The organism is Roseateles sp., from assembly GCF_039595295.1.
Classification (GTDB): domain Bacteria; phylum Pseudomonadota; class Gammaproteobacteria; order Burkholderiales; family Burkholderiaceae_C; genus Roseateles.
The window spans coordinates 1-115343 of sequence record NZ_JBCNLU010000005.1 but is presented as its reverse complement, the minus strand read 5'-3'; the positions used below and the strand labels follow the sequence as shown (position 1 = coordinate 115343).

Annotated in this window: 93 protein-coding genes, 7 tRNA genes and 1 pseudogene (1 of these 101 running past the window's edge); 28 read left to right on the top strand and 73 right to left on the bottom strand. The window is 67.7% G+C overall.

Going from position 1 to position 115343, the window contains the following annotated elements; translation table 11 throughout:
- The 5 genes from ABDW59_RS05850 to ABDW59_RS05830 form a co-directional block, all read right to left on the bottom strand.
- Window positions 1-117: the beginning of a hypothetical protein gene (locus tag ABDW59_RS05850; protein WP_343628585.1), read on the bottom strand. The gene continues 594 nt to the left of window position 1, outside the view; only the first 117 of its 711 coding nucleotides appear in the window; the start codon lies at window positions 115-117; the stop codon falls past the left edge of the window.
- Between the two features lie 74 nt (window positions 118-191).
- A complete protein-coding gene (gene zapE, locus ABDW59_RS05845; RefSeq protein WP_343628584.1) occupies window positions 192-1292 on the bottom strand; it encodes a cell division protein ZapE in 1101 nt (366 codons plus the stop codon).
- Window positions 1293-1406: 114 nt separating this feature from the next.
- The gene (lpdA, locus tag ABDW59_RS05840; protein ID WP_343628583.1) at window positions 1407-2834 is read right to left on the bottom strand and encodes a dihydrolipoyl dehydrogenase; all 1428 of its coding nucleotides are present in this window, start codon (window positions 2832-2834) and stop codon (window positions 1407-1409) included.
- A 17-nt stretch (window positions 2835-2851) separates the two neighbouring features.
- On the bottom strand, window positions 2852-4117 hold the full coding sequence (gene odhB, locus ABDW59_RS05835) for a 2-oxoglutarate dehydrogenase complex dihydrolipoyllysine-residue succinyltransferase (RefSeq protein WP_343628582.1): 1266 nt from the start codon (window positions 4115-4117) through the stop codon (window positions 2852-2854).
- A gap of 118 nt (window positions 4118-4235) precedes the next feature.
- Entirely contained in the window at window positions 4236-7088 is a 2853-nt protein-coding gene (locus ABDW59_RS05830; RefSeq protein ID WP_343628581.1) for a 2-oxoglutarate dehydrogenase E1 component, read from the bottom strand.
- 342 nt (window positions 7089-7430) lie between these two features.
- Here ABDW59_RS05830 and ABDW59_RS05825 point away from each other — a divergent pair, with 342 nt between their 5' ends.
- The 4 genes from ABDW59_RS05825 (at window position 7431) to ABDW59_RS05810 (ending at window position 12208) form a co-directional block, all read left to right on the top strand.
- Window positions 7431-8273 (top strand): 2OG-Fe(II) oxygenase family protein, encoded by an 843-nt coding sequence (locus ABDW59_RS05825; protein ID WP_343628580.1) that lies wholly within the window; start codon window positions 7431-7433, stop codon window positions 8271-8273.
- 80 nt (window positions 8274-8353) lie between these two features.
- Entirely contained in the window at window positions 8354-8773 is a 420-nt protein-coding gene (locus tag ABDW59_RS05820) for a hypothetical protein (RefSeq protein ID WP_343628579.1), read from the top strand.
- 72 nt (window positions 8774-8845) lie between these two features.
- On the top strand, window positions 8846-10456 hold the full coding sequence (locus ABDW59_RS05815; protein ID WP_343628578.1) for an ABC transporter substrate-binding protein: 1611 nt from the start codon (window positions 8846-8848) through the stop codon (window positions 10454-10456).
- Between the two features lie 162 nt (window positions 10457-10618).
- Window positions 10619-12208, top strand: coding sequence for an ABC transporter substrate-binding protein (locus ABDW59_RS05810; protein WP_343628577.1), 1590 nt, complete (start codon window positions 10619-10621; stop codon window positions 12206-12208).
- Window positions 12209-12329: 121 nt separating this feature from the next.
- On the opposite strand, the gene ABDW59_RS05805 is transcribed toward ABDW59_RS05810, so the two are convergent.
- The 4 genes from ABDW59_RS05805 to ABDW59_RS05790 form a co-directional block, all read right to left on the bottom strand.
- Entirely contained in the window at window positions 12330-13283 is a 954-nt protein-coding gene (locus tag ABDW59_RS05805; protein ID WP_343628576.1) for a nitronate monooxygenase family protein, read from the bottom strand.
- Window positions 13284-13368: 85 nt separating this feature from the next.
- Window positions 13369-15162, bottom strand: coding sequence for an acyl-CoA dehydrogenase (locus ABDW59_RS05800; protein WP_343628575.1), 1794 nt, complete (start codon window positions 15160-15162; stop codon window positions 13369-13371).
- Between the two features lie 105 nt (window positions 15163-15267).
- A complete protein-coding gene (locus tag ABDW59_RS05795; RefSeq protein ID WP_343628574.1) occupies window positions 15268-16197 on the bottom strand; it encodes an electron transfer flavoprotein subunit alpha/FixB family protein in 930 nt (309 codons plus the stop codon).
- Window positions 16198-16224: 27 nt separating this feature from the next.
- Window positions 16225-16974, bottom strand: coding sequence for an electron transfer flavoprotein subunit beta/FixA family protein (locus ABDW59_RS05790; RefSeq protein ID WP_343628573.1), 750 nt, complete (start codon window positions 16972-16974; stop codon window positions 16225-16227).
- Window positions 16975-17231: 257 nt separating this feature from the next.
- On the opposite strand from ABDW59_RS05790, the gene murI reads away from it, so the two are divergent.
- The gene (gene murI / locus ABDW59_RS05785) at window positions 17232-18059 is read left to right on the top strand and encodes a glutamate racemase (RefSeq protein WP_343628572.1); all 828 of its coding nucleotides are present in this window, start codon (window positions 17232-17234) and stop codon (window positions 18057-18059) included.
- Between the two features lie 23 nt (window positions 18060-18082).
- Here murI and ABDW59_RS05780 read toward each other — a convergent pair whose 3' ends face one another.
- From ABDW59_RS05780 to ABDW59_RS05720, 13 genes are all read right to left on the bottom strand, one after another.
- Complete coding sequence (locus ABDW59_RS05780) at window positions 18083-19375, bottom strand: MFS transporter (protein ID WP_343628571.1); 1293 nt, start codon at window positions 19373-19375, stop codon at window positions 18083-18085.
- A 78-nt stretch (window positions 19376-19453) separates the two neighbouring features.
- Window positions 19454-19541: transfer RNA gene (locus ABDW59_RS05775), tRNA-Leu, on the bottom strand.
- Window positions 19542-19631: 90 nt separating this feature from the next.
- Window positions 19632-19707 (bottom strand) — tRNA-Gly (locus ABDW59_RS05770).
- Window positions 19708-19756: 49 nt separating this feature from the next.
- Window positions 19757-19832: transfer RNA gene (locus ABDW59_RS05765), tRNA-Gly, on the bottom strand.
- A 13-nt stretch (window positions 19833-19845) separates the two neighbouring features.
- Window positions 19846-19919 (bottom strand) — tRNA-Cys (locus ABDW59_RS05760).
- A 90-nt stretch (window positions 19920-20009) separates the two neighbouring features.
- A tRNA-Gly gene (locus ABDW59_RS05755) sits at window positions 20010-20085 on the bottom strand.
- Between the two features lie 394 nt (window positions 20086-20479).
- Window positions 20480-22912: an endopeptidase La gene (gene lon / locus ABDW59_RS05750; RefSeq protein WP_343628570.1), complete on the bottom strand. Its 2433-nt coding sequence runs from the start codon at window positions 22910-22912 to the stop codon at window positions 20480-20482.
- 83 nt (window positions 22913-22995) lie between these two features.
- Window positions 22996-24264 carry an ATP-dependent Clp protease ATP-binding subunit ClpX gene (clpX, locus tag ABDW59_RS05745; RefSeq protein ID WP_343628568.1) on the bottom strand — a complete coding sequence of 423 codons (1269 nt, stop codon included), beginning with the start codon at window positions 24262-24264 and terminating at the stop codon, window positions 22996-22998.
- A gap of 299 nt (window positions 24265-24563) precedes the next feature.
- Window positions 24564-25172 (bottom strand): ATP-dependent Clp endopeptidase proteolytic subunit ClpP, encoded by a 609-nt coding sequence (clpP, locus tag ABDW59_RS05740; protein WP_067062399.1) that lies wholly within the window; start codon window positions 25170-25172, stop codon window positions 24564-24566.
- A gap of 206 nt (window positions 25173-25378) precedes the next feature.
- Window positions 25379-26689, bottom strand: a complete 1311-nt coding sequence (tig, locus tag ABDW59_RS05735) for a trigger factor (RefSeq protein WP_343628567.1) — start codon at window positions 26687-26689, stop codon at window positions 25379-25381.
- A 26-nt stretch (window positions 26690-26715) separates the two neighbouring features.
- Window positions 26716-26802, bottom strand: a tRNA-Leu gene (locus ABDW59_RS05730).
- Window positions 26803-27027: 225 nt separating this feature from the next.
- Complete coding sequence (locus ABDW59_RS05725; RefSeq protein WP_343628565.1) at window positions 27028-30168, bottom strand: efflux RND transporter permease subunit; 3141 nt, start codon at window positions 30166-30168, stop codon at window positions 27028-27030.
- Between the two features lie 16 nt (window positions 30169-30184).
- On the bottom strand, window positions 30185-31369 hold the full coding sequence (locus ABDW59_RS05720; RefSeq protein ID WP_343628564.1) for an efflux RND transporter periplasmic adaptor subunit: 1185 nt from the start codon (window positions 31367-31369) through the stop codon (window positions 30185-30187).
- A 264-nt stretch (window positions 31370-31633) separates the two neighbouring features.
- Here ABDW59_RS05720 and hpnC point away from each other — a divergent pair, with 264 nt between their 5' ends.
- The 4 genes from hpnC (at window position 31634) to ABDW59_RS05700 (ending at window position 35566) form a co-directional block, all read left to right on the top strand.
- Window positions 31634-32488 (top strand): squalene synthase HpnC, encoded by an 855-nt coding sequence (hpnC, locus tag ABDW59_RS05715; protein WP_343628563.1) that lies wholly within the window; start codon window positions 31634-31636, stop codon window positions 32486-32488.
- Window positions 32485-33378 (top strand): presqualene diphosphate synthase HpnD, encoded by an 894-nt coding sequence (gene hpnD / locus ABDW59_RS05710; protein WP_343628562.1) that lies wholly within the window; start codon window positions 32485-32487, stop codon window positions 33376-33378. The genes hpnC and hpnD overlap by 4 nt, the downstream gene beginning before the upstream one ends.
- 5 nt (window positions 33379-33383) lie before the next feature.
- Window positions 33384-34670: a hydroxysqualene dehydroxylase HpnE gene (hpnE, locus tag ABDW59_RS05705; RefSeq protein ID WP_343628560.1), complete on the top strand. Its 1287-nt coding sequence runs from the start codon at window positions 33384-33386 to the stop codon at window positions 34668-34670.
- A 128-nt stretch (window positions 34671-34798) separates the two neighbouring features.
- Window positions 34799-35566: an IclR family transcriptional regulator gene (locus ABDW59_RS05700; RefSeq protein ID WP_343628559.1), complete on the top strand. Its 768-nt coding sequence runs from the start codon at window positions 34799-34801 to the stop codon at window positions 35564-35566.
- A 262-nt stretch (window positions 35567-35828) separates the two neighbouring features.
- Here ABDW59_RS05700 and pbpG read toward each other — a convergent pair whose 3' ends face one another.
- The 7 genes from pbpG to ABDW59_RS05665 all read right to left on the bottom strand — a co-directional run bounded on the left by pbpG (window position 35829) and on the right by ABDW59_RS05665 (window position 45194).
- Window positions 35829-36845 (bottom strand): D-alanyl-D-alanine endopeptidase, encoded by a 1017-nt coding sequence (gene pbpG, locus ABDW59_RS05695; protein ID WP_343628687.1) that lies wholly within the window; start codon window positions 36843-36845, stop codon window positions 35829-35831.
- A gap of 182 nt (window positions 36846-37027) precedes the next feature.
- Complete coding sequence (locus ABDW59_RS05690) at window positions 37028-38569, bottom strand: 2-isopropylmalate synthase (RefSeq protein ID WP_343628557.1); 1542 nt, start codon at window positions 38567-38569, stop codon at window positions 37028-37030.
- Window positions 38570-38693: 124 nt separating this feature from the next.
- Complete coding sequence (gene leuA, locus ABDW59_RS05685; RefSeq protein WP_343628555.1) at window positions 38694-40388, bottom strand: 2-isopropylmalate synthase; 1695 nt, start codon at window positions 40386-40388, stop codon at window positions 38694-38696.
- A gap of 253 nt (window positions 40389-40641) precedes the next feature.
- Window positions 40642-41490, bottom strand: coding sequence for a CDP-diacylglycerol--serine O-phosphatidyltransferase (gene pssA / locus ABDW59_RS05680; protein WP_343628554.1), 849 nt, complete (start codon window positions 41488-41490; stop codon window positions 40642-40644).
- A 92-nt stretch (window positions 41491-41582) separates the two neighbouring features.
- Window positions 41583-42599, bottom strand: a complete 1017-nt coding sequence (ilvC, locus tag ABDW59_RS05675) for a ketol-acid reductoisomerase (RefSeq protein ID WP_343628553.1) — start codon at window positions 42597-42599, stop codon at window positions 41583-41585.
- 130 nt (window positions 42600-42729) lie between these two features.
- Window positions 42730-43221: an acetolactate synthase small subunit gene (gene ilvN, locus ABDW59_RS05670; protein WP_067062374.1), complete on the bottom strand. Its 492-nt coding sequence runs from the start codon at window positions 43219-43221 to the stop codon at window positions 42730-42732.
- A 176-nt stretch (window positions 43222-43397) separates the two neighbouring features.
- On the bottom strand, window positions 43398-45194 hold the full coding sequence (locus ABDW59_RS05665) for an acetolactate synthase 3 catalytic subunit (RefSeq protein ID WP_343628549.1): 1797 nt from the start codon (window positions 45192-45194) through the stop codon (window positions 43398-43400).
- A gap of 261 nt (window positions 45195-45455) precedes the next feature.
- Between ABDW59_RS05665 and ABDW59_RS05660 the strand changes: the two genes are divergently transcribed.
- Genes ABDW59_RS05660 through ABDW59_RS05640 form a run of 5 tightly spaced genes read left to right on the top strand, consistent with a single transcriptional unit; the run spans window position 45456 to window position 48343 of the window.
- A complete protein-coding gene (locus ABDW59_RS05660; protein ID WP_343628548.1) occupies window positions 45456-46022 on the top strand; it encodes an RNA polymerase sigma factor in 567 nt (188 codons plus the stop codon).
- A complete protein-coding gene (locus tag ABDW59_RS05655; protein ID WP_343628547.1) occupies window positions 46019-46519 on the top strand; it encodes a DUF3619 family protein in 501 nt (166 codons plus the stop codon). Before ABDW59_RS05660 ends, ABDW59_RS05655 begins: the two co-directional genes overlap by 4 nt.
- Before the next feature lie 59 nt (window positions 46520-46578).
- A complete protein-coding gene (locus tag ABDW59_RS05650) occupies window positions 46579-47385 on the top strand; it encodes a DUF3106 domain-containing protein (RefSeq protein ID WP_343628546.1) in 807 nt (268 codons plus the stop codon).
- 9 nt (window positions 47386-47394) lie between these two features.
- Entirely contained in the window at window positions 47395-47946 is a 552-nt protein-coding gene (locus ABDW59_RS05645) for an RDD family protein (protein ID WP_343628545.1), read from the top strand.
- A gap of 19 nt (window positions 47947-47965) precedes the next feature.
- Window positions 47966-48343, top strand: a complete 378-nt coding sequence (locus tag ABDW59_RS05640; protein ID WP_343628544.1) for a diacylglycerol kinase — start codon at window positions 47966-47968, stop codon at window positions 48341-48343.
- Between the two features lie 159 nt (window positions 48344-48502).
- Here ABDW59_RS05640 and ABDW59_RS05635 read toward each other — a convergent pair whose 3' ends face one another.
- A complete protein-coding gene (locus ABDW59_RS05635; protein ID WP_067062357.1) occupies window positions 48503-48841 on the bottom strand; it encodes a P-II family nitrogen regulator in 339 nt (112 codons plus the stop codon).
- 83 nt (window positions 48842-48924) lie between these two features.
- A complete protein-coding gene (locus ABDW59_RS05630) occupies window positions 48925-51045 on the bottom strand; it encodes an NAD(+) synthase (protein ID WP_343628543.1) in 2121 nt (706 codons plus the stop codon).
- Between the two features lie 58 nt (window positions 51046-51103).
- On the opposite strand from ABDW59_RS05630, the gene ABDW59_RS05625 reads away from it, so the two are divergent.
- Window positions 51104-52309, top strand: a complete 1206-nt coding sequence (locus ABDW59_RS05625; protein ID WP_343628541.1) for a GNAT family N-acetyltransferase — start codon at window positions 51104-51106, stop codon at window positions 52307-52309.
- On the opposite strand, the gene ABDW59_RS05620 is transcribed toward ABDW59_RS05625, so the two are convergent.
- The 3 genes and pseudogenes from ABDW59_RS05620 to ABDW59_RS05610 all read right to left on the bottom strand — a co-directional run.
- Window positions 52270-52419, bottom strand: coding sequence for a hypothetical protein (locus tag ABDW59_RS05620; RefSeq protein WP_343628540.1), 150 nt, complete (start codon window positions 52417-52419; stop codon window positions 52270-52272). The two genes, ABDW59_RS05625 and ABDW59_RS05620, sit on opposite strands and share 40 nt — an antisense overlap.
- Before the next feature lie 408 nt (window positions 52420-52827).
- On the bottom strand, window positions 52828-53367 hold the full coding sequence (ppa, locus tag ABDW59_RS05615; protein ID WP_331614326.1) for an inorganic diphosphatase: 540 nt from the start codon (window positions 53365-53367) through the stop codon (window positions 52828-52830).
- A 97-nt stretch (window positions 53368-53464) separates the two neighbouring features.
- Window positions 53465-53720: pseudogene (locus ABDW59_RS05610) on the bottom strand (NAD(P)-dependent oxidoreductase); the annotation flags it as partial.
- Window positions 53721-53986: 266 nt separating this feature from the next.
- On the opposite strand from ABDW59_RS05610, the gene ABDW59_RS05605 reads away from it, so the two are divergent.
- The gene (locus ABDW59_RS05605) at window positions 53987-56197 is read left to right on the top strand and encodes a sodium-translocating pyrophosphatase (RefSeq protein WP_343628539.1); all 2211 of its coding nucleotides are present in this window, start codon (window positions 53987-53989) and stop codon (window positions 56195-56197) included.
- A 211-nt stretch (window positions 56198-56408) separates the two neighbouring features.
- A complete protein-coding gene (locus ABDW59_RS05600; protein WP_343628538.1) occupies window positions 56409-57266 on the top strand; it encodes a J domain-containing protein in 858 nt (285 codons plus the stop codon).
- Window positions 57267-57297: 31 nt separating this feature from the next.
- On the opposite strand, the gene ABDW59_RS05595 is transcribed toward ABDW59_RS05600, so the two are convergent.
- From ABDW59_RS05595 to ABDW59_RS05575, 5 genes are all read right to left on the bottom strand, one after another.
- Complete coding sequence (locus ABDW59_RS05595) at window positions 57298-57921, bottom strand: ABC-type transport auxiliary lipoprotein family protein (protein WP_343628537.1); 624 nt, start codon at window positions 57919-57921, stop codon at window positions 57298-57300.
- Between the two features lie 5 nt (window positions 57922-57926).
- Complete coding sequence (locus ABDW59_RS05590; protein ID WP_343628536.1) at window positions 57927-58889, bottom strand: MlaD family protein; 963 nt, start codon at window positions 58887-58889, stop codon at window positions 57927-57929.
- Between the two features lie 49 nt (window positions 58890-58938).
- Window positions 58939-59808 (bottom strand): ATP-binding cassette domain-containing protein, encoded by an 870-nt coding sequence (locus ABDW59_RS05585; protein ID WP_343628535.1) that lies wholly within the window; start codon window positions 59806-59808, stop codon window positions 58939-58941.
- Complete coding sequence (locus ABDW59_RS05580) at window positions 59805-60965, bottom strand: ABC transporter permease (RefSeq protein ID WP_343628534.1); 1161 nt, start codon at window positions 60963-60965, stop codon at window positions 59805-59807. Before ABDW59_RS05580 ends, ABDW59_RS05585 begins: the two co-directional genes overlap by 4 nt.
- Before the next feature lie 109 nt (window positions 60966-61074).
- Window positions 61075-62082 (bottom strand): LytTR family transcriptional regulator DNA-binding domain-containing protein, encoded by a 1008-nt coding sequence (locus ABDW59_RS05575; RefSeq protein WP_343628533.1) that lies wholly within the window; start codon window positions 62080-62082, stop codon window positions 61075-61077.
- Between the two features lie 137 nt (window positions 62083-62219).
- Between ABDW59_RS05575 and ABDW59_RS05570 the strand changes: the two genes are divergently transcribed.
- Window positions 62220-63512, top strand: a complete 1293-nt coding sequence (locus ABDW59_RS05570) for a hypothetical protein (RefSeq protein WP_343628532.1) — start codon at window positions 62220-62222, stop codon at window positions 63510-63512.
- On the opposite strand, the gene ABDW59_RS05565 is transcribed toward ABDW59_RS05570, so the two are convergent.
- The 13 genes from ABDW59_RS05565 to ABDW59_RS05505 all read right to left on the bottom strand — a co-directional run bounded on the left by ABDW59_RS05565 (window position 63513) and on the right by ABDW59_RS05505 (window position 79292).
- Window positions 63513-63589 (bottom strand) — tRNA-Pro (locus tag ABDW59_RS05565).
- Window positions 63590-63623: 34 nt separating this feature from the next.
- Entirely contained in the window at window positions 63624-64088 is a 465-nt protein-coding gene (locus ABDW59_RS05560; protein ID WP_343628531.1) for a MerR family transcriptional regulator, read from the bottom strand.
- A gap of 40 nt (window positions 64089-64128) precedes the next feature.
- Window positions 64129-64494 (bottom strand): integration host factor subunit alpha, encoded by a 366-nt coding sequence (locus ABDW59_RS05555; RefSeq protein WP_343628530.1) that lies wholly within the window; start codon window positions 64492-64494, stop codon window positions 64129-64131.
- A gap of 15 nt (window positions 64495-64509) precedes the next feature.
- On the bottom strand, window positions 64510-66924 hold the full coding sequence (gene pheT, locus ABDW59_RS05550) for a phenylalanine--tRNA ligase subunit beta (RefSeq protein ID WP_343628529.1): 2415 nt from the start codon (window positions 66922-66924) through the stop codon (window positions 64510-64512).
- A gap of 39 nt (window positions 66925-66963) precedes the next feature.
- Entirely contained in the window at window positions 66964-68001 is a 1038-nt protein-coding gene (gene pheS, locus ABDW59_RS05545; protein ID WP_343628528.1) for a phenylalanine--tRNA ligase subunit alpha, read from the bottom strand.
- Window positions 68002-68185: 184 nt separating this feature from the next.
- Window positions 68186-68542 carry a 50S ribosomal protein L20 gene (rplT, locus tag ABDW59_RS05540; protein WP_058934277.1) on the bottom strand — a complete coding sequence of 119 codons (357 nt, stop codon included), beginning with the start codon at window positions 68540-68542 and terminating at the stop codon, window positions 68186-68188.
- 26 nt (window positions 68543-68568) lie between these two features.
- Window positions 68569-68772 carry a 50S ribosomal protein L35 gene (gene rpmI / locus ABDW59_RS05535; RefSeq protein WP_067062292.1) on the bottom strand — a complete coding sequence of 68 codons (204 nt, stop codon included), beginning with the start codon at window positions 68770-68772 and terminating at the stop codon, window positions 68569-68571.
- Between the two features lie 152 nt (window positions 68773-68924).
- On the bottom strand, window positions 68925-69473 hold the full coding sequence (infC, locus tag ABDW59_RS05530) for a translation initiation factor IF-3 (protein WP_343628686.1): 549 nt from the start codon (window positions 69471-69473) through the stop codon (window positions 68925-68927).
- A 68-nt stretch (window positions 69474-69541) separates the two neighbouring features.
- Complete coding sequence (gene thrS / locus ABDW59_RS05525; RefSeq protein WP_343628527.1) at window positions 69542-71467, bottom strand: threonine--tRNA ligase; 1926 nt, start codon at window positions 71465-71467, stop codon at window positions 69542-69544.
- Between the two features lie 203 nt (window positions 71468-71670).
- Window positions 71671-72756 carry a phospholipase gene (locus tag ABDW59_RS05520; protein WP_343628526.1) on the bottom strand — a complete coding sequence of 362 codons (1086 nt, stop codon included), beginning with the start codon at window positions 72754-72756 and terminating at the stop codon, window positions 71671-71673.
- A gap of 49 nt (window positions 72757-72805) precedes the next feature.
- A complete protein-coding gene (locus ABDW59_RS05515) occupies window positions 72806-74986 on the bottom strand; it encodes a TonB-dependent receptor (protein WP_343628525.1) in 2181 nt (726 codons plus the stop codon).
- Window positions 74987-75195: 209 nt separating this feature from the next.
- The gene (locus ABDW59_RS05510; RefSeq protein ID WP_343628524.1) at window positions 75196-77532 is read right to left on the bottom strand and encodes a Tex family protein; all 2337 of its coding nucleotides are present in this window, start codon (window positions 77530-77532) and stop codon (window positions 75196-75198) included.
- A gap of 53 nt (window positions 77533-77585) precedes the next feature.
- Complete coding sequence (locus ABDW59_RS05505) at window positions 77586-79292, bottom strand: acyl-CoA dehydrogenase family protein (RefSeq protein WP_343628523.1); 1707 nt, start codon at window positions 79290-79292, stop codon at window positions 77586-77588.
- A 435-nt stretch (window positions 79293-79727) separates the two neighbouring features.
- Here ABDW59_RS05505 and ABDW59_RS05500 point away from each other — a divergent pair, with 435 nt between their 5' ends.
- Window positions 79728-81557 (top strand): M4 family metallopeptidase, encoded by a 1830-nt coding sequence (locus ABDW59_RS05500; protein WP_343628522.1) that lies wholly within the window; start codon window positions 79728-79730, stop codon window positions 81555-81557.
- A 161-nt stretch (window positions 81558-81718) separates the two neighbouring features.
- Window positions 81719-83317, top strand: a complete 1599-nt coding sequence (locus ABDW59_RS05495; RefSeq protein ID WP_343628521.1) for a M20/M25/M40 family metallo-hydrolase — start codon at window positions 81719-81721, stop codon at window positions 83315-83317.
- A 135-nt stretch (window positions 83318-83452) separates the two neighbouring features.
- Here ABDW59_RS05495 and ABDW59_RS05490 read toward each other — a convergent pair whose 3' ends face one another.
- From ABDW59_RS05490 to ABDW59_RS05460, 7 genes are all read right to left on the bottom strand, one after another.
- Window positions 83453-83926 carry a hypothetical protein gene (locus tag ABDW59_RS05490; RefSeq protein ID WP_343628520.1) on the bottom strand — a complete coding sequence of 158 codons (474 nt, stop codon included), beginning with the start codon at window positions 83924-83926 and terminating at the stop codon, window positions 83453-83455.
- Between the two features lie 19 nt (window positions 83927-83945).
- The gene (locus tag ABDW59_RS05485; protein WP_343628519.1) at window positions 83946-85208 is read right to left on the bottom strand and encodes a TIGR03862 family flavoprotein; all 1263 of its coding nucleotides are present in this window, start codon (window positions 85206-85208) and stop codon (window positions 83946-83948) included.
- Between the two features lie 100 nt (window positions 85209-85308).
- Window positions 85309-87039, bottom strand: a complete 1731-nt coding sequence (locus ABDW59_RS05480) for a transporter substrate-binding domain-containing protein (RefSeq protein WP_343628518.1) — start codon at window positions 87037-87039, stop codon at window positions 85309-85311.
- A 364-nt stretch (window positions 87040-87403) separates the two neighbouring features.
- The gene (locus ABDW59_RS05475; protein ID WP_343628516.1) at window positions 87404-88300 is read right to left on the bottom strand and encodes an SDR family oxidoreductase; all 897 of its coding nucleotides are present in this window, start codon (window positions 88298-88300) and stop codon (window positions 87404-87406) included.
- A 48-nt stretch (window positions 88301-88348) separates the two neighbouring features.
- Entirely contained in the window at window positions 88349-89332 is a 984-nt protein-coding gene (locus tag ABDW59_RS05470; protein WP_343628515.1) for a glutathione S-transferase family protein, read from the bottom strand.
- Window positions 89329-89814: a GNAT family N-acetyltransferase gene (locus tag ABDW59_RS05465; RefSeq protein WP_343628514.1), complete on the bottom strand. Its 486-nt coding sequence runs from the start codon at window positions 89812-89814 to the stop codon at window positions 89329-89331. Before ABDW59_RS05465 ends, ABDW59_RS05470 begins: the two co-directional genes overlap by 4 nt.
- Entirely contained in the window at window positions 89814-90836 is a 1023-nt protein-coding gene (locus ABDW59_RS05460) for an NADP-dependent oxidoreductase (protein ID WP_343628513.1), read from the bottom strand. Before ABDW59_RS05460 ends, ABDW59_RS05465 begins: the two co-directional genes overlap by 1 nt.
- Before the next feature lie 318 nt (window positions 90837-91154).
- Between ABDW59_RS05460 and ABDW59_RS05455 the strand changes: the two genes are divergently transcribed.
- Window positions 91155-92168: a hypothetical protein gene (locus tag ABDW59_RS05455; protein ID WP_343628512.1), complete on the top strand. Its 1014-nt coding sequence runs from the start codon at window positions 91155-91157 to the stop codon at window positions 92166-92168.
- 27 nt (window positions 92169-92195) lie between these two features.
- Here ABDW59_RS05455 and ABDW59_RS05450 read toward each other — a convergent pair whose 3' ends face one another.
- From ABDW59_RS05450 to ABDW59_RS05390, 13 genes are all read right to left on the bottom strand, one after another.
- Window positions 92196-92648, bottom strand: a complete 453-nt coding sequence (locus ABDW59_RS05450) for a PaaI family thioesterase (RefSeq protein ID WP_343628510.1) — start codon at window positions 92646-92648, stop codon at window positions 92196-92198.
- Between the two features lie 34 nt (window positions 92649-92682).
- On the bottom strand, window positions 92683-93474 hold the full coding sequence (locus ABDW59_RS05445; RefSeq protein ID WP_343628509.1) for an SDR family oxidoreductase: 792 nt from the start codon (window positions 93472-93474) through the stop codon (window positions 92683-92685).
- A gap of 21 nt (window positions 93475-93495) precedes the next feature.
- On the bottom strand, window positions 93496-95313 hold the full coding sequence (locus ABDW59_RS05440; protein ID WP_343628508.1) for an acyl-CoA dehydrogenase: 1818 nt from the start codon (window positions 95311-95313) through the stop codon (window positions 93496-93498).
- Between the two features lie 341 nt (window positions 95314-95654).
- The gene (locus ABDW59_RS05435) at window positions 95655-96449 is read right to left on the bottom strand and encodes an SEL1-like repeat protein (RefSeq protein ID WP_343628507.1); all 795 of its coding nucleotides are present in this window, start codon (window positions 96447-96449) and stop codon (window positions 95655-95657) included.
- Window positions 96450-96529: 80 nt separating this feature from the next.
- Window positions 96530-97705 (bottom strand): acetyl-CoA C-acyltransferase, encoded by a 1176-nt coding sequence (locus ABDW59_RS05430; protein WP_343628506.1) that lies wholly within the window; start codon window positions 97703-97705, stop codon window positions 96530-96532.
- A 16-nt stretch (window positions 97706-97721) separates the two neighbouring features.
- Window positions 97722-99818 (bottom strand): 3-hydroxyacyl-CoA dehydrogenase NAD-binding domain-containing protein, encoded by a 2097-nt coding sequence (locus tag ABDW59_RS05425; RefSeq protein WP_343628505.1) that lies wholly within the window; start codon window positions 99816-99818, stop codon window positions 97722-97724.
- Between the two features lie 212 nt (window positions 99819-100030).
- Window positions 100031-100468, bottom strand: a complete 438-nt coding sequence (locus tag ABDW59_RS05420; protein ID WP_343628504.1) for a hypothetical protein — start codon at window positions 100466-100468, stop codon at window positions 100031-100033.
- A gap of 160 nt (window positions 100469-100628) precedes the next feature.
- Window positions 100629-101375: an ABC transporter ATP-binding protein gene (locus tag ABDW59_RS05415; RefSeq protein WP_343628685.1), complete on the bottom strand. Its 747-nt coding sequence runs from the start codon at window positions 101373-101375 to the stop codon at window positions 100629-100631.
- Between the two features lie 32 nt (window positions 101376-101407).
- Window positions 101408-102190 carry an ABC transporter ATP-binding protein gene (locus ABDW59_RS05410; protein ID WP_343628503.1) on the bottom strand — a complete coding sequence of 261 codons (783 nt, stop codon included), beginning with the start codon at window positions 102188-102190 and terminating at the stop codon, window positions 101408-101410.
- The gene (locus ABDW59_RS05405) at window positions 102187-103569 is read right to left on the bottom strand and encodes a branched-chain amino acid ABC transporter permease (protein ID WP_343628502.1); all 1383 of its coding nucleotides are present in this window, start codon (window positions 103567-103569) and stop codon (window positions 102187-102189) included. Before ABDW59_RS05405 ends, ABDW59_RS05410 begins: the two co-directional genes overlap by 4 nt.
- A gap of 15 nt (window positions 103570-103584) precedes the next feature.
- A complete protein-coding gene (locus ABDW59_RS05400) occupies window positions 103585-104586 on the bottom strand; it encodes a branched-chain amino acid ABC transporter permease (protein WP_343628500.1) in 1002 nt (333 codons plus the stop codon).
- A 140-nt stretch (window positions 104587-104726) separates the two neighbouring features.
- Complete coding sequence (locus ABDW59_RS05395; protein ID WP_343628684.1) at window positions 104727-105917, bottom strand: branched-chain amino acid ABC transporter substrate-binding protein; 1191 nt, start codon at window positions 105915-105917, stop codon at window positions 104727-104729.
- Window positions 105918-106170: 253 nt separating this feature from the next.
- On the bottom strand, window positions 106171-107841 hold the full coding sequence (locus ABDW59_RS05390; RefSeq protein ID WP_343628499.1) for a 3-(methylthio)propionyl-CoA ligase: 1671 nt from the start codon (window positions 107839-107841) through the stop codon (window positions 106171-106173).
- Window positions 107842-108212: 371 nt separating this feature from the next.
- Here ABDW59_RS05390 and ABDW59_RS05385 point away from each other — a divergent pair, with 371 nt between their 5' ends.
- The 7 genes from ABDW59_RS05385 to ABDW59_RS05355 all read left to right on the top strand — a co-directional run bounded on the left by ABDW59_RS05385 (window position 108213) and on the right by ABDW59_RS05355 (window position 114449).
- Window positions 108213-109754, top strand: a complete 1542-nt coding sequence (locus ABDW59_RS05385) for a methyl-accepting chemotaxis protein (RefSeq protein ID WP_343628498.1) — start codon at window positions 108213-108215, stop codon at window positions 109752-109754.
- Window positions 109755-109824: 70 nt separating this feature from the next.
- On the top strand, window positions 109825-111423 hold the full coding sequence (locus tag ABDW59_RS05380; protein ID WP_343628497.1) for a YdiU family protein: 1599 nt from the start codon (window positions 109825-109827) through the stop codon (window positions 111421-111423).
- Window positions 111420-111884 carry a peptide-methionine (R)-S-oxide reductase MsrB gene (gene msrB, locus ABDW59_RS05375; protein WP_343628495.1) on the top strand — a complete coding sequence of 155 codons (465 nt, stop codon included), beginning with the start codon at window positions 111420-111422 and terminating at the stop codon, window positions 111882-111884. Before ABDW59_RS05380 ends, msrB begins: the two co-directional genes overlap by 4 nt.
- A 34-nt stretch (window positions 111885-111918) precedes the next feature.
- On the top strand, window positions 111919-112563 hold the full coding sequence (locus ABDW59_RS05370) for a septation protein A (RefSeq protein ID WP_343628494.1): 645 nt from the start codon (window positions 111919-111921) through the stop codon (window positions 112561-112563).
- On the top strand, window positions 112560-112901 hold the full coding sequence (locus tag ABDW59_RS05365) for a BolA family protein (protein ID WP_343628492.1): 342 nt from the start codon (window positions 112560-112562) through the stop codon (window positions 112899-112901). The genes ABDW59_RS05370 and ABDW59_RS05365 overlap by 4 nt, the downstream gene beginning before the upstream one ends.
- Window positions 112902-112977: 76 nt before the next feature.
- Entirely contained in the window at window positions 112978-113775 is a 798-nt protein-coding gene (locus ABDW59_RS05360) for a peptidylprolyl isomerase (protein ID WP_343628491.1), read from the top strand.
- Window positions 113776-113888: 113 nt separating this feature from the next.
- Complete coding sequence (locus ABDW59_RS05355) at window positions 113889-114449, top strand: DUF2062 domain-containing protein (RefSeq protein WP_343628490.1); 561 nt, start codon at window positions 113889-113891, stop codon at window positions 114447-114449.
- Window positions 114450-114516: 67 nt separating this feature from the next.
- Here ABDW59_RS05355 and ABDW59_RS05350 read toward each other — a convergent pair whose 3' ends face one another.
- Window positions 114517-115212, bottom strand: coding sequence for an ABC transporter ATP-binding protein (locus tag ABDW59_RS05350; RefSeq protein ID WP_343628489.1), 696 nt, complete (start codon window positions 115210-115212; stop codon window positions 114517-114519).
- Between the last annotated feature and the right edge of the window lie 131 nt (window positions 115213-115343).

The following is a 115343-nucleotide window of genomic DNA, read 5'->3' as shown; positions in this document are numbered from 1 at the left end:
CATGCCCGGCGCCGCGGCGCTCGCGGCGGACGCATCGGCCGCCCGGACGGGACCGGAGACGCAGATCAGGGTCGCGCACAGCGCCAGCGGAGCGAGGACGAAAGCGGAGCGAATCATAACCGCCATCATCGCATCCGCCGGGCGTGACTTTGGAAATGGTCCGCCCGGATGTTCCCTGATGAACCCGTGTTTTACGTGAGCGATGTATCCACGTTGCGGCGCTCGAGTTCCAAGTACTCCTTCGACTGCATCTCCTGCAGCCGCGACACCGTGCGCGGGAACTCGTGCGCCAGCGGCCCTTCGGTGTAGAGCTGCTCGGCCGGCACCGCCGCCGAGATGATCAGCTTGCAGCGCCGGTCGTACAGCACGTCCACCAGCAGCGTGAAGCGGCGCGCCTCGCTGGCCAGCTTGGGCGGCATCGCCGGCACGTTGGACAGGATCACCGTGTGAAACTGGGTCGCCAGCTCCAGATAGTCATTCTGCGAGCGCGGCCCGCCGCACAGCACCGAGAAGTCGAACCACACCACGCCGCCGGCGCGGCGGCGCGAGCGGATCTCACGGTGCTCGATGTGCAGCACCGGGTCCTCGTCACGCGCTTCGGCCAGCGATTCGAAGGCCTCGGTCAGCGCCTGCTCGGTGCGCTCGTTCAGCGGCGTGTGATAGAGCTCGACATGCTCGAGCGAACGCTGGCGATAGTCGGTGCCGTTGTCGACGTTGATGACCTCGAGATTGGCCTTGAGCAGCTCGATCGCCGGCAGGATGCGGTCGCGGTGCAGCCCGTTCGGGTACAGCCCGTCGGGATGGAAATTGGACGTGGTCACGATGGAAACGCGGTTGCGGAACATCGCGTCCAGCAAGCGATGCAGGATCATCGCGTCGGTGACGTCGGCGACGTGGAACTCGTCGAAGCAGATCAGCCGGAAGCGGCGCGCGATGCGCTTGCCCAGCTCCTCCAGCGGATCCTGGATGCCCTTGAGCTCCTGCAGCTCGCGGTGCACCTCGCGCATGAACTCGTGGAAGTGCAGCCGGGTCTTGCGCGTCAGCGGCACGGCCTGGAAGAAGCAGTCCATCAGGAAGCTCTTGCCGCGCCCCACCCCGCCGAACATGTAGACGCCGCGCGGCAGCGGCGGCCGCACCAGCAGCTTGCTGAACGCGTTGGAGCGGCGCGCCTTGTAGTCGGCCCATTCGTCCTGGCAGCGCTGCAGCGCGGCGACGGCGCGCAGCTGCGCCGTATCGGCCTGGTAGCCGCGTTCGGCCAGGGTCTGCTGATAGAGCTCGGTGACGGAGGTCATTCCACGGATCGCAGGTCGGGGCGGCGCCGGACGGCCGGCGCCGCATCAAGAAAAAAGGGCGACTCGTCGCCGCCCCTTTGCTTTGCGCTTGTCGCGCGCTTCGAGCCTTGGGGCTCAGAAGTTCAGCGTGCGCTTGTCCACGGCCAGGGCCGCTTCCTTGGTCGCTTCGCTCAGCGACGGATGCGCGTGGCAGATGCGGGCGATGTCCTCGGCCGAGGCCTTGAATTCCATCGCCACCACGGCTTCGGAGATCAGCTCCGAGGCCATCGGGCCGATGATGTGCACGCCCAGGATCTCGTCGGTCTTGGCGTCGGCCAGGAACTTGACGAAGCCGGTCGTGTCGCCCAGCGCGCGCGCGCGGCCGTTGGCCAGGAAGGGGAATTGACCGGCCTTGTACGCCACGCCGTCGGCCTTGAGCTGCTGCTCGGTGCGGCCGACCCACGCGATCTCGGGGCTGGTGTAGATGACCCAGGGGATGGTGTTGAAGTTGACGTGACCGTGCTGGCCGGCGATGCGCTCGGCGACCGCGACGCCCTCTTCTTCCGCCTTGTGGGCCAGCATCGGGCCGCGCACGACGTCACCGATCGCCCAGACGCTCGGCAGGTTGGTCTTGCACTCGTCGTCGACGATGACCGCGCCGCGCTCGTCCAGCTTCAGGCCGACGGCTTCCGGGTTCAGGCCGATGGTGTTGGCGGTACGGCCGATCGAGACGATCAGCTTGTCCACCACCAGCGACTGCTCGGCGCCCTTGGCGTCGGTGTACTTCACCGTGACGCTGTCCTTGCCGTTCTCGACGGCCGAGATCTTCACGCCCAGCTCGATGTTCAGGCCCTGCTTCTTGAAGACCTTGGCGGCTTCCTTGGCGACGGACTCGTCGGCGGCGCCCAGGAACGCGGGCAGCGCTTCCAGGATCGTCACTTCCGCGCCCAGACGGCGCCACACCGAGCCCATTTCCAGGCCGATGACGCCGGAGCCGATCACGCCCAGCTTCTTCGGCACGGCCGGGATGCGCAGCGCGCCGTCGTTCGAGAGGATGTTCACCTCGTCGAACGGCGCGCCGGGCAGCTGACGGGCGTTGGAGCCGGTGGCCACGATGACGTGCTTGGCGGTGATGGTCTCTTCGGCCGCGCCGGCGACCTTGATCTCATACGCGCCGTCCTTGGCAGCGGCGAAGGAGCCGCGGCCGTGGAAGAACGTGACCTTGTTCTTCTTGAACAGGTACTGCACGCCGTCGTTGTTCTGCTTCACGACGGCGTCCTTGCGACCGATCATCTTGGCGATGTCGATCTTCAGGTCGTTCATCGAGATGCCGTGGTCGGCGAAACCGTGGCCGGCGTGCTCGAAGTGCTCGCTGGACTGCAGCAGGGCCTTGGACGGGATGCAGCCGACATTGGTGCAGGTGCCGCCGAGGGCGGGACCGCCCTTGTCGTTCTTCCACTCGTCGATGCAGGCCGTGTTGAAGCCCAGCTGGGCCGCGCGGATCGCCGCGATGTAGCCGCCGGGGCCGCCGCCGATGACGACGACGTCGAATTGCTTGCTCATGTCGTGTCGTCCTTGGCTCAGATGTCGAACAGGAGACGGGCCGGATCTTCCAGCGCATCCTTCATCGCGACCAGGCCCAGCACGGCTTCGCGGCCGTCGATGATGCGGTGGTCATACGACATCGCCAGGTAGTTGATCGGACGGATCACGATCTGGCCGTTCTCGACCACGGCGCGGTCCTTGGTGGCATGCACGCCCAGGATGGCCGATTGCGGCGGGTTGATGATGGGCGTCGACAGCATGGAGCCGAAGGTGCCGCCGTTGGAGATGGAGAAGGTGCCGCCGGTCATCTCTTCGATGCCCAGCTTGCCCTCTTGGGCCTTCTTGCCGAACTCGGCGATCTTCTTCTCGATGTCGGCGAAGCTCATCTGGTCCGCATTGCGCAGGATGGGCACCACCAGGCCGCGCGGCGAGCCGACGGCGATACCGATGTCGAAGTAGCCGTGGTAGACGATGTCGTTGCCGTCGACCGAGGCGTTCAGCACCGGGTACTTCTTCAGCGCGTGGACCGCGGCCTTGACGAAGAAGCTCATGAAGCCCAGCTTGGTGCCGTGCTCCTTGGTGAAGCTGTCCTGGAACTTCTTGCGCAGCTCCATGACCGGGGCCATGTTCACTTCGTTGAAGGTGGTCAGGATGGCGTTGGTCGACTGCGATTGCAGCAGGCGCTCGGCGATGCGGGCGCGCAGGCGGCTCATGGGGACGCGCTGTTCCGGGCGGTCGCCCAGGTTGGCGGCCACGGGCGCGGCGACGGCTTGCAGCGGCGCCTTGGCCGGAGCGGCCGGGGCCTGCACCGGAGCGGGGATCACGGCCGGCTTGGCGCCGCCTTCGATCGCGCCCAGGACGTCGCCCTTGGTCACGCGGCCATCCTTGCCGGTACCGGCGACGGAGCCGGCGGGCAGGTTGTTGTCGGCCATGATCTTGGCGGCGGCGGGCATCGCGACGCCGGCCTTGCTGTCCGACGAGGCGGCAGCGGCGGCGGGCGCGGCAGCCGCGGCGGCCGGAGCCGGGGCAGCGGCGGCAGGTGCGGCGGCGCCGGCCTTGCCTTCGCTGTCGATCTTGGCGATGACCTGATCCGAGGTGACCGTGCCGCCGTCGGCGACGACCAGCTCGGCCAGCACGCCCGCGGACGGGGCCGGCACTTCCAGCACGACCTTGTCGGTCTCGATCTCGATCAGGATCTCATCGATCGCCACGGCTTCGCCGGGCTTCTTCTTCCACGTGAGCAGGGTCGCTTCGGCGACCGACTCGGACAGCTGGGGGACTTTGACTTCAACGATTGCCATGATGTTTGTTCTCTCGGTTTTTCAGTAAACCGGAGCCTTGCGCCTGCCGGTCGCCGGGGAGCTTGTTGTGCCCGTCCCCGGCGCCGGTGTCATTGCGGCGCGCGGCGTCCGCAATGACTCACTTGGTCAGCACGAAACCCTTGAGCTTGCCGAAGGCCTGCTCCAGCAGCGCCTTCTGCTGCTCCTGGTGCAGGTGCGCATAGCCCACGGCCGGCGAGGCCGAGGCCGGGCGTCCGGCGTAGCCGAGCTTCTGGCCGTCGGCCATGTTCTCGTGGATGTAATGCTGGACGAAGAACCAGGCGCCCTGGTTCTGCGGCTCGTCCTGGCACCACACGATCTCGGCGAGGTTGGGGTACTTCTTGAGCTCGGCCGCGAAGGCCTTGTGCGGGAACGGATACAGCTGTTCCACGCGGATGATCGCGACGTCCTTCTTGTCGCCGCGGGCCTTCATCAGGTCGTAGGCGACCTTGCCCGAGCAGGCGATCACGCGCTTGACCTTGCTCGCGTCGATTTCGGCGTTCACTTCGCCGATCACGGTGCGGAACTCGCCCTTGGTGAACTCGCTCACCGGGGAGGTGGCGTCCTTGGCGCGCAGCAGCGACTTCGGCGTCAGGATGACCAGCGGCTTGCGGAACATGCGCAGCATCTGGCGACGCAGCAGATGGAAGATCTGCGACGCGCTCGTCGGCTGGACGATCTGCATGTTGTTGTCGGCGGCCAGCTGCATGAAGCGCTCCAGGCGGGCCGAGCTGTGCTCGGGGCCCTGGCCTTCATAACCGTGCGGCAGCATCATCGTCAGGCCGTTGGCACGGCCCCACTTCACTTCGCCCGAGGCGATGAACTGATCGATGACGACCTGCGCGCCGTTGACGAAGTCGCCGAACTGGGCTTCCCAGATCGTCAGCGTGTGCGGATCGGCGGCGGCGTAGCCGTACTCGAAACCGAGCACCGCTTCTTCCGACAGGATCGAGTCGATCACGACGAACGGGGCCTGACCTTCCGCGACGTTCTGCAGCGGGATATAGATGCCTTCGTCGAAGCGCTCGCGGTTCTGGTCGTGCAGCACGGCGTGGCGGTGCGTGAACGTGCCGCGACCGCAGTCCTCGCCGGACAGGCGCACCGGGTAGCCCGAGGCCACCAGCGACGCGAAGGCCATGTGCTCGCCCATGCCCCAGTCGACGTTGATGTCGCCGCGGCCCATGGCGGCGCGGTCGGCGATGACCTTCTCCACCAGGGTGTGGGCCTTGAAGCCGGCGGGCAGCGTCGTGACCTTCTCGGCCAGGCGCTTCCACTCCGCCACCGGCAGCGCGGTGTCGCAGCTGTCGGTCCACTTCTTGCCCAGGAACGGGGTCCAGTCGGTGGCGTACTTGCTCTTGAAGTTGGTCAGCACCGGGTCGACGGTGTGACGGCCTTCGTCCATCGCGGCGCGGAAGGCCTTGACCATGCCGTCCGGACCGTCGGCGGCCAGGACGCCCTGGGCCACCAGCTTCTCGCCGTACAGCTTGCGCGTGCCGGGGTGCTGGCCGATCTTCTTGTACATCAGCGGCTGCGTCAGCGCGGGCGTGTCCTGCTCGTTGTGGCCCAGCTTGCGGAAGCAGACGATGTCGACGACGACGTCCTTCTTGAACTGCTGGCGGTATTCCAGCGCCAGCTGCGTGCACAGCACGACGGCTTCCGGATCGTCACCGTTCACGTGCAGCACCGGGGCCTCGATCATCTTGACGACGTCCGAGCAGTACAGCGTCGAACGGGTGTCGCGCGGGTCGCTGGTGGTGAAGCCGATCTGGTTGTTGATGACGATGTGGACGGTGCCGCCGGTGTAGTAGCCGCGCGTCTGCGCCAGGGCCAGCGTTTCCATCACGACGCCTTGGCCGGCGAAGGCCGCGTCGCCGTGCACCAGCACGGGCAGGACCTGCTCGCCGGTCTTGTCGCCGCGGCGGTCCATGCGGGCCTTGACCGAGCCCTCGACGACCGGGTTCACGATCTCCAGGTGCGACGGGTTGAAGGCCAGGCTCAGGTGGACGGGGCCGCCAGGGGTGGTCACGTCGCTGGAGAAGCCCTGGTGGTACTTCACGTCGCCCGAGGGCAGATCTTCCGGCGCGGTGTGGTCGAACTCGGCGAACAGGTCCTTGGGCATCTTGCCCAGCGTGTTCACCAGCACGTTCAGGCGGCCGCGGTGGGCCATGCCGATGACGATCTCCTGCACGCCCTTGGCGCCGGCGCACTTGACCAGCTCGTCCATGGAGACGATGAAGCTCTCGCCGCCTTCCAGCGAGAAGCGCTTCTGGCCGACGTACTTCGTGTGCAGGTAGCGTTCCAGGCCCTCGGCGGCCGTCAGGCGCTCCAGGATCTGCTGCTTCTTCTCGGCCGTGTAGGTCGGCTTGCTGCGGATCGCCTCCAGGCGTTCCTGCCACCAGCGCTTCTCGGTCGGCTCGGTGACGTGCATGAACTCGGCGCCGACGGAGCCGCAGTAGGTGTCACGCAGGGCCTGCACGATCTCGCGCAGGGTCATGCGCTCGGCCTTGGTGAAATAGGTGTTGGTCGCGCTGAACGTGCGGTCCATGTCGGCCTCGGTCAGGCCGTAGGACGCCGGTTCCAGTTCCGCGATCTTGGGGCGCTCGGTGCGCTTGAGCGGGTCCAGGTCGGCCCAGCGCGAGCCCAGCGTGCGATACGCGGCGATCAGCGACTGGACATGAACCTGCTTGCCGGCGACTTCCAGCTCGGTGGAAGAGACCTTGTTGCCCAGGGCGTTGGCCTTGGCGCGCTGCGCGAAGGACTCGACGACGGGGGCGTGGGGGACGTCGCGCTTGTCGCTGCCGTCAACGGCGGGGACATGCTGCAGCGCGTCGAAGTAGGCGCGCCAGTTGTCGGGCACGGCGCCCGGGTTGTCCAGGTATTGCTCGTACATCTCCTCGACGTAGGGCGCATTGCCCCCGAACAGATAGGAGTTCGAGCTGTATTGCTGCATCATCTTTCGCTCACCTCTGCCCCGGCTTCCAGGGCGATCGGCTGGTTAACAAACCTTCCGCGACACGGCTTGACCGGTTGGCGGATTGCGACCCGCCTTTGCTGTTGCCAGAAAAGGGGACGGGAAGGACCTCTAGTCACAAGCGCAGAACTGTAGCACCACGCTTGAATCGCCGCTGTTGCTGGATCGCCCCATTATTGGGCAGCCTGTCCATGACGTCGATCAAGCGAACAGAGGCCCACGGCCTACAAACGTTTGCGGGCGACCGACCCGAAGAAGTAGACTGCCGGCCGGCGGCACCGCCCCGAGATTGAATGGCGGGCTGCGAGGGACAAGGAGATCCCCATGCAAGTTCGAGTCGTCGACTACCAGGCCGCGGACGCGGCCGAGCAATTCACCCGGTCCCTGCACGAGACCGGTTTCGGCGTGCTGGTGAACCACCCGCTCCCGCAGGAGCTGGTCGAGAAGATCTACGCCGACTGGCTCGGCTATTTCAACGGGACCGAGAAGCACGAGATGGCGTTCTCCAAGGAGACGCAGGACGGCTACTTCTCGACGGAGATCTCGGAGACCGCCAAGGGTCACACGCAGAAGGACATCAAGGAGTACTTCCACGTCTATCCGTGGGGCCGGATCCCGGCGTCGCTGAAGGATGACGCGATGCGCTACTACCGCATCGCCAACGATCTGGCGGCCGAGCTGCTGTCCTGGGTCGAGCAGCACACCCCCGCCGAGATCGCGAAGAACTATCGCGAGCCGCTGTCCCACATGATCCAGGACAGCCGCCTGACGCTGCTGCGCGTGCTGCGCTATCCGCCGCTGACGGGCAACGAGCCGGCCGGCTCGCTGCGCGCCGCGGCGCATGGCGACATCAACCTGCTGACCATCCTGCCCGCGGCCAACGAGCCCGGGCTGCAGGTGCAGGCGCAGGACGGCCAATGGGTCGACGTGCCCGGCGACTTCGGCATGCTGATCATCAACATCGGCGACATGCTGCAAGAGGCCTCGCAAGGCTATTACCCGTCGACGCAGCACCGGGTGGTCAACCCGACCGGTGAAGGCGCCAAGAAGAGCCGCGTCTCGCTGCCGCTGTTCCTGCATCCGCGCGAGGACGTCGTCCTCTCGGACCGCTACACCGCCCACGAGTACCTGGAAGAGCGTCTGCGCGAGCTGGGCGTCAAGACCTGACCCTGCTCGGCCGCCACCGCCGCCGGCCGGATTCCGGCGCGGACCGATGAGCGTCGGGCCATGCGCCGCTACAGTGGCGCATGGCCCGATCTCATTCCGGCGGTCGATCCGGGGACGCCTCCCAGCACCTCGCCAGCGACGTCATCTGGATCCACCCGGAAGCCCCCACAAAACCCGCGCTCGGCGAGCCCTGCAACGGCTGCGGCGTCTGCTGCCTGGCCGAGCCCTGCCCGCTGGGCATGCTGGTGAGCCTGAAGCGCCGCGGCGCCTGCCGGGCGCTGCAATGGTCCGAGGACGACCACCAGTACCGCTGCGGCATGCTGGTGCATCCGACGCGCTATGTGGGTCTGCGCACATTGCGGCCCGACGGATGGCTCAACCGCCTGATCCGCCGCTACGCGCGCCGCATGATCGCCGCCGGCATCGGCTGCGACGCGGACATCGAGCCGCAAGCCCCACAGACGCCCGCGCCGCCCGCGCCTCCCCCGGAGAAGCGCTAGGCAACACCCGCCCCTGGCCGGACTAGCATGGACTTCGCATCGCCTGATCAAGGCTTCATCGGAGTCACCCCCATGCCCCGCTCCACGAGAGGTTCCCGGTTCTCCCCTGCCCGTCCGATCACGCGCCTGGCGCTGTCGGCGGCTCTGGCCCTCGGCGCCGTCGCCGCCGCGCAGGCCGTGCCGCTGCGCTGGGCCGCGCAGAACGACGTGCTGACGCTGGACCCGCATTCGCAGGACCACACGACCACGAGCGCCATCCTCCAGCACGCCTACGAGGGCCTGACCCGCTACAACGAACGCTGGGAGATCGAACCCTGCCTGGCCACGAAGTGGACCAGCATCAGCCCGACGCAGGTGCGCTTCGAGCTGCGCAAGGGCGTGAAATTCCACGACGGCTCCGCGTTCACCGCGGACGACGTGATCTTCAGCTTTGGCCGCATCCGCCAGCCGCAGGGCACGATGCAGATCTACGTGACCGGCATCAAGGAGATCAAGAAGGTGGACGACTACACCGTCGATCTGATCCTCGAGTCCCCTCAGCCCATCCTGCTGCGCAACCTGGTCGACTTCCGGATCATGAGCAAGACTTGGTCCGAGAAGAACAAGGCGACCCAGATGGCCGATTACAAGGCCAAGGACGAGAACTACGCCAGCCGCCACGCCGCCGGCACCGGCCCCTACGAGATCACCTCGTGGCAGCCGGACCAGAAGGTCTCGATGGTGATCAACAAGGCCTGGTGGGACAAGAACAAGGGCAACGTGACCGAGGTCAGCTACATCCCGATCAAGTCGGATCCGACCCGGGTCGCGGCGCTGACCTCGGGCGACGTGGACCTGCTGACCGACGTCCCGACCCAGGACGTCGGCGCGCTCAAGGCCGACGCCAAGCTCAAGTCCATCGACGGCCCCGAGACCCGCACCATCTTCTTCGCCATGGACCTGGGCAGCGACGAGCTGCGCGGCGCGTCGGTCAAGGGCAAGAACCCGTTCAAGGACGTGCGCGTGCGCGAGGCGCTGAACATCGCCATCGACCGCGAGGCCATCAAGCGCAGCATCATGCGCGGCCTGTCGGTGCCGGCCGCGATCATGGTGCCGCCGGGGGTGAACGGCTACTCGACGGAGCTGGACAAGGTCCACGCGCCCGACGTCGCCAAGGCCAAGAAACTGCTGGCCGACGCCGGCTATCCCGCCGGCTTCGAGATCCCGCTGAACTGCCCCAACAACCGCTACGTCAACGACGAGAAAATCTGCCTGGCGGTGGTCTCGATGTGGAGCCGCATCGGCGTCACCGCGCGGCTGACGGCGCAGCCGATGTCGCAGCACAGCCAGCTGTTCCAGCGCTTCGAGGCACCGCTGTACATGCTGGGCTGGGGCGTGTCGACCATGGACGCGCTGTACGCGCTGCAGGCGCTGGCGCGCACCCGCAGCGGCGGCGCGGACGGCAGCTTCAATTTCTCCAAGGTCAGCGACGCGGAGCTGGACAAGCTGATCGACGCCGCCAAGAGCGAGATGGACCTGGCCAAGCGCGACGCGACCCTGCGCGACGCGCTGGTCCGGGTGCGCGACCAATACCTGTTCGTCCCGCTGCACCACCAAGTCCGCCCCTGGGCGATGCGCGCGAACGTGCAGACGCTGCACCGCTCCAACGACCGGCCGGAGGCGCGCTTCACCACGATCAAGTAGGAGCGCATTTCCTTGCGCGCCTGACGAGTTTCCCGGCGCCATCCGAGGGCAATCCCCAAGGCCGGCCCGGGTCACACGAGGCGTGCGCGCGGCTAGCATCCCCGGCGACTTCACGTGTTCTTAACGACGTTGCCAGAGGAGCCTCCGCTCATGTCGAGGACGATGCCCGTATCCCTGCGATCCACCCTGCTGTGCGCCGCGCTCGCGGCCGCGGCCCTGACCACCGCCCTGCCCGCCCAAGCGGCCACGCTCAAGTGGGCGGCACAGAACGACGTGCTGACGCTGGATCCGCATTCGCAGAATCACAGCACCACCAACGCGATCGCGCAGCACGCCTACGAGGGCCTGACCCGCTACGACAAGAGCTATCAGGTGGAGCCCGCGCTCGCGACCAAGTGGACGCAGACGGGACCGACGACCTGGCGCTTCGAGCTGCGCAGGGGCGTGAAGTTCCATGACGGCTCGCCCTTCACCGCCGACGACGTGGTGTTCTCCTTCCACCGCATCAAGCAGCCGGTGGGGACCATGCACCCCTTCGTCGCCGGCGTGGCCGACATCAAGAAGGTCGACGCCCACACAGTGGACGTGATCCTGGCGGCACCCAATCCCATCCTGCTGCGCCAGTTCGTCGACTTCCGCATCATGAGCAAGACCTGGGCGGAGAAGAACAAGGCCGTCAACCTGCCGGACTTCAAGGCCAAGGAAGAGACCTTCGCGACGCGCAACGCCAACGGCACGGGCCCGTACCGCATCACCGGCTGGCAGCCGGACCAGCGCATCTCCATGGTCCAGAACAAGGACTGGTGGGATGCGAAGAACGCGACCAATGTCGACGAGCTGATCTACACGCCGATCAAGTCGGACCCGACGCGGGTCGCGGCGCTGCTGTCGGGCGACGTGGACCTGCTGTCGGACATCCCGACGCAGGACGTCGCGCGGCTGAAGGCGGATGCCAAGCTCACGGTGCTGGAGGGCAGCGAGACGCGCACCATCTTCCTGGGCATGGACCAGGGCAGCGAGCAGCTCAAGGGCAGCAACGTCACGGGCAAGAACCCGTTCAAGGACAAGCGGGTGCGGGAGGCGCTGTCGGTCGCCATCGACCGCGAGGCGATCAAGCGCGCGACGATGCGCGGGCTGTCGGTGCCGGCGGGGATCATGGTCGCGCCAGGCGTGAACGGGAATACGCCGGATATCGACATCCCGACCAAGCCCGATCCCGAGCGCGCCCGCAAGCTGCTGGCCGAGGCCGGCTATCCAAACGGCTTTGAAGTCCCGCTGAACTGCCCCAACAACCGCTACGTCAACGACGAGGAGATCTGTCTGGCGGTGGTGTCGATGTGGAGCAAGGTGGGCGTGAAGGCGCGGCTGCAGGCGGAGTCCTTCAGCACCTTCAGCCCCAAGCTGCAGGCTTTCGAGTACCCGCTGTTCCTGTATGGCTGGGGCGTGCCGACCTATGACGCGCTGTACACGCTGCAGTCGCTCGCGCACACGCGCCAGGGCGGCGCGGACGGCAGCGGCAACTACTTCCGCCTCAGCGACGCGAAGCTGGATCAGATCATCGATGCGGCCAAGGTCGAGGGGGACGTGGCCAAGCGCAACGCGCTGCTGAAAGAGGGCCTGGTGCGGGTGCGCGACGAGGTGTTCTTCATCCCGCTGCACCACCAGGTGCGGCCCTGGGCGATGAAGAAGTCGGTGCAGACGCAGCACCGCTCGGACGACCGGCCGGAGGCGCGGTTCACGACGGTGAAGTGACGCGCGCGCCACTGCGTCCAGTCGGCACCAACGAGAAGGCCACCTCGCGGTGGCCTTTCTCGTTCAGCGGGGATCTGGACGCGGCACCGAGGCGCTGGCGCGACGGGTCCGGCTGGGCGCCTTACGCCAGCGACAGCCGGCGGCGCGCCGCCTCGTACTCGCGGCCGAAGCGCGCGACCAGCTCGCCGGCGGGCAGCACCTCGCGGATCGCGCCGATGCCCTGACCGCTGCCCCACACGTCCTTCCAGGCCTTGGCGCCGTTGCCCCCGAAGTTCATCTTGGACGGGTCGCTCTCCGGCAGGTTCTCCGGATCCAGCCCCGACTTCACGATCGAGCCCTTGAGGTAGTTGCCGTGCACGCCCGTGAACAGGTTGCTGTACACGATGTCGTCGCTGTTGCTCTCGACGATCATCTGCTTGTACTCCTCCTGCGCGCGCGCCTCGTCGGTGGCGATGAAGGCCGAGCCGATGTACGCGAGATCCGCGCCCATCGCCTGCGCCGCCAGGATCGCGTCGCCGCTGGCCATCGAGCCCGACAGCGCCAGCGGGCCCTGGAACCACTCGCGGATCTCCTGGATCAGCGCGAACGGGCTCTTCACGCCCGCATGGCCGCCCGCGCCCGCCGCCACGGCGATCAGGCCGTCGGCGCCCTTCTCGATCGCCTTCTTCGCGAACTTGTTGTTGATGACGTCGTGCATCACGATGCCGCCCCAGGCATGCACCGCCGCATTGACGTCCTCGCGCGCGCCCAGCGAGGTGATCACGATGGGCACCTTGTACTTGGCGCACATCGCCATGTCGTGCTCGAGCCGGTCATTGCTCTTGTGCACGATCTGGTTGATGGCGAAGGGCGCGGCCGGCGACTCCGGATGCGCGCGGTCGTGCGCGGCCAGCGCTTCGGTGATCTCGGCCAACCACTCTTCCAGCAGCTCGGCCGGACGGGCATTGAGCGCGGGCATCGAGCCGACGATGCCGGCCTTGCATTGCGCGATCACCAGCTTGGGATTGCTGATGATGAACAGCGGCGAGCCGATCACCGGCAGGCGCAGCTTGTCGAACAACGGGGGAAGTGCCACCTCGAGGTCTCCTCTGGTCAATGTCTTCGGATGATCGCCCCGCCGCGCCGCTTCGGGCGTCGCGCGCGGGACGGGTCGTCGCGCGTCAGAACGCGTCGACGGGAAGCGCCATCACGCTGTCGGCGCCGTTCACCACGGCGTCGCGCAGCGACTGGCAGCGCGGCAGGATGTGCTCGGCGTAGAAGCGCGCGGTCGTGATCTTGGCGTCCATGAACGCGACGTCCTCGCCGGCGGCCTTGAGCTCCTGCGCCGCCAGCAGCGAGCGCGCCAGCTGCCAGCCCGCCAGCAGATTGCCGCCCAGCATCAGATACGGGACGGAGCCGGCGAAAGCCGCGTTGGGCTTGGCCTTGCCGTGCGCCGCGACGAAGTCGACGACCTCGACGAAGGCCGCGCGCGCCGCCGCCAAGCCCGCGCGCACCGCCTGCGCATCGGCGCTGCCGCTCGCGGCCAGCGCGCCTTCGGTCTCCTCGATCTGCGCCGCGACGCCACGCGCGAAGGCGCCGCCGTCGCGCACGGTCTTGCGGCCGACCAGGTCGTTGGCCTGGATGGCCGTCGTGCCTTCATAGATGGGGAGGATGCGCGCGTCGCGGTAGTACTGCGCCGCGCCGGTCTCCTCGATGAAGCCCATGCCGCCGTGCACCTGCACGCCCAGCGAGGTCACCTCCAGGCTCATCTCGGTGCTGTAGCCCTTGACGAACGGGACCATGAACTCGTAGAAGGCCTGCGCCTCCTTGCGGGTCGCGTCATCGGCGTGGTGATGCGCGATGTCGTAGGCCGCGGCGGCGTCGATGGCCATCGCGCGGCAGCCCTCGACCAGCGCGCGCTGCGTCATCAGCATGCGGCGCACATCGGGGTGATGAATGATGGCCGCCGCGTCCTTGGACGAGCCGTCCACCGGGCGCGACTGCACACGGTCCTTCGCGTACTCGACCGCCTTCTGATAGGCGCGGTCCGCCACCGCGATGCCCTGCACGCCGACGCCGAAACGGGCCGCGTTCATCATGATGAACATGTACTCCAGGCCGCGGTTCTCCTCGCCGATCAGCGTGCCGATGGCGCCGCCGTGATCGCCGAACTGCAGCACCGCCGTCGGGCTGGCCTTGATGCCGAGCTTGTGCTCGATGGACACGCAGTGCACGTCGTTGCGCGCGCCCAGCGAGCCGTCCTCGTTGACCAGGAACTTGGGCACCAGGAACAGGCTGATGCCCTTCACGCCCTCGGGCGCACCGGGGACACGCGCCAGCACCAGGTGGACGATGTTGTCCGCCATGTCGTGCTCGCCCCAGGTGATGAAGATCTTGGTGCCGAAGACCTTGTAGGTGCCGTCGCCCTGCGGCTCGGCGCGCGAGCGCACCATCGCCAGGTCCGAGCCCGCCTGCGGCTCGGTCAGGTTCATCGTGCCGGTCCACTCGCCCGACAGCAGCTTGGGAATGAAGCGCTGTTTCTGCTCGTCGCTGCCCGCGACCAGAAGCGCCTCGACCGCGCCGTCGGTCAGCAGCGGGCACAGCGCGAAGCTGACGTTGGCCGCCTGGACCATTTCCGCGCAGGCCGTGCCGATGGTCTTGGGCAGGCCCTGGCCGCCGAAGTCCTCCGGATGCTGCAGCCCCTGCCAGCCGCCCTCGGCGTACTGCTTGAAGGCCTCTTTGAAACCCGGCGTCGCGAAGACCTGGCCGTCCTTCCAGTACGACGGATTCCGATCCCCCTCGACGTTCAGCGGCGCGATCACGTCCTCGTTCAGCTTGGCCGCTTCCTCGAGCACCGCCTGCGCGGTGTCCAGGCCGTGGTCGGCGAAAGCGGGAATCTGCTCCGACAGCGTTTGCAGGCCGGCCAGGGCCTGCATGTCGAAGAGCATGTCCTTGATCGGGGCGCGGTAAGTCATGGGGATCTCCGGATAAAAAAAGGGCGCCGCGCGTCGTCTGCGGGCGCCCTCGTGCGTGTGGCGGCAGTTCCGCCGTCGGCGATGCCGATCGAGCCTGAGGCCCGATCAGAGCGCCTTCACGAGTTCAGGGACTGCGGTGAACAGATCGGCTTCCAGGCCGTAATCCGCCACCGAGAAGATCGGCGCTTCCGGATCCTTGTTGATCGCGACGATCACCTTGGAGTCCTTCATGCCGGCCAGATGCTGGATCGCGCCGGAGATACCGGCGGCGATGTAGAGCTGGGGCGCGACGATCTTGCCGGTCTGACCGACCTGCCAGTCGTTGGGCGCGTAGCCCGCGTCCACCGCGGCGCGCGAGGCGCCCAGCGCGGCGCCCAGCTTGTCGGCCAGCGGCGTCAGCACTTCATTGAACTTGTCGCTGCTGCCCAGCGCGCGACCACCGGAGACGATGATCTTGGCGGCGGTCAGCTCGGGGCGATCGCTCTTCGTGACCTCACGGCCGACGAAGCTGCTCTTGCCGCTGTCGGCCACGGCCGTCAGCGATTCCACAGCGGCGCTGCCACCTTCGGCGGCGGCGTCGAAACCGGTCGTGCGCACGGTCACGACCTTGATCGCGTCGGTCGACTGCACGGTGGCGATGGCGTTGCCGGCGTAGATCGGGCGCTCGAAGGTGTCGGCCGAGATCACCTTGGTGATGTCGCTCAGCTGACCGACGTCCAGCAGCGCGGCGACGCGCGGCGCGACGTTCTTGCCCGCGGCGGTGGCCGGGAACAGGAGGTGCGAGTAGTCCTTGGCGATCGCGATCACCTGAGCGGCGACGTTCTCGGCCAGGCCGTCGGCGAACTGCGCGCCGTCGGCGTGCAGCACCTTCGCGACGCCCGCGATCTTGGCGGCGGCTTGCGCGGCGGCACCGGCATTCGAGCCGACGACCAGCACGTGCACATCGCCGCCGATGGCGACGCCGGCGGTGACGGTGTGATGAGTGGCGCCCTTGAGCGAGGCGTTGTCGTGTTCAGCGATGACGAGGATGGTCATGGATATCTCCGTATCTTGTTCTGGGGATCAGATGACCTTGGCCTCGGTCTTCAGCTTCGTGACCAGCGTGGCCACGTCCGGCACCTTGATGCCGGCGCTGCGCTTCGGGGGCTCGGCCACCGACAGCGTCTTGATGCGCGGGTTCACGTCGACACCCAGATCAGCAGGCTTGACCACGTCGAGCTGCTTCTTCTTGGCCTTCATGATGTTGGGCAGCGTGACGTAGCGCGGCTCGTTCAGGCGCAGGTCGGTCGTCACGACCGCCGGCAGCGTCAGCGACACGGTCTCCAGACCGCCGTCGACTTCACGCGTCACATTGACCTTGCCGTCGGCGACTTCGACCTTGGAGGCGAAGGTGCCTTGCGGCAGGCCGGTCAGCGCGGCCAGCATCTGGCCGGTCTGGTTGCAATCGTCGTCAATGGCCTGCTTGCCCAGGATCACCAGCTGCGGCTGTTCCTTGTCGACCAGCGCCTTGAGCAGCTTGGCCACGGCCAGGGGCTGCAGGTCGACGTCGGTCTCGACCAGGATGGCGCGGTCGGCGCCGATGGCCATCGCGGTGCGCAGGGTTTCCTGGCACTGCGTGACGCCGCAGGACACGGCGATCACCTCGGTGACGACGCCCTTCTCTTTCAAGCGGACGGCTTCCTCGACGGCGATTTCATCGAAGGGGTTCATCGACATCTTGACGTTGGCGATGTCGACGCCGGAGCCATCGCTCTTGACGCGAACCTTGACGTTGTAATCGACGACACGTTTGACGGGGACCAATACCTTCATCGAAGCACTCCAAGCGGATTGACGTTAACGTTAATTCGATTCTATGGGAGGCCTGGGCGGCTCCCGTGTCTCCCAGCCGTCATGCGCCCTCGCTGCGGGCAGGGCCTCTCGCCGTCGGCTCGAAAATAAAACGAACGATCGTTCTATTCTATACACGTGATCGCCGCTGCCAAGCCGGTTCGGTGACGTCGTCAGGGAATCTTCTAGACTGCGCTCCCGACGACGCCGACCGGCGCTCGCCCAAGCATTCCTTCTTCATGACGATCCAGCGCCCGTTCGCCGCTCCGATTTCCTCGCGCGTCCCCTGCATCGGGGTCTTCGATTCCGGCGTCGGCGGGCTGACGGTGATGAAGGCGCTGCGGGAGCAACTGCCCGACGCGCCGCTGCATTACGTCGCGGATGCGGCCCATGCACCCTATGGGGATCGCAGCAGCGCCTACATCGTCGAACGGAGCGTGCGTGTGGCCGAGCATCTGCGCGAGGTCGGCGCGTGCATGGCCGTGGTGGCATGCAACACGGCCACCGCGCATGCAGTGCAGGCGATGCGCGAGCGTTGGCCCGAGTGGCCTGTCGTCGGCATCGAACCCGGCGTGAAGCCCGCGGTCGCGGCGACGCGCAACGGCCGCATCGGCGTGATGGCCACGACCGCGACAATCGCGAGCCGCCGCTATGAACAGTTGGTCGCCGCACATGCGGCGGACGTGACGCTCATCAGCCAGCCCTGCCCCGGCCTGGTCACGCTCATCGAGCGGGGCGATCTGCACAGCGCGGAGCTCGATGCGCTGGTGGAGCGCTTCTGCGCGCCGCTGCGCGAGGCGCAGGTCGACACGGTGCTGCTGGGCTGCACGCATTACCCGCTGATCCGCGAGCGCATTCAAGCCGCGCTGGGCGATGGCGTGCATCTGCTCGACATCGAGCATGCGGTCGCGCGGCAGGCCAAGCGTGTGTGGGAGGGATTGGGCATCGCGCCGGTTCGCGATGCCGCGATCGTCCTGGAGAGCACCGGAGATCCCGCGCCGCTGCAACATCTCGCGCGTGAGGCGCTGGGATGGCGCGACGTCGTCGCGACGCACGTCCCGACCTGATCAGCGAACCGAGCGATCCAAGATCAGATCAGCGCGCGCGCGAGTCCGCGCGTCATGTCCACCCGCCGAAGCAGCCAATAGCCCAGCACGAAGAACATGCCGGTGGCGAGGATCGCGAGTCGATGGTTGCCCGCCGTCAGCGCGGTGACGGCGCCATAGGTGAGCGGTCCGATGATCGAAGCCAGGCGCGTGGCGAAGGTCCACAGGCCGAAGAACTCGGCAAGCCGGTCGTGCGGCGCAAGCGCGCCGGCCAGCGCGCGTCCGCAGGATTGGCTCGATCCCATGCACAGGCCGGCGATGAAGGCCGCGATCCAGAACAGCCAGGCGGAGGTCGCGATGAAGGCCAGCAGCGTCATCAGCATCCAGCCCACCAGCGTGATCGCCAGCGCGGGCTGATGGCCGATGCGGTCCTCGTAATAGCCGAACAGGAAGGCGCCGACCGCCGACGCGATGTTGACGAGAAACACCAGCGTCATCGTCTGCGCTTGCGTGAATCCGAGCGCCTGTTCCGCATAGACCGCCGCGAGCGCGATGACCACGGCGATGCCGGCTTGATAGCTGGTGCCGCAGGCGAGCAGCCGCAGGAAGTCGGGGTAAGCGCGGGCGCGCCGCCACGAGCTCCACAGCTGGGAAAGACCTGACCCCATGCGCGCGGCGCGGCGGGTGGCGCACGGATCGGCGCGCTCGCGCAGCAGCAGGAAGGTCGGAATCGCGGCGAGCAGATAGAACGCCGCGGTGATGAGCATCGTGATGGGAACGAAGTCCTCGGCGGACTCGCCGCGCGCTTGCGCCGCCAGCACGTAACCCAGGCACAGGCCGAGCGCGAGCATCCCACCGAGATAGCCGAAAGCCCATCCCCAGCCCGACACACGACCCAACGCATCGCGCCGCGCGAGTTCCGGCAGGAAGGCCGCGATCAGCGATTCGCCATAGGAGAAAAAGACGTTGGAGAGCACGACGGCCGCCGCCGCCCACCACAGCTGACCCGGGCCGAAGAACGCGAGCGCCGCGGTGGTCAGCACGCAGCCCACCGTGCACAGCGCCAGCAGCTTGCGTTTGGACCCGTGCGCATCGACCCAGGCGCCCAGACCCGGCATCGTGATCATCACCAGGAAGCTGGAGAACGCCACCAGCACCGTCCACAGCAGCGTTGACGAGGGCTGTCCCTTGGCGATCACGCCCACGAAATAGGCGTTGTAGACGGCAGTCAGGACGACGGTGGTGTAGCCGGAGTTGGCGAAGTCGTACATCGACCAGCCGAAGACTTCGCGTTTGCGAACGCCCGGATTCAAGAGTTCCTGCGCGAACAAGGCCATGCGGTTCGGTGGGGGTCGGTCGCCTCTGAAGGAGCGACGACTGTACCGCAGCGGGAAGTCAGGTCTGCCGACCTGCGGTGGTGCCTGGAACGGGACTCGAACCCGTACGCCTTTCTAGGGCGGCGGATTTTAAGTCCGCTGTGTCTACCGATTTCACCATCCAGGCCGGCTGCGCTCATTGCAAGCGCCAGCGCGCATTATCCAGCGCGTCGACCAAGAAAAAAGGGAAGCCAAACTGGCTTCCCTTTTGAAGATTTGGAGCGGGAAACGAGGCTCGAACTCGCGACCTCAACCTTGGCAAGGTTGCGCTCTACCAACTGAGCTATTCCCGCATCGCAGGACAATCGAATGCGTTCGCATCCAACTACCCTTTGGCAACGTTGGAGCGGGAAACGAGGCTCGAACTCGCGACCTCAACCTTGGCAAGGTTGCGCTCTACCAACTGAGCTATTCCCGCAATGTCCATTCTTTGGAGGCGCGATCCGGAGTCGAACCGGACTGACCGGATTTGCAATCCGGGGCATAACCGCTTTGCTATCGCGCCCCAGAACCCTGGACGGGATTCTGTAGAAACCGGATTTGGTTGTCCGGCTTCGATAAAAAATGGAAGCCTGGGCTTCCATTCTTTTAAACCTGGAGCGGGAAACGAGGCTCGAACTCGCGACCTCAACCTTGGCAAGGTTGCGCTCTACCAACTGAGCTATTCCCGCATGGTCTTCAACGCACTGCCTGCTCTTGCTCAATTCTGCGTCTCTTGCGATTCGCTTCGTCTTGCAGCACCGTTTGCGCTGAAGCCGAGAGTATAGAACGGTTTTTGACCCTCACACAAGAGTTCAGCGAATTCTTTATGAAGATCGCCCACGAGGGCTCGGCCACCGGCACGAGCGCGACTGGCGTGAACGGGGCTGGCGGCGGGCGCGATGCGACACGGCGCTTCAACTCCCTGCGCTCACCTTCGGCTCGCTTCGGTCAAACAATCCGCGCCAGTCAGTTCACAAGTCGCATCGCGCCCGCCGCCAGCCCCGCTCACGCCAGTCCATCCCGGCAAGGCCGCTGCACCATGAAAAATGGCGCCCGAAGGCGCCATTGTGGTGAGCATTGCGATCAGTGCTTCAGCGAGTCGCCGCCCGCGTCGGGCTTGGCGTCCGCGACCTTCTCGGCCGGAGCCGCCGCAGCTGCGGTCGCTTCCTCTTCCGGCAGCGCTTGCGGGTAGGACTCCAGCGCGACCTCCAGAACTCGATCGATCCAGCGGACCGGGACGATCTCGAGCTGGTTCTTCACGTTCTCAGGAATGTCCTGCAGATCCTTCACGTTCTCTTCCGGAATCATCACCGTCTTGATGCCGCCGCGATGCGCCGCCAGGAGCTTCTCCTTCAGGCCGCCGATCGCGGTGACTTCGCCACGGAGCGTGATCTCGCCGGTCATCGCCACATCGGCTCGGACCGGGATGCCGGTCAGCGCCGACACGAAGGCCGTCGTCATCGCGGCACCCGCGCTCGGGCCATCCTTCGGGGTCGCACCGTCGGGCAAGTGGACGTGGATGTCGCGCTTCTCGAACGCCTCATCCTTGATGCCCAGTCGGCGAGCCCGCGACCGCACCACCGTGCGCGCCGCCTCGACCGACTCCTTCATCACGTCGCCCAGCGAGCCGGTGCGGATGATGTTGCCCTTGCCCGGCATGACCGTGGCTTCGATGGTCAGCAGATCGCCGCCCACTTCCGTCCACGCCAGACCCACGACCTGACCGACCTGGTTGGTCTTCTCGGCACGACCGAAGTCGTACTTGCGAACGCCCAGGAACTCGTTCAGGTTGTCCTCGTCGACCACCACCTTGCCGGTGTAGGTCTTGAGCTGCAGACCCTTCACCACCTTGCGGCAGATCTTGGAGATCTCGCGTTCCAGCGAACGCACGCCGGCCTCGCGGGTGTAATAACGGATCACGCCGCGGATCGCGCCTTCGGTGACCTCGAGTTCCTCATCCTTCACGCCGTTGTTGCCCCGTTGCTTGGGCAGCAAGTAGCGCTGGGCGATGTTGACCTTCTCGTCCTCGGTGTAACCCGACAGGCGGATCACTTCCATCCGGTCCAGCAGCGCGGGCGGGATGTTCAGCGAGTTCGAGGTCGCCACGAACATCACATCGCTCAGGTCGTAGTCGACCTCGATGTAATGGTCCGCGAAAGTGTGATTCTGCTCAGGGTCCAGCACCTCCAGCAGCGCCGACGACGGATCGCCGCGGAAGTCCATGCCCAGCTTGTCGATCTCGTCCAGCAGGAACAGTGGATTGCGCGTGCCGACCTTGCTCAGGCTCTGCAGCACCTTGCCCGGCATCGAGCCGATGTAGGTGCGGCGGTGACCGCGGATCTCGGCCTCGTCGCGCACGCCGCCCAGCGCCATGCGGACGAACTTGCGGCCCGTGGCGCGCGCCACCGACTGTCCCAGCGAGGTCTTGCCCACGCCCGGAGGGCCGACCAGGCAAAGAATCGGCGCCTTCACCTTGTCCACGCGCTGTTGCACCGCGAGGTATTCCAGGATGCGTTCCTTGACCTTGTCCAAGCCGTAGTGGTCCTCGTTCAGGACCTCCTCGGCATGCGCGAGGTCATGCTTGATCTTGGTCTTCTTGGACCAGGGCAAGTTGACCAGCGTGTCGATGTAGTTGCGCACCACCGTGGCTTCCGCCGACATGGGCGACATCAGCTTGAGCTTCTTGAGCTCGCTCTCGGCCTTCTTGCGCGCGTCCTTCGGCATCCGGGCGGCCTGGATCTTCTTCTCCAGCTCCTCCATGTCGGCGCCGTCCTCGCCGTCGCCGAGCTCCTTCTGGATGGCCTTGACCTGCTCGTTCAGGTAGTACTCGCGCTGCGACTTCTCCATCTGGCGCTTGACGCGGCCACGGATGCGCTTCTCGACCTGGAGGATGTCGACCTCATGCTCGAGCAGATCCAGCAGCTTCTCCAGACGCTTGCCCACTTCGGACAGATCCAGCACCGACTGCTTCGCGTCAAGCTTCAGCGGGAGATGCGCGGCAATCGTGTCGCCCAGACGGCCGGCGTCATCGATGCCGGCGATGGACGTGAGGATCTCGGGCGGAATCTTCTTGTTCAGCTTGACGTACTGGTCGAACTGCTGTGTCACCGCGCGACGCAGGGCTTCGACTTCGGGCTGATCATCGGCTTCCGGAGGGATGGGCATCACCTCGGCGGTGAAGTGCTCCTCGCCATCCTCGATCTTGCGGGTCGTGGCGCGTTGCAGGCCTTCGACCAGCACCTTCACCGTGCCGTCGGGCAGCTTCAGCATCTGCAGGATGCTGGAGACGCAACCCATCTCGAACATGTCGTCGGGCTTGGGCTCGTCCTTGCCGGCCGCCTTCTGCGCGACCAGCATGATCTGACGGCCCGCTTCCATCGCCGCTTCCAAGGCCTTGATGGACTTGGGACGGCCGACGAACAGGGGGATCACCATGTGCGGGAACACCACCACGTCGCGCAGCGGCAGCAGCGGCAGCGTAATGGGTTCCGCAGGAAGGATCGGATGACCGGACATGAAAACCTCTCTTTCTCAGACCCATCTCAGGTCTGAGGTGCCAATTACAAGGTGCCGTTCAATAGCCTGAACCGGTGGACCGATCAGGCGCTGGCCTTGGCTTCGCGGTAGACGAGCAACGGTTTGGAGTCCTCGTCGATGTTGTGTTCGTCCAGCACCACCTTGGCCACGCCGTCCAGCGAGGGCAACTCGAACATCGTGTCGATCAGCGCGTGCTCGACGATCGAGCGCAGCCCGCGGGCGCCGGTCTTGCGGGCCAGGGCCTTGCGCGCGACGGCGTTCAGCGCCGAGGGACGCACCTCCAGTTCCACGCCGTCCATCGAGAACAGCTGCTGGTACTGCTTGACCAGCGCATTGCGCGGCTCGGTCAGGATCTGCACCAGCGCGTCCTCGGTCAGCTCTCCCAGCGTCGCGATCACCGGCAAACGGCCGACCAGCTCAGGGATCAGACCAAACTTGATCAGATCGCCCGGCTCCACTTCGCGGAACAGCTCGCCGACCTTCTTCTCGCTCTTGCTCTTGACCGAGGCACCGAAGCCGATGCCGGACTTCTCGGAGCGGTTCGTGATGACCTTCTCCAGGCCGTCGAACGCGCCGCCGCAGATGAACAGGATGTTCGTCGTGTCGATCTGCAGGAAGTCCTGATTCGGATGCTTGCGGCCGCCCTGCGGGGGGACCGAGGCCATCGTGCCTTCGACCAGCTTCAGCAGCGCCTGCTGCACGCCCTCGCCCGACACGTCGCGCGTGATCGACGGGTTGTCGGCCTTGCGGCTGATCTTGTCGATCTCGTCGATGTAGACGATGCCGCGCTGCGCGCGCTCGACGTCGTAATTGCAGTTCTGGAGCAGCTTCTGGATGATGTTCTCGACGTCCTCGCCGACGTAGCCGGCCTCGGTCAGCGTCGTCGCATCGGCGATCACGAACGGGACGTTGAGCACGCGCGCCAGCGTCTGCGCCAGCAGCGTCTTGCCCGAGCCGGTCGGTCCGATCAGCAGGATGTTGCTCTTGGACAGTTCGACGCCATCCTTCGTGTCGGCCGCGTGGCGCAGCCGCTTGTAATGGTTGTAGACCGCGACGGACAGGGTGCGCTTGGCCACGTCCTGGCCGATGACGTACTGGTCCAGCGTGGTCTTGATCTCGCTGGGGACGGGCAGATCCGACTTGCTCGCGCGGGCGCCGCCGGGCGTCTCCGCTGGGACCTCGTCACGGATGATGTCGTTGCACAGCTCGATGCACTCGTCGCAGATGAACACCGACGGGCCAGCGATCAGCTTCTTGACCTCGTGCTGGCTCTTGCCGCAGAAGCTGCAGTACAGGACTTTTTCGCTGGAGTTGCCTTTTTTCTCGGCCATGGGAGTGCTGCTGGGGCTGCTGGAAGGGCTGCGGGGAATACAGGCAAGTGCCTGCATTGATGATAGTTCAATTGCCGGCCCCACCCTTGAGGGGATAAAAGCCCCTAACAAAGGTCAGTTGGTGCCGTCAAAGGGCGGTCAGTTGACGCATGCCGCGAGCGGTTCCTTGTGCGATCGTCGTGATCCGCCCTTCGGTCGGGCCGGATCACGCTTCATGCAGGATCGCGCCGGTTCACGGGACGGGCCGAAAGACTCCGACGGCATCCGGGATGCCCGCCGACCTCCCCGGCCCGCACCGCTCAGGGACGCTTCTCGATGACCTGGTCGATCAGACCGTAGGTGGCCGACTCGGCCGCCGACATGAAGTAATCACGCTCGGTGTCGGCCTGGATCTTCTCCAGGCTCTGACCGGTGCGCTCGGCCAGGATGCGGTTGAGCTGCTCGCGCGTCTTCAGGATTTCGCGGGCGTGGATCTCGATGTCCGTGGCCTGACCCTGGGCGCCGCCCAGCGGCTGGTGGATCATGATCTTGGAGTTCGGGAGCGCGAAGCGCTTGCCCTTCTCGCCGGCCGCCAGCAGGAAGGCGCCCATCGAGGCGGCCATGCCCATGCACAGCGTCGAGACCTGCGGCTTGATGAATTGCATGGTGTCGTAGATCGACATCCCCGCCGACACGCTGCCGCCCGGCGAGTTGATGTACAGCGAGATCTCCTTGTCGGGGTTCTCGCTCTCCAGGAACAGCAGTTGCGCCACGACCAAGTTGGCCACCGCGTCATTGACCGGGCCGACCAGGAAGACGATGCGCTCGCGCAGCAGGCGGCTGTAGATGTCGTAGGCGCGCTCACCGCGGCCCGACTGTTCGATGACGATGGGCACCATGCCCAGGTTGCTAGTTTCCAGAGCGCTCATGAATTCCTCTGTGGTGGGTTCGCGTCACGGCTCATTATGTCGTGCGCTCCAATGCCCTTGTCGCCCGCGCTCCGAGAGAAGACGCGGAGAAAGAAAAAGGCGCCGGCCTTGCGGCCCGGCGCCTCACGTGGCGATGGCGGTTCAGTCTTTCAAGTGATGGAAGACCCGGTGAACGCGCACGCCTGCGATGGATCGCACGTCGCCGATCAGGCGCCGGCCATCAGCTCGTCGAAGGGCAGCGACTTGTCGGTGACCTTGGCCTTGCCCAGGATGAAGTCGGTGACGTTGTTCTCGATCACGACGGCTTCGACCTCGGCCATGCGCTCGCGGTCCGACAGGTACCAGCGCACGACTTCCGCCGGCTTCTCGTAGCTCTGCGAGATCTCTTCGATGTGGGCCTGCAGCTGCTCGGGCTTGGCTTGCAGGTTGTTCGAACGGACCAGCTCGGCCACGACCAGGCCCAGGCGCACGCGCTTCTCGGCTTGATCCTTGAACAGCTCGGCGGGGATCGGAGCCTTGTCGGCGTCCTTGATGCCGCGCTTCTTCAGGTCTTCGCGGGCGTTGGCGACCATGCGCTCGGCTTCGCCTTCGATCAAGGCCTTGGGCACGTCCAGCTCGGCCTTGCCGACCAGCGCGTCCATCGCGGCGCCCTTGTTCTTGGCCAGGACGCGGAACTTCACTTCACGCTCGAGGTTCTTCTTGATGTCGGCGCGCAGGCCTTCGACCGTGCCGTCCTTGATGCCCAGGGCCTTGGCGAAGGCTTCGTTCACTTCGGGCAGATGCTGGGCTTCGATCTTCTTGACCGTGACCAGGAAGTCGGCTTCCTTGCCGGCGACGTCCTTGCCGTGATAGTCCTCGGGGAAAGCCAGCGGGAAGGTCTTGGACTCGCCCGCCTTCATGCCGCGCACGGCCTTCTCGAAGGCTTCGAGCATCTGGCCTTCGCCCAGCAGGAACTGGAAGCCGTCGGCCTTGCCGCCGGCGAAGGGTTCGCCGTCGATCTTGCCTTCGAAGTCAATGGTCACGCGATCGCCGTCGGCGGCCACGTCCGCCGCGCCGCGCTGGGCAAACGAGCGGCGCTGCTTGCGCAGGATTTCGACGGTCTTGTCGATGGCCTCTTCCGTCACGTCGGCGGCGATGCGCTCGACTTCGGCGTCGGCCAGATCAGCGATCTTGACTTCCGGGTAGACCTCGAAGGTGGCGTCGAACGTCAGCTGGCCCTCGGCCGCACCGTCCTTCTGCTCGATGCGGGGCATGCCGGCGACGCGCAGCTTGGCTTCGTTGGCGGCGGAGGTGAAGACCTCGCCCAGCTTGTCGTTCACGACTTCGTACTGGACCTGGGCGCCGTAGCGCTGGGACACGAAGGACATGGGAACCTTGCCCGGACGGAAGCCGTCGGCCTTGACGGTGCGGGCCAGCTTCTTCAGACGGGTTTCGACTTCGGAGTTGATGTCGTCGGCCGCCAGCGTGAGCGTGATGCGGCGTTCCAGCTTTTCGAGAGTTTCGACGGTGACAGCCATAGTGGACTCGGAATCGGTTGAGAGTGTGGTGCGCGGGGCCGGACTCGAACCGGCACGCCCGTGAAGGCGTCAGGACCTAAACCTGGTGCGTCTACCAATTTCGCCACCCGCGCCGGGTGAACTGAGAACGTCGCCCCGCGCTGCAGCGCAGCGCGACCGTCGTCCCCTTGGTATGGATTCAGACTTGCGGACCGCTCCGGAGAGCAAAGTCCCGCGATCCGGGAAACCGGCGATTGTAGCCAAGGAATGAGGGGTTTCTCCGCCCCCTCTCGGGCGGGAGAAACCCCTGCCGTTTCAGCCCGCGGACAGGCCGATCAAAGAGCCGCCCGGCCGGCGGCTCAATGCGCCGTCGGCACGATGCCGGCGGTCTTGTCGCGGTCGACGCGGAACCAGGCCGCGTACATCGCCGGCAGCGCCAGCAGCGTGAGCACGGTGGCCACGATCAGGCCGCCCATGATGGCCACGGCCATCGGGCCCCAGAACACGCTGCGCGACAGCGGCACCATGGCCAGCACCGCCGCCGCCGCGGTCAGCGCGATCGGCCGCAGCCGCCGCACCGCCGACTCGACGATGGCCTGCGCCGCCGGGACGCCGCGCGAGCGGTCCTGCTCGATCTGATCGATCAGGATCACCGAGTTGCGCTGGATCATCCCCATCAACGCGATCACGCCCAGCAGCGCGACGAAGCCGAAGGGCCGGTTCAGCAGCAGCAGCGCCGCGGACACGCCCGCGATGCCCAGGAAGCCGGTCAGGAAGGCCAGCATCGCCCGCGAGAAGCTGTGCAGCTGCAGCATCAGCAGCGTGAAGGTCACGAACAGCATGATGGGCACGCCCGCCGCGATCGAACCCTGGCCCTTGCTACTCTCCTCCACCGCGCCGGCGATGGTGATGGAGTAGCCCGGCGGCATCTCCTTCTGCATGGCCTCGAGCTTGGGCCACAGCTGATAGGTCACCGTCGCGCCCTGCAGGCCTTCGATGACGTCGCCCTGCACGGTGATCGCGAACTGGCGGCTCTCGCGGTGCATCACGCCGGGCTCCCAGGTGAACTGGGGCTTGGCGATCTGCGTCAGCGGCACCGAGCGGCCCGAGGCGGTCTGCACATAGGCATTCGCCAGCTCGGACAGCGTGTCGCGCTCGGACGCGGGCTGGCGCAGCACGATGTCGATCAGACGATCGGCCTCGCGGTACTGCGACACCGGCGCGCCCGTGACCAGGATGCGCGCGGCCTGCGCGATGCTCTGGCTGGTGACGCCCAGCGCGCGCGCCTTGTCCTGGTCGACCTGCAGGCGCAGGACCTTGATGGCCTCGTTCCAGTTGTCGTTGACGCCCACCATGTTGGGATTGGCGCGCATCAACTCCTTGGCCCGGTCGGCGTACAGGCGCAACTGCGCGGGATCGTCGCCGGCGATGCGGAACTGCACCGGATACGGCACCGGTGGGCCGTTGGGCAGCAGCTTCACGCGGCCGCGGACCTCGGAGAACTCCTCCGCCAGGATCTTGGGCAGCTGGCGGCGCAGCGTCTCGCGATCGGCTGGCGTCTTGGGCAGGATGATGGCCTGGCTGACGTTGGTGTTGGGCAGGATCTGGTCCAGCGGCAGGTAGAAGCGCGGCACGCCCGAGCCCACCCAGGTCGCGATGCTGCCCACCAGCGGCTCCTTGGCCATGCGGGCCTCGAAGCGCTTGGCCACGACATTGCTCTGCTCGATGGTCGAGCCCTCGGGCAGCCACAGGTCGACCAGGATCTCCGGGCGGCTCGAGTCCGGGAAGAACTGCTGCTGCACCTTGCCCATGCCGGCCAGACCCAGCACGAACACGAGGATCGTCAGGCCGATGGTCTTCCAGCGGTGGTAGACGCACCACGCGACCCAACGGCGGAAGCGGTTGTAGAACGGCGTGTCGAAGACCTCGTGGGCCTCGCCCTCATGTCCGGCGCGGGTCTTGAGCAGCAACGCGCCCAGGTAGGGGACGAAGTAGACCGACACCACCCAGGAGATCACCAGCGCCGCCGCCGTCACCGCGAAGATGGCGAAGGTGTATTCGCCGACGGTGGACTTGGCCAGACCGATGGGCAGGAAGCCCACCGCGGTGATCAGCGTGCCCGTCAGCATGGGCTTGGCGGTCACGTCGTAGGCGTAGGTGGCCGCGTGCATCTTGTCGTAGCCCTCTTCGAGCTTACGCACCATCATTTCGACGGCGATGATCGCGTCGTCGACGAGCAAGCCCAGCGCGATGATCAGCGAGCCCAGCGAGATCTTGTGCAGTCCCACGCCCGCGTAGAGCATGACCACGAAGGTGATTGCCAGCACCAGCGGAATCGTGATGCCCACGACCAAGCCCGGCCACACGTCGATGCGCAGCGGCTTGAAGTGCAGGCCCAGCGCGATGAAGCTCACGCCCAGCACCACGACCACCGCCTCGATCAGGACGTGCACGAACTCGCCCACCGAGGTCTTCACCGCCGAGGGCTGATCCTGGATCTGCTGCAGCGTGATGCCGGCCGGCAGTTGCTGCTGCAGCCGCTTGACCGTGGTCTGCAGCGTTTTGCCCAGCGCGATGATGTCGCCGCCCTTGCCCATGGACACGCCCAGCGCCACGACCTGCTTGCCATTGAAGCGGACCATGGTCGCGGCCGGATCGACGTAGCCGCGGCGCACCTTGGCGATGTCGCCCAGACGCAGGCTGCTGGCCGCGCCGGTGCTTGAGTTGATGCCGCGGATCGGGAAGTCGCTCAGCGCCTGCACGGAGTTGAGCTGCCCCTCCACACGGATCTGCACGTTGGCGCTGCCGGCGTCCATCACGCCGGCGCTCTCCACCGCGTTCTGCGCGTTCAGCTGCGAGATGACCTGGTTGAAGTCCAGGCCCAGTTCGGCCAAGCGCTTCTGCGAGATCTCGACGAAGAGCTTCTCGGCCTGCACCCCGAACAGGTCGACCTTGGCCACGTCGGGCACGCGCAGCAGCTCGGAGCGCACCGCCTCGGCCTGCTGGCGCAGGTCCTCGAGCGAGAAGCCCCCGTCGCTGGACAGCGCGAAGATCGAGCCGTAAACGTCGCCGAACTCGTCGTTGAAGAACGGGCCCAGCACGCCCTGCGGCAGCGTGGCCTTGAGGTCGCCGATCTTCTTGCGCACGGTGTACCAGAGCTGCGGCACCTCGCCCGGCGCGGTGTTGTCCTTGACCTGGAAGATGGTCAGCGACTCGCCGGGCTTTGTGTAGCTGCGGATCTTGTCGGCATGCGGCACCTCCTGCAGGGTGCGCTCAATCTTGTCGGTGACCTGCTCGGCCATCTGCTGCGGCGTGGCGCCCGGCCAATAGGCCTGCACCACCATCGCGCGGAAGGTGAACGGCGGATCTTCGTCCTGGCCCAGCTGGAAGTAGGCGGCGAAGCCCAGCACCATCAGCACCACCATCAGGTAGCGTGTCAGCGGGGCGTGCTCCAGCGCCCAGCGCGAGAGGTTGAAACCGGCGCGGCTCGGGTTGCTCATCGATGGCTCCCGGCGCTCAGCGTTGTGCGGAGGCTTGCGGCGCGGGCGCGGCCGCCGCCGTCGGCGTGCCCGGCGGACGGTAGCGCTTGACCTTCTGGCCGGGCGTCAGCACATGGCCGCCCGCGGTCACGACTTCCATGCCCGGGGTCAGGCCTTGCACGATCAGCTCGTTGCCCTCGGCACCGACCACGGTGACCGGCCTCGGGTTGACCGTCATGGTCTTGGGATCGAGCAGCAGCACCGCGCTCTTGCCCTGCGACTCCATCACCGCGCTGAGCGGCAGCTTGATCGCGTTGTCGGACGGCGCGCCGGTGAGGATCACCGTCGCCGTCTGGCCCAGGTGGACGTTCTGGTCCTTGAGCTCGGCCTTGACCAGGAAAGTGCGCGTCACCGGGTCGGCGGCGGCGGCCAGTTCGCGCAGCTTCAGCGGCAGCGGTTCGGCCTTGGCGTCGGTCCACAGGCGGACCTTCAGACCGTCTGGGCGCGCCGCGGCGGCGCGCACCAAGGCGACCTGGTCCTCGGACACGGAGAACACGACATCGCGCGGACCATCATTGGCCACGCGCAGCACCGGCGTACCGGCGGCCACCACCATGCCGGGCTCGGCGTCGATGCCGGTCACCACGCCGGCGACGTCGGCCACCAGGGTCGAGTACTGCGCCTGGTTGCGTTGCACGTCGGACTGGGCGCGCGCCTGGTCGAACTGCGCCTGCGCGGCCTTGAAGGCGGCGTCGCGGCGGTCGAGCTCGGCCGCGCTGATGAAGCCCTGGCGGTGCAGGTCGATGTAGCGCTTGTAATCAGCGCCCAGCTGATCGCGGTTGACCCGGGCGGCCAGCACACCTGCCTTGGCAGCCTCCTGCGCCAGCACCAGATCCGAACTGTCCAACCGCGCCAGCGCCTGGCCCGGCTTGACCACCGAGCCCAGATCGACGCGGCGTTCCAGAATCTTGCCGGCGACGCGGAAGGACAGGCGCGACTCGACACGGGCCCGCACCTCGGCGGCGAACTCGCGCTGTAGGCCGGCCGATTGGGGCGCGAGCACCTGCGTGCGCACGTAGCGTTCCGGTTCGGGCGGCGCTTCCTGCTTGCCGCAAGCCGCCAAGACGAGCAGCGAAGTCGCCGCCGTCGCCGCCAGCAGGGCGCGACGCCATCCGCGCGCGGCGGAGAAAGCGGACCGAGACACAAGAGACCGTTGGGGCATGAACCACCTCGACAAGAGCAAGCACCCGGACGCCGGGCACCGAAGTAACTGACTGACCGGTCAGTAATGTATTCAGCGGGTCCGAACGTGTCAAACCGACGGCGTACGGTTCACCGGGGGTACTGCTTTGTTGACGGAGCGGGACTGGCCCGGGCCCCGAGGACGTCGCCGCCGCCCTGGGGGACAGCGAGCGAGACGGCTGGAAGCACGGCCGCGCGCGGACGGGTCCCGACTTCGGCGGACCGGTGCCGCGCTCAGCGGACAATGCCGGCCGTGAGCATAGAGCACTACGAAAACTTTCCTGTCGCTTCCTGGCTGAGCCCGCCGGCGCTGCGTCCCCCGATCGTGGCGATCTACCACTTCGCGCGCACGGCCGACGACCTCGCCGACGAGGGCGACGCCGACGCCGCCCAACGCCTGCGCGACCTGGCCGACTACCGCGCCGACCTGCGCGCCGCCGCCGCGGGCCGGACGCCCTCCGCGCGCTGGGCGCCGGTATTCGGGCCGCTGGCGCGCGCCATCGACACGCACCGGCTGCCGCTGCCATTGCTTGAGGACCTGCTGGATGCCTTCGAGCAGGACCTGGTCAAGACCGATTACGCGACGCGCGAGGAGCTGCTCGACTACTGCCGCCGCTCGGCCAATCCGGTGGGACGGCTGCTGCTGCATCTCTACGGGATCGCCGACGCGGCCTCGCTGCGGCAGTCGGACGCGATCTGCTCCGCGCTGCAGCTGATCAACTTCTGGCAAGACATGACGGTCGACGGACCGCGCGGCCGCGTCTATGCGCCGGAAACAGACCGCCGTCGCCACGGCATCGAAGGCAGCGATCTGCTGGCGCTGCGCGACGGCCCGGCCGCGCGCGCGCTGATCGCGGAGCTTTGCGGCTGGGCCCGCGCGCTGATGTCCGAGGGCGCCCCGCTGGTTCACCGCATCCCGGGCCGAGCCGGCTGGGAGCTGCGACTGGTGGTACAAGGCGGCCTTCGCATCCTCGACAAACTCGACGCGATGCACCACGCCGCCCTGCTGCGACGGCCGACGCTGGGCGCGCTCGACGCGCCCGCGCTGCTGTGGCGGGCGCTGACCATGACCACCCGCCGCGAGGGGACGGCGCGATGAGCACCAAGACCGACAAGACCACCGACGCCACGTCCTCCGCCTCCACGCCGGAGCAATACGTGCAGCAGAAGGCCGCGGCCAGCGGCTCCAGCTTCTATTACGCCTTCCTGTTCCTGCCGCCGCCGCGCCGCGCCGCGATCACCGCGTTCTACGCGTTCTGCCGCGAGGTGGACGACGTGGTGGACGAGGTCTCCGACCCCGGCGTCGCCGCGACCAAGCTGGCCTGGTGGCGCAAGGAAGTGATGAGCGCCTTCAACGGTCAGCCCGCGCACCCGGCGATGAAGGCGCTGATGCCGCACGTGGCCGATTACGACATCCGCGCCGAGCACCTGCTCGCGGTGATCGACGGCTGCCAGATGGACCTGGACCAGACACGCTATCTGGACTTCGCCGGTCTGCAGCGCTATTGCCACCTCGTGGCGGGCGTGGTCGGCGAGGTTGCTTCGGGGATCTTCGGCCGCAGCGATCCCCGCACCGTCGAGTACGCCCACAAGCTGGGCCAGGCGATGCAGCTGACCAACATCATCCGGGACGTGGGCGACGACGCACGCCGCGGCCGCATCTATCTGCCGGTCAGCGAGCTCCAGCGCTTCGACGTGAAGGCCAACGAGATCCTCAAGCGCGACGCGCCCTGGGGTTACAGCGAACGCTTCACCGCGCTGATGAAGTTCCAGGCCGAGCGCGCGCACCAGCTCTACGACGAGGCCTTCGCGCTGCTGCCCGAGGCCGACCGCAAGTCCCAGAAGCCGGGCCTGATGATGGCCAACATCTACCGCACGCTGCTGCGGGAGATCGAGTCCGAGCAGTTCCAGGTGCTGCAACAGCGGATCTCGCTGACGCCGCTGCGCAAACTCTGGATCGCGATGAAGACCAACTGGCGCGGACGCTGAGCCGCATGAGCACGCGCCTGGCGGTCATCGGCGGCGGCTGGGCGGGACTCGCCACGGCGGTGGAGGCGAGCGCGCTGGGCGCTGCGGTCACGCTGCTGGAGATGGCACCCGCGCTCGGCGGCCGAGCCCGCAGCCTGGACGGTGGCGCGAGCGATGGCCGCACCGGTCTCGCGCTGGACAACGGCCAGCACATCCTGATCGGCGCCTACACCGAGTCGCTCGCCCTGATGCGGCGCGTGGGCGTCGACCCCGAGGCCGCGCTGCGGCGCATGCCGCTGCGGCTGCGCTATCCCGAGCGCGAGACGCTGACGCTGCCGCCCGGGCGGCCGACGCTGGCCTTCCTGCGGGGCGTGCTGGGCTGCTCGGCCTGGTCCTTGCGCGAGCGGCTGCGCTTTCTTGCCGCCAGCAGCGGATGGACGCTGCGCGGCTTCCGCTGCGCGCCCCATCTGACGGTCGCCGAGCTCTGCGCCGCCCTGCCCCGCCCGGTGCGTGACGACCTCATCGATCCGCTGTGCGTGGCGGCGCTCAACACCCCGTCGACGCAAGCGAGCGCGCAGGTCTTCCTACGCGTGCTCAAGGATGCGCTCTTCAGCGGGCCGGGGAGCGCCGACCTGCTGCTTCCGCGGCAGGGTCTGAGCGCCCTGTTGCCCGAGCCCGCGCGAGCCTGGCTGCTCGACCGCGGCGCGCGCATCGTCACGCGACGCGTGCAGCGCCTGGAAGCCGAAGGCCGCGGATGGTCCGTCGACGGCGAGCCCTTCGATCAGGTCGTGATCGCCGCGAGCTCCGTCGAGGCGGCCCGGCTCACGCGAGACCTCGCGCCGCGCTGGAGCGCCGTCTCCGGCGCCTTCGAGTTCCAGCCCATCGTGACCATCTACCTGGAGAGCCTCAGCTCCGCGCTGCCGGCCCCGATGGTCGCTCTGCGCGAATCGGCCACGGAGCCGGCGCAGTTTGCTTTCGATCTCGGGCAGCTCGGCCATCAACCAGGTCTTTTCAGCCTGGTGGTCAGCGGCGCGGCGCCGTGGATCGCGCGCGGCCTGGAAGCGACCGGCGAGGCGGCCTTGGCCCAAGCGCGCCGTCACTTCGACTGGCGCAGCGAGCCGCGCATCGTGCGCGTGCTCAGTGAGAAACGCGCCACCTTTGCCTGCACGCCCGGGCTGATCCGACCCGAAGCGCCGATCGCGCCGGGGCTGTGGGCCGCAGGGGACTACCTCGCCGGCCCGTATCCGGCCACGCTGGAAGGCGCCGTGCGCAGCGGCTTCTCGGCGGCGCGTTCCGCAATGCGGCAGGCCTAGGCGCGCCTGCCCCGTTCGAGGGCATCGCCGGGCGATTTCCGCTCGGCTGACGATCAAATGCGACAGGTAGAGCCCCCTCTCGGTTTCGCCATGCAAAACCCGAGAGAAATCCATCACAATCGTCCGCCATGAAGTCCAAGGAGCTGCAGACCCCCGCCATCCAGGTCCTCGAGCGCACGTTCGCGTTGCTGGACGTCCTGGCCCAGCATCAGGATCCCGTATCGCTGAAGGTCATCAGCGAAACCACCGGACTCCACCCCTCCACCGCCCACCGCATCCTCAACGACCTGGCGCTCGGCCGCTACGTCGACCGGCCCGAGGCCGGCAGCTATCGGCTGGGCATGCGGCTGCTGGAACTGGGCAACCTGGTCAAGGCGCGGCTGGACGTGCGCGAGGCCGCCATCGGCCCGATGCGCGAACTCCACAAGCTGACCCACCAGCCGGTCAATCTCTCGGTCCGCCAGGGCGACGAGATCGTCTACATCGAGCGGACCTACAGCGAGCGCAGCGGCATGCAGGTCGTGCGCGCCGTCGGCGGCCGGGCGCCGCTGCACCTGACGTCGGTCGGCAAGCTCTTCCTCGCGGGCGACGATCCCCAGCGCGTGCGCGCCTATGCGACACGGACGGGGCTCTCGGGCCATACCCGCAACAGCCTGACCGACATCGCCCATCTCGAACGCGAAATGGCGCTGGTGCGTCAGCGCGGGGTGGCGCGGGACGATGAGGAATTGGAGCTCGGCGTGCGCTGCATGGCAGCAGGCATTTACGACGACCAGGGCAAGCTGGTCGCGGGGCTGTCGATCTCGGCACCCGCCGATCGGCTCGAGGAAGGCTGGCTGCCCCGACTCAAGGAAACCGCCACGCGGATCTCGGCGGCGCTCGGGTTCAGGGGCTGACAGCCCTCCCCTGCAACGACCGAGCAGTCAGCCCGCCGTGCCTGAACCCCTCGCCGCTCAGGCGCTCCAGGAACGGGCATTCCTCGCGTTCGCTCGTCACACCCGCCCCTTCCGCATTCGCTCTGAGGGGCTCAGGCACCGCAGGCTTCCTTCACCACCGAGATCCTCGCGGACATCGGGCATCGGGCATCGGGCATCGGGCATCGGAGCGGAAACGACAACGGGCCCGAAGGCCCGTTGATTCGAACGCCGGGGCGCTCTCTTACTTTGCGGTGATCGCCGGGGTCAGACTGACCGCGGTGGCCGTGGCGCCCGCCAGCGGCGAGGTCGTCCCGGTCAGCCACTTGCGCACGCGCTCGGCGTCGCCGATGCGCGAGTACTTCCCGGCCGAATCCAGGAACACCATGATCAGCTTGCGACCGGCGAGCTGCGCCTGCATCACCAGGCATTGACCCGCTTCGTTGATGAAGCCCGTCTTCTGCAGACCGATGTCCCAGTCGCTCTTGCGGACCAGGCCGTTGGTCGTGCCGAAACGCACCATGCGACGGCCCAACTCGACCGTGTACTCGGGCGAGGTCGACAGCTCGCGCAGCAGCGGGAAGCTGTGCGCCACCTTCACCAGCTTGGCCAGATCGCTGGCGCTGGACTGGTTGCGGCTGGACAGCCCCGTGGGCTCGACGTAGTGGGTGTCGTTCATGCCCAGCAGACGGGCCTTGGCGTTCATCGCGGCGACGAAGGCCTCCAGGCCGCCCGGATAGCTGCGACCCAGCGCATGCGCGGCGCGGTTCTCGGAGGACATCAGCGCCAGGTGCAGCAGCTCGCCGCGCGTCAGCGTGGTGCCGACCGCCAGACGCGAGCCGGTGAATTTCTCGGTGTCCTTGTCGTCGTCGGAGATGGTCAGCTTCTCGTCCATCGACTGGTTGGCCTCGACCACCAGCAGCGCCGTCATCAGCTTCGTGATCGACGCGATCGGAAGCACGGCGGACGGGTTCTTCGAGAAGAGGACTTCGTTCGTGTCCTGGTCGACGACGTAGGCGACGCTGGACTTCAGGTCCAACGGATCCTCGGTGTCATGCAGGCCGTACATCTGGCCGAACGAGGGCTTGGCCGGAATGACCTCGCGCACGGCGGCGCGCGCCGCGACTTTCCGCGGCGAGCGCGGGGCCGGTTTGGCCTTGCGTGCGGTGGTCTTGGCTTTCGCCTTGTTGGAGGACGACGTGGTGGCCGCCTGCGCGGCTTGCACCGGCGCGAGACTGGCGGTCAAACCCGTCAGCAACATGACGCCGCTGAGCGCGGCACCAGACAGCAATGTCGCAATGGTCTTCAATCCAGTCCCCAGGAAGTGGACGCGAGTGTAGGGGATCACGGAAAGCCCGGCAAGATCAAGGACTTGGCACACTCTCTTAAAGTGGGCCGATCCGTGCATCCGACGCAGTTCAGCGACCTTTGCCGGACACCCTGTCAACCTTGCGCCGCCACCCGTTCCGTCTTGCTCCGCAGCTTGTTCAGAGCGCTCAAATATGCTTTGGCCGAGGCAACGACGATATCGGGGTCTGCCCCCACGCCGTTCACCACGCGACCGGCATGCTGCAAGCGCACCGTGACTTCACCCTGGGATTCTGTGCTTCCGCCGGTGATCGCGCTGACCGAATACAGCAGCATTTCGGCCCCACTTTGGACCTTGCTCTCGATGGCCTTGAGCACCGCATCCACCGGCCCGTTGCCATCGCTCTCGGTGCGATGTTCGTCCTCGCCGGCCGCGAAGACCACCTGCGCCTGTGGCCGCTCGCCCATCTCGGAGCGCTGCGCCAGCGCCACCAGCCGGAAGTGATCCGGCTCCTGGGCGACCGATTCGTCCATCACCAGCGCGATGATGTCCTCGTCGAAGATCTCGGCCTTGCGGTCGGCCAGGTCCTTGAAGCGGATGAAGGCCGCGTTGATCTCGGCTTCGGAGTCCAGCTGGATGCCCAGCTCCTGCAGCCGCTGCTTGAAAGCGTTGCGACCGGAGAGTTTGCCCAGCACGATCTTGTTGGCGCTCCAGCCCACATCCTCGGCGCGCATGATCTCGTAGGTGTCGCGGGCCTTGAGCACGCCGTCCTGGTGGATGCCGGACGCGTGCGCGAAGGCGTTGGCCCCGACCACCGCCTTGTTGGGCTGAACCACGAAACCGGTCGTCTGCGAGACCATCTTGGACGCCGGCACGATCTGCGAGGGGTCCACGCGCAGGTCCAGACCGAAGTAGTCGCGGCGGGTCTTCACCGCCATTACGACCTCCTCGAGCGAACAGTTGCCGGCGCGCTCCCCCAGACCGTTGATGGTGCACTCGATCTGGCGGGCGCCGCCGATCTTCACGCCGGCCAGCGAGTTGGCCACCGCCATGCCCAGGTCGTTGTGGCAGTGCACGCTCCAGATCGCCTGATCCGAGTTGGGCACCCGCTCGCGCAAGGTCTTGATGAAGTGGCCGTAGAGCTCCGGCACCGCGTAGCCGACGGTGTCCGGGATGTTGATGGTGCGGGCGCCCTCGCGGATCACCGCCTCGACCACGCGGGCCAGGAACTCCGGATCGGAGCGGTAGCCGTCCTCGGGCGAGAACTCGATGTCATCCGTCAGATTGCGGGCGAAGCGCACCGCCTGGATGGCCTGCTCCAGCACCTGCTCGCGGCTCATGCGCAGCTTCTTCTCCATGTGGAGCTCGCTGGTGGCGATGAAGGTGTGGATGCGCGAGCGCGAGGCGCCCTTGAGCGCCTCGGCCGCGCGCGCGATGTCGCGGTCGTTCGCGCGAGCCAGCGAGCAGACGGTGCTGTCCTTGACCGCGTCGGCGATCGCGCGCACCGCCTCGAAGTCGCCCTGGCTGGACGCCGCGAAGCCGGCCTCGATCACGTCGACCTTCAAGCGCTCCAGCTGGCGCGCGATGCGCAGCTTCTCGTCCTTGGTCATGGACGCGCCGGGCGATTGCTCACCGTCGCGCAGGGTGGTGTCGAAGATGATCAGCTGGTCGGACATGAAAGGCTTCCTTGCGGTGGCGGGCCGGAACCCCGATGCACGATCGACGTGACGTGACGTGACGTGACGCGATGCGGCGCGGGCGCGGTCCCGGGGCGGGCGATGGTCGAGTGTAGGTCGCCGATCAGGCGGCGACGCGGTCGGCAAGCTTGAGCACGCCGCGCTGCGCCGCGCGGCGCAGGCCGGACACGATCGCCTTCAGCGAGGCCGACGCGATGTTGCCGTCCATGCCGACACCAAAGAGCGTGGCCTCGCCCACGCGCAGCTCCAGGTAGGCCACCGCTTGCGCGTCGGCGCCGCTGCCCAGCGCGTGCTCGTGATAGTCCAGCACGCGGACCTGCGTCTTGAGCAGCTTGTTCAGACCCTCGACGAAGGCGTCGATCGGCCCCTTGCCCGAGCCGTCGATGCGGACCATGCGCACGCACAGGTCGGCTTGCGTCTGCACGCGGGTCTGGCCGTCCTCGGCGGTATCGATCTGCGGCGTCATCGCGGGCGCCTGCTTGACGCCGTACTCGCGGTCGAAGATCTGCCAGATGTCGGCCGCGCCCAATTCCTTGCCGGTCGTGTCCATCACGCCTTGCACGATCTGGCTGAACTCGATCTGCAGGCGGCGCGGCAGCTCGATGCCGTATTCGGCCTCGAGCAGGTAGGAGATGCCGCCCTTGCCCGACTGGCTGTTGACGCGGATCACCGCCTCGTAGCTGCGGCCCAGATCCTTGGGGTCGATCGGCAGATAGGGGATCTCCCAGATGTCGCCGTCCTTGCGCGCGGCGAAGGCCTTCTTGATCGCATCCTGGTGCGAACCCGAGAACGAGGTGTAGACCAGCTCGCCCACATACGGATGGCGCGGATGAACAGCGATCTGGTTGCAGTGCTCGACGCAGCGGCGGATCTCGTCGATGTCGGAGAAGTCCAGCGCCGGATGCACGCCCTGCGTGTAGAGGTTCAGCGCGACGTTGACCAGGTCCAGATTGCCGGTGCGTTCGCCGTTGCCGAACAGGCAGCCTTCGACGCGATCGGCGCCGGCCATCAGCGCGAGCTCCGCGGCGGCCGTGCCGGTGCCGCGGTCGTTGTGCGGATGGACCGAGAGGATCACGCTGTCGCGGCGCTCGATGTGGCGGCCCATCCACTCGATCATGTCGGCGTAGATGTTGGGCGTGGAGTGCTCGACCGTGGTCGGCAGGTTGATGATGATCTGGCGCTCCGGCGTCGCTCCCCAGGCGGCGGTGACGGCGTCGACGACGCGCTTGGAGAAGCTCAGCTCGGTGCCCGAGAACATCTCCGGCGAGTACTCGAAGCGGAAGTCCGTACCGGTTTCGGCGGCTTGGCGATCGGCCATCTCCCGGATCATCGTGGTGTGCGTCACGGCCAGGTCGACGATCTCGTCCTCGCTCATGTTCAGCACGACGCGGCGCATCACCGGCGCGACCGCGTTGTAGAGGTGGACGATCACGCGCTTGGCGCCGATCAGGGATTCGAAGGTGCGCTCGATCAGCGGCTGGCGCGCCTGCGTCAAGACCTGGATGGTGACGTCGTCGGGGATGTGGCCTTCCTCGATCAGCTGACGGACGAAGTCGAAATCGGTCTGCGACGCGGAAGGGAAGCCGACCTCGATCTCCTTGAAGCCGATCTTCACCAGCATCTGGAACATGCGCAGCTTGCGCTCGGCGTCCATGGGCTCGATCAGCGCCTGGTTGCCGTCACGCAGGTCGGTGCTCAGCCACAGCGGCGCCTTCGTGATCTGCGCGTCGGGCCAGCTGCGGTCCGGGAGGGCGATGGGAGCGAAGGCGCGGTACTTGGTCTGCGGGTGCTTGAGCATGAGAGCGTTCCTGGTGGGTTCAGGGCGCAACTCGCAGACTCCAAATGACGAACGGCCCGCTGCGAGTTGCAATCGGGCCGTTGGATCTGGAAGAACGTCGTGTGTCTGACGGACGTGCGCAAATCAGCGAACCCGAAGGTCGCCTAGTAGTAGCAGCGCGGTGGCGGTCAGAAACGTCATGGGGACTGAATATAAGAGTCCGGCGCCGCGCGCGTCAACGCCGGTGAGCGACACGCCGCGCGCTCAGCGTTCGCTATCGGTGAAGGCCGGCTTCATCGGGCTCGTCGGTGGACATGGCGATCACGCTCGCCGGCTTGCCCTTGGCGCGGCGCACCGCGTAGACGACATAGCCTGACAGCCCGTAGACGCAGAACACGCCGAACAGCACCCGCGGCGGATCGATGTTGATCGCGGCGATCGCCAGCATGATCACGACCAGCACGATGAACGGGACCGAGCGCTTGAAGGTGATGTCCTTGAAGCTGTAGAACGGCGCGTTGGTCACCATCGTCAGGCCCGCATACAGCGTGAAGCCGAAAGCCAGCCAGGCGAGCGCGGGATCGCGATGGATGTCCTTGTAGCCGGCGCTGTCCAGGGCCCAGATCAGGCTCATCACCAGCGCGGCGGCGGCCGGGCTGGGCACGCCCTGGAAGAAGCGGCGGTCGACCACGCCGATGTTGGTGTTGAAGCGCGCCAGCCGCAGCGCCGCGCCCGCGACATAGACGAAGGCCGCGAACCAGCCCCACTTGCCCAGCCCCTGCAGCGCCCACGAATACATGATCAGCGCCGGCGCCGCGCCGAAGGAGACCATGTCCGACAGCGAGTCCATCTGCTCGCCGAAGGTGCTCTGCGTGTTGGTCATGCGAGCGACGCGCCCGTCCAGGCTGTCCAGCACCATGGCCGCGAAGATGCCGTAGACGGACTGCTCGAAACGGCCGCTGATGCCCATCACCACGGCATAGAAACCGCTGAACAGCGCGGCCAGCGTGAAGAGGTTGGGCAGCAGGTAAATGCCCTTGTGGCGTGGGCGCTGCGGGGCGTCGAGGACGTCGGCCTCGTCCTCGTCGAGCAGGTCCACGTTCTTGTTCTGGGTCGAATTCATGGGCGCGAAGGATACCTTACGACGCCAACGGAAAAGGCCGCGCGGGGCGACCCGCGCGGCCTTCAGGACTGATCCGACGCGATCTGCGGCGATCAGTTCTTGGACTTGTCGACCAGCTTGTTGGCCTTGATCCAGGGCATCATGTTGCGCAGCTGCGCGCCAACCTGCTCGATCGGGTGTTCGGCGGTCAAGCGGCGGCGGCTGATCAGGGTCGGCGCGCCGGCCTTGTTCTCCAGGATGAAGGACTTGGCGTACTCGCCGGTCTGGATGTCCTTCAGGCACTGGCGCATCGCGTCCTTGGTCGCCTCGGTCACCACGCGCGGGCCGGTCACGTACTCGCCGTACTCCGCGTTGTTGGAGATCGAGTAGTTCATGTTGCCGATGCCGCCCTCATAGATCAGATCGACGATCAGCTTGAGTTCGTGCAAGCACTCGAAGTAAGCCATCTCGGGCGCGTAACCGGCTTCGGTCAGCGTCTCGAAACCGGCCTTGATCAGCTCGACGGCGCCGCCGCACAGCACGGCCTGCTCGCCGAACAGGTCGGTCTCGGTCTCTTCGCGGAACGAGGTCTGGATGATGCCGGCCTTGCCGCCGCCGTTGGCCGAGGCGTAGCTCAGGGCCAGGTCGCGCGCCTTTCCGGTGGTCTCCTTGTAGACGGCGATCAGGTGCGGCACGCCACCACCATTGCGATAGGTGCTGCGCACCGTGTGGCCCGGAGCCTTGGGAGCGACCATCCACACGTCCAGATCCTCGCGCGGCTGCACCTGGCCGTAATGCACGTTGAAGCCGTGAGCGAACGCCAGGGAGGCGCCTGCCTTGATGTTGGGCTCGACTTCCTTCTTGTAGACGTCGGCGATCTGCTCGTCGGGCAGCAGGATCATGACCACATCGGCGGCCTTCACCGCCTCGGCGATCTCGGCAACCTTCAGGCCGGCGCCTTCGGCCTTGGCCCAGGACGCGCCGCCGCGGCGCAGACCCACGGTGACCTTCACGCCGCTGTCGTTCAGGTTCTGGGCATGGGCATGGCCTTGCGAGCCGTAGCCGATGATGGCGACGTTCTTGCCCTTGATCAGGCTGAGGTCGGCGTCCTTGTCGTAGTACACGTTCATGATGGTCTCTCCGGGGAAAACAGTGCCGTTGGCAGTGGGGTTGGGTGACGGACCGTCGCTGCGGGATGCCAGACGGCGATCCGGTGTTCAGTGATTCGATGAAGCCTGGGAGTGGCGGAAGCGGTCGTGGTCAGACACGCAGGATGCGCTCGCCGCGGCCGATGCCGCTGGTGCCGGTGCGCACCGTCTCGAGGATGGCGCCGCGGTCGATCGCGTCGATGAAGGCGTCGAGCTTGCCGGCATCACCGGTGAGCTCGATGGTGTAAGTCTTCTCCGTGACGTCGATCACGTGGCCGCGGAAGATATCGGCGGTGCGCTTGAGCTCCTCGCGCTCCTTGCCGACGGCGCGGACCTTGATGAGCATGAGCTCGCGCTCGATGTAGCGGCCCTCGGTCAGGTCCACGACCTTGACCACCTCGATCAGCCGGTTCAGGTGCTTGGTGATCTGCTCGATCACGTCGTCGCTGCCGCTGGTCACGATGGTCATGCGCGACAGCGAGGCGTCCTCGGTCGGCGCCACGGTCAGGCTCTCGATGTTGTAGCCCCGGGCGGAGAACAAGGCCACGACGCGCGACAGCGCGCCCGGCTCGTTCTCGATGAGCAAAGCGATGATGTGTTTCATGAAGTCTCGTCCTTCGCGCTCTTCAGACCGCCGGCGGTAACCGGACGGCCCTTGGCCACGCTCTTCGATCGATGGGAATGGGCCGGATCGCTCCGAGCGCCTCAGGCCTTCCGCCGCCGGTCACGGCGCGCGCGGTAACGCGCGTCGCGCCTGGCGGCTTCCAGCCGTCAGCCTCCTCAGAGGTCCTCCGACCCCAGCAGCATTTCCGAGATGCCCTTGCCCGCCTGGACCATGGGCCAGACGTTCTCGGTCGGATCGGTGCGCACGTCCAGGAACACGGTGCGATCCTTCAGACGCATCGCCTCGCGCAGCGCGGGCTCCACGTCCGACGGCTTCTCCACCAGCAGGCCCACGTGCCCGTAGGCCTCGGCCAGCTTGACGAAGTCCGGCAGCGCATCCATGTAGCTGTGCGAGTAGCGCTTGCCGTAATCCAGCTCCTGCCACTGCCGCACCATGCCCAGGTAGCGGTTGTTCAGCGAGACCACCTTCACAGGCGTCTTGTACTGCTGACAGGTGGACAGCTCCTGGATGTTCATCTGGATGCTGCCCTCGCCGGTGACGCAGAACACATCCGCGTCCGGCTTCGCCAGCTTGATGCCCATCGCGTAGGGCAGTCCCACGCCCATCGTGCCCAGGCCGCCGGAATTGATCCAGCGACGCGGCTCGTCGAAGCGCAGGAACTGCGCGGCCCACATCTGATGCTGGCCGACGTCCGACGTGAAGTAGGCGTCGCGGCCGCGGGTCAGGTTCCAGAGGGTCTCCAGCACGAACTGCGGCTTGATGACCTCATTGGACTGCTTGTAGGCCAGGCAGTCGCGCTTGCGCCAGTCGTTGATCTGGCTCCACCAGGCGTTGATCGAGTCCGCGTCAGGCCGAGCCTGGGCTTCCCTGATCTGGGCGATCAGCTCCTGCAGCACGTCCTTGACGTCGCCCACGATCGGGATGTCCACGCGCACGCGCTTGGAGATCGATGAGGGGTCGATGTCGATGTGGATGATCTTGCGATCCACCGACGAGAAGTGCTTGGGGTTGCCGATCACCCGGTCGTCGAAGCGCGCGCCCACGGCCAGCAGCACGTCGCAGTGCTGCATGGTCATGTTGGCTTCGTAGGTGCCGTGCATGCCCAGCATGCCCAGGAAACGCGGATCGGTGCCGGGCATCGCGCCCAGACCCATCAGCGTGTTGGTGCAGGGGTAGCCGAGCAAGTCGACCAGCTGGCGCAGTTCAGCCGTGGCCTCGCCCAGGATGACGCCGCCGCCGGTGTAGATGTAGGGACGCTTGGCGCCCATCAGCAACTGGACCGCCTTGCGGATCTGCCCGCTGTGGCCCTTCTTCACCGGGTTGTAGGAGCGCATCTCCACGCGTTCCGGATACTGGAACGCGGTGCGATTGAGCGAGACGTCCTTCGGAATGTCGACGACGACCGGGCCGGGGCGGCCGGTACGCGCGATGTGGAAGGCCTTCTTCAGCGTGCTCGCGAGGTCGCGCACGTCCTTGACCAGGAAGTTGTGCTTGACGATGGGGCGGGTGATGCCGACGGTGTCGCACTCCTGGAAAGCATCCAGGCCGATCGCCGGCGTGGGGACCTGACCCGTGATGATGACCATCGGGATCGAGTCCATGTAGGCGGTCGCGATGCCGGTGATGGCATTCGTGACGCCAGGACCCGAGGTCACCAGTGCGACGCCGACTTCGCCGGTCGCGCGGGCGTAGCCGTCGGCGGCGTGAACGGCGGCTTGCTCATGACGGACCAGCACGTGCTGGATGGCGTCTTGCTTGTAGAGCGCGTCGTAGATGTAGAGGACGGCACCGCCTGGATAACCCCAGAGGAACTTCACGCCTTCGGCCTGAAGACTCTGAACCAGGATTTCGGAGCCATTCAGTTCCTGACCGGAACTGACGGAATGGGGGTGCGGTTGTGAGCGAGCTTCCGTGATCGCTGCACGTTTGATGTCCGCGGCAGACATGTCCATATGTCGAACCTCTGAGATTTTCTCTGACGAAAAACCATCGGTGCTTCTCCTCTCGCCCTTGTGAGGCGGACTTGAAACGTCGCGTCAAAAACAGGGGCGCCCCGGTTGGGCGGCCTACTTGAGACTTAAAAACTGCGGTGTGCGAGCGGCCGATTATGCACGCAAACCCGCATCGGTCTCAAAGCGTAATGGCTATTTGTAGTGCGGGTGCGATAATCCGCGCCGTTTTGCCTGCTCGACCGCCCGCCGCGGCGCCGCCCTTTGGCCACCGACAAAGAACTCAACGACTTTCTCAAGACCGTCGACCGGCGCGCCTTCAAGCGCACCGTCTACATGGTGCGAGACGAGGATGCCGCGCTGGACATCGTCCAGGAGGCCATGATCCGCTTGGCCGAGAAATACTTCGACCGCCCCGCAGCCGAGCTGCCGCTGCTGTTTCAGCGCATTCTGTCCAACGCCACCATGGATCACTTCCGGCGGCAGAAGGTGCGCAGCGCGCTGTTCAGCAACCTCTCGGACTTCGAAGGCGGCGAGGCGGGCGAGGACTTCGACCTGCTGGAAATGCTGGAGACGCAGGAGGGATCGATGGGCGCGCAGTCGGCCGCGGACGAGGTGTCGCGCGTCCAGACGCTGGAATTGATTGAGGAAGAGGTCGCCGCGCTGCCCGCGCGTCAACGAGAAGCCTTTTTGCTGCGTTACTGGGAAGAACTCGACGTCGCGGAGACGGCAGCGGTCATGGGATGCTCGGAGGGCAGTGTGAAAACACATTGCTCCCGCGCCGTGCATGCGCTGGCGAAAACGCTCAAAGCCAAGGGAATCACGCTATGAAAAAGAACACGCCAGGAACCGCGCCGCGCCAGGAATTGGACGCGCGTGTGACCCGTTTCGGCCTGCGCGTGGCCGCCGGTCTGAGCGAGCGCAGCGAGGACCTCTCCGGCGACATCCAGGAGCGCCTGCGCTTCGCGCGTGAGCAAGCGCTAGCCAAGGCGACGGCCGCGCGCGCCGCGGCGCCGGCGGAAACCGCCTCGTCCGCGCGCGAAGTCGGCGGCGGCACGCTGGCACTGGGCGGCGGCGAGAAGACCCCGCGCTGGCTCAAGGCCGCGGCGATCCTCCCGCTGCTGTTGCTGCTGGGCGGCCTGCTGCTGATCCAGCACAGCCAGTGGTATGAACAGATCCGCAGCGCGGCCGAGCTCGACACCGAGATGCTGTCCAAGCCGCTGCCCCCTGCCGCCTATAGCGATCCGGGCTTCCGCGAATACCTGAACGAGAACCCCAACGATCCCAACAGCGCCGACGACAAGAAGTCCGACGAAGCCAAACAGTGAGCCGGCGCGTGGCCCGTCTTTCTCCCGTTCCCCGCCAATCCCCGCCCCTCCCCGGCCCCTTGAGCCGCCTCTCGCTGGCCCTTGCCGGCGCGGCGCTCATGCTGGCGGCTTGCGCTGTCCACGCGGAGGACGCCGCCTCGGCGCCCGCGCTGGCGCCGGTCGAGACCGCCGTCCCGATTCCCGTCCCCATGGCGCCGGCCGCGTCGGTGGTGCAGCGCGCCTCGGCGCCCGCCCGCACGTCCGCCCTGCCCGGGCCCACGCCGCTGAGCCTGGGCCAGAGTTGGGCCTCGCTGACGCCCTTGCAGCGCGAGGCGCTCGCGCCGCTGTCCAAGGAATGGGATCAGCTGGACGGCGCCCGCAAGGGCAAGTGGCTGGAAATCGCCAACCGCTATTCCACGCTCCCGCCCGAGCACCAGCAGCGCCTGCGCGAGCGCATGGTCGAGTGGACCCGCATGTCCCCGACCGAGCGTCAGAAGGCCCGCATCGGCTACCAGCACGCCAATGAGCTGCGCGGCGCCGAGCAGCCGGCCAAGTTGCAGGAGAAGTGGGAGGCCTATCAGGCGCTCCCGGCGGAAAAGCGTCAGCGCCTGGCCGAGCGTGCCGCCGAGAAGGCCTCCGAGCGTCGCGAGGCGCCGGTGACCAATCTGGCCAAGGCGCCGATCCGGCGCGCGCCGCTGGCGGTGACCACCACCGGCCCGACCGTGGTCCAGGCCCGCCCCGGCGCGACCACGGTGCTGCTGACCCAGCGCGCCGAGCCCGCCCAGCCTGCCGCTTCCGGCGCTCCCGGCCGACCGCTGCGCACGCCGCGGGAAGCCCGCCTCGATCCCCATACGCTGCTCCCGCAACGCGACGTCGCCGGCCGCTAAACTGGCGCGATGACCTCCGCACCGATCGCCGCGGCCGATGCGCCGCCGGGCCTGACACGCCGCATGGCGTCGTTTCTCTATGAAGGCGTCGTCCTCTTCGGCGTCGTCTTCGTCGCAGGCTGGCTGTATTCGACGCTCACCCAGCAGCGCAACGCGCTCGAGGGCCGCCAGGGCTTGGCGGCCTTCCTGTTCATGGTGCTGGGGATCTACTTCATCTGGTTCTGGTCGCGCGGCGGCCAGACGGTGGCGATGCGCGCCTGGCATCTGCGCGTCGTCGACCAGCACGGCCACGGCCTGACGCAGCGGCGCGCGCTCGCCCGCTACCTGGCGTCCTGGCTGTGGTTCCTCCCGGCGCTGGCCAGCATCCATCTGCTGGACGTCGACCACAGCTCGCTGGTGATCTTCGGCGCGCTGTTCAGCGGCGTGCTGGCCTACCTGCTGCTCGCGCGCCTGCATCCGCAGCGCCAGTTCCTGCACGACGTGATCTGCGGCACCCGGCTGGTCACGCAACTGCCTCCGCCCCGTCCGAAGAAGACGGCCGTGACGACGGCGGATTCCTGATCAGCATTTCTCCTTCAAGATGAGCAACCCCCACAAGGGCCGCACCGGCCTGGATCGCATCCTGCACGCCGCCGGCTATTCCTGGGACGGCCTGCTGGCCGCCTACCGCGGCGAGAGCGCCTTCCGCCAGGAGATCTGGCTCACCATCATCGGCGCGCCGCTGGCCTTCTTTCTGGGCAAGGACTGGGTCCAGGTGGCGCTGCTGCTGGGCACGCTGATCCTGGTGCTGATCGTCGAGCTGCTGAACTCCGCCATCGAGGCCGCCATCGACCGCGTGTCCTTCGAGCTGCACGAGCTCAGCAAGCGCGCCAAGGACATCGCCAGCGCCGCCGTGCTGCTGGCGCTGCTGCTGGCGGCGGGCGTCTGGGGCGCGGCGGTCTGGCAGCACCTGCGCTGACCGCACGTCTTTGCCGATCGCCCCAATGAGCAAGGGCGGGACGCCGATCGGCGCCCCGCCCTTCTCTTCATTTCTCACGTCGATTTCACGTCGTTCTCACATCGTTTCGCATGTCGCGAACCGTGTGTTGCGCGCGTCATCGCACGCCGATGTTGACGCTCAGACGGCGGCTTCGTCCTGCTCGCCGGTACGGATGCGGATCACCTGCTCGACCGGGGTGACGAAGATCTTGCCGTCGCCGATCTTGCCGGTCTTGGCCGCCTTGAGGATGGCGTCGATGCAGCGCTCGACCTCGTCGTCCTTGACCACGACCTCGACCTTCACCTTGGGCAGGAAGTCGACGACGTACTCGGCGCCGCGATACAGCTCGGTGTGGCCCTTCTGGCGGCCGAAGCCCTTCACTTCCGTGACCGTCAGGCCGGAGGCGCCGACCTCGGCCAGGGCCTCGCGGACTTCGTCGAGCTTGAACGGTTTGATGATGGCGGTGATCTGTTTCATCACGGGGCTCCGGGCGATGGGGGAAAAGAGAGAGGGACTGGCGCTGATTTAAGCACGGATCCCGCAGGCGACCCACCCCGCGCTCAGTCCGGAATCCGGTCCAGCTCCGCGAGCCACACGGTCGGCTCCGAGTCGCTGGGCGCGCGCCAATCGCCGCGCGGCGACAGCGAGCCGCCGCTGCCCACCTTGGGCGCGTTAGGCACGCAGCTGCGCTTGAACTGGCTGCCGCGGAAGAAGCGCGTCACGAAGATGCGCAGCACCCGCTTGATCTCGGCCAGCGCATATTCGTTGCGCTGCACATGCTCGCCGTCGGGCCAGTCGCCGCGCTCGCGGTCACCCCAGGCGTGGCGCGCCAGGAAGGCGATCTTGGCCGGCGAATAGCCATGGCGAATCGTGTAGAACAGATTGAAGTCCTGCAGCTCGTAGCGGCCGATGTGGGCCTCGGTGCTCTGCAGGGCGGTCGAGGCGTCCTTGCCGTCCTGCTCCTGTGTCCCGCTCTTCGCGTTCGCTTCTTGCGGCACCAGCTCGGGGCTGATCTCGGTGGCCAGGATGTCCAGCAGCACCTCGCTGCCGCCGTGCGCGTCGTCGCCGAGCTGTTTCGTCTCCGCGACCCAGCGCACCAGGTACTGGATCAGCGTCTTGGGCACCGATGCGTTCACGTTGTAGTGCGACATGTGGTCGCCGACTCCGTAGGTGCACCAGCCCAACGCCAGCTCGCTCAGGTCGCCGGTGCCCAGCACCAGCGCGCCCAGGTGGTTGGCGAGCCGGAACAGATGGCTGGTGCGCTCGCCCGCCTGGACGTTCTCGAAGGTGACGTCGTAGACCGGCTGCCCGTCCGCATACGGATGACCGAGGTCCTTGAGCATCTGCTCGCAGCTGGGCCGGATGTCGATCTCTCGGGCTTCGCAGCCGATCGCGCGCATCAGCCGCAGCGCCTGATCGCGGGTGCGCGTGCTGGTCGCAAAGCCCGGCATGGTGAAGCCGAGGATGTTGGTGCGCGGCAGACCCATCTGGTCCATCGCCCGCGCCGCGACCAGCAGCGCGTGCGTCGAGTCCAGCCCGCCCGACACGCCGATCACCAGCTTGTGGATGCCGCTGGAGACCAGCCGCTGCACCAGCGCCTGGACCTGGATGTGGAAGACCTCGTCGCAGCGCTCATCGCGCTGCCGGCGGTCGGCCGGAACGTACGGGAAGCGCTCGACGCGGCGGCGCAGCGCCAACGGCTGCGAGCGAGCGATGCCCAGCTCGAACTCGATCGTGCGGAAGTCCTTCAGCGTCGCCGCGTGATGCCGCACCGAGTCGCCGAAGCTGGTCTGCCGCATGCGCTCGCGCGAGAGCCGCTCCAGGTCCACGTCGGCCGACACCAGCTGGGAGCGGCGCTGGAAGCGCTCGCTCTCGGCCAGGAAGCTGCCGTTCTCGTAGACCAGGGCTTGGCCGTCCCAGGCGAGGTCGGTGCTGGACTCGCCCGCGCCGGCGGAGCTGTAGACATAGGCGGCCAGGCAGCGCGCCGACTGCTGGCCGACCAGCTGATGGCGGTAGCCCGCCTTGCCGATGGTGACGTTGGACGCGGACAGGTTGATCAGCACCGTCGCGCCCGCGAGCGCGGCATAGGACGAGGGCGGGATTGGCGTCCAGACGTCCTCGCAGATCTCCACGTGCAGGCGCAGCAGCGGCATGTCGCTGGCCGCGATGACCAGCCGCGTCCCGAAGGGCACGCGCTGCCCGAGCAGGGTGATCTCGTCGGAGATCGCCTCATCCGCGGCGTTGAACTGACGCGCCTCGTAGAACTCGCCGTAGTTGGGCAGATAGGTCTTGGGCAGGACGGCCAGGATGCGTCCGCGCTGCAGCACCACTGCGCAGTTGAACAGCCGATGCTCGACCCGCAGCGGCAGCCCGACGACGGCCACCGTCGACAGCTCGCGCGACACCTTCAGCAGCTCGGCCAGCGCCGTCTCGCAGGCGTCAAGCAGCGGACGCTGATGGAAGAGATCGTCGCTGGTGTAGGCCGCCAGGCCGAGCTCCGGGAACGCGATCACCGCGGCGCCGTCGGCCGCCGCCTCGCGCAGCAGCTGGGCGGTCTGCTCGCCGTTGAACACCGGATCGGCGACCCGGCACAGCGGCACGCCCACGGCGATGCGCGCGAAGTCGTGCGCATACAGGTTGTCGAATGAGGGCGCGGGAGAGTGGAGCGTCGTCGCTTGCATGACCCGCATCCTGCCATCAAAGCGAAGGGTATGGGCTTGACCCTAAGATCAGTCGCGCATGACCGCCCGCTCCCCCGCTCCCCCCGCCGCGACCGCCGACGCACCGCTGATCCGCGTCGACGACGATCCCTCCTCGTTGCCACGCGACGCCTGGAACGCGCTGCTGGCGCGCGCGCCGCTGCCCTCGCCCTTCATGCGGCACGAGTACCTCGTGGCCATGCATGAATCCGGTTCGGCGGTCGCGAAGAAGGGTTGGCAGGCGCAGTTCGTCAGCGTGTGGGACGGCGGCGAGCTGATCGCCGCCTGCCCCGCGTATTTGAAGGGCCACTCCTACGGTGAATACGTCTTCGACTGGGCCTGGGCCGACGCCTACGACCGCCACGGCCTGAACTACTACCCCAAGCTGCTGGTGGCGGTCCCCTTCACGCCGGTGCCGGGCAGCCGGCTGCTGGCGCGCGACGACACGGCGCGGGACTGGCTGGTCAAGGGACTGCGCGCGCTGGCGATGAAGGCGGAGCTGTCCTCGGTCCACGTGCTCTTCGGCGATGAGCAGGACCAGCGCGCCTTGACCGGCGACGGCTGGCTGGCGCGGCAGCAGGTGCAGTTCCACTGGACGGGGGACGGCGTGCCGCGCTCGTTCGCGGACTACCTGCAATCGCTGCAGCGCGAGAAGCGCAAGAAGATCCAGCAGGAGCAGCGCAAGGTCGCCGAGGCGGGCGTGCGCTTCGAGGCGCTGCGGGGCGCGGCGATCACGCCCGAGGACTGGGACTTCTTCTACGCGTGCTACACCCGGACCTATCTGGCGCATCGCAACAAGCCCTATCTGACGCGTGACTTCTTCGCCCGCATGGCGGCGGAGCTGACCGAACAATGGCTGATGTTCCTCGCCCGCGATGAACAGGGCGAGCGGGTGGCCGCGTCGCTGGTGGCGATCGACGAATCGCAGCGGGCCGCGTACGGGCGCTACTGGGGCTCGACGCGCTACATCCCGAATCTGCATTTCGACGCCTGCTACTACCAGCCGCTGGCCTGGTGCCTGGACAACGGCTGGCGCCGCTTCGAGGGCGGCGCGCAGGGCGAGCACAAGATGGCGCGCGGGCTGATGCCGGTGTCAACGCACTCGGCGCACTGGCTGGCCCATCCGCAGTTCCGCGAGGCGGTGGCCGATTTTCTTCAGCGCGAGGGTCAAGCCATGGACGAGTACATCGACGAGCTGGAGCGGCATCAGCCGTTCAAGGCGGCGCCTCCCGACGCGGAGGCTTGAGCGCGCGACGCCATCGACGCGAAGGCCAGCAACGAGGCCACGTCCTGCGCATGCGCGAGGCGGCCGCCGCCAGCCTCCTCGATGTCCCAGCACAGTTTCTCAAGCAGCATCGACATGTCCTGAGGCCTCCAACAGTCCTCATCGCGCAGAGTCCGCGAAGAAACCGGCACCCTCGATGCGGTCCGCCTGCGGCGCGAACGCGACAGTCGCGCCGCCGAGCACGGTCTGGGCAGAGCTGCGCATGCAATGGTTGATTCGACGAGACTCGACGTACGCCCCCAGATCCACGACCTGTCCGACGCAACGAAAGCATGAGATCTCCGGATGGCACCGACAAGGGGCCGTCAGTTGTCCGGTGAGCTTCGGTGCGCAGAAGGTCGGGCGGCGCACCGAGCCCGTCTGTCCCCGAACGACCCGTTGCCCGTCCTTGCGGCGATCGGACCGGACAAGAAAAAGCGCCCCGAGAGGCGCTTCGTCGTTGAGCTTGGACCAGGCGATGCGCCCGGTCAGCCCTCGCTTCAGGCTTGTTGAGCCTTGGCGTAGTTGGCCATGCCGTCGGTGATTTCCTTCTTGGCGGCTTCCGGGCCTTCCCAGCCCTTGACCTTCACCCACTTGCCGGCTTCCAGATCCTTGTAGTGCTCGAAGAAGTGCTGGATGGCCTTCAGGCGCATCTGGTTGATGTCCTCGGGCTTGGTCCAGTGCTCATAGATCGGCAGGATCTTGGTGGTCGGGACGGCCAGCAGCTTGGCGTCGCCGCCCGCTTCGTCGTCCATCTGCAGCACGCCGATGGCGCGGCAGGTCACCACCACGCCCGGGGTCAGCGGGAAAGGCGTGATCACCAGCACGTCCACCGGATCGCCGTCGTCGGCCAGCGTCTGCGGCACGTAGCCGTAGTTGCAGGGGTAATGCATCGCCGTCGTCATGAAGCGGTCGACGAACAGCGCGCCGCTTTCCTTGTCGACCTCGTACTTGATGGGGTCGGCGTTCATCGGGATCTCGATGACGACGTTGAACTGCTCGGGCGCCTTCGCGCCGGGGGTGACTTTGTGCAGGCTCATGGTGGTGGACAGCGAAGTGATCCCGGAAACAACTCCGGGAAAACCGCGATTCTAGAGGGTCGGCTGAATCGGCCCTGACGGACGGCGCGCCGGATCGGGTCGTCAGGCTGTGCGTCGGCCGCCGTCCGGCCAGGGCCTGCTCCAGGCTCTCCAGCACCATCTCGCCGATGGCGGTCCGGGTTTGCTCCGTCGCGCTGGCGCGATGCCGGGCAACCGAAGGCCTCGACGCGCTGAGCCACCGCCCGCCCCACCCGGCCCAGACCCACGATGCCCACGCGCATCCCGCTGACGCGGCGCCTCAGCGGCAGCGCGCTCGGCTGCGGGAACTTGGGCCAGAGCCCGCCGCGCACGAAAGCGCAGGCCGCGCTGAGGCGGGCGGTAAAGCGTGCCACCCGGGCATGCCACGCTCCCGCCCCGGGGCCAGTTCTTGCCGCCTCGCCCGCAAGCCCTGGCCCCATCGGGCCTGTCCCCTTGATCCGCTGGTAAACGCTCATGCCATGCGGTATCGCCGGGCTTAGCATGGTTCGACGGACTGTTGCTGTTGCGCGCGCAGGACCGGCGCCGCGGTGCCAGGCTGTCTCTCCCGAAAAGATGGCGGTCAGCGATAGGAGACAAATCTATGTCGACGAGTTTGGCGCTGTATTTCGCGCTTGCCTGCGGCGTCGCCGCGGTGCTTTACGGCTTCATCCAGCGCAGCTGGATCCTCAGCCAGGACCCCGGCAACCCCCGCATGCAGGAGATCGCGGGCGCGATCCAGCAGGGCGCGGCCGCCTACCTGGCGCGGCAGTACCGCACCATCGCCGTCGTCGGCGTGGTCCTGGCGATCCTCATCGCCGTGTTCCTCGGCTGGAAAACCGCCGCCGGCTTCGTCGTCGGCGCGGTGCTCTCCGGGGCCTGCGGCTTCATCGGCATGAACGTCTCGGTGCGCGCCAACGTGCGCACCGCGCAGGCCGCCACCAAGGGCATGGCCCCCGCGCTCAACGTCGCCTTCAAGGGCGGCGCCATCACCGGCATGCTGGTGGTCGGCCTGGGCCTGCTGGGCGTGGGCCTGTTCTTCATGTGGATCAGCGGCAGCGGCGCCAAGGTCGACAGCGAGACGCTCAAGCCCCTGCTGGGCCTGGCCTTCGGCTCCTCGCTGATCTCGATCTTCGCGCGGCTGGGCGGCGGCATCTTCACCAAGGGCGCTGACGTGGGCGCCGACCTGGTCGGCAAGGTCGAGGCCGGCATCCCCGAGGACGATCCCCGCAACCCCGCCGTCATCGCGGACAACGTGGGCGACAACGTCGGCGACTGCGCCGGCATGGCGGCCGACCTGTTCGAGACCTACGCGGTGACGCTGATCGCCACGATGGCGCTGGGCGCGCTGACCTTCGGCGGCATGTCCGTCGCGGCGCTCGTCTATCCGCTGGTGCTGGGCGGCGCGTCCATCATCGCGTCCATCATCGGCTGCAGCTTCGTCAAGGCCAGCCCCGGCATGAAGAACGTGATGCCGGCGCTGTACAAGGGCCTGATCGTCGCGGGCGTGCTGTCGGCGATCGCGTTCTGGTTCATCAGCCGCGCGCTGTTCCCCCAAGACCTGACGCTGCCCGGCGGCGACACCATCGGCGCCACCCAGCTCTTCCTGGCCTGCCTGGTCGGTCTGGTGCTGACCGCCGGCATGGTGTGGATCACCGAGTACTACACCGGCACCGACTACAAGCCGGTGCAGCACGTGGCGCAGGCCTCGACCACCGGCCACGGCACCAACATCATCGCGGGCCTGGGCGTGTCCATGCGCTCGACGGCCTGGCCGGTGCTCTTCGTCTGCGTGGCCATCGTGGTCGCGTTCAAGCTGGCGGGGCTGTACGGCATCGCGATCGCGGCGACGGCGATGCTGAGCATGGCCGGCATCGTCGTGGCGCTGGACGCCTACGGCCCGATCACCGACAACGCCGGCGGCATCGCCGAGATGGCCGATCTGCCCGCGTCGGTGCGCGACATCACCGACCCGCTGGACGCCGTCGGCAACACGACCAAGGCGGTGACCAAGGGCTATGCGATCGGCTCGGCGGGCCTGGCGGCGCTGGTGCTCTTCGCCGACTACACGCATGCGCTGGAGTCGCGCGGCCTGAGCGTCAGCTTCGACCTGAGCAACCACATGGTGATCGTCGGCCTGTTCATCGGCGGCCTGATCCCCTACCTGTTCGGCGCGATGGCGATGGAGGCCGTGGGCCGCGCGGCGGGCTCGGTGGTCGAGGAGGTGCGCCGCCAGTTCCGCGACATCAAGGGGATCATGGAAGGCACGGCCAAGCCCGAGTACGGCCGCGCGGTGGACATGCTGACGGCGGCGGCGATCAAGGAAATGATCGTGCCCTCGCTGCTGCCGGTGGTCGTGCCCATCGTGGTGGGCCTGGCGCTGGGACCGGCCGCGCTGGGCGGCATGCTGATGGGCACCATCGTGACGGGGCTGTTCGTGGCGATCTCGATGTGCACCGGCGGCGGCGCCTGGGACAACGCCAAGAAGTACATCGAGGACGGCCACCACGGCGGCAAGGGCAGCGACGCCCACAAGGCCGCAGTCACCGGCGACACGGTCGGCGACCCCTACAAGGACACGGCCGGTCCGGCGGTGAATCCGCTGATCAAGATCATCAACATCGTGGCGCTGCTGATCGTGCCGCTGCTGCCGGCGACGGGCATCACCGGTCAGGCCGCGGGCGCGCACAACCCGCCCGCCGTGAGCGCCCCGGCGCCCGAGGCCTCCGCGCCCGGCGTGCCGGAGGTGATCGCCAGCGGTCCGGCCGAAGGCGCCAGCGCGCCGGTCGACGCGGCGAGCGCGGCCTCGCAATGAGCCACCGCCGACGTCCGATCCGGGCGATCTCCGGACGCCGCTTCCGGGGACGCGCGCCCCCGGTCGCGGGGGTGGCGCCTCCCCTGGCGTCGCCCTGGGAAAACGCTGAGAAAAACAGCCCGGAGACGGGCTGTTTCCGCTTTGAAGGGTCATGGGCGACGGGCAGAATCGGCGTTCAGAACAAGACTGTTTCCCAGGGACCCGTTTCGACATGATCAGCCAGGCCATCACGCCGAGAGAACTGGACCGCCGCCGCGAGCAGCTGGTCGATCTCCAGCGCTATCTGGCCGATCAGGAACGCGAGTACGTCGACCTTCGCGCCCGCGTGCAGGGCTTCATCGACCGCTACGTCGCCGCGCTGGGGCCGCTCTACATGGAGCTGGATGCGCTCGAATCGCAGCTCTACTGCGCGATGCGCTATCTGCACGAGGCGCTCGCCCGCAACGGCCTGGACACCCGCGGTCCGGACTCGCCCAAGGCGACCGCGATGCCGCAGTTGCTGGTGCTGCCCGCCGGCGCCCCGCTCCCGCCCGAACCCGAAGGTGGCCTCATCCAGGTCGGACCTCCTCCGCTGAAAACGCTGTACCGCCGCGCGGCCAAGCGGCTGCATCCGGACCTCGCGCCCGACGACGCCGAGCGCAGCCGCCGCGAGCGCAAGATGGCCGAGGTCAACGAGGCCTATGCGGCCTCGGACCGCGCGCGGCTGGAGTCGCTGCTGCTGGCCGCGGGCGAGAGCATGGTCAAGGTCCGCGGCGGCGACGCCGACGCGGTCATGGAATGGCTGCGCTCGACGGAACGCGCGGTGCAAGGCCGGCTGCGCGTGGTCCAGGCCCACATCGCGCTGCTGACCAACCACCAGATGCATGCGCTGGGCGAGTCGGTCGAGCGCGCCGAAAAGAAGGGGCTGGACCCGCTGGGCATCATGGCCAATCGGCTGCGCGCCCAGATCACCGAGCGCCGCCAGGAGCTCTACATCGGGCAGCGTCTGCAGCCCGAATCCAGCATGGCCGAAGCCTTCCTGCGCCAGCGTCAACAGCGCATGGGCGGCGGGATCGCCGCCTCGCGCTGAGCGAGGTCGGCGCCCCGCCACGGCGCCCAGTTCAACGCCGATTGCGCGGGCGCGGCTCCTTGACCGGCAACGCCGCGGCCCAAGCCGCGATCTCAGGACCCAGCGCATCGACTGCCGCGGCGGTCGCCTTCACGGCCCCTTCCGCGTTCCCGCCCGATGGCTCCGTCCGATCAAACGAGCGCTGCGATCCGTCGTCCGCGGTCGCGGTCAGCCGCACCTGGACCTCGCTGCGGCTCGCGCCGCTGAAGCTCTGCAGCGCCTCCTCGAGTTCCACGCTCACCGCCACCGCCGGCAGCTGATCGCCACCCGCCGCCAGCGGCGCGCGCTGGACCTGCTGCCGCAGTCGCGTCGCCACCAGCACCGGCAGCGGCGCCGCCCAGCGCGAATCCCGATAGACGCGCCGCGCATACGGATCCGAATCGCTGAGGCGGTAGGAGATGCCCGTACCCTGCAGCACCTCCGACGCGCCGACGGTTTGCAGGTCCACCCGACGCGCGAGCGGCGTCTGCGCCGGCCACGCGGTCGCGGGGCCGAGGTCCATCTGCGTCGGTGCCGGGGCGCGGCTGCCGCAGGCGCTGATCAGCGCCGCGGCCAGCGCCACGCCGCCGAGCAGCACCGCGCGGCGCGCGCCGCCGGTACGAGGGAGTTGATTCATCTCGTTCATTTCTTCGCTCCCGCCTCGAAGCCGGATTCACCGGGGCCGGGCTCGCCGGGCTTGGGTCCGAGGATCAGGCTCTGCGGCTGATCGCCGATGCGCTGCGCGGCGCGTTCCAGCGCGCGCGCGGCCTGCGACAGGTCTTCCAGCACCGCCCGCTGCCGCGGCTTGTCCGTCGAACCGACCAGCGAGTTCTCCAGCCGCCGCAGCGTGCGCTGCAGCTGGGCTGCGGCGTCGCCGAGCTCGTCGATCGCCGCCGCCTTGCCCTTGTATTCCTCGACCAGCTCGCCGCCCTGCTTGGCCAGCGTGTCCACGTTGCCCAGCGTGTTGCGGCCGGCGACCACCAGGCCGTCGGCGTTCTTCACCAGCGCCGGCAGCGCCTGCGCCGTGGGCTTGAGCTCATGGATCAGCTCGTTCAGGCCGGCCGAGGCCTCGTGCAGCTGCGCCAGCGTCTGGCTGAGCTGCTGCTGGTTGCCGTCGCTGAGCACCTTCTGGATGCGGTCCATCGTCGCCAGCGCGCTGGCCGCGAGCTTGGGGCCCGCGTCCTGCAGCTGGTCCAGGAAGCCCGGCGCCAGCGGGATGCGGCGCGTCTGGATCACGCTCTGGTTGGGATCGGTCGGCTCCTTGCCGTCGTCCAGGTCGATGAAGGACAGCCCGGTGATCCCCTGATAACCGAGCTTGGCCTGCGTGCCGGCGGCGATGGGCGCGTCGGCGTCGACATCGATGTCCACGAGGATCTGGCGCGGCTGCTCGGGATCGAAACGGATCTTGCCGACCTTGCCGATCTGCACGCCGCGCAGCTTCACCGGCGCCTTGACGTTCAAGCCCGGCACGCCGGCACGCGCCACCACGGTGAAGGACTGCGTGGCGCCGCGATCGTCGCGGAACCACACGATCACCAGCACCAGGGCCGCGCCCAGCAACAGCACGAACAGGCCGGTGGCCAATGCATGAGCCTTGTTTTCCATGAGCTTGCCCGAGGCCCTTTCTCTCTGGTTGTCCTGGTCGCCGCGCCGCTCAGGCGGGCATCTCGTCCTGATGATGCAGGGCGTCGCGGTAGTCGCGCAGGTTGTCCCCGGCACAGCGTTGCGTGTGGCCGAGGAAGAAGTTGCGGATGAACGGATGCGACTGGTTCACCACCTGCTCCAGCGGCCCGATCGCCACCAGATGCTGATCGGCCAGCACCGCCACCCGGTCGACGATCGCGAACAGGGTGTCCACGTCATGCGTGACCATCACCACCGTCAGCGCCATCTCGCGCTTGAGGCTCTCGATCAGCTGCACGAAGCGCTTGGAGCTGGCCGGGTCCAGGCCGGCCGTGGGCTCGTCCAGGAACAGCAGCTGCGGATCCAGGATCAGCGCCCGCGCCAGCGACACCCGCTTGACCATGCCGCCCGAGAGCTCGGCCGGCATCTTGATGCCGTCCTCCGGCTTCAGACCGACCTGCTGCAGCTTGGTCATGACCAGCTCGGCGATCAGGTCGTCGGGCAGGCTCTTGAGCTCGCGCAGCGGCAGCGCGATGTTGTCGAACACGGACAGCGCCGAGAACAGCGCGCCCTGCTGAAACAGCACGCCCCAGCGATGCCGCACCTGCGCCAGATCGCGCGCCTCGCACTTGCCCAGCACCTGGCCGAAGACGCGGACCTCGCCCTCGCTGGGGCGCTCCAGGCCCAGCATCAGCCGCAGCAGCGTGGTCTTGCCGCTGCCCGAGCCGCCGATGATGCCCAGCACCTCGCCCGCCTCGACCTCCAGGCTCAGGTCCTTGTGGATGCGCACGCCGCCCAGCACGGTGCCCACGTGTCTCACCTCGATGATGGGATCGCCGGGGCGCACGTTCAGGGCCTCGGCCATGTCGGTCGAGGCGGGTTCGATGCAATCGCTGCTCATGCCTTCAATCCCACGTCGGAGAACAACACCGCGAAGATCGCGTCCACGATGATGACCACGGTGATGGAGGCCACCACCGACGAGGTCGTTCCGGTCCCCAGGCTTTCGCTGTTGGGCTTGATCCGCAGCCCGTAATGGCAGGCCACGAACGCGATCATCAGCCCGAACACCGCCGACTTCGACAGCCCCAGCCACAGGTTGGCGACGGGGACCGCGGCGGGTAGGCCCTGCAGGAACTGGATGTAGTCCAGCCCCAGCGTGGCGCGCGCCGCGATCATCCCGCCCACCAGCACCATCGCGCTGGTCCAGGTCATCACCAGCGGCAGGGACAGCGACAGCGCCACCATTTTCGGCAGCACCAACCGGATCGTGTGCGAGATGCCCATCACCGACAGCGCGTCCAGCTCCTGCGTCACCCGCATCACGCCCAGCTGCGCGGTCATCGCCGAGCCGCTGCGCCCCGCCACCAGGATGGCGGCAAGCAGCGGGCCCAGCTCGCGCCAGACGCTGATGCCCAGGATGTTGATGACGTAGATGTCGGCGCCGTAGCTCTGCAGCTGCTTGGCGGTGAGGTACGAAAGCGTGATGCCCACCAGCACGCCCACCAGCGCGGTGATGCCCAGCGCCTGGGCGCCGCTGCGGTAGATGTGGGCGGAAATGTCCTTCCAGGAGATCAGCGCCGGGTGCCGCGCCAGGGTGCCGACGTCGCGCACGACCTGACCCAGCAGCGCGACCGCGTCGAGCAGATGGCTGGCCAGGTTCAGCAGGCCCTGGCCGAACTGGCGCACGTTCTGCGCGCGCGGCGGCTTGCCGGGCTTGCCCTGCTTGCTGCCCAGACGCGCGAACAGCGCCTGGAACATGTCGGCCAGCGGGGCCGGTGGCCAACGCAACTGATCGGGTTGACGGCGACCCCAGGCCTGCCAGAGCAGCAGCGCGCCGGTCGGGTCCAGCCGGCTGACGGCGCTCAGGTCCCAGGACACCTCGTTCTTGGGCATGTCGCCGAGCTCGCCGCGCAGCGCCTCGACCCGTTCGCGCAGAGCCAGCAGCGTCCAGTCCCCTTCCAGACGCGCCCGCACGCGGCCGCCCTCGCCCGCCTCGCGCACCAGGCGCGGCGTGGGATCCGCTGCAGCGGGCGACGACGGGTCGCGGTCTTCCATGTGAGCGTCCATTGGGGCAAGAGCATAGCCGCGCGGCGACGCCGCGGCGACCGTTCGGGGAACGACATCGCCCACGCGGAAGGAGCTTGCTCGCCTCTCCCGTACGGGATTACGCCAAACGCTGCCGGAGCCGGTCGAGATAGGTACGGCTGCACGGCAAGCGGCTGCCGTCGCGCAGGCGCAGATGCGCGTCGCCGGACTCGGTCGGCTCGATGGCCTCGATCAGACGCAGTCGCACCAGATAGCTGCGGTGAACGCGGACGAACTCCGCCGGATCGATGCGCTGCTCGAAGGCGCCCAGGCTGCTGCGCAAGGGGTAATCATGCTGCTGCCGGTGCAGGTTGATGTAGTTCCCGCAGGCCTGGATCCACTCGATCTCGTCCATCGGCAAAAGGAATTCCTTGCCGAGCTTCTTGACCAGCAGACGTTCGGGGCGAGGCACCGGCACAGGCGTCGGCTGCGGATCGGGCGGCGCGGGGGATTCCGCCGTGGCGGCCACCGGCGCAGGCGCCAAGCCGGGAGCGGGATCGCCGGCGGGGATGGGCGGCACGACCGCTGCGGCCGACGGTGGTGCCGTCAGCGAGGCAGCAGGCGGCGCGCTGATGCCCGGCGCTTCGGCCAACACGCTCGCCTCGCCCTGCCAGCGCCAGACCAGCAACCGGTAGCCGCCGACGATCACCAGGATGAAGGCGTAGCTGCGCACATCCTTGAGCGCCTCATAGAAGAGCTCGGACGGCCAGTCGCCGAAGTCGTAGCGGGCGCTCTGCGTCGCATAGGCCAGCTTGCGCAGCCCCACCATGCCCAGCACATGGACCAGGCTGGTGATGAGCGCGAACAGCAGATGCCAGGGCAGATGGCGCGTGATCTGGCCCCAGCGCAGCGGGCGGGTGTCGGCGGCGCGGATCATCCACGGGAGGATGGCCAGCCAGAGGATGGCGCTGGAGAACTCCCAGACCGCCGGCTCCCAGGCCTGGACCGAGACGCCCGCGCGGTGCAGATCCATGCGCGCGATCACGGTGTTCACCACCGCCGAGCCGAGCAGGAACGCGGCCCAGCCCGCGCGTTCGATCCAACGACGCCGCTTCAGATAGAACGCCAGCCACTTGTCCTCTGCCATGGCGGCGGAGTGTAGGGGCGGGACGCGTCGTTCAGGGACGACGCGCCACCCCTGGGACGGGGCGGGCCGTCACCGCGCGGGGGCGGCTCGTCACATTCCGTCCGCGCGAGGCCCCGCCCCGCCGATGCTCCAGCGCCATGGACACCTCACACCCCTCCCGCGCGCCCTCGCCCGCGCCGTCGACCGTCCCGGCCCACCGGCTCACCGAGCTCGACTGGCTGCGCGTCATCGCCTTCGGCCTGCTGATCCTCTATCACTCGGGCATGTTCTACGTGAGCTGGGACTGGCACGTGAAGTCGCCTCGGCTCATCCCCGCGCTCGAGGCCTGGATGCTGTGGCTCAACCCGTGGCGCATGTCGCTGTTGTTTGCGATCTCCGGGGCGGCGACCGCGCTGATGCTTGGCCGCGATGGCCGCGATGCCGGCGATGGCGGCCCTGGCGTCGGCGTCGGCCGGCTCATCCGCGCCCGCAGCGGCCGGCTGCTGCTGCCGCTGTTGCTGGGCATGACCGTCGTCGTCCCACCCCAGGCCTATCTGGAGGTCGTCGAGAAGCTCCATTACGGCGGCAGCTACCTGGACTTCCTCAAGCTCTACTTCCAGGCGTACCACGGCTTCTGCCGCGGGGACGACTGCCTGTCCCTGCCGACCTGGAATCACCTGTGGTTCCTGCCCTACGTCTGGGCCTACACCGTGATCGTGCTCATGGCGGTGGCCACCTCGCGCCGCTGGATGAGCAGCCCCGCCTGGGGTCAGGTCGTGAGCGGCGGCCGATTGCTGTGGGTGCCCTGGCTGCTGTTCGCCATCGCGCGCCAGCATCTGCTGGAGCGCTTCCCCACCACGCATGACCTGACCCACGACTGGTACCAGCACGCGGTCTACGGCGCGATGTTCCTGTTGGGCTTCGTGCTCTTCGGCTCGCGCGACGACCGCCACGGCGCCTGGGAGGCCGCGCGGCGATTGCGCTGGGTCGCGCTGATCGGCTTCATCGCAGTACAGCTGCTCTCGCAAGCGTTGACCGACGCGTGGCGGGCCTCGCAGGGAGAGCACTTCGCCGACTGGTTCCTGATGGCGATGCGCGCGCTGAACGCCGGCAAGCAATGGCTGCCCATCGTGGCCGCGCTGGGCTGGGGCCGTCAGCTGCTGGCGGACCGAGACTCGCCGATGCTGCGTTGGCTGACGCTGGCGGTGTTTCCGTTCTACATCGTCCACCAGACGGCGACGGTGATCGCGGGGCATCTGCTCGCGCCGCTGCAACTGCCGCTGGCCGTCGAAGCCTGCTTGCTCGTGGCGATCACGGCCCTGGCTTGCCTGCTCGTCGCCGGCCTCGCGATGCGCGTGCCGGTGCTGCGTCCGTGGATGGGAATGGGGCCGGCCAGAAAGCGAAAAAGCCCGGTACCTTGCGGTACCGGGCTTCTCGGTTCTTCTTATTAATGGTCGGGGTGGCGGGATTCGAACTCGCGACCCCTTGCACCCCATGCAAGTGCGCTACCAGGCTGCGCTACACCCCGACGAAGCCTCAGATTCTATACGCATCTGAGAGCGTCATGCAAGCAAACTCTCTCGGATTGCCAACAATTCTTCTCTGACCTGTCCCAGGGTCAGCTTTTCGAGCGTGACGCTGGTGTGCGCCGCGCCATCGGACATGTCGGAGGCCAGCGCACGGATCGACTCGCGCTGCGCGCGGCCGGCCTCATGGCGAGCGGATGCGAGCGCCTCCGCGCGGAACTCCTGCGCGTTGGAGGTCGCCGCATGCGACACGTCGATCAGTTGATTGCGTGCACCGCTGATCGTGAAGCCCTGGTCATAGAGCAGATCGCGGATGCGCCGGATGAGCAGCACTTCATGGTGCTGGTAATAGCGGCGGTTGCCCCGGCGCTTCATCGGCTTGAGCTGCGTGAACTCCTGTTCCCAGTAGCGCAGCACGTAGGGCTTCACACCGCAAAGCTCGCTCACCTCACCGATGGTGAAGTAGCGCTTGGCGGGGATGGCGGGCAGCGCGATGTCCATGGGAATCAGGAGCTCCGGCGGCTGAGACAGGGGTCAGACTCTACTCGAAGTCCCCGCCCGTCGGCGTGTTGCCTTGGACGGCTTCTTTCAATTTGTGACTCGCATGGAACGTGACGACGTTGCGGGCCTTGATGGGAATCGCTTCGCCGGTGCGCGGATTGCGGCCGGGCCGCGGCGCCTTGCGGCGGATGTTGAAGTTGCCGAAGCCCGACAGCTTCACTTCGCGACCGCTGGAGAGGCTGTCATGAATGATGTCGAAGAAGGCCTCGACCATGTCCTTGGACTCGCGCTTGTTCAGGCCCAGCTTGTCGAACAGAAGTTCGGCCAACTCGGCCTTGGTCAGCGTCGGGGTCTCCAGGCTGCCGAGCAGCACCCGGGCCTGGGCCTTCAGATCGTCATCGCTCATTCGTTCTCTCCCTCCTCAGCCGCGCAGTCGCGCGCCCAGGCGTTCGCCCAGCTGCGCCACCACCTTCGCCACCGCCTGCTCGATACGTTCGTCGGTCAGGGTGTTGTCGTCGTCCAGCAGCTCCAGGCGCACCGCCAGGCTGCGCTCGCCCGCCTTCAGCTCGGCCGTGGGCTGAGCCGGTTTGAAGACGTCGAACAGACGGGCGGAGCGTACCAGGGCTTCCCCACTCGATTCGATCGCCTGCATGAGGGAGGCGTGCGTCACCTGCTCGCCCACGATCAGCGCCAGGTCGCGCTGCACCGCCTGTAGCCGGGCCACGCCCTTGCCTTGCGGCAGCGTGCGCGTCAGCGCCGCGTCCAGCGCGACCTCGAACAGCACCGGCGCGGACGGGAGCTCGTAGCCCTGGCGCCACTTGGGATGCAGCTCGCCGACCACGCCGATCTCGACGCCGTCCAGCAGCACGCGGGCGCTGCGGCCCGGATGCAGGGCCGGATGCTCGGCGGCCTCGAAGCTGAGCTGCAAAGGAGCGAACAGCGCTTCCAGATCGCCCTTCACATCGAAGAAGTCGACCGCGCGGTCTTTCAGCGCCCATTGCTGCTGCTCGGCCGGCCCCCAGGCCAGACCGGCCAGACGCATCGGCTGCGCGATGCCGGCGATGCTCGTGTCGCTTTCCTGCACCGACGCGTCGCGCAGGAACACGCGGCCGATCTCGAACACGCGCACCCGCGGCGCCTTGCGCGACAGGTTGTTGCGCAAGACCTGGACCAGCGAACCCATCAGCGAGGTCCGCATCACCGCCAGCGGCGCGGCGATCGGGTTCAGCAGCTGGATCGGGTTCGCGTTGCCGGCGAGCTCCTGCTCCCAGCGCGCCTCGACGAAGCTGAAGTTGATGGTCTCGAAGTAGCCCTGGGCGGCCATCGCGTGGCGCAGCGCGTGCGTCGCGCGGCGCGACTCGGTGCGCACCTTGCCGACCACCGGCGCCAGCGGGGGCGTCGACGGGAGCTTGGGATAGCCCAGCACACGGATGACTTCCTCGATCAGGTCTTCCTCGATCTGGATGTCGAAGCGGAAGGACGGCGGCGTCACCGTGATCACGCCCGGCGCGGACGTGAACGTCAGTCCCAGGCGCTGGAACACGCCTTCGCAATCGGCCTGCGTCACCGGCATGCCGATGATCTTGGCGGCGCGGTCGACGCGCAGCGCGACCGGCTTGCGCTCGGGCAACTGCGTGGTCTGGTCGTCCATCGGGCCGGCTTCGCCGCCGCAGATCTGCTGGATCAGCGCGGTGATGCGCTCGATGTGCTCGACGGTGCCGGCCGGATCGACGCCGCGCTCGAAGCGGTGACCCGCGTCGGTCGAGAAGTTGAAGCGGCGCGAGCGCCCCATCACCGCCTTCGGCCACCAGAACGCGGCCTCGACATAGATGTTCCGGGTGTCGTCGGACACGGCCGTGGCGTCGCCGCCCATGATGCCGGCCAGCGATTCGACCTGCTCGCGATCGGCGATCACGCCGACCTGCTCGTCGATCTCGATGGTGTTGCCGTTCAGCAGCTTGAGCTGCTCACCGGGCTTGCCCCAGCGCACGATCAGCTCGCCGTGGATCTTGTCCAGGTCGAAGATGTGGGACGGGCGGCCCAGCTCGAACATCACGTAGTTGGAGATGTCCACCAGCGGCGACACCGAACGCTGACCGCAGCGGGCCAGACGATCGACCATCCACTGCGGCGTCTTGGCCTTCGTGTCGACGTTGCGGATCACACGGCCCGAGAAGCGGCCGCACAGATCGGCGGCTTCAATGCGCACCGGCAGCTTGGTGTCGTTGGCGACGGCGGCGGCGGCGATCTCCGGCGCGATCAGCGGTGCGCCGGTCAGCGCGGAGACTTCGCGGGCGATGCCGTAGACGCTCAGCGCGTGCGCCAGATTCGGCGTCAGCTTGAGCGTGAACAGCGTGTCGTCCAGGTTCAGGTGCTCGCGGATGTTCTGGCCGATAGGCGCGTCCGCGGCCAGCTCCAGCAGACCGCCGTGGTCCTCGGCCAGCTTCAGCTCGCGGGCCGAGCACAGCATGCCGAAGCTCTCGACGCCGCGCAGCTTGCCCTTGCCGATCTTGAAGGGCTTGCCGTCCTCGCCGGGGGGCAGCTCGGCGCCGATGGTCGCCAGCGGGACGCGGATGCCGACGCGCGCGTTCGGCGCGCCACAGACGATCTGCAGCAGCTCGGGGCCGCCGGCGTTGACCTTGCACACGCGCAGCCGGTCCGCATCGGGATGCTGCACGGCCTCGACGATCTCGGCCACGACGATGCCGTGGAACGGCGGTGCGACCGGGCGCAGCTCTTCCACTTCCAGGCCGGACATGGTCAGCAGCTCGGCCAGTTCTTGCGTGTTCAGCGCGGGATTGCAGAAGGCCCGCAGCCAGCTCTCAGGGAATTGCATGTGTTTCTCTCTTGCTCTCTAGGCGACGACCGTATGGGCTTACTTGAACTGCGACAGGAAGCGCAGGTCGCCGTCGAAGAACAGGCGCAGGTCGTTGACGCCGTAGCGCAGCATGGCCAGGCGGTCGATGCCCGAGCCGAAGGCGAAGCCGATGTAGCGCTCGGGATCGAGGCCCATGTTGCGGATCACCTGCGGATGCACCTGACCCGAGCCCGACACCTCCAGCCAGCGGCCCTTCAGCGGACCGGAGCCGAACATCATGTCGATCTCGGCGCTGGGTTCGGTGAAGGGGAAGTAGCTGGGGCGGAAGCGGATCTCCATGTCCGTCGTCTCGAAGAACTGCTGCATGAAGTTCACGTAGACGGACTTGAGGTCCTTGAAGCTGATGTTCTCGCCGACCCACAGGCCTTCGACCTGGTGGAACATGGGCGAGTGCGTGGCGTCGCTGTCGACGCGGTAAGTGCGGCCGGGCGCGATGACGCGGATCTCAGGCATCGGCTGACCGGCGTCGATCAGCGCGCGGTGCTTCTTGACGTGCTGCACCGCATAGCGGATCTGCATCGGGCTGGTGTGGGTGCGCAAGACGTGACCCCCTTCGATGTAGAAGGTGTCGTGCATGGACCGAGCCGGATGATCCTCGGGGGTGTTCAGCGCGGTGAAGTTGAACCAGTCGTTCTCGATCTCGGGGCCGTCGGCCACATCGAAGCCCATCGATCCGAAGATCGCCTCGATGCGCGCCATCGCGCGCGTGATCGGGTGCAGACCGCCGGTGCCGCGCTGGCGGCCGGGCAGCGTGACGTCCAGCGCCTCGGCCTTGAGCTGCTTCTCGAGTTCGGCGTCCGCCAGCGCCTGACGGCGCGCGGTCAGCGCGGCTTCGATGCCTTGCTTGAGCTGGTTGATCTGCGCGCCGCGGGTCTTCTTCTCCTCGACCGACAGCGCGGCCATGCCCTTCATCAGCTCGGTGACCTGGCCGGTCTTGCCCAGAAATCGGGCCTTGGCGTTCTCCAGGTCAGCGGGAGTCGTGGCGGCGGCGAAATCGCCGGTGGCCTGTTGCAGCAATTGATCGAGGTCGTTCATCGCGGGGCGACTGGAAGTCGTTGGCGGAAATCGAAGTGGGCTGGCCGATGGCGAACATCGCACCAGCGCACCGGAATGAAAAAAGGCCGAACACCAAGGTGTCGGCCTTTGAAAAGCGGCCGCTCCGACGAAGCGGAGCAGCCGGTCCGCGCGCGGGAGAGCACCCGCACGTGGACCTTGGCTATCAAGCCAGAGCGGCCTTCACCTTGGCGAAGATGCTGGCAAAGCCAGCAGGATCGTTGACGGCGAGATCGGCCAGGACCTTGCGGTCGATGTCGATCTGGGCCTTCTTCAGGCCGGCCACGAACTTGCTGTAGCTCAGACCCAGGCCACGGCTTGCCGCGTTAATACGGGCAATCCACAGCTGGCGGAACACGCGCTTCTTGGCACGGCGGTCACGGTAGGCGTACTGGCCCGCCTTCATCACCGCCTGCTTGGCGATGCGGAAGACGTTCTTGCGACGACCACGGAAGCCCTTGGCCAGAGCCAGGACCTTCTTGTGACGAGCACGTGCGGTTACACCACGTTTGACGCGAGGCATGTTGTATCTCCTTGTCTACAGCTGGATTACAGACCAGCGGAGGGCAGCATCGCGGCGATGTGGCCCATGTTGGTCTCATGCACGGTCGTGGCGCCACGCAGGTGGCGCTTGTTCTTCGTGGTCTTCTTGGTCAGGATGTGGCGCTTGAACGCCTGACCGCGCTTGACGGTACCACCCGGACGAACGCGAAAACGCTTTTTCGCGCTGCTCTTGGTCTTCATCTTGGGCATAACTGCTCCTTCTATGTGCGTCCCTCCAGGCGACCACGAGAACCGCGGTACTTGATGGCCTGCAGGAGACTAATAAGCCCGCCGACGACCAGATCGGCGGGCTGAACTTGTCGGTCCCGATCCTCCTCGCGGAGGCCCCGGGACCTCGACGATCAGGTGCGCTTTTTCGGAGCCAGCACCATGATCATCTGACGGCCTTCGAGCTTGGGCATGTGCTCCACCACTGCCACGTCAGCCAGTTCATCGCGGATGCGTTCCAGCATCCGCATGCCGATGTCCTGGTGCGTGATCTCGCGGCCGCGGTAGCGCAGCGTGACCTTGCCCTTGTCGCCGTCCTCCGCGATGAAGCGGCGCAGATTGCGCATCTTGATCTGGTAGTCGCCCTCGTCCGTGCCCGGACGGAACTTGACTTCCTTGACCTCGATGACCTTCTGCTTGGACTTGGCTTCCGCCGCGCGTTTCTGCTCCTGGTACTTGAACTTGCCGTAGTCCATCAGGCGGCACACGGGCGGCACTGCGGTAGCGGCGATTTCAACCAGGTCGACGTCCAATTCACCGGCCATCCGGAGCGCTTCCTGGATCGACACGATGCCGATGGGCTCGTTCTCGGGGCCATTCAGACGGACTTCGGGGGCCATGATTTCGCGATTCAGGCGGTGCTTGCGCTCCGGAATCGCACGACGGTCAGCAAAAGTAGCGATGGTGGTTACCTCTCGACGGGCCTTGGCAGGGGCTCGAAGTGATCAATACAACGCAAAAAGCGCCCGACTCAGGCCTTGTCCGCGACGGCTGAAGACAGCTTCGAAACGAAGTCCTCCAGCGACATCACGCCCAGATCCTGGTTGCCTCGGGCGCGCACTGCAACCGCGCCGTTCGCTTTCTCCTTGTCGCCGACGACGAGGATGAACGGTACTTTCTGCAGAGAATGCTCGCGGATTTTATACGTGATTTTCTCGTTGCGCAAATCTGCCTGGACCCTAAGCCCTTGTTTTTGCAGCGATTTCACGATGTCGGAAACGTAGTCCGCCTGTGCGTCCGTGATATTGGCGACAACGACCTGCGTCGGAGCCAGCCAAACGGGCAGCGCGCCGGCGTGCTGCTCGATCAGGATGCCGATGAAACGCTCGAGCGAACCGACGATCGCGCGGTGCAGCATGACGGGGGTCTTGCGCTCGCCGTCCTCCCCGACGTACTCCGCGCCCAGCCGGCCCGGCATCGAGAAATCGACCTGCATCGTGCCGCACTGCCACTGGCGGCCGATCGCGTCCTTGAGCGTGTACTCGATCTTCGGGCCGTAGAAGGCGCCGTCGCCCGGGGCGATGATGAAGTCCACGCCCGAAGCGCGCAGCGACTCCATCAGCGCGAACTCGGCCTTGTCCCAGACCTCGTCGGAACCGATGCGGGCATCGGGACGCGTCGCGACCTTGTAGATGATGTTGTCGAAGCCGAAGTCCTTGTAGACCTTCTGCAACAGCGCCGTGTAGGCCACGCACTCGGCCAGGATCTGGTCTTCCGTGCAGAAGATGTGGCCGTCGTCCTGCGTGAAGCCGCGCACGCGCATGATGCCGTGCAGGCCGCCCGTCGGCTCGTTGCGGTGGCACTGGCCGAATTCGCCGAAGCGCAACGGCAGGTCGCGGTAGCTCTTGATGCCGTGCTTGAAGATCAGGATGTGACCGGGACAGTTCATCGGCTTGAGCGCGTAATCACGCTTCTCCGACTCCGTCGTGAACATGTTGTCGCGGTACTTGTCCCAGTGGCCCGTGGCTTCCCACAGCGTCTTGTCGAGCAGCTGCGGCCCCTTGACCTCCTGATAGCCGTTGTCGCGGTACACGCGGCGCATGTACTGCTCGACCTCCTGCCACACCGTCCAGCCCTTGGGGTGCCAGAACACCACACCGGGCGCGTGCTCGTCGATGTGGAACAGCTCCAGGTCCTTGCCCAGCTTGCGGTGGTCGCGCTTCTCGGCCTCTTCCAGCATGCGCAGGTAGTTGGCCAGGTCGTCCTTCGTCGCCCAGGCCGTGCCGTAGATGCGCTGCAGCTGCTCGTTGCGGTGATCGCCGCGCCAGTAGGCGCCGGCCACCTTCATCAGCTTGAAGAACTTCAACTTGCCCGTGGACGGAACGTGCGGGCCGCGGCACAGGTCCGTGAAGCCGCCCTCGGCGTACAGCGACACCGCCTGATCCGCCGGGATGCTCTCGATGATCTCGGCCTTGTAGGCCTCGCCGATGCCCTTGAAGTACTGGACCGCCTCGTCGCGCGGCAGCACCGAGCGCGTCACCTTCTCGTCCTTCTTCGCCAGCTCCGTCATCTTGGCCTCGATGGCGGCCAGGTCCTCGGGCGTGAAGGGACGCTTGTAGGAGAAGTCGTAGTAGAAGCCGTTCTCGATGACCGGGCCGATCGTGACCTGGGCGTCGGGGAAGAGCTCCTTGACCGCGTAGGCCAGCAAGTGGGCCGTCGAATGGCGGATCACTTCCAGCCCGTCCGGATCCTTCTCCGTGACGATGGCCAGCTGCGTGTCCTGATCGATCAGGAAGCTCGTGTCGACGAGCTTGGCGCCCTCGCCCGATCCGACGCGGCCAGCCAGCGCCGCCTTGGCCAGGCCCGTGCCGATGGACGCGGCGACTTCGGCCACCGTCACCGGCTGCGCGAACTCGCGCTTGGAGCCGTCAGGCAGTTGAATAGAAATGTTGGACATGTTCGTGTGCTCCAGAAACCAAAAAGCGCGGCCACCAGCCGCGCTTCTTTGATTGAGCTGCCTTCTTCCGGACAGCAATGAAAAGACGTGACGAGCCGCGGCCGCTCAAACCTTGCGATGAGAAAACGTAGTCCGCGGTGTCATAACCATGTCGCCTTTCCCGGTCCTTGTTGGAAAAAGAAAAATGAGGCGACGAGTGTAGCTCACAGCGCCTGAACGTCCAGCGACGGCCGGGCGCAGGCCTCGCGGAATTCATCGCGCAGCCGCTCACCCTCCTTGACCGCTCGCAGCCAGTCCCGGGCACGGCCTGGGACATCGTCGACGTAGCGCTGGAAGTCGTTGCGATCGGGCAGCTTGCCGTTGGGCAGCGTCTTCACCCACTCGGGGTTGGGCGTGAGCAGGACGACATTGTCCAGGAAGGCGCTGGCGCGGTGGCGGCGCTTGAAGGCCTTGTCCAGCCAGCCCGGCACCACGCTGGCCTGGAAGTGCGGATACAGCGCGATGCCGTCGCCCACCATGGCGGCGTAGTTCAGATGCAGGTGATAGTCGGTGATGCCGCCGTCCCAGTAGGCGCCGGCGGGCGCGCCCTCGATGTCATGCACCGCCTGCAGCCAAAACGGGATGGAGCAGCTCGCCAGGATGCTGGGCTTGAGGTTGCCCGCGTCCAGCGAGACCTGTCGGCTGCGGTAGTCCCCCAGCGGCATCGGCAAGGGCGAGCGCTGGTCGGAGAACACCACCCGCTCCAGCCATCCGCCCATGGCCCGGCGCGACATCGCGTTCGCGGCGAAGGCGCCCAGATAGCCCAGCGGCGTGCGCAGCCGCCCTTCCCTGCCCAGCACATGCCGGCCGCGCGAGGTGAACACATGCAGCCGGAACTGCGGATGCGAGAGCACCTCCGCCTCGCGGCCGCCGAAGATCTCGCCCAGCTTGCCGGCGAAGGCGCGCGACACCACCGCCGCGCTGGGGCGCTTGCCGGGCTGCTCGGACTCGTAGTCCTGCCAGGCGTAGTCGTGGGCCAGGCGCTGGAACTCGGCGTCGGCCTGCGCGGCGTCGCGCGTCAGGCAGGCGGTGGCCATGCGCCAGGCGCCGATGGAGGCGCCCAGCAAATGGACCTCGTGGCCGCCGGACGGGAGGAACTCGCCGAACAGGTGCGCGTCGAGCGCGCTGAGGATCAGCCCCTTGGGGCCGCCGGCCGCGCCGGGCACGACGCGCACGTCGGTGGCGCGCAGCCCGTGGTCGCGCAGCCGTTGGCGCGCTGTCGGGCCGGCGAGGATCTGCAGGGCCTGCATCGGCGGAACGTCCTTTCGTGGGCGTCCGCCGAGCAGGTCGGGGACGCGGTCAGAGCTTCATGTCGAGGGCCAGACCCAGCTGCGTGCGGGAGCCGCGCGCGACGTAGGTGTAGTCGCCGCTGCTCACCGAGGTCAACCGGGTGTTGTCCAGCGGGGCCAGATTATTGGCCGAGAAGCGCAGCGAGGTCTTCGGGCTGAAGGTCCATTGTGCGAAGAGGTCCAGTTGACGCGAGCGCCCCTGGTCCAGCGTCTGGCGCTCGGTCTGCTGCGTCTCGTAGCCCGGCGTGTAGACCAGCGTCGAGCCCACCGTCAGCGGCAGGCCGCTGAACCGGTAGTCGAAGCCCACGCTGCCCGACCAGGGCGGCTGCTGGTCCAGACGCGCGTCCGGTCCCGGCAACGCCTTGACGCGCGAGTGGTACACGCTCAGCGCGGTGCGCAGGTTCAGCGCCGTCTTCATGTCGAAGAGCGAGGGCAGCAGCTCGCCGGCGCGGCCCTTCAGCTCCATCTCGATGCCGCTGGTGGTGGCGCGCGAGATGTTGGTCGGCCGCAGCACGTAGCGCGGCACCGGGACGATCGCGGTGGGCGCGTCCAGCGTGGTGACGTTGCGGATCAGGTCGTTGATGCTGCGGTGGAAGAAGCCCAGGCTGAACATGCCGCCGCCGGTCATGTAGCGCTCGTAGGCGATGTCGATGCCGGTGGCCAGCTCGGGCTTGAGCATCGGGTTGCCGACGCGGTCCGGGTTGAGCTCGTCGTTGGTCTGCTTCTCGTCCGGATAGTTGTTGTTGAGCGCGTAGCGGCCCATCAGCTGCGTGATCTCGGGCGACTTGTAGCTGCGGGTCACGCTGGCGCGGACCATCTCGCGGCCCTTGGCGTCGAGCTTCCAGTTCACATGCACCAGCGGGCTCAGCACGCTGAAGCTGTTGCGGGCGTTCACGCCGACACCCGAGCTGGTCGTGGCGATGCGCTCGCTGCGCAGGCCCAGCGAGGCCGACCACAGCGGATTGATCTCCCACTCGTCCTGGAGGAAGAAGGCGCGGCGGTCGATGTCGGCGCGGAAGGCCTCGCCGTTGACGGCCGGCAGCTGGTCGACGCCGCCGACGGTGGTCGTGCGGGTCTCGTTGCGGCGGCGCCATTCCAGGTCCCAGCCCACGCTCACCGTGTGGTCGTCACCGACGAGCTGGCTGAACTTGCCCGTCTGCGTCAGCCCGCGATCGGTGTTGCCGCCGATGTTGTGCACCGGCACCGGCGTGTCGATGGTCAGGTTGTTCCAGGTCGCCTTGGCGTCCTGGACGCCGGCCTTGAGCTCGACCTTCTGGTTCTCGTTGAGACGCTTGCTCCACTGCGCGTTCGCGCGCAGCAGCTGCCAGGTGCCCTCGTTGTCGGAGCTGTCGTCCAGCTTGGGCGCGCGGTAGGGGCCGCCGGTGCGCACCGTCGTGTCGTTGTTCCACCAGCCCTTCTGCGCGAAGCCCTGCAGCGACACGGTCTCGTCGTCGCTGATCTTCCAGTTCAGGCGCGGTGCGCTGTTGAAGCCGTGACCGTGGTTGCGAGTCTCCGCATGTTGCGTGGCGACCGTCGCCTGCCCGTTCTGATCCAGACCGGGGCGGCGGATGTCGGCTTCCTGGCGGTTCAACCAGGTGAAGACCGACAGCGGCACGGTGAAGGACACCGGCCCCATGCGCTCGCTCAGGGTGAACGTACCGGACGGGCGCGGGCTCTCGATGTTGTAGTTGGCGCCCAGGCGCAGGTCGCGCTGCGACACGCGCGGCGGCTCCTTCAGGATCACGTTGATCGAGCCGGCGACGGACTGCGCGCTCTGGTCGGCGGTCGCGCCCTTGGAGACCTCGATGCGCTCGATCTGCGAGGGGTCCAGCTGGTCCAGCTTGAATCCGGGCGGCGCCGGATCGCCGTTGATCATGACCATGGTGTAGCCGTTGCCCAGCCCGCGCATGCGGACCGCGCCATCGACCATGCTGATGCCCGGCAGGCGCTTGAGCACGTCGGCGACGTTGGTGTCGCCGTAACGATCGAGCTCCTCGCGGCCGTAGACCTGCTTGGAGACCGAGGCCTTGCGGCGCAGGTCGTTGTCGGAGGGGCGGCCGCCGGTGATCTCGACGCGGTCCAGCCGCCGCGATGCGCCGCCCTCCCCGGGCGGACCTTCCTGCGCGAAGGCGACGGAAGCGACGGGCAGGCAGGCGAGCAAACAGGCCCGGGCGATGGCGTGGGTCTTCAAGGGGACTCCCGAATCATTCGTGTCGACACCTTGAAAGACGGTGTCGACGTTTATCTGGATGTGAACGGCGCGCAGCGTAGCCGCCGCCGCGGGACGTCGTCACGACGCCTGCGACCAGATGCGAATTTCGGGGGCCGAAGCGCGAATGCGCGGTGCGGTCCGGGACGCCTCTCGGCGCCCCGTGACGACGCCCTACGCCGCCATGGCGCTCAGCGCTTGAGCTTGGCGAAGGCCGCGGCCATCGCGCCGCCAGCGGCCGGCGCCACGCCCCGGCCCGCGGGGCGATTGCCGCCCTGGCGTTCATTTCGGCCGGCCGCACGGAAGCTGTTGTCCGGCTTGGATCCGCCGCGCGGCGCCTGCGCGTCCAGCTTCATCGTCAGCGAGATGCGCTTGCGGGCCATGTCGACCTCCAGCACCTTCACCTTCACGATGTCGCCGGTCTTCACCACCTCGCGGGCATCGTTGACGAACTTGTTGGCCAGCTGGCTGACATGGACCAGCCCGTCCTGGTGCACGCCCAGGTCGACGAAGGCGCCGAACTGCGCGACGTTGGACACCGTGCCTTCCAGCACCATGCCCTCCTTCAGGTCCTTCAGATCCTCGACGCCCTCGTTGAAGCGCGCGACCTTGAAGTCCGGACGCGGATCGCGGCCCGGCTTCTCCAGCTCGACCAGGATGTCCTTGACCGTGATCGCGCCGAAGCGCTCATCGGCAAAGGCCTCCGGCTTGAGCGCGCGGATCACGTCGGACTTGCCCATCACGTCGGCGATCGGGCGTGCGACCTGAGCCAGGATGCGCTCGATGACGGGGTAGGTTTCCGGGTGCACGCCGCTGACGTCCAGCGGGTTGTCGCCGTCGCGGATGCGCAGGAAGCCGGCCGCCTGCTCGAAGGTCTTGGGGCCCAGACCGGTCACGTCCAGCAGCTGCTGGCGATTGCGGAACGCGCCGTTGGCATCGCGCCAGCGCACGATCGCCCCGGCCACGCTGGCCGACAGGCCGGACACGCGCGACAGCAGCGGCGCCGACGCGGTGTTCAGGTCCACGCCCACCGAGTTCACGCAGTCCTCGACGACCGCGTCCAGCGTGCGCGCCAGCTCGCTCTGGTTGACGTCGTGCTGGTACTGGCCGACGCCGATGGACTTGGGATCGATCTTGACCAGCTCGGCCAGCGGATCCTGCAGGCGTCGCGCGATCGAGACCGCGCCGCGCAGCGACACGTCCAGATCGGGCAACTCCTTGGATGCGAACTCCGACGCCGAGTACACCGACGCGCCGGCCTCGCTGACCACGACCTTCTCGATCACGGTCTCGGGCGACATCGACTGGATGCGCTTGATCAGGTCGGCGGCGAGCTTGTCGGTCTCGCGAGAGGCGGTGCCGTTGCCGATGGCGATCAGGTTGACGCCGTGGGTCGCGCACAGCCGGCCCAGCGTGTGGATCGAGCCTTCCCAATCGCGCTTGGGCTCATGCGGATAGACGGTGGAGGTGTCAAGCACGCGGCCGGTGTCGCTGACGACCGCGACCTTCACGCCGGTGCGGATGCCCGGGTCCAGGCCCATGACGACGCGCTTGCCGGCCGGCGCGGCCAGCAGCAGGTCGCGCAGGTTCTCGGCGAAGACCTTGGTGGCGACCTTCTCGGCCTCCTCGCGCAACCGGGCGAACAGGTCGCGCTCCAGGCTCAGGGACAGCTTCACCTTCCAGGTCCAGGCGACGGTCTTGCGGATCAACTCGTCGCCGGCGCGCTTGCCATGGCTCCAGCCGAGGTGGCGCGCGATGCGGCCTTCGGCCAGCGAGGGTTGGCCGACGACGACCTCCTCGTCGAGCGCCAGCTTGGCGTCGAGGAACTCCTGCGTGCGGCCGCGGAAGACGGCCAGCGCGCGGTGCGAGGGCACGGTGCGGATCGGCTCGGCGTAGTCGAAGTAATCGCGGAACTTGGCGATGTCGGGGTGGTTCTCGTCCTTGCCGTCCATCAGCTTGGACTTGAACAGGCCCTCTTCCCACAGCCATTCGCGCAGTTTGCCGATGAGCAGCGCGTCCTCGGCCCAGCGCTCGGACAGCAGGTCGCGCACGCCGTCCAGCACCGCGTAGGCGTCGGCAAAACCGGCATCGGGATTCAGGAAGGCGGCGGCCTCGGTCAGCGGATCCAGCGTGGGATCGGCGAAGAGCTTGTCGGCGAGCGGCTCCAGGCCGGCCTCGCGGGCGATCAGGCCCTTGGTGCGGCGCTTCTGCTTGTAGGGGAGGTAGAGGTCCTCGAGCTCCTGCTTGGTCGGCGCGGCGGCGATCGCGGCGGCGAGCTCGGGCGTGAGCTTGCCTTGCTCCTCGATGGACTTGAGCACGGCCTCGCGGCGGTCCTCGAGCTCGCGCAGATAGGTCAGGCGGGCCTCGAGTTCACGCAGCTGGATGTCGTCCAGGCCGTCGGTGGCTTCCTTGCGATAGCGGGCGATGAAGGGCACGGTGGCCCCGCCGTCCAGCAGCTCGACGGCGGCGTTGACCTGGGCCGGGCGTACTTTCAGCTCGGCGGCAATCTGGAGGAGGATCTTGTCCAAAACAGCGACGGGGCCGGAGGCCCGAGAGAGCAACGAAAGCGCGCGAGTTTAGGTCACGCGGGAAACGCTCTTTGCAACAGGGCGTCCACGTCGACCCGGCGGATGTCCAGCGCGCCCGCCACCGCGCCCCAGCGCGGATCGAGCCGGCTGGCCGCGAAGGCGTCGGCGACAAAGCCCGGCGCATGCCGCCGCAGCAGCGCCGCTTGCGCGAGCAGCACCAGCCGCGAGGCCAGCCGACGCCCCAGCGCCTCGAGCTGATCCGGCGGCGTCGCCAGCATCGCGCGCAGCGCATCGAGCTCGGCGCGCAGCGCCGGGTCCTCGCCGACATCGGCGTCGATCTCGTCGAGCAGCGCCAGGAAGGCCTGCGGATCCCGCGCCACCGCGCGCATCACGTCCAGGCACATCACGTTGCCCGAGCCCTCCCAGATGGAGTTGACCGGCGCCTCGCGGTAGAGCCGGCCCATGACGCCGTCGTCGATGTAGCCGTTGCCGCCCAGCACCTCCATCGCCTCGCCGGTGAGCTCCACCGCCCGCTTGCAGACCCAGAATTTCGCCGCCGGCGTGACCAGCCGCATCCAGGTGCGCTCGCGCGCGTCGCCCTGATGCTCGAAGGCCTGGGCCAACCGCAGGCTGAGCTGCATCGCCGCCTCGCTCTCCAGCGCGAGGTCCGCCAGCACCGCGCGCATCAAGGGCTGCTCGACCAGCCGCTTGCCGAAGACCTGGCGATGCCGTGCGTAATGCAGCGCCTGCGCCAGCGCCTGGCGCAGCATCGCCGCGCTGCCCACCACGCAGTTGAGCCGGGTATAGGTCGCCATCTCGATGATGGTCGGAATGCCGCGACCCTCCTCGCCCATCAGCACGCCGTAGGCGTCCTGGAACTCGACCTCCGAGCTGCTGTTGCTGCGGTTGCCGACCTTGTCCTTGAGGCGCTGCACATTGACCGCGTTCTTCGTTCCGTCGGGCCGCCAGCGCGGCACGAAGAAGCAACCCGGCGCGCCGTCCGGCGTCTTGGCCACGACCAGGTGCGCGTCGCACATCGGCGCCGAGAAGAACCACTTGTGCCCGGTCAGCCGGTACTCGCCGCCGCGCCCGCCGGCGCCGACCGGCTCGGCGCGGGTCGTGTTGGCGCGCACGTCGGAGCCGCCTTGCTTCTCCGTCATCCCCATGCCCAGCCAGATCGAGCGCTTCTGTGCCAGGGGCAGATCGCGGCCGTCGTAGTCGGTGCTGAAGAGCTGGTCCCGCAGGCGGTCCCACAGCGCCGGCTCGCGCCGCAGCACGGGGATGCTGGCCTGCGTCATCGTCGCGGGGCACAGCGTGCCGGCCTCGACCTGGCCGTGCAGGTAGAAGCCGGCGGCCCACGCGGCCCAGCGGCCGGGGCGTTCGTCGCGGAAGGGCATCGCCACCAGATCGGCCTGGCGATACATGGCCAGCAGCTCGTGCCAGCCGGCGTCGAACTCGACCCGGTCAATGCGGCGACCACGCTTGTCGAAGCTCTCCAGCGTCGGCGTCACGCGGTTGATGCGCTCGGCGATCGCCAAGGTCTCGGGCCGGCCGAGCGCGCTCGCGTAGGCGGACAGGCCGGGCACGAAGGCCTCGGCGCCGGCGCGCGCGAGCGCCTCCTTCAACGCCGGATCCGTCTCCAGCAGCGAATACCCGCACAGCTCGTCGACCTGATTCGCGACCTCATGCGTGCGCCAGCCCCCGCCCGCTGTGGTGTCCGACGCAACGACGCCGGCCGGGTTTGTCTCCGTGTGTGTCATCTGTTCGTCTCCCTTGGGGGTGAGCAGGCCGGTCCGACGCTATCGAGGCGGGCTCGCGGCGTCCGGTGATGTCCCATGGACAGGCCTCGCGCGAGTCTAGTCCCCGCGCCCGTCGCGCGCCGGCGTGTGCGCGCGTAGCGACCGGCGTGCCTGCGGGAAAGGGATTCCGGGGTTGTTACGGATGTCAACCCTGACAGGTCGGGCGATTAGCAACCGGCCCTACATTCGCGCTGGTCGACGGACCACCACCACAACCGACCCCGGGTCCTCCGGGGCACCCCGTCGACACCTCGGGACGCGGCGCCAGCCGCATCAAGCACACCTGCGACGCCCGCATCCCGGGCCGAGAGCAGGGACGCTGGTCCCGATCCACACGAACGAGACCGGCGATTTCTTCGGGAGATCTGAACGATCCATCACGATGAAAGAGTCGACATGACACAGGCAAACTTCCGGCGCGTCCTGCGCGCCAGCATCATGGCCGCAGCCGCGGTCGCCACCTGCAACGCCCTGGCCGCGGATCGCGTCGTCCTGGACGACAACACGCCCGTCAACGCCCAGTCGGTGATGCGCGCCGCCAGCGCCGCGCCCAATGCGGCCACCGCGCTGGGTCTGGCCCCGTCGGACCTGCAGGCCGTACGCAGCCAGAGCTACGCCAACGGCAAGGTGGTCACCCGCCATCAGCAGTTCTTCCAGGGCGTCCCGGTCTGGGGCGAAGGCGTGATCGAGCACCGCGACAACAACGCGGGCACCTCGCGCTACGCCGGCACCATGCTGTCCAACATCCAGCAGGACCTGTCCAGCGCGCAACCCAGCGTGACCTCGCAAGGCGCGCTGGTCGTCGCCAAGAGCGCCGTCAACGCCACGCTGACCCAGAACGAGCAGGTCAAGCTCTACGTGCGGCTCAACGCCAGCAACCAGGCGCAGCTTTTCTACCTGGTCTCCTTCGTGCGCGAGGACACCAAGCACCCCAGCCGCCCGCACTTCATGATCGACGCCACCAGCGGCAAGATCCTCGAGCGCTGGGAGGGCCTGGCCCACCGCGACGCCACCGGCCCGGGCGGCAACGCCAAGACCGGCCGCTACGAGTACGGCACCAACTACCCCGCGCTGCAGGTCACCGACTCCTGCCAGATGAGCGACGGCAACGTGGTCACCGTCAACCTCAACGGCAGCACCAGCGCGAGCAACACGCCCTTCCAGTTCACCTGCCCGCGCAACGAGTACAAGCAGATCAACGGCGCCTACTCGCCGCTGAACGACGCGCACGCCTTCGGCGGTGTGATCTTCAGCATGTACCGGGACTGGTTCAACCTGCGGCCCCTGACCGGCACGCTCTACATGCGCGTGCATTACGGCAGCAACTACGAGAACGCGTTCTGGGACGGCACCGGCATGAGCTTCGGCGACGGCGGCTCGACCTTCTATCCGCTGGTGTCGCTGGACGTCTCGGCGCATGAGGTCAGCCACGGCTTCACCGAGCAGAACTCCGGACTGGTCTACTCCGGCCAGTCGGGCGGCATGAACGAGGCCTTCTCCGACATGGCCGGCGAGGCGGCCGAGTACTACCGCAACGGCGGCAGCAACGACTGGCTGGTGGGCGCGCAGATCTTCAAGTCCTCGGGCGCGTTGCGCTACTTCCAGGACCCGACGCGCGACGGCTCGTCCATCGGCAACGCGGCCAACTACCGCAGCGGCATGGACGTGCATTACTCAAGCGGCGTCTACAACCGCGCCTTCTATCTGCTGGCCACGACGGCCGGCTGGAACACGCGCAAGGCCTTCGAGGTGATGGTCGACGCCAACCGCCTGTACTGGACCGCCAACAGCACCTTCAACCAGGGCGCTTGCGGCGTGGAGACGGCGGCCACCAATCGCGGCTACTCGAAGGCGGACGTCACCGCCGCCTTCGCCGCCGTGGGCGTGAGCTGCAGCGGCACGACGCCGCCGCCGACGGCCACCGTGCTGACCAGCGGCGTGCCGGTGACCGGCATCTCGCTGGCGTCCAAGGCGACCAAGCTCTACAGCATCGCGGTGCCGGCGGGCCGCAGCAGCGTGACCTTCAAGCTGAGCGGCGGCACCGGCGACGGCGACCTGTACGTGCGTCGCGGCTCCGCGCCGACGACCAGCACCTACGACCGCGCCTCCACCGGCTCGACCAACAGCGAGACCATCACGATCTCGGCGCCGACGGCGGGCACGTACTACGTGCTGCTGAGCGCGTACTCGAAGGTCACCAGCACCTCGCTGGTCGCCACCTACTGATCCACGCCTGACCGGATCCCGGCGCGCCGCCACGAGCGGCGCGCCGGCTTCGCCGTTTCCGGAGCGGACTTCCGCCCCGGTCCTTTCGATTCCACCGAATCATCCGTTGCCGTCGCGGGCCCGTCATCACGGGGATCGCCGGCATCACAGGGAGCAAGTTCATGCGTCAGTTCCTCACCCTCAGCGCGCTGTGCCTCGCCATGGCCGCCCTCACCCCGGCCGCGCAAGCCGGTGAAAAGGTCTGGATCAGCCTCGGCGACGCCGCGCTGATCCAGCTGCAGAAGAGCCAGCCCGCCGCGCGCGCCGTCTCCAGCGTGCTGGCCGATCCGGCGCAGGATGCGTCGCAGTCCTTGAGCGCCGCGCGCTCCAAGGCGCCGGAGAAGATCCATCTGGTCGAAGTCGACGCGGACGCGCTGGCCTCGCTCAGCCATTCGATCCACGAGGAGCTGCGCCGCTGCGGCGGCTACATGTTCCATGCGAGCCAGGCCGACGGTCTGGCCTCGCTGCGCCGGCACAGCACGCCCGCGAGTGCGCAGCGCCTGGCCGCGGCGGCCATCGCGACGCGGCCCAGCTACGTCATCGATCAGCAGAGCGTGGTGACGCCGCTGCTGGCGCAGATGCAGGCCAGCAACATCGGCCAGACCATCGTGGACCTGTCGGGCTACACCAACCGCTACTACACCAGCAGCAGCGGCGTGAACGCCTCCAACTGGCTGAAGCAGCGCTGGACCTCGATGGCCAGCGGGCGCGCGGACATTACGGTCGAGCAGTTCACCCATTCGGGCTGGGCGCAGAAGTCGGTGATCGCGACCATCCAGGGCACCGACAACGGCAGCGAAGTCGTGGTGATGGGCGCGCATCTGGACTCGATCAACCAGTCGGGCGGCTCGGCCGAAACCATGCGCGCGCCGGGCGCCGACGACGACGCCTCGGGCGTGGCCAGCCTGACCGAGGTGCTGCGGGCGCTGGTGTCGGCCAACTACAAGCCGCGCCGCACGATCAAGCTGATGGCCTATGCCGCCGAGGAGGTCGGGCTGCGCGGCTCGCAGGAGATCGCGCGCAGCTTCGCGACGGCGGGGACCAATGTCGTGGGCGTGCTGCAGCTGGACATGACCAACTACAAGGGCGCGGCGGCCGACATCTATCTGTTCAGCGACTACACCGACGCCTCGCAGAACACCTTCCTGTCCAACCTGATCGCGACCTATCTGCCGACGCTGACGGTGGGGACGGACCGCTGCGGCTATGCGTGCTCGGACCATGCGTCCTGGAACGCGCAGGGCTATGCGGCGAGCATGCCCTTCGAGTCCAGCTTCGCCGCGGACAACCCCAACATCCACAGCGCCAACGACACCTACGCGAGCATGGGCAGCCAGGCGGAGCACTCGCTGAAGTTCGCGCGGCTCGCCGCGGCGTATGCGGTGGAGCTGGGCAGCGACGGCGCGGGCACGCAGCCGCCGGTGGACAAGACGGAGACCTTCAGCGGCAGCCTGACGCGCAACCAGACCAAGAGCTTCGGACCGTTCAAGGTCGCGGCGAATGGCAGCCTGGCGGCGAGCACGACCGGGACCGGCGACATCGATCTCTACGCCCGCAAGGGCGCGGTGCCGACCACCTCGACCTACACCTGCAAGTCGGATGGGGCCACGTCGACGGAGGGGTGCACGGTGACGATGACCACGGCGGGCGACGTGTACGTGCTGCTCAAGGGCTATGCGGCGGGGAGCTATCAGCTGAAGGTGACGTACCGGCCGCAGTGAGCGGGCTGCCATTGGCGACGCGGCCTCTGCCGCGCGTCGCCTGGTGAGCCGCATCCCACCCAATGCGGCTCACGCCATGAGCCGTATTTCCGGACATTCGACTCACGGCGTGAGTCGAATCACGGGGTTTGCGGCTCATCCATGGCGGATCAGCTGGGACTTCTTCCGATCACGCCTCTCGCGCCATCTGGCCCGCAACGTCCCACCCATGATGACCAGCGACAGCGCGATCAGGCTCACCGCAATCGCGCCATCTCGGAACTTGGTTCGATCGGAGTCGGCTGCGCTCAGAAGCTCCCGGCCCTGGGAGCGGACCGCGAAGATCGTCTTCCGTCGATCGACGGTCAAGGTGAACGCCTGTCCGTGCGCAGCTTCAAGTCCGATGCCGTAGCACCGGATCGTGTCGCATTTGATCGGTCCCTCGGAGGTCTCGAAAGCGAAGTAGGAGCGGCCCCGATGCTGGATCACCTCCAGCGTCCCCGTAAGCTCCGTGAACGGCGCGAAGGGCGTCGCATCGAGCACGCGATCGGCGAAGTTCACACCAAGGATCAGGAGGCCGACGCCCATGGCAAAGAGCCATTGGCGCGCAGAAGCTCTGGTGGCCGGCATCTCGGGCGTCAGCTCGTGTTCAGCGCTTGAGCAAAAGCGCGGCGCCGTCGCCCGCGATCAAGCCGCTCGCCATCGACGCCGTGAGCAGATAGCCGCCGGTGGGCGCCTCCCAATCCAGCATCTCGCCCGCGACGAACACGCCGGGCCGTGCCTTCAGCATCAGCTGCTCATCGAGCGATTCCAGCTTGACGCCGCCCGCCGTGCTGATCACTTCCGCGACCGGCCGCGCCGCCTTCAGGCGCAGCGGCAGCGCCTTGATCGTGCGCGCCAGCAGCGCGACGTCGCCGTACTGCTCCTTGGTCAGCGCCTCGTGCAGCAGGCCGGCCTTCAGGCCTTCCAGATTCAGACGGCTCTTCAGATGCGAGGACATCGAGCGCGAGCCGCGCGGGTACGCGACCTGCTCGTCCACCCAGGCCGCGTCACGCCCGGGCAGCAGGTCCAGATGGACCAGCGCCTCGCCGTCGCGTTCGATCTTCTCGCGCAGCAGTGCCGAGGCGGCATAGACCAGCGAACCTTCGATGCCGGTCGCGGTGACGACGAACTCGCCCTGCCGCGAGAAGCGGCGGCCGTCGACGCCCTCGGCCGACAGCGCCACCGGCTTGACCGGCTGACCGGCGAATTTCTCGGCGAAGAACGGCGACCAGCCCGGCGCCGCGCCTTCGCGCGTCGAGCCCAGATCGAAACCGCAATTGGCCGAGCGCAACGGCGAGACCTCGGCCCCGACGCCCGCGAGCAGCGGCGCCCACGCGCCGTCCGAGCCCAGCTGCGGCCAGGACGCGCCGCCCAGCGCCAGCACCACGGCCTCGGCGTGGACGCGGGTTTCGCCCTCGGCCGTGCTGAAGCGCAGCGCGCCGTCCTCGGCCCAGCCCTGCCAGCGGTGCTTCATGTGGAAGCGCACGCCCTGCCCGCGCAGCCGCGACAACCAGGCGCGCAGCATCGGCGCGGCCTTCAGGTCCTTGGGGAAGACGCGGCCCGAGGTGCCCACGAAGGTCTCCACGCCCAGCGCCTGCGTCCAGGCCCGCAGCGCCTCGCCGTCGAAACGATCCAGCCAGGCGCCGATCTGCGGCGCGCGCTCGAAATAACGGCTGTCGAAATCGGGACGGGATTCGGAGTGCGTCAGGTTCAGGCCGCCCTTGCCCGCGAGCAGGAACTTGCGGCCGGCCGTGGCCATCGCGTCGTACAGGTCGACGGCGACACCGGCGAGCGCGAGTCGTTCGGCGGCCATCAGGCCGGCGGGGCCGCCGCCGATGACGACGGCGCGGCGGGAAGATTCAGAGGACATGGGCGGAGTGTGACTGCTGTAGGGCGCCAGGGCGCGGCCCGGAAGGCCGAGTGTGCGCCGAAGGGCGCGCAGTGTGCCAGACCTTGCGGTCGGGGTCGCTTCAGCCCATCGCCGGGACGGCCGGCAGCTCCAGCGTGAAGCGCGAGCCCTTGCCGCTCTCGGAGTCCACCAGGATGCGCCCGCCCATGCGCTCCATCAGCTGCTTGCAGATGACCAGCCCGATGCCGTGACCGGGCTGCTCCACCCGGCCCAGCCGGTTGAAGGGCTGGAAGAGCTGGGCGCGCTGCTCGGCGCTCAGGCCGATGCCGTTGTCCGCGACCTCGATGCGGAAGCCGCGCGACTCCACCTGCGCCCGCACCTTCACCCAGCCGCCGCGGCGGTTGTACTTGATCGCGTTGGAGATCAGGTTGTGCAGCACCTGCTCCAGCCGGATCGGATCGGCCTGCACCAGCGGCAGCGTGCTGTCCTCCTGCGGCGTCATGCTCAGCTGCAGCTCGATGCCCGCGGCCTCGGCCGCCGGCTGCGCCAGCTCCACGCAACGCCGCAGCAGCGGCCCCGCCTGCAACGGAAGCGCCTGCACGGTCAGCGTGTTCGCCTCCACGCGGGAGAGCGTCATCATGTCCTCGATCAGCACCAGCAGATGCTTGGCGGCCTCGTCGATGTGGCGGATGCGCGCCTGCTGCACTTCGTCCAGCGGTCGCTTGGGATCCTGCGCCAGCAACTGGCTGAAGCCCAGCACCGCGTTCAGCGGCGTGCGCAGCTCATGGCTGGCCTGGGACAGGAACTCGCTCTTGGTCTTGCTCGTGACCTCGGCCATCTCGCGCGCGCGGTCCACGTCCTGGAGCCGGGTGCGCTCGACCAGCTCGCGCTGCAGCAACTCGCCGCGCAGGCGCACCTGGCGTTGCAGGGCGCGGTTCCAGAGCAGCACCAGCCCCAACCCCGCCAGCACGACCACCAGCGCGATGCCGAAGCCCCACAGCGCGCGCCGCTGCCAGCGCATCAGCGTCGTGTCCTGCGTGATCCAGCGGTCGGCGATGGCTTGGCGCTCGCTCTCGCTGATGCGGGTCAGCGCCTTGTCGAGGATGCGGCCCAGCATGGGCCAGTCGCGCCGGTAGCCGATGCCCAGCGAGTAGGCGAAGCCGATGTCGTCCACCACGCGCAGGTTGCCGATGCCTTCCTGACGCATCAGGTAGGTGGCGCCGGCCAGGTCCATGACCGCCGCGCCGATCTCGCCGCCGGCCAGCCGGCGCAGCACGGCGCGGTCGTCGGCCTCGACGCGGACCGGGTTCGTGGCATAACGGTCCTTGAGGAAGCCGCTCACCGCGTAGCCGCGGGCCACCGCCACCGCCTCGCCCGGTTGCAGCGGGCCGGCGCCGTCGCCGACGCGGCGCAGCAGCACCGCCGGCACGCTGATGTAGGGGCGGGTGAAGCCGATGGTGGGCGTGCGCTCCGGGGTTTCGCGCAGCGACATCAGCAGATCGATCTGGTCGTCGGTCAGCGCGGACAGGTTCTCGGCGAAGGTCTTGGCGGGCTGGAACTCGAAGTGCAGACCGGTGAGTTCGGACAGGCGCTGCGCGTAGTCGACCGACAGACCGGCGGTGCGGCCTTCCTGGTCGGTGAAGGTGAAGGGGCCGTAGGTGGCGGAAGCGCCCACGCGCAGGACGGGGTGCTGAGAGACCCAGGCACGTTCTTCAGGGGTCAGCCAGTCGCGGGGGTCGGCGTGACCTTGACCGGCCAGCGACAGCCAGGCCGCCGCGGCGAGCGCCGCGATCGGCAACAGACGGATGAGGACGCGTAGGAGACGCGCGACAGGGAGGACGGCGTGGACCACGGGCGGATTGTGATGCCGCCGTCCCGGTCTCGGAGGTCCGGGGAACCCGCATCCGGGGGAGCCCGGAGATCGGAAACATCACGGAGGCGTCATCAGCAGCCCCGGAAGACCCTCTCCCCTGCCCTCTCCCGCAAGCGGGAGAGGGGGTAAGACGGGCCCTTCGTCCACTTGAGGGAGAGCCCGAAGACCCTCTCCCCCGCCCTCTCCCGCAAGCGGGAGAGGGGGTAAGACCGGCCCCGCTCAGACACTTGCGGGATAGGCACAAGTCGGCCCCTCAAGCTCCTGCGGGAGAGGAGCCAGACGGCCCCCTCGCCCGCTTGCGGGAGAGGGCTGGGGAGAGGGTCTTCTCTTGCCCCGCGCTCGGTCAGGCGCTACGCAACGACTCCCGCAACCGCGCCCCGATCTCCGGCTTGTCCTGGAACGGATCCGTCGGATTCCGCACCTGCATCACGTCCTCCAGCCTGGTCTGCACGCCCTTGAGCGCCTGCGGATGGCTGAAGATGTAGAACCGCTCCTCATCCAGCGCCTCGAACACCATCCGCGCCACATCCGCCGCCGTCAGCTTCCCTGAGCTCACCGCCTTGTCCGTCATCGCCTGCGAGATCAACTGGCTCTTCGTCGGCTTCGCCGCCTCGAACTCCCCGGGCCGGTTGCGCTCGCTGTGCGTGATCCCCGTCGGCACGAAGTAAGGACACAGCACCGACGCCCGGACCTGATCCGTCACCAGTGCCAGGTCTTGATAGAGCGTCTCGCTCAGCGACACCACCGCATGCTTGGACACGTTGTAGACGCCCATGTTGGGCGGATTCAGCATGCCGGCCATGGACGCGGTGTTGACGATATGTCCCTGCCAGGCCGGGTCCGCCTGGGCGGCCTCCAGCATCATGGGCGTGAACAGCCGCACCCCGTGGACCACGCCCATCAGGTTGACGCCCAGCACCCACTCCCAGTCCGCCAGCGAGTTCTCCCAGATCAACCCGCCCGAGCCCACGCCCGCGTTGTTGAACACGAAGTTGGGCGCGCCGAAGCGCTCCCGCACCGCGCCGGCCAGCGCCTCCATCTGATCGGCCTTGGCCACGTCCACGCGGCGCGCCAGCACCTGATGGCCGGAAAACTCGGCCGCGGCCTTGTCCAGCGCGTCCTGCTGCACGTCGCACAGCACCAGGTTCATGCCGCGCGCGGCGGCGATGCGCGCCACCTCCAGGCCGAAGCCCGATCCCGCGCCGGTGATGACCGCGGTCTTGCCTTGATAGTCCTTCATGCGCTTGTCTCCTAGATGTGAGGTTGGCGTGGTGCGAGCGGCGCCGTCTTACGCGGCTTTCCTCAGCACGTAGCGGATGCGAGGGAAATGAACATGCACGCGGCCGGCGCGCTCGTCGTCGCGGGCCAAGGTGACGGTGTCATTGCTCAGGCCGACCAGCTCGCCGGCGACCGCGTCGCGGGCGTAGTCGCTAGGCGCGACGGTGACCCGGTCGCCCCGCGCGAAGCCCAGGCCCTCCTCGACCAGCGCCGGCTTGGGCGTCGAGGCCTGGGCCAGCGCGATCGCGGCCGCGCCGTCCAGCTTGCCGGCGCGCTCGCCATGGCCGATCCCGGCGACGCGCGCCATCCACGCGCGCAGCGCCTCATGCGGCGCGAGGATCTCGGCCAGCGGACCGGCCTTGGCGACGAACCACAGCGGGTGATAGACGCTCAAGTCGGCGATGCTGGGCGCGTGGCCGAGCAGCCAATCCCGGCCACCGGTCAGCATCGAGGACAACCATTCCAGATACTGCGACAGCGCCGCGCCCGCGTCGCCGCCGCGCGGCTGAGGCATGCCCTCGGTCATCGCCTTGCGGTCGGCGACGAAGGCCTGCAGCACTTCCGGCGGCGCGCCGGCAAACATCGCCGCCGCGCCGGCCGGCTGCATCGCGTACGGCAGCGCCGTCCAGAACAGATCGGTGCCGGCCCACTGCGACAGCAGCCGCGCCTGGCCCGCCACCGCCGCCGGGAACAGACTGGGCGTCGGGCGACGGCCTTCCAGCACCTCGGCAATCAGCGTGGTGTCGCAGTAGATGTCGGCGCCGATCTGCAGGAAGGGCGTGCGGCGATAGCCGCCGGTCAGCGCCGCCACGTCGGGCTTGGGCAGGATCATCGGCACCGTCACCGAGTGCCAGGCCAGGCCCTTTAATCCCAGCATCAGCCGAGCCTTCTCGGCGAAGGGCGAGCCGGCGTAGTGATGCAGAACGAGGTCGTCAGCGGTCACCGCCGAAGCGCTCGCGGCGCCGGAAGTCGAAGCGGAAGTCGAAGCGCTCATGGCGTGGGCTCCTTGCGCATGTCGATGTGGGGGATGCCGTCCTCGTCGTAGACGTCGGAGATGGGCGTGAAGCCGAAGCTGCCGTAGAACTCGCGCAGATGCGCCTGGGCGCCGAGCTCGATCGGCATGCCCGGCCACAGGCGCTGGCACTCGCGCACCGCCCGGCTCATCAGCGCGCGGCCCAGGCCGCCGCCGCGCGCGGCGGGCGCGGTGATCACGCGGCCGATGCGAGCGGCGCCGTCGCCGATCTCCGGCGGCAGCAGCCGGGCGTAGGCCAGCAGCGTGTCGCCGCCGTCCGCGCCCTGCCCCAGTCCCTGGCCGAGTCCTTGCAGATGCCAGGCGTGCTGGTCCAGCCCGTCGGGATCCAGATAGATGCAGCGCTGTTCGATGACGAAGACCTCGGCCCGCAGCCGCATCGCGCGGTACAGGCCTCGGACGCTCAGGTCGTCGAAGCGCTGGCAGGTCCAGCGCGGGCCGGCCATCAGACCAACTTCACCAGCTGCTTGCCGAAGTTGCGGCCCTTGAGCAGCCCCAGGAAGGCCTCGGGCGCGTTGTGCAGGCCCTGCGCGACGGACTCGCGGTATTTGAGCTTGCCGGTGGCCACCAGCATGCCCAGCTCCTTCAGCGCCTCGGGCCAGACCTCCATGTGCTCGGAGACGATGAAGCCCTCGACCTTCATGCGGTTGACCAGGATCAGTTGCGGGGCGCTCAGCGGGATGGGCTCGCCGTTGTAGCCGGCGATCATCCCGCACATGGCGATGCGGCTGAAGGCGTTGGCGCGGGACATCACCGCGTCCAGGATCATGCCGCCGACGTTCTCGAAGTAGCCGTCGATGCCCTTGGGGCAATCAGCCTTGAGGGCCGCGGACAGAGACTTCGCGTCCTTGTGCTGCTTGTAGTCGATGCAGGCGTCGAAGCCCAGTTCCTCGACCACGTAGCGGCACTTGTCGGCGCCGCCGGCGATGCCCACCGCGCGCGCGCCGCGGGCCTTGGCCAGCTGGCCGACCGCGCCGCCCACCGCGCCGCTGGCGGCGCTGACCACGACGGTCTCGCCCGGCTTCGGATCAATGATCTTGACCAGCCCGTACCAGCCGGTCACGCCCGGCATGCCGACCGCGCCCAGATAGGCCGACAGCGGCACGTGCGTGGTGTCCACCTTCTGCAGCACGCCGCGCTGGTTGGCGTCCACCAGCTGGAACTCCTGCCAGCCGCCCATGCCCACCACCTTGTCGCCGACCGCGAAGTGCGCGTTCTTGGACACCACCACCTCGCCGACGGTGCCGCCGATCATGACCTCGTTCAGCGGCTGCGGCGTGGCGTAGCTCTTGCCGTCGTTCATGCGGCCGCGCATGTAGGGATCCAGGCTCAGGTAGTGATTGCGGACCAGCACCTGGCCCTCGGCCAGCTCGGTCGGGACCGGCGTCTCGACCAGCTTGAAGTTGTCAGCGCCGGGCTCGCCGGTCGGGCGGGAGGCCAGCAGGATCTGACGGTTGACTTGGCTCATCGGGGGCTCCTCGGTGGCAATGAGGCCATGCGATCGCATGGCTTGAATGAACGATCGCCCGGGCGCGCGCCGCTGGCGATCCGTGACGGAATGCCGGCGATTGAACCACGCCCGCCCAGACCCCGACGTCCCTCGGGTGACAAAAAAGAACGAGCGTGCTTTTCCCGTTTCAGGACGGTTTCCGGCGACATCCAGATGACCCGTTCATGCAAGCAACTGGGCGAACAACGTTGTCACTGATCCACCCGGCCGCCGTCGCCGTCGCCGTCCACGACCCGCGAGCGCCCCCTCCTACCGCCAGCCAGAAAGGTCGACGCCATGTCCCTGATTCGCCGTTCCATGCTCCCTTCGTTCCTGTTCTCGGAGCCCCCGCCGAAGAAGGCGCCCTCCGATCCGCAAGTGCAGCTGTGGCTGCGCATGGAACTCCAGACCACGAAGCACGCCAAGCCGGTCAAGGCACTGGCTCGATTGATGGAGAAGGCGCTGGATCGCAAGCCCGGCAAGCTGGATCTGTCGTCCGCGGATCCGATGGCCTTGCACAAGATGTCCCCGGCGCTGATCGGGCGCCTGACCGCGCATCTCGCCACCCTGGTCCTGCCGGACGGCTGTCCGCAGGACGTCGGTCTGCACTGGGCCAAGGAGCTGCCCAACGTCGAGATCACGCCGCGCGATTCGGTGCCGCCGCGCTACCGTTTCCCGCCCGGGAAACCCTCGCCGCCGCCGCGCACCGAAGGCACGCACCTGAAGCGCGAGCCCGCCCCCGCTCGCCCGGCGCTGGACCGCCCGGCGGAGAAGCTGGCCTTCATCCATCGGGGTCGCGGCGTTTTCCTGCCGCCGCGCCCGGCCAATCCGGTCCACGCGCCGCGCGTGCCCGAGACGTCGGTCGACCTCGGCGATCTGCCGCCCCCGAGCGATCTGCCGCCCCCGAGTGACCTGCCGCCCCCGAGCGAGCAGCCCCGCGACGAGGTGCTCGAGGAAGCCGTCCGGGCGATGCGTCCATTGAACGCCTGGCTGCTGCACCATGCCTCGTCCGAAGGCAATGAGGGCATGACGGCCATGGGCACGGAGGACGCCCACGCCATTTCGCGCGCGCTGGTGCTGGAACCGCAAGGGCTGTCGCGGGTCGAGCAGCGGGCCTTCAGCACCGGCAAGGCCGCGCTCGCGGCACGCGGCGCCGGCCAGTCGCTGCGCCTGAATGCCGTGCAGGTCGAAGCGCTGTGCACGGCCGTCGCCACCTTGCAGAACCGCGAGGCGGCGGAGGCGTACAAGATCGCCCGCTTCGGCAACACGCACCACGACCTCACGCGCTACGAGCGCTCGCCGGGCCGCTGACCCTCGCCGGCCCTCATCCGCCGCGCCTCAGTTCTCGTTGCGCTGCAGCGCCTTGAGGCTGCGGCCGCGACCGGGAAGCGCCTTCAGATACTTGAAGGTCCCGGTCGCATGCGCGCACAGCTTGCCGTCCTCGCCATAGACCGAGCCGTCGCAGAAGGCCATCGTGGTCGAGCGATGCAGCAGACGGCCCACCGCGCGCAGCGCGCCCTCGCCGGGGCGCATGAAGCTGGTCTTCATCTCCACCGTGACCACGCCCGGACCGAAGTCCGGCAGGTCGCGGTGCACGCTGCGCGCCGCATGCGCCATGGCCACGTCCAGCAGCGTCATCAGCACGCCGCCGTGCGCCACTTCCCACGAGTTCAGATGCAATTCGCGGATGTCCACGCGCAGCTCGGCCTCGCCCTCGTCGACGCGCACCAGCTCGAAGCCCAGTTGCTGGACGAAGGGAATGTGGACGGGGAACTTCATGGACTCGGACATGGCGCGGGGCGGGCTTCGATGAGCGATGTGGGGATCAGGCGCCGTGCACGGCGGACACGCCGCCGTCGACCGCGAGGATCTGCCCGGTGATGTGCTTGCCGGCGCGGCTCGCGAAGAGCAGCGCGGCGCCCTTGAGGTCGTCATCATCGCCGATGCGCTTGAGCGGGGCATGCTCCGCCAGCTTCTCCTCGCCGATGGCGGCCATCAACCCTTTGGTCATCTTGCTGGGGAAGAAGCCCGGCGCCAGCGCGTTCACGGTGATGCCATGCACGCCCCACTCGCCGGCGAGCGCGCGGGTGAAGTTCACCGCCGCGCCCTTGCTGGTGTTGTAGGCGATGGTCTTCATCACGCCGGTGTTGCCGGCCAGCCCGGCGATCGAGGCCACGTTGATGATGCGGCCCGACTGGCGCGGGATCATGCTGCGGCGCGCGACTTCCTGGCTCATCACGAACAGGCTGCGGATGTTCAGGTCCATCACCTTGTCCCAGGCCTCGACCGGGTGGTCCTCGGCCGGCGCGCCCCAGGTGGCGCCGGCATTGTTGACCAGGATGTCGATCTGCCCCAGCTTGGCCAGCGTCTGCTCGACGATGCCCCGCGCCTGCGCCTCGTCGGACGCGTCGGCGGCGATCCACTGCGCCTGCACGCCGCGCGTCTTCAGATGGGCGACGGCTTCCTCCAGGTCCGCCGCCTTGCGCGAGCTCAACATGATGGTCGCGCCGGCCTCGCCCAGCGCCTCGGCGATCTGCAGGCCCAGCCCGCGGGAACCGCCCGTCACCAGCGCCACCTGGCCGGTCAGGTCGAAAAGGTCTTGCACCTTGCTGCTCATCGTCGTCTCCTTGTTGAAGTTTCAGAACCACGCGTCCTGCATCTCGCGGGTGAGCGGCTCACGCCGCGCGACCACGCCCAGCCAGGCGTGGATCTTGGGCAGCTCGTAAGCGAAGAAGTAGCGCTGCGCCGCGCGCTTGCCGCGCGCGAAGTCGTCGTCGCGATCGGTCAGCGACAGTGCCACGTCCAGCCAGATCCAGGCCAGCACCGTGTGGCCGAAGGCCTGCAGATACGGCGTCGCATTGGCCAGCGCCTCCTCGGGCTGGCCGGTGGACCAGGCCTTCTTGGTCGCGCCGCCGACCGCGGCCAGCGCCGCGCCCAGCTCGTTGGCGGCCTCGGCAAGACCTGGCACCTGGCCGGCGCGCTGCGCGGTGTCGCTCACGCGCGCGGCCAGCGCCATCAGCGCCTTGCCGCCGTCCATGACGACCTTGCGGCCCAGCAGGTCCAGGCCCTGGATGCCGTGCGTGCCCTCGTGGATCATGTTGAGCCGGTTGTCGCGCCAGTACTGCTCGACCGGGAAATCACGCGTGTAGCCGTAGCCGCCCAGCACCTGGATCGCCAGCGAGTTGGCCTCCAGGCACCACTCGCTGGGCCAGCTCTTGGCGATGGGCGTCAGCACCTCCAGCAGCAGCTTGGCGGTGTCGGCGTCCTCGGCCGATCCGGTCTGCTGCTCGTCGACCAGGTGCGCGCAGAACAGCTCCAGCGCCAGCCCGCCCTCGACGAAGCTCTTCTGCGCCAGCAGCATGCGCTTCACATCGGCGTGCTCGATGATGGGACGCTGCGGCTGCGCGGCGTCCTTGCCCGCCGCCGTGATCGGCCGGCCTTGCGGACGCTGGCGCGCGTACTCGAGGCTGGCCTCGTAGCCGGCATAGCCCAGCATCACCGCGCCCAGGCCGACGCCGATGCGGGCCTCGTTCATCATGTGGAACATGCAGCGCAGGCCGTCGCCGGGCTTGCTCACCAGATAGCCGATGGCGCCCCGCTTGCCGCCCGGCGTCTGACGACCCTCGCCGAAATTGAGCAGGCAGTTGGTCGTGCCCCGATAGCCGAGCTTGTGGTTGAGCCCCGCCAGCGCCACGTCGTTGCGCTCGCCCGTCAACTGCCCCTGCGTGTCCACCAGATGCTTGGGCACGATGAACAGCGAGATGCCCTTGGTGCCGGGCAGCGGCTTGCCGTCGGTGCCGGGAATCTTGGCCAGCACCAGGTGGACGATGTTCTCGGTGATCTCGTGCTCGCCGCCGGAGATCCACATCTTGTTCCCGGTGAGCCGATAACGCGGACCCAGCGGATCGGCGTCGAAGCCCTCGCCATCGGGCTCGGCGCGGGTCGCGACGTCGGACAGGGAGGAGCCGGCCTGCGGCTCGGACAGGCACATCGTCCCGAACCAGCGGCCGCTGAACTCGTTCATCGCGAAGACTTTGCGCTGCATCTCGGTGCCGTGCGCCATCAGCAGATTCGCGTTGCCGTTGGTCAGCATGGCGTAGCCGCCCATGGCCACGCTGGCCTTGCTGAAGAAGCAGTTGGCGGCCATCTCGACGACGCAAGGCAGTTGCATGCCGCCATGCCCATGGTCTTGGGCCGCCGCCAGCATGCCGGAGCCGACGTAGGCGGCCAGCGCCTCGTGCGTGGCCTGGGGCAGATGGACGCGTTCGCCGTCGAAGCGGGGTTCCTCGGTATCCGCGAGGCGATTGAAGGGCGCGAACTTTTCGCGCGCGATGCGCTCGCAGGTATCGAGCACGGCGTCGAAGGTATCGCGCGAATGGTCCGCGAAGCGCTCGCGACCGCTGAGGTCCTGCACCTTCAGCCAGTCGTAGAGCAGGAAGTCGAGGGTATTGCGCATGGGACGGACCGGAACGGCGGATCGAAGAAGCCGCCATCCTCGCGCAGCGCTGCGCCCGTGGCTGTCAACTGCGCGATACCCCGCCCTCCCAACGACGAATCGCCACGACTGCCATGACTGCCACGACTGCCACGACTGCCACGACTGCCACGACTGCCATGACTGCCACAACTGCCACGAGAGCAGCGGGTACCGACAGCGTCGGCGAGGAATGCGTAGCGATGGAAGAGAGGCGGAAGCGAAGCGTTAGCCGAACGACCGGAGCGGAGCGATTGACGAGGCGGCGCTGTCGGTACCCGCTGCTCGGCGCTCGGTCCGAGCAGGCGGGGCATCCGATCACGTCACCCGACGATGCGGAACGCGAAGTCCTGCTGGAATCTCCACCCGCCGGGCACTTCCGCGGGCTTGGTGAAGCGCCGCAACGTGCGCTGGCTGGTTTCCTCCAGCGCGCGCCGCAGGGTCTGCCGCACCCGGCCGCTGTCGCGGTCGCGCACGTCGTCGCCGCCGGACACGCCCAGCATGTCGCCGAGTCGCAGGTCTTCCTCGGTCCACTCGATGGTGGCGGTCGATGGTTGGAAGCTCATGCGGTACTTGCCGTAGATCGCGTACGCCACGCCCATGCTGGGGTACTCGATCTCTCCGGCGATGGCCGAAATCACGCCGACGAGATAGACGCAGGCGTCGAGCCGCCCGGCCGGCCACTTGCGCAGTTGCGCCACATAGGCTTCGGGCTCGGACCGCAGCTCACGCCCGGCCTCGCACTCGGCCGGCAGCCTCACCGTCGAGTCTTCCAGCGCCCAGTACATCGCCGCCGCCCGATCGCGATTGCCCGCGGCCATGCCGGCGACCATGCGCAGCCGGCCTTGCGGCTCCCCGGCCGCGTCGGCCTGCTGGTACAGCCGCGCCGCGCGCTCCCAATCCGGCTTCAGGCAGACGCCCTGCTCGTACATCGTTCCGGCCAGCAGATAGGCCGACGGGTACTTGCGCTTGAGCGCCTCGTTGAGCCGGCTGGCCGCCAAGCCGCAGTCCTGCGCTCGCATCGCGTCGTGGATGTCGGCGATGGCCTGAGACTCCGGCTTGGTCGGCGGCTCCTTGCGGCCGGCGGCGCCCGCCTGGGTCGCACCCAAGGCCAGCAACGCGGCGGCGATCCAGGCGCCAGCAACAGAAAGGGCGCCTTTCGGCGCCCCTGCGGTCAGTTCAGTCGTTTGATAGGGGTTCACAAGACCTCGAAGACACCGGCGGCACCCATGCCGCCGCCAATGCACATCGTGACACAAACCCGCTTCGCACCGCGACGTTTTCCTTCGATCAACGCATGGCCGGTCAGGCGCTGGCCCGACACGCCGTACGGATGGCCGATCGCGATCGCGCCGCCGTTGACGTTGAGCCGGTCCATCGGGATGCCCAGCGTGTCGGCGCAATACAGCACCTGCACCGCGAAGGCCTCGTTCAGCTCCCACAGATCGATGTCAGAGACCTTCAGCCCCAGGCGCTTGAGCACCTTGGGCACGGCGAAGACCGGGCCGATGCCCATCTCGTCGGGCTCGCAGCCTGCGACCGCGAAGCCCAGGAAACGGCCAAGCGGCTTCAGGCCCTTCTTCTCCGCATAGGACTCGCTGACGATGGCGCAAGCGCCCGCGCCGTCGCTGAACTGGCTGGCGTTGCCCGCCGTCACCACGCCGCCGGGAATGGCAGTGCGGATGTCCTTGATGCTCTCGTAGGTCGTGCCCACTCGCAGGCCTTCGTCCACGCTCACGGTCACTTCCTTGGTCATCATCCCGCGCACCTTGTCGGCCACGCCGGCCAGCACGGTGATGGGCACGATCTCGTCGTTGAACAGGCCCTCGGCCTGCGCCGCGCAGGCCTTCTGCTGGCTGCCCGCGCCGTAGTGGTCCATGCGCTCCTTGGAGATCTTGTAGCGCTGGGCCACGTTCTCCGCCGTCTGCAGCATCGACCAGTAGATCTCCGGCTTGTGCGCCATCAGCCAGCTCTCCTGGATCATGTGGCGGTTGGCCTCGTTCTGGACGCAGGAGATGCTCTCCACGCCGCCGGCGATGTACACGTCGCCCTCGCCCGCGATGATGCGCTGCGAGGCCGTCGCGATGGTCTGCAGGCCGCTGGAGCAGAAGCGGTTGACGGTCTGCCCGCCCACCGTCACCGGGAGGCCGGCGCGCAGCGCGATCTGGCGCGCGATGTTGCTGCCGGTCGCGCCTTCCGGCGTCGCGCAGCCCATCAGCACGTCCTCGACGTCCGCGCCGTCGATGCCGGCGCGCTCGACCGCCGCGCGGACCACGTGGCCGCCCAGCGTCGCGCCGTGGGTCATGTTGAAGGAGCCTTTCCAGCTCTTGGCCAGCGGCGTGCGGGCCGTGGAAACGATCAGTGCCTTGCTCATGTCTTGCTCCTTCGTCTTATTCGTTGAAGCCCTTGCCCTCTTGCGCGAGGCGGGCCAGCAGCGGCGCGGGCTCCCAGAACTTCGCGTCGTCATGCGGGTTCTTGGCGAAACGCTTCATCGCCTGCACGACGTTGTACAGGCCGACGGTGTCGGCGTAGCACATCGGGCCGCCGCGCCACAGCGGGAAGCCGTAGCCGGTCAGGTAGACCATGTCGATGTCGGAGGCGCGCAGCGCGATGCCCTCTTCCAGGATGCGGGCGGCCTCGTTGACCAGCGCGAAGACCAGGCGGTGGACGATCTCCTCGTCGCTGATCTTGCGCGGCGTGATGCCCAGCGCGGCGCGGTGCATCTCGATCATCTCGACCACCGTCTTGGACGGGATCGCGTCGCGCTTGCCGGCCTGGTAGTCGTACCAGCCCGCGCCGGTCTTCTGACCGAAGCGGCCCATCTCGCACAGCAGGTCGGCGGTCTTGGAGTAGCGCAGATCCGGTTTCTCCAGATAACGGCGCTTGCGGATGTACCAGCCCACGTCGTTGCCGGCCAGGTCGCCCATGCGGAACGGGCCCATCGCGAAGCCGAATCGTTCGGCCGCCTTGTCCACCTGCTGCGGCGTGCAGCCCTCTTCCAGCAGGAAGCCGGCCTGGCGGCTGTACTGCTCGATCATGCGGTTGCCGATGAAGCCGTCGCACACGCCGGAGACGACGCAGGTCTTGCGGATCTTCTTGCCCAGCGCCATCACGGTCGCCAGCACGTCCTTGGCGGTGGCCTCGCCGCGCACCACCTCCAGCAGCTTCATCACGTTGGCCGGGCTGAAGAAGTGGGTGCCGATCACGTCCTGCGGACGCTTGGTGAAAGCCGCGATCTTGTTGACGTCCAGCGTCGAGGTGTTGGACGCGAGGATCGCGCCGGGCTTCATCACCTCGTCGAGCTGCTTGAACACCTGCTCCTTGACGCCCAGGTCCTCGAAGACGGCTTCGATGACGATGTCGGCGTCGCCGATCTCGGCGTAGCTCAGGGTGGTGTGCAGCAGGCTCATGCGCTGCGTGTACTTGTCTTCCTTGAGCTTGCCCTTCTTGACCTGCGCCTCGTAGTTCTTGCGGATGGTGGCGACGCCGCGGTCCAGCGCCTCCTGCTTCATCTCCAGCATGACGACGGGGATGCCGGCGTTGAGGAAGTTCATCGCGATGCCGCCGCCCATCGTGCCGGCGCCGATCACGGCCACCTTCTCGATCTTGCGCAGCGGCGTGTCCTCGGGGACATCCGGAATCTTGGACGCGGCGCGCTCGGCGAAGAACGCGTGGCGCAGCGCCTTGGACTCGGGCGTCAGCATCAGCGCGCCGAAGGCTTCACGCTCGGCGCGCATGCCGTCCTCGAACTTCATCGAGACCGCGTTGGCCACGGTCTCCACGCACTGCAGCGGCGCGGGGAAGTTCTTGCTCATCGCGCCCACGGTGTTGCGCGCGAACTGGAAGAAGGCTTGGGATTCCGGGTGCTGGGCCTTGAGGTCGCGCACGCGGGGGAGCGGGCGCTTGTCGGCGATCTCCAGCGCGTACTGGACGGCGCCGTCGATGAGGTCGCCCTCGATGACCTTCTGGAACAGCACCTGGCCGGGCACCTGCGCGAGCAGCTCGGAGTTCACCGGCTCGCCGCTGACGATCATGTTGAGCGCGGGCTCCACGCCCAGCGCGCGCGGCAGGCGCTGCGTGCCGCCGGCGCCGGGCAGCAGGCCCAGCTTCACTTCCGGCAGCGCGACCTTGGCGCCGGGCGCGGTGACGCGGTAGTGGCAGCCCAGGGCCAGCTCCAGGCCGCCGCCCATGGCGACGCTGTGGATGGCGGCGACCACCGGCTTGGTGCAGGACTCGACGCGGTTGATCAGCGAGCCCAGGTTGGGCTCGGCCAGGGCCTTGGGCGAGCCGAACTCGCGGATGTCGGCACCGCCGGAGAAGGCCTTGCCGGCACCCGTGAGGACGACGGCCTTGACGGCCGGATCGTTCTCGGCGCGCTCGATGCCGTCCGAGACGGCGAGTCGCGTGGCGTGGCCCAGGCCGTTGACCGGCGGGTTGTTGAGCGTGATCACCGCGACCTGGCCGCGGACTTCGTAACTGGCACCCATGCTTGTTCCTTCCAATGCAGGTGAGAAGCCTCGCCGCCGTCGCCGTGTCTCCCCGGTCGCGCGTCAGCGAAAAGAACGATCGTTCGATTCTAGGCAGCAGCGCGTCGCGATGCTTGTCTCTGCCGTGACAAGGCGTCACCGGGGGAAGTGCGGAGGGGAATGGCGGGGCGGGCGGGCGCGGAGGAAGGCGGTCCGGCGGGGCGCCGTAGCGCTCAGAAGCGCTTCTCGATCTGCGTCGGCGCGAAACCGTGGCGGGCAGCGTCGTCGGGATCCTCGTACTGGGTCTGGGCGAAGCCGGCATCGGATTCGCCGGCCGACGACGCGGGACGGCGCGACGCGGGCGGCGGTTCCGCAGGCAGGATGGACTCGGGGCCGTCGAGGGTCTCGGCCGGGCTGCCGGTGGTCATCGCCTTGCGGCGGAAACGTTCCGCGATCAGCCGCAGTTCGCCCAGCTCCAACTGCAGATGCTCGATCTGCCGCCGCGCCTGGCTGCTCTGCTGATTCATCAGCTGCCGCGAGGCCTCGATGCGATCGATCAGGCGCCGTGCGCGCTTCACGCGCGGCCACCACCACAGGCTGGCGCCGATTCCGCCGGCCGCGACCCCGGCCACCACCGCCGCGACCGCCATCAAGGGCTGCACCGAGTTCATGACGAGTCCTTGTTCTTCTGTCCCGCAGCCAATGTAGTGCGGCGCTCGCACGACATGGGGCGCGTCGCTTCCCGGGATCAGGGGACGTCAGGCAGCTTGAACAAGGGGGGCGGCAATGTCGGGTGTGAGCGGCGTCACCCCGGCAGGGCGGGGCCGAGGGTCAGACCTCCAGCCACTCCTTGCGTACGTAGGCGTTCGCGCGCAGGTCGGCGGGCGTGCCTTCGAACACGATGCGGCCGTGGCCCATCACGTAGCAGCGCTCGGAGATCTCCAACGCGATGGCCAGCTTCTGCTCGACCAGCAGCACCGACACGCCGCGCCGCTTCAGCTCTTTCAGGTACTCCGCGACCAGCTCGACGATCTTGGGCGCCAAGCCCTCGGTGGGCTCGTCGATCATGATCAGGTCGGGATCGCCCATCAGCGTGCGGCACAGCGTCAGCATCTGCTGCTCGCCGCCGGAGAGCACGCCGGCCTCGGTGTGCTGGCGTTCCTTCAGGCGCGGGAACATCGCGTACATGTCGTCGAAGCCCCAGCGCGCCGTCTTGCCGCGGCGAGCCGACTTCTCGCCCAGCATCAGGTTCTGATGCACCGTCAGCTTGGGGAAGATGTCCCGATTCTCCGGCACGTAGCCGATGCCGCGGTGCGCGATCTCGTAGGCCTTCTGGCCCAGCAGCGCCTGGCCGCCCCAGTCGATGGATCCCGTCCCCTCGACCTGACCCATGATGGTCTTGACCGTCGTCGAGCGCCCTGAGCCGTTGCGGCCCAGCAGGCTGACGATCTCGCCGGGGCGGACCTCCATGCTCACACCGTGCAGCACATGGCTCTTCCCATAGAACGCATGGACGTTGTCCAGCTTGAGCGCCCGCGTTCCGGCGACGGACGCCGCCGTGGACGAGGCGGCGCGCATCGCGCCGACGTTGGAGTCGTTCATCACCACGCTCATGCATGCGCTCCCGCGGCCTGCGATTCGGCCAGCACCGACCCGAGATAGGCCTCCTGGACGCGCGCGTTGGCGCGCACCGCGTCGGGCGTGTCGAAGGCGATCACCTCCCCGTAGACCAGCACCGCGATCTTGTCCGCCAGGCCGAAGACCACGCCCATGTCGTGCTCCACCGTCAGCAGCGTGCGCCCCTCGGTGACCTCGCGGATCAGCTGGATGAAGCGCTTGGTCTCGCTCTTGCTCATGCCGGCGGTCGGCTCGTCCAGCAGGATGACCTGCGAGCCGCCGGCGATGGTGATGCCGATCTCCAGCGCGCGCGCCTCGGCATAGGTCAGGTTGATCGCCGGGACGTCGCGCTTCTTGTCGAGATGGATCATCTCGAGCAGCTCCTCGACCCGCTCGTTCACGTCTTCCATGCCGGCGAGGAACTTCCAGAACGCGTACCTGTGGCCCATGGACCAGAGCAGCGCGCAGCGGATGTTCTCGAAGACCGACAGCCGCGTGAACAGGTTGGACACCTGGAAGCTGCGGGACAGCCCGCGGCGGTTGATCTGGTAAGGGGGCAGCTGATCGATGCGCTCGCCGAAGAGCCTGATCTCCCCGCTGGTGGGCGCGAAGCGGCCGCTGATCAGGTTGAACAGCGTGGACTTGCCGGCGCCGTTGGGGCCGATGATGGCCACGCGCTCGCCGGGTTTCACCGCGAGCTCGGCGCCGCGGATGATCTCGCTCTTGCCGAAGCTCTTGCGGACGGACTTCAATTCCAATGCGTACGGCGCGCTCACAGGCTCTCCCTCCGCTTGATCTCTTTCTCGATCTCTTCCTGCGCCTGGTCCCACTCGCGGCGGAACTGGCGGCGCACGACCTCGAACAGGCCCAGCCCGGTCAGCAGCACGAAGCCCGCGCCGAACCAGGAATCCACGCTCTTGGCGTCCAGCGCGACGCCCAGGTAGCTCATCTTGGGTCCCAGCGCCTCGTTGAGCTGCAGGTGATAGAGCATCTCCACCATCGTGGAGCCGCCCACCAGCACCGTCAGCGCGGCGCCGGCCAGCCCGAGATACGAAGGCCAGAGCGCGCGCAGCTTGCCGAAGGCGGCCAGGCGCAGATTCATCATGATCAGCGAGGCGATGCCGCCCGGCGCGTACATGACCATGAACAGGAAGATCAGGCCCAGGTAGAGCAGCCAGGCCTTGGTCAGCTCCGACAGCAGCACCAGCGCGACCACCATCAGCACGGCGCCGATGATGGGACCGAAGAAGAAGGTGGCGCCGCCCAGGAAGGTGAACAGCAGATAGGCGCCGGAGCGCGCGGCGCCGACGACCTCGGCGGTGACGATCTCGAAGTTCAGCGCCGACAGACCGCCCGACACGCCGGCGAAGAAGCCCGCGATCAGGAAGGCCAGGAAGCGCACCCACTGCGTGTCGTAGCCGATGAATTCGACGCGCTCGGGGTTGTCGCGCACCGCGTTGAGCATGCGGCCCAGCGGCGTGCGCGTGAACGCGTAGAGCAGCGCCGTGCAGACGAAGCAATAGACGGCGATCAGGTAGTAGACCTGGATCTGCGGGCCGAAGGTGATGCCCATCAGGCCCTTGCCCACCACGCGGTTGGAGGAGATGCCGCCCTCGCCGCCGAAGAACTCCGGCAGCATCAGCGACATGGACCAGATCAGCTCACCCAGGCCCAGCGTGATCATCGCGAAAGGCGTGCCCGACTTCTTGGTCGAGACATAGCCGAACAGCGCCGCGAAGAACAGGCCCGCGAAGCCGCCGACCACCGGCACCAGGCTCACGGGCAGCGCCAGCTGACCGCCGCCGATCATGTTCAGCGTGTGGATCGCCAGATAGGCGCCCAGGCCGCTGTAGACCGCGTGGCCGAAGCTCAGCATGCCGCCCTGCCCCAGCAGCAGGTTGTAGGACAGGCAGGCGATGATCGCGATGCCCATCTGCGACAGCATGGTCTGCGCCAGGCTGCTGGTCCACATCAGCGGCGCCACGATCAGCGCGACGGCGTAGAGGCTCCAGATCAGCCAGCGGCCGACGTTGTGCGGCTTGAAGTGATAGCTCTGACCGCGCGCGGCGGCGCGGCTCGCGTGCTTGGCCGCGGCCTGGCCGGACGCCGAGGCGGCCGCGCCGGTCGCGGAGGAAGAGGGGTTGGATGAGGACATGACGGCGGACATCGGTCAGCCCTCCCGCGTGCCGAGCAGGCCCTTGGGCCGGAAGATCAGGATCAGGACCATCAGCAGATACGGAAGGATGGGCGCGACCTGCGCGAGCGTGAGCTTGAGCAGCGGATAGCCGAAGGTGTCGGGGCCGAGCTTGAAGGCCTGCGCCAGCGACACGTCGACGGTCAGCGGCAGGGTCTGCAGCAGGCCGATGACGATGGACGCGACGAAGGCCCCGGCCAGCGAGCCGATGCCGCCGACCACGACCACCACGAAGATGATGGAGCCGACGATGACGGCCATCGCGGGCTCGGTGACGAAGGTGATGCCGCCGATGACGCCCGCGAGCGCCGCCAGCGCGCAGCCGCTGCCGAAGACCAGCATCAGCACGCGCGGGACGTTGTGGCCGAGCGCTTCGACCATCTCCGGATGCGTCAGCGCCGCCTGGATGACCAGGCCGATGCGGGTGCGGGTGAGCAACAGCCACAGCGCCAGCAGCATGCCCAGTGCGACCAGCATCATGAAGGCCCGCGTCAGCGGGAACTTGGAGCAACTGGCCGCCGCGCAGACGGCGGTGGAGGCGTCGCCCCAGACCAGTTGCAGCGCCTGGCCCGGCGCATGCACCAGGGTGAAGGCCGCGCCCTGCAGCGAGGCCGGCGGCGGGAACGGGACCGCGGTGCGGCCCCAGACCAGCTGGACCAGCTCCAGCACGACGTAGGACAGGCCGAAGGTGATGAGCAGCTCCGGGACGTGGCCGAACTTGTGGACACGCCGCAGCGCGCCCCGCTCGAACAGCGCCCCGCAGCCGCCCACCAGCAGCGGCGCGAGGATCAGCGCGGGCCAGAACCCGATCCACCCCGCCAGCGTGTACGCGAAGTACGCGCCCAGCATGTAGAAGCTCGCATGCGCGAAGTTCAGCACGCCCATCATGCTGAAGATCAGCGTCAGCCCGGAGCTGAGCATGAACAGCAGCAGGCCGGACGACAGGCCGTTCAGCAGGTTGATCAGTATCTGTTCCAAAACATCATCCTCTCTCTACACGAGCCGGGTTGGCGTGGATCCCGTCGCGAGCGGGCCGAGGTCGGGCCGAAGCGCCCAGCCGTACTCCCGTACGGCAAGCACTGCAGGCCCGAGATCGGTCTGCGCGGCAGGCAGACGCGTCAACCCGGACGCTTCATCTGGCAGGAGGTCGGCGTGCTCGACACATACGCGTCGTAGGTCTTCACGGGGGCGAAGTTATAGCCGGTGTTCTCGACGTTGTAGGGGTGCTTGGCGTCGACCTTCTCCCAGCGCGAGATGTAGATCGGCTGCTGCAGCTGGTGGTCGGTCTTGCGCATCTCGACGTCGCCGTTGAAGGACTTGAACTTCAGCCCTTCCAGCACCGCCGCGACCTTCACCGGATCGGTGCTCTTGGCCTTGGCCATCGCGGTGGACAGCGCGTTGTAGATGTGGATCACCGAGCCGGTGTAGAAGTCGTCGTTGAACTTGGCCTTGAACTCGTTGGCCCACTGGTCCATCTGGCCGCCCATGTTGTTGTAGTTGTAGGCCGCCTGGTAGACGCGGCCGGCGCCCGCCGCACCCATGGCCGTCGGCGTGCCGGTGACGCCGGCGTAGTAGGTGTAGAACTTGCCGTTGTAGCCGGCCTCGGCCGCGGCCTTCACCAGCAGCGCCAGGTCCGAACCCCAGTTCCCGGTGATCACCGTGTCCGCGCCGCTGGCCTTGATCTTGGCCACGTAGGGCGCGAAGTCACGTACCTGCGCCAGCGGGTGCAGGTCCTCGCCGACGATCTGCACGTCGGGGCGCTTCTTGGCCAGACCTTCCTTCGCGTACTTCGCGACCTGATGACCGTGCGCGTAGTTCTGGTTGAGCAGAAAGACCTTCTTGACGTCCGGCTGGTCCTTCAGGAAGGTCGTGATGGCCTCCATCTTCATCGAGGTGTCGGCATCGAAGCGGAAGTGCCAGTAGCTGCACTTGCTGTTGGTCAGGTCCGGGTCCACCGCGGAGTGGTTGAGGTACACGACCTCCTTGCCGGGATTGCGCTCGTTGTGCTTGTTGACCGCGTCGATGATGGCCAGCGCCGCGCCCGAACCGTTGCCCTGCGTCACGTAGCGCACGCCCTGGTCGATCGCCGACTTCAGCGCGTTGAGCGACTCGGCCGGGCTGAGCTTGTTGTCGATCGCGATGACCTCGAACTTCACGCCGGCCGGGTTGTTGGCGTTGAACTTCTCGGCGAAGAACTGGAAGGACTTGACCTGGTTCTGACCCACCGGCGCCATCAGGCCGGAGAGCGGATCGATCCAGGCGATCTTGACCGTCTCCCCCTTCTGCGCATAAGCGCCGGTCGCCGCCATCACGGCGAACGCGGCGACGGCCAGCGGCCGGGCCAGGGAGGGAATCGAACGCGTGCTGTGCTTGCTCATGCTTGTCTCCTGATGTGGTTGTGTGTGTGGCAAGGCGATTCAAAGCGACGTACTGCGGCGGACCGCGGCGACTGCGACGATGCGCGATCAAGGGGAAATCGGTGGTCGTTGCTCCTGCGGGTGCGGCGCCCCGCGCGGCGGCCTCATCGCGCGCGGGGAACTCTCGGACGGTGACGTGCCGGGCTCAGCAGCCCGGCAGCTTGTGGGACTTGAACTGCTCGCGCAACTTGAGCTTGAGCATCTTTCCGGTGGCCGTGTGCGGGATTTCGTCGACGAAGACGACGTCGTCCGGCACCTGCCACTTGGCGATGCGGCCCTCGTAGAAGCCGATCAAGGCCTCGCGGGTCAGCGCGGCGCCGGCCTCGCCGGGCTTGCGCACCACGACCAGCAGCGGACGCTCGTCCCACTTGGGATGCGCCACGGCGATGACCGCGGCCTCGTGCACGGCCGGGTGGGCCATGGCGATGTTCTCGAGGTCGATGGAGCTGATCCATTCGCCGCCGGACTTGATGACGTCCTTGCTGCGGTCCGTGATCTGCATGAAGCCGTCGGCGTCGATGGCGGCCACGTCCCCGGTCGGGAACCACTCGCCCATGTCGCGCCCGTCGCAGCCCGTGACCCGCATCAGCGGCGAGCCGGTGTGGCCGAAATAGCTGTTGATGACCCAGGGCCCGCGCACCACCAGGTTGCCCGAGCTCTCGCCATCCCAGGGGAGCGCGCGGCCGCTGTCGTCGACCACGGCCATGTCCACGCCGTAGATGGCCTTGCCCTGCTTCTCCAGCAGACGGCGCTGCTGCTCGACGGGGAGTTCCAGCTGGCGGCTGCTCAGGCGCGAGAGCGTGCCCAGCGGCGACATCTCGGTCATGCCCCAGGCGTGGATCACGTCGACGCCGTAATCGTCCATCAGCGTGCGCAGCATCGCCGGCGGGCAGGCCGATCCGCCGATCACCGTGCGCTTGAAGGTCGAGAACTTGAGCTGGTTGGCGCCGACGTAATTCAGCAGGCCCAGCCACACCGTCGGCACGCCGGCGCTGAAGGTGACCTTCTCGTTCTCGAAGAGCTCGTACAGCGACTTGCCGTCCAGATGCGGGCCGGGGAACACCAGCTTGCAGCCCACCAGCGCGGTGCTGTAGGGCAGGCCCCACGCGTTGACGTGGAACATCGGCACGACGGGAAGGATCACGTCGCGGCGCGAGGCCGACATCGCGTCCGGCAGCGCCGCGCCGTAGGCGTGCAGCACCGAGCTGCGGTGGCTGTACACCGCGCCCTTGGGATGGCCGGTCGTGCCGCTGGTGTAGCAGATGGACGAGGCGGTGTTCTCGTCGAACTCGGGCCACAGGTACTGACCGTCCTCGGCGTCGACCAGTTCGTCGTAGCACAGCAGATTCGGGATGGCCGATTCGGTCGGCATGTGCGCGCGGTCCGTCATCAGGATGAAGTGACGGACGCTGGGGAGCTGCGCGTGGATCTTCTCGACCAGCGGCAGGAAGGTCAGGTCGAAGCAGAGGGCGCGGTCCTCGGCGTCGTTGGCGATCCAGGCGATCTGCTCGGGGAACAGACGCGGATTGATGGTATGGCAGACCAGTCCGGAGCCCGAGCTTCCGTAGTAGATCTCCAGGTGGCGGTAGCCGTTCCAGGCCAGCGTGCCGACGCGATCGCCGGCTTGCAATCCGAGCCGCGCGAAGGCCTGCGCCAGTTGGCGGGAGCGCTTCTCGACGGCGGCCCATGTCGTGCGATGCAGGTCGCCTTCCACCCGCTTGCTGACGATCTCGGTATCCCCGGCGTGCCGTGCCGCATGCGTGATCAACGAGGAGATCAGCAGCGGCATCGACATCATCTGGCCCATCAGTGCCATTCGTGTCTCCTGGATTGGTCCGGTGCCTCGCCGCGTCCGGCGCCGACAGAGGCGGATCCGGAAGTCGCGGGCGCCGTGTCTCGGTCTTTCGAGTCAGTCTATCGACCGGTCTCTGCGCCTGGCGTCACCCTAGTGACGCGGCCGCGCTTCTGGCATAGGGGATTACACGGGCGGTACAACCCTGGGCTCCAGTCTGGTGCACGCGAGGCCGAAGTCACGGAATGCGCGGGAACGCGTCGTCATCGAGTCTCTCGGGGATCAACCCCGGATTGGCAAGCCGCGTCGGGGATGCGAGATTCCATGCGAGACCGGATCGGAAAACCCGAACCCACAACAACAAGGCCGCGCCAGGGCGGCAAAGGAGACATCGAATGCGTTTGAAGGACCTCCCGCTCGCGAGCAAGCTCTACGGGGCCATGGGCCTGCTGATCCTCGCGATGCTGGTGATCGGCGGCGGCACGCTGGTCCGCAACGACCAGATCATCAGCCAGGCCACGGCCTCCATCAACGACGCGCAGGACATCATCCGCAAGTCCGTCCAGTGGCAGGGCATGACGCAGACCGCGGTGGCCCGCAGCATGGCCAGCGCGATCAGCTCGGACCCGGCGGTGGGCGAACTGTTCAAGGAGAACATCGCCAACGACGCGCCCGAGGTGGCCAAGCTGCGCGAGGGCATCGCCAAGCAGGCCGAGCGGCCCGAGGACAAGGCCAAGCTCAAGGAGATCGTCGGCCTGGGCCAGGTGCTGCTGGCCGCCAGCAAGAAGGCGCGCGACGCCGGCGAGGCGGGCGACTGGACCGCCACCAGCCGCATCGTCAAGAACGAGTACGTGCCCTCGGTCAAGGCCTACCTGGACGCGATCGGCCAGTTCGTCGTGATGCAGGAACAGCGTGCCGACGCGGCCCGGAAGGCCTCGCTGGACGCGCGCGCCGCGCTGCGCTGGCAGGCGGGCTTCGCCGCGCTGGTGATCGCCGCGCTGGGCATCGCCACGGCCTGGCTGCTCAGCCGCGCGATCGCGCTGCCGATGGCGCAGGCGGTGCAGGTGGCCGAGGCGGTCGCGGCGGGAGACCTGCGCTCCGACATCGACCAGGACGCGCGCGACGAGACCGGCCAGCTGCTGACCGCGCTCAAGCGCATGAACCAGAGCCTCATGAACATCGTCGGCCAGGTGCGCCAGAGCAGCGACTCGATCGCCACCGGCACCGGCGAGATCGCCAGCGGCAACGCCGACCTGTCGCAGCGCACCGAGCAGCAGGCGGCCAACCTGCAGCAGACCGCCGCGTCGATGGAGGAGCTGACCGCCACCGTCAAGCAGAACGCCGACATCGCGCGCACCGCCACGCAGCTGGCGCAGTCGGCCTCGGAGGTCGCGGTCAGCGGCGGACAGGCGGTGCAGGAAGTCGTGGCGGTGATGCGCCAGATCGACGAGAGCTCGCGCCGCATCAACGACATCATCGGCACCATCGACGGCATCGCCTTCCAGACCAACATCCTGGCGCTGAACGCCGCGGTCGAGGCCGCTCGCGCGGGCGAGCAGGGCCGCGGCTTCGCGGTGGTGGCCAGCGAGGTCCGTGCGCTGGCGCAGCGCAGCGCCGGGGCGGCCAAGGAAATCAAGTCGCTGATCGGGGACAGCGGCGCCAAGGTCGAGTCCGGCACGCGCTTGGCCGGCAGCGCCGGCGAGACCATGGGGCAGATCGTCGACCAGGTGCGGCGTGTGTCGGATCTGATCGCCGAGATCAGCGCCGCCAGCGCCGAGCAGAGCCAGGGCATCGACCAGATCGGCGACGCGATCGCGCAGCTGGATCAGGTCACGCAGCAGAACGCCGCGCTGGTCGAGGAATCGGCCGCCGCCGCCGAGAGCCTCAAGCATCAGGCCGCGCAGCTGAATCAGGCGGTGGCGGTGTTCCGGCTGTAAGGCCGGGACACTGGGAGCCGAGAGCCTCGGCTCCCCCTAGGGAGAAGGCCTGCTGGCTACACTGCCCGCCATGACCTTCCCCGAGACGACCGCCCTGCCCTCGCCCGTGCTGGCCGAGGGCTTCGAGGGCGCCGAGCCGGCCCGCTGGACCAACCGCTTCGCGACGCTCGGACACCGCTTCTTCACCGAGCTGCCCGGCACCGGCCTGCCCGATCCGCACTGGATCGCCACCAGCCCGGACTGCGCCGCCCAGCTCGGCTGGCCCGCCGACTGGTGGACCCGGCCCGGCGCGCTGGCGGTCTTCAGCGGCAATGCGCAGCTGCGCGGGATGCGCCCGCTGGCGAGCGTCTACAGCGGCCACCAGTTCGGCGTCTGGGCCGGCCAGCTCGGCGACGGCCGCGCGTTGATGCTGGGCGGGATCGACACTCCCAACGGCCACTTCGAGCTGCAGCTCAAGGGCGCGGGCCTGACGCCCTACTCGCGCCGCGGCGACGGCCGCGCGGTGCTGCGTTCGTCCATCCGGGAGTTCCTCTGCTCGGAGGCGATGGCGGCACTCGGCATCCCGACCACGCGCGCGCTGGCGCTGACCGGCTCGACGCGGCTCAAGGTACAGCGCGAGACCGTCGAGACCAGCGCCATCGTCACCCGCGTCGCCCCCAGCTTCCTGCGCTTCGGCCACTTCGAGCACTTCACCCATCACGGCATGGAGGCGCAGACGCGGGAGCTGTTCGATCACTTCGTCCGCCACCACGCGCCCGAATGCGCCGACGCGCCAAATCCGGTGACGGCGGTGCTGGCCAAGGTCGCCGCGCAGACAGCCGAGATGGTCGCCCAATGGCAGGCGGTCGGCTTCATGCACGGCGTGATGAACACCGACAACATGTCGATGCTCGGGCTGACCATCGACTACGGCCCCTTCGGCTTCATGGACGGTTTTGATCCCGGCCATGTCTGCAACCACTCGGACCATCAGGGCCGCTACGCCTTCGCGCGCCAGCCGCAGGTGGCGTTCTGGAATCTGCATGCGCTGGCGCAGGCGTTGCTGCCGCTGATGCCCGGCGTCGACGAGGACCAGGAGGCGGCCGGCGATGAGCTGATCGCGGCGCTGGACATTTACCGCGAGCGCTTCGGCACAGCGCTGCTGAACGCCATGCGCGCCAAGCTCGGCCTGAGCGCCGAGCTGGACGAGCGCGGCGAGGACGGCCCGCTGGTCGACGACTGGTTGCGCCTGCTGGCGACGCATCGCACCGATTACACGATCGCGCACCGCCGGCTGGCGGGGTTCGACGAGTCGAAGGCGCCGGACGCCGCGGACGCGCCCGGCAACGCGGCCCTGCGCGACCTGTTCCTGGACCGCGCCGCCTTCGACGCCTGGGCGCAGCGCTACGCCGCGCGCTTGAAGCTGGAGCCGCAGACCGCATCTGGGACCCCTTCGACATCGACGAGCCCGTCGACCCGTGCCGAGCGGATGAACGCGGTCAATCCGGCGGTGGTGCTGCGCAACCATCTGGCCGAGACCGCCATCCGTCAGGCCGAGTCCGGCGACTTCAGCGAAGTCCGCCGCCTGCTGGAGGTGCTGCGCCGCCCCTACGACGAGCCGGCGCGGGCTTCCGATGCCGGATTCCCGCCCGACTGGGCCAACGACCTGGAGGTTTCCTGTTCATCATGAGCCGCTACGACAAGTTCATCCAAGACGCCACCGACCAGGACCGCGATCGCGACACCGACTACCCGGTCAAGAAGACCGACGCCCAGTGGCGTGAGCAGCTGGACCCGATGCAGTACCAGGTCGCCCGACACGCCGCCACCGAGCGCGCCTTCACCGGCAAATACTGGGACCACTGGGAGGCCGGCCGCTACAACTGCGTGGGCTGCGGCACGCCGCTCTTCCAGGCGGACACCAAGTTCGACGCCGGCTGCGGCTGGCCGAGCTATTACGAGCCGATCAACGCGGAGGTCGTGGAGCGGGTGGTCGACTCGACCCACGGGATGGTGCGGGTCGAGGTGCGCTGCAACAACTGCGGCACGCACCTGGGCCACGTCTTTCCCGATGGCCCGGACCCGACGGGCGAGCGCTTCTGCATCAATTCCGCCGCGATAGACTTCGAGCCCTCCTCCTCAAAGCCCTGAGCGCCACGCGCCGTCGGGGCGTCTGCATTTCCGCATGAAGCTGTTGCTCGACTTTCTCCCGCTGCTCCTGTTCTTCGTCACCTTCAAGTACGCGGACAGGCAACCCGACTGGGCAGCGGCCTTCGCCACCGAGCATCTGGGCTTCCTGGTCTCGGGCGGCAAGATCGGCCCCGAGGAAGCGCCGGTGCTGCTGGCGACGGTCGTGGTCATGGCGGCCACGATCGCGCAGGTGCTGTTCCTGAAGCTGCGCGGTCGCAAGGTCGACCTGATGCTGTGGATCAGCCTGGCGCTGGTCGTGGTCCTGGGCAGCGCCACGGTCTACTTCCACAGCAAGACCTTCATCATGTGGAAGCCGACCCTGCTGTACTGGCTGTTCGCATCGGCCTTCCTGATCAGCCACGTCTTCCTGCGCAAGAACCTGCTGCGCAAGATGCTGGGCGCCGAACTCGTCCTTCCTGACTACGTCTGGACGCGCCTGAACTGGGCCTGGGTCCTGTTCTTCGGCGCGATGGGCTTCGTGAATCTTTACGTCGCCTACAACTTCAGCCTGGACACCTGGGCCGATTTCAAGGCGATCGGGTCGACCGGACTGATCATCCTGTTCACGCTGGGCCAGGGCATTTACATGAGCCGCCATCTGCCGCAGGAAGAAGCCGCCACCGAGGAGCGCAAGCCATGAGCGACGCGTCGAATCCGGATGTGACGTCCGGCCCGAAACCAAGCTCCAAGGTGAACCCGGTGGCCACGCCTTCGGTGGAGATCGAGGCCCGTCTGCGGGCCGCGCTGGACCCGGTGTCGTTAAGTTTGCGTGACGACAGCGTTCACCATGCGGGCCATTCCGGCGCGCGCGAGGGGGGTCACTATTACCTCGAAATCGTGAGCTCGCGCTTTGCCGATTTACCCAGGGTGGCGCGGCATCGGCTCGTATATGATGCCCTCGCCGATCTGATGCAGAAGGGCATTCACGCGCTGGCCATCGATGCTCGCGCGCCCGACGAACAGCAGAAATTTGGTTGAAGCAGCGCCGTTCATCGGCGCTTTGTTTTGGAGCGTATCGACGCTCGCCCGGGAGTCTCTGAAAGGCCCTTTATCCATGAAGAAGTTTGTGCTCGCCGCCACCGTGGCGGCCATCGGCGCCCTGTCCCTGCCGGCCATGGCCCAGAACATCGCGATCGTGAACGGCAAGCCGGTTCCGAAGGCGCGCGCCGACGTGCTGATCAGCCAGATCACCAAGCAAGGCCAGCCCCGCAGCCCGGAGATGGAAGCCAAGGTCAAGGATGAAGTCGTTCTGCGCGAGATCTTCCTGCAGGAAGCCGAGAAGCGCGGCCTGAACAAGACCGACGACTACAAGAACCAGATGGAACTGGCCCGCCAGTCCCTGCTGATCCGCGAGCTCTTCAACGACTACGTGAAGAAGAACCCGATCAGCGAAGCCGACGCCAAGGCCGAGTACGAGAAGTTCAAGGCGCAAGCCACCGGCACCGAATTCCACGCTCGCCACATCCTGGTCGAGAAGGAAGACGAGGCCAAGGCGCTGATCAAGCAGCTCAACGGCGGCGCGAAGTTCGAGGACGTCGCGACCAAGAACTCCAAGGACACCGGTTCCGCCCAGAACGGCGGTGACCTGGGCTGGTCCGGTCCGGACGCCTACGTGCCCGAGTTCAGCGCCGCGATGGCCAAGCTCAAGGCCGGTGAGATGACGCAAGAGCCGGTGAAGTCGCAGTTCGGCTATCACATCATCAAGCTGGAAGAGACGCGTCAGGCGCAGTTCCCGGCCTTCGACGACGTGAAGGCGCAGATCATGCAGCGCCTGAGCCAGCAGAAGGTCGCCGAGTTCCAGGAGGAACTGCGTACCAAGGCGAAGACGGACTACAAGTTCTCCGCCAACTGATCCACGTTGATCGACCTGAACGCCCCGACGGGTTTTTAGGATGAAGCAGGCCCGCGCCGCTGGAAACAGCCGCGCGGGCTTGTCGTTTCTGCTTGCGTGCCCAGATTGAACCCATGACGGCTTCCCGACTCGCCCGCCGCCTGCTGCCCTCGCCCGAGACCCTGGAACAGACCCGGGGGCTGAAGTGGCTGGGGCAGTACCTGCGCGACCGCCCTTGGCTGTGGGTGGCGCATCGCCGGCGCGTGGCGTTGGGCGCGGCGCTGGGTCTGGCAGTGGGCGTGATCCCGCTGCCGACGCAGATGCTGATGGCCGCGGCCGTGGCCATCCTGTTCCGCGCCAACGTGGCGGCGGCGATCGCCGCGACCTGGTTGACGAACCCGCTGACGCTGGTGCCGATCTGGGGCCTGGCGATCTTCCTGGGCCGGCAGGTGCTGGGCGTGCATGGGCCGATCTCGGCCCCCAAGGAATTGGCACTGGACTGGGCCGACCCGGGCAGCTGGTGGCACGCGATCAGCCAATGGCTGTCGGAGCTGGGCGCCCCCTTGCTGGTGGGCCTGCCCTGCGCCGGCGTGGTGCTGGGCGCGACGCTCTACGTGGTGGTCTACGTCGGCTGGTGGGCGGTCATCCGCTACGAGCGCCGACGCCGCCTGCGCGAGCGCGAGTTGCGCGTCTGAACCAGCGCCGTCCAAATGCCGGCCAAGTGCCTGCCAAGCACCAGCATCACGCCGGCGCCGGTGATCGTCAGGCCGGCAGATCCGCCATCGTGATGTCCTGCAGATGGCCGGCCGAGATCTTCAGTTGGCGCTCGCAGCGGGCCGCGATGGTGTTGTCGTGGGTGACCATGACCAGCGTGGTCCCGAGCTCGCGATTGAGCTCGAACATCAAGCCCATCACCTGCTCCCCGGTCGCGTAATCGAGCGATCCGGTGGGCTCGTCCGCCAGCAGCAGCGCAGGCTGCTGCACGAAGGCGCGGGCCAGCGCGACGCGTTGCTGCTCGCCGCCGCTGAGCACGCGTGGGTAATGCGACAGGCGTTGGCCGAGGCCGACGCGCTCCAGCATCTGCCTGGCCTGCGCGCGGGCGTCACGCTCGCCGCGCAGCTCCAATGGGAGCATGACGTTCTCGAGCGCGGTCAGGTGCGCGAGCAACTGGAAGCTCTGGAAGACGAAGCCCAGGTGCGCGCCGCGCAGCGCGGCGCGGCCGTCCTCGTCGAGCGCGAACATGTCCTGGCCGCGCAGCCGCACCGTCCCTTGCGAGGGCGTGTCCAGGCCCGCGAGGATGGACAGCAGCGTGCTCTTGCCCGAGCCCGAGGCGCCGACGATGGCGACGGACTCCCTGGCCTGCAGCTGGAAATTGATGTCATGCAGAATGGTCAGCAGCCCGTCGGCGTCCTGCACCGACTTGCTCACATGATCGACTTCGAGGATGTTCTGAACCATGAATCAACCGCAGATGCGCCGCCGTGAATGGATCCTGCACTGTAGCGCCTGTGCCTTGGCCCTCGGGGTGGTGGGAGTCACGCCGGGGCCTGTCGCGGCGCAAGGCCGCACCGAAGCGAGGACCGGCGGCG

Coding starts and splice junctions, on each gene's coding strand:
- ABDW59_RS05520 (WP_343628526.1), bottom strand. CDS start 72,756: ATGCAGGCCCTGCAGATCCTCGCCGGCCCGACAGCGCGCCAACGGCTG.
- murI (WP_343628572.1), top strand. CDS start 17,232: ATGACGATCCAGCGCCCGTTCGCCGCTCCGATTTCCTCGCGCGTCCCC.
- ABDW59_RS05470 (WP_343628515.1), bottom strand. CDS start 89,332: ATGAGCGCTTCGACTTCCGCTTCGACTTCCGGCGCCGCGAGCGCTTCG.
- ABDW59_RS05795 (WP_343628574.1), bottom strand. CDS start 16,197: ATGACCATCCTCGTCATCGCTGAACACGACAACGCCTCGCTCAAGGGC.
- ABDW59_RS05465 (WP_343628514.1), bottom strand. CDS start 89,814: ATGGCCGGCCCGCGCTGGACCTGCCAGCGCTTCGACGACCTGAGCGTC.
- rpmI (WP_067062292.1), bottom strand. CDS start 68,772: ATGCCCAAGATGAAGACCAAGAGCAGCGCGAAAAAGCGTTTTCGCGTT.
- ABDW59_RS05450 (WP_343628510.1), bottom strand. CDS start 92,648: ATGTCCGAGTCCATGAAGTTCCCCGTCCACATTCCCTTCGTCCAGCAA.
- ABDW59_RS05445 (WP_343628509.1), bottom strand. CDS start 93,474: ATGAGCAGCAAGGTGCAAGACCTTTTCGACCTGACCGGCCAGGTGGCG.
- ABDW59_RS05365 (WP_343628492.1), top strand. CDS start 112,560: ATGAGCGACGCGTCGAATCCGGATGTGACGTCCGGCCCGAAACCAAGC.
- ABDW59_RS05585 (WP_343628535.1), bottom strand. CDS start 59,808: ATGAGCAGCGATTGCATCGAACCCGCCTCGACCGACATGGCCGAGGCC.
- ABDW59_RS05790 (WP_343628573.1), bottom strand. CDS start 16,974: ATGAAGGTATTGGTCCCCGTCAAACGTGTCGTCGATTACAACGTCAAG.
- clpX (WP_343628568.1), bottom strand. CDS start 24,264: ATGGCCGAGAAAAAAGGCAACTCCAGCGAAAAAGTCCTGTACTGCAGC.
- lon (WP_343628570.1), bottom strand. CDS start 22,912: ATGTCCGGTCATCCGATCCTTCCTGCGGAACCCATTACGCTGCCGCTG.
- ABDW59_RS05430 (WP_343628506.1), bottom strand. CDS start 97,705: ATGAGCAAGGCACTGATCGTTTCCACGGCCCGCACGCCGCTGGCCAAG.
- ABDW59_RS05370 (WP_343628494.1), top strand. CDS start 111,919: ATGAAGCTGTTGCTCGACTTTCTCCCGCTGCTCCTGTTCTTCGTCACC.
- ABDW59_RS05415 (WP_343628685.1), bottom strand. CDS start 101,375: ATGCGCGCCGCCTCGTCCACGGCGGCGTCCGTCGCCGGAACGCGGGCG.
- ABDW59_RS05425 (WP_343628505.1), bottom strand. CDS start 99,818: ATGGGTGCCAGTTACGAAGTCCGCGGCCAGGTCGCGGTGATCACGCTC.
- pssA (WP_343628554.1), bottom strand. CDS start 41,490: ATGAATTCGACCCAGAACAAGAACGTGGACCTGCTCGACGAGGACGAG.
- rplT (WP_058934277.1), bottom strand. CDS start 68,542: ATGCCTCGCGTCAAACGTGGTGTAACCGCACGTGCTCGTCACAAGAAG.
- ppa (WP_331614326.1), bottom strand. CDS start 53,367: ATGAGCCTGCACAAAGTCACCCCCGGCGCGAAGGCGCCCGAGCAGTTC.
- ABDW59_RS05690 (WP_343628557.1), bottom strand. CDS start 38,569: ATGTCCGACCAGCTGATCATCTTCGACACCACCCTGCGCGACGGTGAG.
- msrB (WP_343628495.1), top strand. CDS start 111,420: ATGAGCCGCTACGACAAGTTCATCCAAGACGCCACCGACCAGGACCGC.
- ABDW59_RS05635 (WP_067062357.1), bottom strand. CDS start 48,841: ATGAAACAGATCACCGCCATCATCAAACCGTTCAAGCTCGACGAAGTC.
- hpnE (WP_343628560.1), top strand. CDS start 33,384: ATGAGCACGCGCCTGGCGGTCATCGGCGGCGGCTGGGCGGGACTCGCC.
- ABDW59_RS05570 (WP_343628532.1), top strand. CDS start 62,220: ATGGACACCTCACACCCCTCCCGCGCGCCCTCGCCCGCGCCGTCGACC.
- ABDW59_RS05640 (WP_343628544.1), top strand. CDS start 47,966: ATGAGCAACCCCCACAAGGGCCGCACCGGCCTGGATCGCATCCTGCAC.
- ABDW59_RS05385 (WP_343628498.1), top strand. CDS start 108,213: ATGCGTTTGAAGGACCTCCCGCTCGCGAGCAAGCTCTACGGGGCCATG.
- ABDW59_RS05600 (WP_343628538.1), top strand. CDS start 56,409: ATGATCAGCCAGGCCATCACGCCGAGAGAACTGGACCGCCGCCGCGAG.
- ABDW59_RS05500 (WP_343628522.1), top strand. CDS start 79,728: ATGACACAGGCAAACTTCCGGCGCGTCCTGCGCGCCAGCATCATGGCC.
- hpnC (WP_343628563.1), top strand. CDS start 31,634: ATGCCGGCCGTGAGCATAGAGCACTACGAAAACTTTCCTGTCGCTTCC.
- ABDW59_RS05560 (WP_343628531.1), bottom strand. CDS start 64,088: ATGGACATCGCGCTGCCCGCCATCCCCGCCAAGCGCTACTTCACCATC.
- ABDW59_RS05575 (WP_343628533.1), bottom strand. CDS start 62,082: ATGGCAGAGGACAAGTGGCTGGCGTTCTATCTGAAGCGGCGTCGTTGG.
- ABDW59_RS05780 (WP_343628571.1), bottom strand. CDS start 19,375: ATGGCCTTGTTCGCGCAGGAACTCTTGAATCCGGGCGTTCGCAAACGC.
- thrS (WP_343628527.1), bottom strand. CDS start 71,467: ATGTCCAACATTTCTATTCAACTGCCTGACGGCTCCAAGCGCGAGTTC.
- ABDW59_RS05475 (WP_343628516.1), bottom strand. CDS start 88,300: ATGAAGGACTATCAAGGCAAGACCGCGGTCATCACCGGCGCGGGATCG.
- ABDW59_RS05495 (WP_343628521.1), top strand. CDS start 81,719: ATGCGTCAGTTCCTCACCCTCAGCGCGCTGTGCCTCGCCATGGCCGCC.
- ABDW59_RS05665 (WP_343628549.1), bottom strand. CDS start 45,194: ATGGACATGTCTGCCGCGGACATCAAACGTGCAGCGATCACGGAAGCT.
- ABDW59_RS05810 (WP_343628577.1), top strand. CDS start 10,619: ATGCCCGTATCCCTGCGATCCACCCTGCTGTGCGCCGCGCTCGCGGCC.
- ABDW59_RS05620 (WP_343628540.1), bottom strand. CDS start 52,419: ATGCTGCTTGAGAAACTGTGCTGGGACATCGAGGAGGCTGGCGGCGGC.
- ABDW59_RS05420 (WP_343628504.1), bottom strand. CDS start 100,468: ATGAACTCGGTGCAGCCCTTGATGGCGGTCGCGGCGGTGGTGGCCGGG.
- ABDW59_RS05490 (WP_343628520.1), bottom strand. CDS start 83,926: ATGCCGGCCACCAGAGCTTCTGCGCGCCAATGGCTCTTTGCCATGGGC.
- lpdA (WP_343628583.1), bottom strand. CDS start 2,834: ATGAGCAAGCAATTCGACGTCGTCGTCATCGGCGGCGGCCCCGGCGGC.
- ABDW59_RS05460 (WP_343628513.1), bottom strand. CDS start 90,836: ATGAGCCAAGTCAACCGTCAGATCCTGCTGGCCTCCCGCCCGACCGGC.
- ABDW59_RS05595 (WP_343628537.1), bottom strand. CDS start 57,921: ATGAATCAACTCCCTCGTACCGGCGGCGCGCGCCGCGCGGTGCTGCTC.
- ABDW59_RS05360 (WP_343628491.1), top strand. CDS start 112,978: ATGAAGAAGTTTGTGCTCGCCGCCACCGTGGCGGCCATCGGCGCCCTG.
- ABDW59_RS05630 (WP_343628543.1), bottom strand. CDS start 51,045: ATGCAAGCGACGACGCTCCACTCTCCCGCGCCCTCATTCGACAACCTG.
- clpP (WP_067062399.1), bottom strand. CDS start 25,172: ATGAGCGCTCTGGAAACTAGCAACCTGGGCATGGTGCCCATCGTCATC.
- ABDW59_RS05395 (WP_343628684.1), bottom strand. CDS start 105,917: ATGGCGGCGACCGGCGCTTATGCGCAGAAGGGGGAGACGGTCAAGATC.
- ABDW59_RS05350 (WP_343628489.1), bottom strand. CDS start 115,212: ATGGTTCAGAACATCCTCGAAGTCGATCATGTGAGCAAGTCGGTGCAG.
- ABDW59_RS05390 (WP_343628499.1), bottom strand. CDS start 107,841: ATGGCACTGATGGGCCAGATGATGTCGATGCCGCTGCTGATCTCCTCG.
- ABDW59_RS05825 (WP_343628580.1), top strand. CDS start 7,431: ATGCAAGTTCGAGTCGTCGACTACCAGGCCGCGGACGCGGCCGAGCAA.
- ABDW59_RS05405 (WP_343628502.1), bottom strand. CDS start 103,569: ATGTCCTCATCCAACCCCTCTTCCTCCGCGACCGGCGCGGCCGCCTCG.
- ABDW59_RS05645 (WP_343628545.1), top strand. CDS start 47,395: ATGACCTCCGCACCGATCGCCGCGGCCGATGCGCCGCCGGGCCTGACA.
- ABDW59_RS05700 (WP_343628559.1), top strand. CDS start 34,799: ATGAAGTCCAAGGAGCTGCAGACCCCCGCCATCCAGGTCCTCGAGCGC.
- leuA (WP_343628555.1), bottom strand. CDS start 40,388: ATGCTCAAGCACCCGCAGACCAAGTACCGCGCCTTCGCTCCCATCGCC.
- pheS (WP_343628528.1), bottom strand. CDS start 68,001: ATGAACGACCTCGATCAATTGCTGCAACAGGCCACCGGCGATTTCGCC.
- ABDW59_RS05590 (WP_343628536.1), bottom strand. CDS start 58,889: ATGGAAAACAAGGCTCATGCATTGGCCACCGGCCTGTTCGTGCTGTTG.
- ABDW59_RS05455 (WP_343628512.1), top strand. CDS start 91,155: ATGTCCCTGATTCGCCGTTCCATGCTCCCTTCGTTCCTGTTCTCGGAG.
- ABDW59_RS05725 (WP_343628565.1), bottom strand. CDS start 30,168: ATGAGCAACCCGAGCCGCGCCGGTTTCAACCTCTCGCGCTGGGCGCTG.
- odhB (WP_343628582.1), bottom strand. CDS start 4,117: ATGGCAATCGTTGAAGTCAAAGTCCCCCAGCTGTCCGAGTCGGTCGCC.
- ABDW59_RS05830 (WP_343628581.1), bottom strand. CDS start 7,088: ATGATGCAGCAATACAGCTCGAACTCCTATCTGTTCGGGGGCAATGCG.
- pbpG (WP_343628687.1), bottom strand. CDS start 36,845: ATGTTGCTGACGGGTTTGACCGCCAGTCTCGCGCCGGTGCAAGCCGCG.
- ABDW59_RS05820 (WP_343628579.1), top strand. CDS start 8,354: ATGGCCCGATCTCATTCCGGCGGTCGATCCGGGGACGCCTCCCAGCAC.
- tig (WP_343628567.1), bottom strand. CDS start 26,689: ATGGCTGTCACCGTCGAAACTCTCGAAAAGCTGGAACGCCGCATCACG.
- ABDW59_RS05380 (WP_343628497.1), top strand. CDS start 109,825: ATGACCTTCCCCGAGACGACCGCCCTGCCCTCGCCCGTGCTGGCCGAG.
- zapE (WP_343628584.1), bottom strand. CDS start 1,292: ATGACCTCCGTCACCGAGCTCTATCAGCAGACCCTGGCCGAACGCGGC.
- ABDW59_RS05555 (WP_343628530.1), bottom strand. CDS start 64,494: ATGAGCGATGACGATCTGAAGGCCCAGGCCCGGGTGCTGCTCGGCAGC.
- ABDW59_RS05605 (WP_343628539.1), top strand. CDS start 53,987: ATGTCGACGAGTTTGGCGCTGTATTTCGCGCTTGCCTGCGGCGTCGCC.
- ABDW59_RS05800 (WP_343628575.1), bottom strand. CDS start 15,162: ATGACTTACCGCGCCCCGATCAAGGACATGCTCTTCGACATGCAGGCC.
- ABDW59_RS05505 (WP_343628523.1), bottom strand. CDS start 79,292: ATGACACACACGGAGACAAACCCGGCCGGCGTCGTTGCGTCGGACACC.
- ABDW59_RS05815 (WP_343628578.1), top strand. CDS start 8,846: ATGCCCCGCTCCACGAGAGGTTCCCGGTTCTCCCCTGCCCGTCCGATC.
- ABDW59_RS05485 (WP_343628519.1), bottom strand. CDS start 85,208: ATGTCCTCTGAATCTTCCCGCCGCGCCGTCGTCATCGGCGGCGGCCCC.
- ABDW59_RS05580 (WP_343628534.1), bottom strand. CDS start 60,965: ATGGAAGACCGCGACCCGTCGTCGCCCGCTGCAGCGGATCCCACGCCG.
- pheT (WP_343628529.1), bottom strand. CDS start 66,924: ATGCAATTCCCTGAGAGCTGGCTGCGGGCCTTCTGCAATCCCGCGCTG.
- ABDW59_RS05625 (WP_343628541.1), top strand. CDS start 51,104: ATGACCGCCCGCTCCCCCGCTCCCCCCGCCGCGACCGCCGACGCACCG.
- ABDW59_RS05720 (WP_343628564.1), bottom strand. CDS start 31,369: ATGCCCCAACGGTCTCTTGTGTCTCGGTCCGCTTTCTCCGCCGCGCGC.
- hpnD (WP_343628562.1), top strand. CDS start 32,485: ATGAGCACCAAGACCGACAAGACCACCGACGCCACGTCCTCCGCCTCC.
- ABDW59_RS05355 (WP_343628490.1), top strand. CDS start 113,889: ATGACGGCTTCCCGACTCGCCCGCCGCCTGCTGCCCTCGCCCGAGACC.
- ilvN (WP_067062374.1), bottom strand. CDS start 43,221: ATGAAACACATCATCGCTTTGCTCATCGAGAACGAGCCGGGCGCGCTG.
- ABDW59_RS05655 (WP_343628547.1), top strand. CDS start 46,019: ATGAAAAAGAACACGCCAGGAACCGCGCCGCGCCAGGAATTGGACGCG.
- ilvC (WP_343628553.1), bottom strand. CDS start 42,599: ATGAACGTGTACTACGACAAGGACGCCGACCTCAGCCTGATCAAGGGC.
- ABDW59_RS05440 (WP_343628508.1), bottom strand. CDS start 95,313: ATGCGCAATACCCTCGACTTCCTGCTCTACGACTGGCTGAAGGTGCAG.